Annotated in this window: 115 protein-coding genes and 1 pseudogene (1 of these 116 running past the window's edge); 54 read left to right on the top strand and 62 right to left on the bottom strand. The window is 55.0% G+C overall.

What is annotated here, in order from left to right; genetic code table 11:
* On the top strand, positions 1-222 hold a 222-nt coding region (locus WG891_RS16780; RefSeq protein WP_337265221.1), incomplete at its 5' end, for a hypothetical protein.
* Between the two features lie 10 nt (positions 223-232).
* On the opposite strand, the gene WG891_RS16785 is transcribed toward WG891_RS16780, so the two are convergent.
* Entirely contained in the window at positions 233-1,825 is a 1,593-nt protein-coding gene (locus WG891_RS16785; protein ID WP_337263910.1) for an ABC-F family ATPase, read from the bottom strand.
* A gap of 379 nt (positions 1,826-2,204) precedes the next feature.
* Here WG891_RS16785 and WG891_RS27070 point away from each other — a divergent pair.
* Positions 2,205-2,672: pseudogene (locus WG891_RS27070) on the top strand (autotransporter outer membrane beta-barrel domain-containing protein); the annotation flags it as partial.
* 15 nt (positions 2,673-2,687) lie between these two features.
* Positions 2,688-6,008: an autotransporter outer membrane beta-barrel domain-containing protein gene (locus WG891_RS16790; RefSeq protein ID WP_443006169.1), complete on the top strand. Its 3,321-nt coding sequence runs from the start codon at positions 2,688-2,690 to the stop codon at positions 6,006-6,008.
* Positions 6,009-6,195: 187 nt separating this feature from the next.
* Here WG891_RS16790 and WG891_RS16795 read toward each other — a convergent pair whose 3' ends face one another.
* Both WG891_RS16795 and WG891_RS16800 read right to left on the bottom strand, forming a co-directional pair.
* Positions 6,196-6,543 carry an antibiotic biosynthesis monooxygenase family protein gene (locus WG891_RS16795; protein WP_337263908.1) on the bottom strand — a complete coding sequence of 116 codons (348 nt, stop codon included), beginning with the start codon at positions 6,541-6,543 and terminating at the stop codon, positions 6,196-6,198.
* 2 nt (positions 6,544-6,545) lie between these two features.
* A complete protein-coding gene (locus WG891_RS16800; RefSeq protein WP_337263907.1) occupies positions 6,546-7,499 on the bottom strand; it encodes a cytochrome P450 in 954 nt (317 codons plus the stop codon).
* 78 nt (positions 7,500-7,577) lie between these two features.
* Between WG891_RS16800 and WG891_RS16805 the strand changes: the two genes are divergently transcribed.
* The 3 genes from WG891_RS16805 to WG891_RS16815 all read left to right on the top strand — a co-directional run bounded on the left by WG891_RS16805 (position 7,578) and on the right by WG891_RS16815 (position 9,758).
* The gene (locus tag WG891_RS16805) at positions 7,578-8,261 is read left to right on the top strand and encodes an ArsR/SmtB family transcription factor (RefSeq protein ID WP_337263906.1); all 684 of its coding nucleotides are present in this window, start codon (positions 7,578-7,580) and stop codon (positions 8,259-8,261) included.
* Positions 8,262-8,337: 76 nt separating this feature from the next.
* Complete coding sequence (locus WG891_RS16810) at positions 8,338-9,045, top strand: glutathione S-transferase N-terminal domain-containing protein (RefSeq protein ID WP_337263905.1); 708 nt, start codon at positions 8,338-8,340, stop codon at positions 9,043-9,045.
* A 254-nt stretch (positions 9,046-9,299) separates the two neighbouring features.
* Complete coding sequence (locus tag WG891_RS16815; protein ID WP_337263904.1) at positions 9,300-9,758, top strand: helix-turn-helix domain-containing protein; 459 nt, start codon at positions 9,300-9,302, stop codon at positions 9,756-9,758.
* 71 nt (positions 9,759-9,829) lie between these two features.
* On the opposite strand, the gene WG891_RS16820 is transcribed toward WG891_RS16815, so the two are convergent.
* The 4 genes from WG891_RS16820 to WG891_RS16835 all read right to left on the bottom strand — a co-directional run bounded on the left by WG891_RS16820 (position 9,830) and on the right by WG891_RS16835 (position 11,920).
* The gene (locus WG891_RS16820; RefSeq protein WP_337263903.1) at positions 9,830-10,078 is read right to left on the bottom strand and encodes a YdgH/BhsA/McbA-like domain containing protein; all 249 of its coding nucleotides are present in this window, start codon (positions 10,076-10,078) and stop codon (positions 9,830-9,832) included.
* 63 nt (positions 10,079-10,141) lie between these two features.
* The gene (locus WG891_RS16825) at positions 10,142-10,447 is read right to left on the bottom strand and encodes a pentapeptide MXKDX repeat protein (RefSeq protein WP_337263902.1); all 306 of its coding nucleotides are present in this window, start codon (positions 10,445-10,447) and stop codon (positions 10,142-10,144) included.
* A gap of 62 nt (positions 10,448-10,509) precedes the next feature.
* Complete coding sequence (locus tag WG891_RS16830; protein ID WP_337263901.1) at positions 10,510-11,298, bottom strand: molybdopterin-dependent oxidoreductase; 789 nt, start codon at positions 11,296-11,298, stop codon at positions 10,510-10,512.
* A gap of 10 nt (positions 11,299-11,308) precedes the next feature.
* Positions 11,309-11,920, bottom strand: coding sequence for a cytochrome b/b6 domain-containing protein (locus WG891_RS16835; RefSeq protein ID WP_337263900.1), 612 nt, complete (start codon positions 11,918-11,920; stop codon positions 11,309-11,311).
* Between the two features lie 150 nt (positions 11,921-12,070).
* Between WG891_RS16835 and WG891_RS16840 the strand changes: the two genes are divergently transcribed.
* Positions 12,071-12,784: a response regulator transcription factor gene (locus WG891_RS16840; protein WP_337263899.1), complete on the top strand. Its 714-nt coding sequence runs from the start codon at positions 12,071-12,073 to the stop codon at positions 12,782-12,784.
* 3 nt (positions 12,785-12,787) lie between these two features.
* Positions 12,788-14,254 carry a HAMP domain-containing sensor histidine kinase gene (locus tag WG891_RS16845; RefSeq protein WP_337263898.1) on the top strand — a complete coding sequence of 489 codons (1,467 nt, stop codon included), beginning with the start codon at positions 12,788-12,790 and terminating at the stop codon, positions 14,252-14,254.
* Between the two features lie 121 nt (positions 14,255-14,375).
* Here WG891_RS16845 and WG891_RS16850 read toward each other — a convergent pair whose 3' ends face one another.
* The 3 genes from WG891_RS16850 to ygbI all read right to left on the bottom strand — a co-directional run bounded on the left by WG891_RS16850 (position 14,376) and on the right by ygbI (position 17,350).
* Positions 14,376-15,014, bottom strand: coding sequence for a helix-turn-helix transcriptional regulator (locus WG891_RS16850; protein WP_337263897.1), 639 nt, complete (start codon positions 15,012-15,014; stop codon positions 14,376-14,378).
* A gap of 183 nt (positions 15,015-15,197) precedes the next feature.
* A complete protein-coding gene (locus tag WG891_RS16855; protein ID WP_337263896.1) occupies positions 15,198-16,001 on the bottom strand; it encodes a winged helix-turn-helix domain-containing protein in 804 nt (267 codons plus the stop codon).
* 584 nt (positions 16,002-16,585) lie between these two features.
* A complete protein-coding gene (ygbI, locus tag WG891_RS16860; protein ID WP_337263895.1) occupies positions 16,586-17,350 on the bottom strand; it encodes a DNA-binding transcriptional repressor YgbI in 765 nt (254 codons plus the stop codon).
* Between the two features lie 261 nt (positions 17,351-17,611).
* Between ygbI and ltnD the strand changes: the two genes are divergently transcribed.
* From ltnD to WG891_RS16890, 6 genes are all read left to right on the top strand, one after another.
* Positions 17,612-18,526, top strand: a complete 915-nt coding sequence (ltnD, locus tag WG891_RS16865) for an L-threonate dehydrogenase (protein ID WP_337263894.1) — start codon at positions 17,612-17,614, stop codon at positions 18,524-18,526.
* Positions 18,526-19,788 carry a 3-oxo-tetronate kinase gene (otnK, locus tag WG891_RS16870; RefSeq protein WP_337263893.1) on the top strand — a complete coding sequence of 421 codons (1,263 nt, stop codon included), beginning with the start codon at positions 18,526-18,528 and terminating at the stop codon, positions 19,786-19,788. The genes ltnD and otnK overlap by 1 nt, the downstream gene beginning before the upstream one ends.
* Positions 19,785-20,435 (top strand): 3-oxo-tetronate 4-phosphate decarboxylase, encoded by a 651-nt coding sequence (gene otnC, locus WG891_RS16875; RefSeq protein ID WP_076941152.1) that lies wholly within the window; start codon positions 19,785-19,787, stop codon positions 20,433-20,435. Before otnK ends, otnC begins: the two co-directional genes overlap by 4 nt.
* A 4-nt stretch (positions 20,436-20,439) precedes the next feature.
* A complete protein-coding gene (locus tag WG891_RS16880) occupies positions 20,440-21,216 on the top strand; it encodes an HPr family phosphocarrier protein (protein ID WP_337263892.1) in 777 nt (258 codons plus the stop codon).
* A 109-nt stretch (positions 21,217-21,325) separates the two neighbouring features.
* Complete coding sequence (locus WG891_RS16885) at positions 21,326-22,696, top strand: GntP family transporter (protein ID WP_337263891.1); 1,371 nt, start codon at positions 21,326-21,328, stop codon at positions 22,694-22,696.
* 102 nt (positions 22,697-22,798) lie between these two features.
* The gene (locus tag WG891_RS16890; protein WP_337263890.1) at positions 22,799-23,329 is read left to right on the top strand and encodes a GNAT family N-acetyltransferase; all 531 of its coding nucleotides are present in this window, start codon (positions 22,799-22,801) and stop codon (positions 23,327-23,329) included.
* Positions 23,330-23,450: 121 nt separating this feature from the next.
* Here WG891_RS16890 and ompX read toward each other — a convergent pair whose 3' ends face one another.
* Complete coding sequence (ompX, locus tag WG891_RS16895) at positions 23,451-23,969, bottom strand: outer membrane protein OmpX (protein ID WP_337263889.1); 519 nt, start codon at positions 23,967-23,969, stop codon at positions 23,451-23,453.
* A 397-nt stretch (positions 23,970-24,366) separates the two neighbouring features.
* On the opposite strand from ompX, the gene rhtA reads away from it, so the two are divergent.
* Positions 24,367-25,254, top strand: a complete 888-nt coding sequence (gene rhtA / locus WG891_RS16900) for a threonine/homoserine exporter RhtA (RefSeq protein ID WP_337263888.1) — start codon at positions 24,367-24,369, stop codon at positions 25,252-25,254.
* Between the two features lie 198 nt (positions 25,255-25,452).
* Positions 25,453-25,920, top strand: a complete 468-nt coding sequence (nanQ, locus tag WG891_RS16905; protein WP_337263887.1) for an N-acetylneuraminate anomerase — start codon at positions 25,453-25,455, stop codon at positions 25,918-25,920.
* Positions 25,921-25,951: 31 nt separating this feature from the next.
* On the opposite strand, the gene WG891_RS16910 is transcribed toward nanQ, so the two are convergent.
* Positions 25,952-26,488, bottom strand: coding sequence for a shikimate kinase (locus tag WG891_RS16910; protein ID WP_337263886.1), 537 nt, complete (start codon positions 26,486-26,488; stop codon positions 25,952-25,954).
* Positions 26,489-26,668: 180 nt separating this feature from the next.
* Between WG891_RS16910 and WG891_RS16915 the strand changes: the two genes are divergently transcribed.
* The 4 genes from WG891_RS16915 to glnQ all read left to right on the top strand — a co-directional run bounded on the left by WG891_RS16915 (position 26,669) and on the right by glnQ (position 29,535).
* Positions 26,669-26,935, top strand: a complete 267-nt coding sequence (locus tag WG891_RS16915) for a DksA/TraR family C4-type zinc finger protein (protein WP_156293801.1) — start codon at positions 26,669-26,671, stop codon at positions 26,933-26,935.
* Positions 26,936-27,307: 372 nt separating this feature from the next.
* Complete coding sequence (gene glnH, locus WG891_RS16920; protein ID WP_076941143.1) at positions 27,308-28,051, top strand: glutamine ABC transporter substrate-binding protein GlnH; 744 nt, start codon at positions 27,308-27,310, stop codon at positions 28,049-28,051.
* 105 nt (positions 28,052-28,156) lie between these two features.
* Positions 28,157-28,816: a glutamine ABC transporter permease GlnP gene (gene glnP, locus WG891_RS16925; protein WP_337263885.1), complete on the top strand. Its 660-nt coding sequence runs from the start codon at positions 28,157-28,159 to the stop codon at positions 28,814-28,816.
* The gene (glnQ, locus tag WG891_RS16930; RefSeq protein WP_076941141.1) at positions 28,813-29,535 is read left to right on the top strand and encodes a glutamine ABC transporter ATP-binding protein GlnQ; all 723 of its coding nucleotides are present in this window, start codon (positions 28,813-28,815) and stop codon (positions 29,533-29,535) included. Before glnP ends, glnQ begins: the two co-directional genes overlap by 4 nt.
* Before the next feature lie 41 nt (positions 29,536-29,576).
* Here glnQ and rlmF read toward each other — a convergent pair whose 3' ends face one another.
* Complete coding sequence (gene rlmF / locus WG891_RS16935; RefSeq protein ID WP_337263884.1) at positions 29,577-30,542, bottom strand: 23S rRNA (adenine(1618)-N(6))-methyltransferase RlmF; 966 nt, start codon at positions 30,540-30,542, stop codon at positions 29,577-29,579.
* 131 nt (positions 30,543-30,673) lie between these two features.
* Between rlmF and WG891_RS16940 the strand changes: the two genes are divergently transcribed.
* Positions 30,674-31,312, top strand: a complete 639-nt coding sequence (locus WG891_RS16940) for a flavin reductase family protein (RefSeq protein ID WP_337263883.1) — start codon at positions 30,674-30,676, stop codon at positions 31,310-31,312.
* Between the two features lie 49 nt (positions 31,313-31,361).
* On the opposite strand, the gene WG891_RS16945 is transcribed toward WG891_RS16940, so the two are convergent.
* The 9 genes from WG891_RS16945 to WG891_RS16985 form a co-directional block, all read right to left on the bottom strand.
* On the bottom strand, positions 31,362-32,381 hold the full coding sequence (locus WG891_RS16945; protein ID WP_337263882.1) for a glycosyl hydrolase family 8: 1,020 nt from the start codon (positions 32,379-32,381) through the stop codon (positions 31,362-31,364).
* An 8-nt stretch (positions 32,382-32,389) separates the two neighbouring features.
* Positions 32,390-32,869, bottom strand: a complete 480-nt coding sequence (gene bcsD / locus WG891_RS16950; protein ID WP_337263881.1) for a cellulose biosynthesis protein BcsD — start codon at positions 32,867-32,869, stop codon at positions 32,390-32,392.
* A gap of 2 nt (positions 32,870-32,871) precedes the next feature.
* Complete coding sequence (locus WG891_RS16955) at positions 32,872-36,897, bottom strand: cellulose biosynthesis protein BcsC (RefSeq protein ID WP_337263880.1); 4,026 nt, start codon at positions 36,895-36,897, stop codon at positions 32,872-32,874.
* A gap of 36 nt (positions 36,898-36,933) precedes the next feature.
* Entirely contained in the window at positions 36,934-39,366 is a 2,433-nt protein-coding gene (gene bcsB / locus WG891_RS16960) for a cellulose biosynthesis cyclic di-GMP-binding regulatory protein BcsB (protein ID WP_337274586.1), read from the bottom strand.
* The gene (gene bcsA, locus WG891_RS16965; protein ID WP_337263879.1) at positions 39,363-41,492 is read right to left on the bottom strand and encodes a UDP-forming cellulose synthase catalytic subunit; all 2,130 of its coding nucleotides are present in this window, start codon (positions 41,490-41,492) and stop codon (positions 39,363-39,365) included. Before bcsA ends, bcsB begins: the two co-directional genes overlap by 4 nt.
* A 20-nt stretch (positions 41,493-41,512) precedes the next feature.
* Positions 41,513-42,316 (bottom strand): cellulose biosynthesis protein BcsQ, encoded by an 804-nt coding sequence (gene bcsQ / locus WG891_RS16970; protein WP_337263878.1) that lies wholly within the window; start codon positions 42,314-42,316, stop codon positions 41,513-41,515.
* The gene (gene bcsO, locus WG891_RS16975; protein ID WP_337265220.1) at positions 42,307-42,813 is read right to left on the bottom strand and encodes a cellulose biosynthesis protein BcsO; all 507 of its coding nucleotides are present in this window, start codon (positions 42,811-42,813) and stop codon (positions 42,307-42,309) included. The genes bcsQ and bcsO overlap by 10 nt, the downstream gene beginning before the upstream one ends.
* Positions 42,814-43,238: 425 nt before the next feature.
* Positions 43,239-44,192, bottom strand: coding sequence for a DNA-binding protein YbiB (gene ybiB, locus WG891_RS16980; protein ID WP_337263876.1), 954 nt, complete (start codon positions 44,190-44,192; stop codon positions 43,239-43,241).
* A gap of 37 nt (positions 44,193-44,229) precedes the next feature.
* Complete coding sequence (locus tag WG891_RS16985) at positions 44,230-44,862, bottom strand: FMN-binding negative transcriptional regulator (RefSeq protein ID WP_337263875.1); 633 nt, start codon at positions 44,860-44,862, stop codon at positions 44,230-44,232.
* Positions 44,863-44,990: 128 nt separating this feature from the next.
* Between WG891_RS16985 and WG891_RS16990 the strand changes: the two genes are divergently transcribed.
* On the top strand, positions 44,991-45,533 hold the full coding sequence (locus WG891_RS16990) for a LemA family protein (protein WP_337263874.1): 543 nt from the start codon (positions 44,991-44,993) through the stop codon (positions 45,531-45,533).
* A gap of 4 nt (positions 45,534-45,537) precedes the next feature.
* On the top strand, positions 45,538-47,655 hold the full coding sequence (locus tag WG891_RS16995; protein WP_337263873.1) for a DUF2207 domain-containing protein: 2,118 nt from the start codon (positions 45,538-45,540) through the stop codon (positions 47,653-47,655).
* 45 nt (positions 47,656-47,700) lie between these two features.
* On the opposite strand, the gene WG891_RS17000 is transcribed toward WG891_RS16995, so the two are convergent.
* The 4 genes from WG891_RS17000 to WG891_RS17015 all read right to left on the bottom strand — a co-directional run bounded on the left by WG891_RS17000 (position 47,701) and on the right by WG891_RS17015 (position 53,105).
* On the bottom strand, positions 47,701-48,237 hold the full coding sequence (locus WG891_RS17000) for a LysE family translocator (RefSeq protein ID WP_337263872.1): 537 nt from the start codon (positions 48,235-48,237) through the stop codon (positions 47,701-47,703).
* A complete protein-coding gene (gene dinG, locus WG891_RS17005; protein ID WP_337263871.1) occupies positions 48,234-50,435 on the bottom strand; it encodes an ATP-dependent DNA helicase DinG in 2,202 nt (733 codons plus the stop codon). The genes WG891_RS17000 and dinG overlap by 4 nt, the downstream gene beginning before the upstream one ends.
* A 158-nt stretch (positions 50,436-50,593) precedes the next feature.
* A complete protein-coding gene (locus WG891_RS17010) occupies positions 50,594-52,123 on the bottom strand; it encodes a cryptochrome/photolyase family protein (protein WP_337263870.1) in 1,530 nt (509 codons plus the stop codon).
* Between the two features lie 34 nt (positions 52,124-52,157).
* On the bottom strand, positions 52,158-53,105 hold the full coding sequence (locus WG891_RS17015; protein WP_337263869.1) for a LysR substrate-binding domain-containing protein: 948 nt from the start codon (positions 53,103-53,105) through the stop codon (positions 52,158-52,160).
* Between the two features lie 110 nt (positions 53,106-53,215).
* On the opposite strand from WG891_RS17015, the gene WG891_RS17020 reads away from it, so the two are divergent.
* Positions 53,216-53,890 (top strand): type 1 glutamine amidotransferase domain-containing protein, encoded by a 675-nt coding sequence (locus WG891_RS17020; protein WP_337263868.1) that lies wholly within the window; start codon positions 53,216-53,218, stop codon positions 53,888-53,890.
* 208 nt (positions 53,891-54,098) lie between these two features.
* On the top strand, positions 54,099-55,199 hold the full coding sequence (ompC, locus tag WG891_RS17025; RefSeq protein WP_337263867.1) for a porin OmpC: 1,101 nt from the start codon (positions 54,099-54,101) through the stop codon (positions 55,197-55,199).
* Between the two features lie 71 nt (positions 55,200-55,270).
* Here ompC and WG891_RS17030 read toward each other — a convergent pair whose 3' ends face one another.
* The 6 genes from WG891_RS17030 to WG891_RS17055 all read right to left on the bottom strand — a co-directional run bounded on the left by WG891_RS17030 (position 55,271) and on the right by WG891_RS17055 (position 59,101).
* Positions 55,271-55,756, bottom strand: a complete 486-nt coding sequence (locus WG891_RS17030) for a GNAT family N-acetyltransferase (RefSeq protein WP_337263866.1) — start codon at positions 55,754-55,756, stop codon at positions 55,271-55,273.
* A gap of 23 nt (positions 55,757-55,779) precedes the next feature.
* Complete coding sequence (locus tag WG891_RS17035) at positions 55,780-56,298, bottom strand: GNAT family N-acetyltransferase (protein WP_076941119.1); 519 nt, start codon at positions 56,296-56,298, stop codon at positions 55,780-55,782.
* A 2-nt stretch (positions 56,299-56,300) separates the two neighbouring features.
* Positions 56,301-56,534 (bottom strand): hypothetical protein, encoded by a 234-nt coding sequence (locus tag WG891_RS17040; RefSeq protein WP_443006168.1) that lies wholly within the window; start codon positions 56,532-56,534, stop codon positions 56,301-56,303.
* 8 nt (positions 56,535-56,542) lie between these two features.
* On the bottom strand, positions 56,543-56,854 hold the full coding sequence (locus WG891_RS17045; protein ID WP_076941118.1) for an AzlD domain-containing protein: 312 nt from the start codon (positions 56,852-56,854) through the stop codon (positions 56,543-56,545).
* Positions 56,851-57,561 (bottom strand): AzlC family ABC transporter permease, encoded by a 711-nt coding sequence (locus tag WG891_RS17050; RefSeq protein ID WP_337263865.1) that lies wholly within the window; start codon positions 57,559-57,561, stop codon positions 56,851-56,853. The genes WG891_RS17045 and WG891_RS17050 overlap by 4 nt, the downstream gene beginning before the upstream one ends.
* 94 nt (positions 57,562-57,655) lie before the next feature.
* A complete protein-coding gene (locus WG891_RS17055; RefSeq protein ID WP_337263864.1) occupies positions 57,656-59,101 on the bottom strand; it encodes an MFS transporter in 1,446 nt (481 codons plus the stop codon).
* Between the two features lie 104 nt (positions 59,102-59,205).
* On the opposite strand from WG891_RS17055, the gene WG891_RS17060 reads away from it, so the two are divergent.
* From WG891_RS17060 to WG891_RS17115, 12 genes are all read left to right on the top strand, one after another.
* Positions 59,206-59,859, top strand: a complete 654-nt coding sequence (locus WG891_RS17060; RefSeq protein WP_337263863.1) for a helix-turn-helix transcriptional regulator — start codon at positions 59,206-59,208, stop codon at positions 59,857-59,859.
* Between the two features lie 106 nt (positions 59,860-59,965).
* Positions 59,966-60,745: a MerR family transcriptional regulator gene (locus WG891_RS17065; RefSeq protein WP_337263862.1), complete on the top strand. Its 780-nt coding sequence runs from the start codon at positions 59,966-59,968 to the stop codon at positions 60,743-60,745.
* Entirely contained in the window at positions 60,732-61,163 is a 432-nt protein-coding gene (locus tag WG891_RS17070; RefSeq protein ID WP_337263861.1) for a nuclear transport factor 2 family protein, read from the top strand. Before WG891_RS17065 ends, WG891_RS17070 begins: the two co-directional genes overlap by 14 nt.
* Positions 61,163-61,879 carry an SDR family NAD(P)-dependent oxidoreductase gene (locus tag WG891_RS17075; protein WP_337263860.1) on the top strand — a complete coding sequence of 239 codons (717 nt, stop codon included), beginning with the start codon at positions 61,163-61,165 and terminating at the stop codon, positions 61,877-61,879. Before WG891_RS17070 ends, WG891_RS17075 begins: the two co-directional genes overlap by 1 nt.
* Before the next feature lie 4 nt (positions 61,880-61,883).
* On the top strand, positions 61,884-63,149 hold the full coding sequence (locus WG891_RS17080) for an NAD(P)/FAD-dependent oxidoreductase (protein ID WP_337263859.1): 1,266 nt from the start codon (positions 61,884-61,886) through the stop codon (positions 63,147-63,149).
* Positions 63,146-63,871 carry a DUF1365 domain-containing protein gene (locus WG891_RS17085; protein WP_337263858.1) on the top strand — a complete coding sequence of 242 codons (726 nt, stop codon included), beginning with the start codon at positions 63,146-63,148 and terminating at the stop codon, positions 63,869-63,871. The genes WG891_RS17080 and WG891_RS17085 overlap by 4 nt, the downstream gene beginning before the upstream one ends.
* On the top strand, positions 63,868-65,097 hold the full coding sequence (locus WG891_RS17090; RefSeq protein ID WP_337263857.1) for a cyclopropane-fatty-acyl-phospholipid synthase family protein: 1,230 nt from the start codon (positions 63,868-63,870) through the stop codon (positions 65,095-65,097). Before WG891_RS17085 ends, WG891_RS17090 begins: the two co-directional genes overlap by 4 nt.
* Positions 65,094-65,588: a DUF2878 domain-containing protein gene (locus tag WG891_RS17095; protein WP_337263856.1), complete on the top strand. Its 495-nt coding sequence runs from the start codon at positions 65,094-65,096 to the stop codon at positions 65,586-65,588. Before WG891_RS17090 ends, WG891_RS17095 begins: the two co-directional genes overlap by 4 nt.
* Positions 65,585-66,100: a hypothetical protein gene (locus WG891_RS17100; RefSeq protein ID WP_337263855.1), complete on the top strand. Its 516-nt coding sequence runs from the start codon at positions 65,585-65,587 to the stop codon at positions 66,098-66,100. Before WG891_RS17095 ends, WG891_RS17100 begins: the two co-directional genes overlap by 4 nt.
* Positions 66,100-66,621, top strand: a complete 522-nt coding sequence (locus WG891_RS17105; RefSeq protein ID WP_337263914.1) for a DUF3833 domain-containing protein — start codon at positions 66,100-66,102, stop codon at positions 66,619-66,621. The genes WG891_RS17100 and WG891_RS17105 overlap by 1 nt, the downstream gene beginning before the upstream one ends.
* 158 nt (positions 66,622-66,779) lie before the next feature.
* The gene (gene yedA, locus WG891_RS17110; RefSeq protein ID WP_337263854.1) at positions 66,780-67,709 is read left to right on the top strand and encodes a drug/metabolite exporter YedA; all 930 of its coding nucleotides are present in this window, start codon (positions 66,780-66,782) and stop codon (positions 67,707-67,709) included.
* Positions 67,710-67,784: 75 nt separating this feature from the next.
* Complete coding sequence (locus WG891_RS17115) at positions 67,785-67,946, top strand: hypothetical protein (protein ID WP_167370512.1); 162 nt, start codon at positions 67,785-67,787, stop codon at positions 67,944-67,946.
* Between the two features lie 7 nt (positions 67,947-67,953).
* Here WG891_RS17115 and WG891_RS17120 read toward each other — a convergent pair whose 3' ends face one another.
* From WG891_RS17120 to WG891_RS17150, 7 genes are all read right to left on the bottom strand, one after another.
* Positions 67,954-68,736, bottom strand: coding sequence for a phosphate/phosphite/phosphonate ABC transporter substrate-binding protein (locus WG891_RS17120; protein WP_337263853.1), 783 nt, complete (start codon positions 68,734-68,736; stop codon positions 67,954-67,956).
* A 4-nt stretch (positions 68,737-68,740) separates the two neighbouring features.
* A complete protein-coding gene (locus tag WG891_RS17125; RefSeq protein ID WP_337263852.1) occupies positions 68,741-69,502 on the bottom strand; it encodes an ABC transporter permease in 762 nt (253 codons plus the stop codon).
* Positions 69,499-70,434, bottom strand: coding sequence for an ABC transporter ATP-binding protein (locus WG891_RS17130; protein ID WP_337263851.1), 936 nt, complete (start codon positions 70,432-70,434; stop codon positions 69,499-69,501). Before WG891_RS17130 ends, WG891_RS17125 begins: the two co-directional genes overlap by 4 nt.
* Positions 70,434-71,582: an ABC transporter permease gene (locus WG891_RS17135; RefSeq protein ID WP_279626660.1), complete on the bottom strand. Its 1,149-nt coding sequence runs from the start codon at positions 71,580-71,582 to the stop codon at positions 70,434-70,436. The genes WG891_RS17130 and WG891_RS17135 overlap by 1 nt, the downstream gene beginning before the upstream one ends.
* 134 nt (positions 71,583-71,716) lie before the next feature.
* Complete coding sequence (gene osmF, locus WG891_RS17140) at positions 71,717-72,640, bottom strand: glycine betaine ABC transporter substrate-binding protein OsmF (protein WP_337263850.1); 924 nt, start codon at positions 72,638-72,640, stop codon at positions 71,717-71,719.
* A gap of 29 nt (positions 72,641-72,669) precedes the next feature.
* Complete coding sequence (locus WG891_RS17145; protein ID WP_337263849.1) at positions 72,670-73,725, bottom strand: fatty acid desaturase; 1,056 nt, start codon at positions 73,723-73,725, stop codon at positions 72,670-72,672.
* A gap of 117 nt (positions 73,726-73,842) precedes the next feature.
* Positions 73,843-74,751 (bottom strand): LysR substrate-binding domain-containing protein, encoded by a 909-nt coding sequence (locus WG891_RS17150; protein ID WP_337263848.1) that lies wholly within the window; start codon positions 74,749-74,751, stop codon positions 73,843-73,845.
* 140 nt (positions 74,752-74,891) lie between these two features.
* Here WG891_RS17150 and WG891_RS17155 point away from each other — a divergent pair, with 140 nt between their 5' ends.
* Genes WG891_RS17155 through WG891_RS17165 form a run of 3 tightly spaced genes read left to right on the top strand, consistent with a single transcriptional unit; the run spans position 74,892 to position 78,011 of the window.
* Positions 74,892-75,536, top strand: coding sequence for a hydrolase (locus WG891_RS17155; protein WP_076941084.1), 645 nt, complete (start codon positions 74,892-74,894; stop codon positions 75,534-75,536).
* A 46-nt stretch (positions 75,537-75,582) separates the two neighbouring features.
* Positions 75,583-76,128: an antibiotic biosynthesis monooxygenase gene (locus tag WG891_RS17160; protein ID WP_156293771.1), complete on the top strand. Its 546-nt coding sequence runs from the start codon at positions 75,583-75,585 to the stop codon at positions 76,126-76,128.
* An 11-nt stretch (positions 76,129-76,139) separates the two neighbouring features.
* Complete coding sequence (locus tag WG891_RS17165) at positions 76,140-78,011, top strand: amidohydrolase (protein ID WP_337263847.1); 1,872 nt, start codon at positions 76,140-76,142, stop codon at positions 78,009-78,011.
* Between the two features lie 37 nt (positions 78,012-78,048).
* Here the strand turns inward: WG891_RS17165 and WG891_RS17170 are convergent, their stop codons facing one another.
* Positions 78,049-79,179 carry a Gfo/Idh/MocA family protein gene (locus WG891_RS17170; RefSeq protein WP_337263846.1) on the bottom strand — a complete coding sequence of 377 codons (1,131 nt, stop codon included), beginning with the start codon at positions 79,177-79,179 and terminating at the stop codon, positions 78,049-78,051.
* A 248-nt stretch (positions 79,180-79,427) separates the two neighbouring features.
* The gene (locus WG891_RS17175; protein ID WP_076941075.1) at positions 79,428-79,616 is read right to left on the bottom strand and encodes a DUF1127 domain-containing protein; all 189 of its coding nucleotides are present in this window, start codon (positions 79,614-79,616) and stop codon (positions 79,428-79,430) included.
* Between the two features lie 175 nt (positions 79,617-79,791).
* Here WG891_RS17175 and WG891_RS17180 point away from each other — a divergent pair, with 175 nt between their 5' ends.
* Together WG891_RS17180 and WG891_RS17185 are read left to right on the top strand one after the other, a co-directional pair.
* Complete coding sequence (locus WG891_RS17180) at positions 79,792-81,219, top strand: aminotransferase-like domain-containing protein (RefSeq protein ID WP_337263845.1); 1,428 nt, start codon at positions 79,792-79,794, stop codon at positions 81,217-81,219.
* 63 nt (positions 81,220-81,282) lie between these two features.
* A complete protein-coding gene (locus WG891_RS17185) occupies positions 81,283-81,783 on the top strand; it encodes a DUF523 domain-containing protein (RefSeq protein ID WP_076941073.1) in 501 nt (166 codons plus the stop codon).
* Here the strand turns inward: WG891_RS17185 and WG891_RS17190 are convergent.
* A complete protein-coding gene (locus tag WG891_RS17190) occupies positions 81,780-82,199 on the bottom strand; it encodes an NUDIX hydrolase (protein WP_337263913.1) in 420 nt (139 codons plus the stop codon). The genes WG891_RS17185 and WG891_RS17190 overlap by 4 nt on opposite strands.
* A gap of 116 nt (positions 82,200-82,315) precedes the next feature.
* On the opposite strand from WG891_RS17190, the gene sseA reads away from it, so the two are divergent.
* The gene (sseA, locus tag WG891_RS17195) at positions 82,316-83,161 is read left to right on the top strand and encodes a 3-mercaptopyruvate sulfurtransferase (protein WP_337263844.1); all 846 of its coding nucleotides are present in this window, start codon (positions 82,316-82,318) and stop codon (positions 83,159-83,161) included.
* A 12-nt stretch (positions 83,162-83,173) separates the two neighbouring features.
* On the opposite strand, the gene WG891_RS17200 is transcribed toward sseA, so the two are convergent.
* Positions 83,174-84,043: a LysR substrate-binding domain-containing protein gene (locus WG891_RS17200; protein WP_337263843.1), complete on the bottom strand. Its 870-nt coding sequence runs from the start codon at positions 84,041-84,043 to the stop codon at positions 83,174-83,176.
* Between the two features lie 105 nt (positions 84,044-84,148).
* Here WG891_RS17200 and WG891_RS17205 point away from each other — a divergent pair, with 105 nt between their 5' ends.
* Complete coding sequence (locus tag WG891_RS17205; RefSeq protein ID WP_337263842.1) at positions 84,149-84,724, top strand: DUF4865 family protein; 576 nt, start codon at positions 84,149-84,151, stop codon at positions 84,722-84,724.
* Positions 84,725-84,756: 32 nt separating this feature from the next.
* Entirely contained in the window at positions 84,757-85,296 is a 540-nt protein-coding gene (locus WG891_RS17210) for a GNAT family N-acetyltransferase (RefSeq protein WP_337263841.1), read from the top strand.
* Here the strand turns inward: WG891_RS17210 and WG891_RS17215 are convergent.
* The 3 genes from WG891_RS17215 to WG891_RS17225 all read right to left on the bottom strand — a co-directional run bounded on the left by WG891_RS17215 (position 85,271) and on the right by WG891_RS17225 (position 88,780).
* On the bottom strand, positions 85,271-86,209 hold the full coding sequence (locus WG891_RS17215; RefSeq protein WP_076941067.1) for a cation diffusion facilitator family transporter: 939 nt from the start codon (positions 86,207-86,209) through the stop codon (positions 85,271-85,273). The genes WG891_RS17210 and WG891_RS17215 overlap by 26 nt on opposite strands.
* Before the next feature lie 403 nt (positions 86,210-86,612).
* Entirely contained in the window at positions 86,613-87,077 is a 465-nt protein-coding gene (locus WG891_RS17220) for a DUF1456 family protein (RefSeq protein WP_076941065.1), read from the bottom strand.
* A 245-nt stretch (positions 87,078-87,322) separates the two neighbouring features.
* Entirely contained in the window at positions 87,323-88,780 is a 1,458-nt protein-coding gene (locus WG891_RS17225) for a tagaturonate reductase (protein ID WP_337263840.1), read from the bottom strand.
* 191 nt (positions 88,781-88,971) lie between these two features.
* On the opposite strand from WG891_RS17225, the gene WG891_RS17230 reads away from it, so the two are divergent.
* Positions 88,972-89,877 carry a GntR family transcriptional regulator gene (locus WG891_RS17230; protein ID WP_337263839.1) on the top strand — a complete coding sequence of 302 codons (906 nt, stop codon included), beginning with the start codon at positions 88,972-88,974 and terminating at the stop codon, positions 89,875-89,877.
* An 88-nt stretch (positions 89,878-89,965) separates the two neighbouring features.
* Here WG891_RS17230 and WG891_RS17235 read toward each other — a convergent pair whose 3' ends face one another.
* From WG891_RS17235 to WG891_RS17250, 4 genes are all read right to left on the bottom strand, one after another.
* Entirely contained in the window at positions 89,966-90,493 is a 528-nt protein-coding gene (locus WG891_RS17235; RefSeq protein WP_076941238.1) for a cysteine hydrolase family protein, read from the bottom strand.
* A 109-nt stretch (positions 90,494-90,602) separates the two neighbouring features.
* Complete coding sequence (locus WG891_RS17240; RefSeq protein WP_076941059.1) at positions 90,603-91,706, bottom strand: suppressor of fused domain protein; 1,104 nt, start codon at positions 91,704-91,706, stop codon at positions 90,603-90,605.
* A gap of 103 nt (positions 91,707-91,809) precedes the next feature.
* Positions 91,810-92,685, bottom strand: coding sequence for an oxygenase MpaB family protein (locus WG891_RS17245; protein WP_337263838.1), 876 nt, complete (start codon positions 92,683-92,685; stop codon positions 91,810-91,812).
* 18 nt (positions 92,686-92,703) lie between these two features.
* Positions 92,704-94,002, bottom strand: a complete 1,299-nt coding sequence (locus WG891_RS17250; protein ID WP_337263837.1) for an SLC13 family permease — start codon at positions 94,000-94,002, stop codon at positions 92,704-92,706.
* 537 nt (positions 94,003-94,539) lie between these two features.
* Here WG891_RS17250 and WG891_RS17255 point away from each other — a divergent pair.
* The 3 genes from WG891_RS17255 to WG891_RS17265 all read left to right on the top strand — a co-directional run bounded on the left by WG891_RS17255 (position 94,540) and on the right by WG891_RS17265 (position 97,712).
* Entirely contained in the window at positions 94,540-95,124 is a 585-nt protein-coding gene (locus WG891_RS17255) for a hypothetical protein (RefSeq protein ID WP_337263836.1), read from the top strand.
* Between the two features lie 129 nt (positions 95,125-95,253).
* Positions 95,254-96,744 carry an alpha-amylase gene (gene amyA / locus WG891_RS17260; protein WP_337263835.1) on the top strand — a complete coding sequence of 497 codons (1,491 nt, stop codon included), beginning with the start codon at positions 95,254-95,256 and terminating at the stop codon, positions 96,742-96,744.
* A 122-nt stretch (positions 96,745-96,866) separates the two neighbouring features.
* The gene (locus WG891_RS17265) at positions 96,867-97,712 is read left to right on the top strand and encodes a PA4780 family RIO1-like protein kinase (protein WP_076941049.1); all 846 of its coding nucleotides are present in this window, start codon (positions 96,867-96,869) and stop codon (positions 97,710-97,712) included.
* Between the two features lie 27 nt (positions 97,713-97,739).
* On the opposite strand, the gene WG891_RS17270 is transcribed toward WG891_RS17265, so the two are convergent.
* Positions 97,740-98,204 (bottom strand): methyltransferase family protein, encoded by a 465-nt coding sequence (locus WG891_RS17270; protein ID WP_197091807.1) that lies wholly within the window; start codon positions 98,202-98,204, stop codon positions 97,740-97,742.
* Positions 98,205-98,340: 136 nt separating this feature from the next.
* On the opposite strand from WG891_RS17270, the gene WG891_RS17275 reads away from it, so the two are divergent.
* Positions 98,341-98,889 carry an AraC family ligand binding domain-containing protein gene (locus tag WG891_RS17275; RefSeq protein ID WP_337263834.1) on the top strand — a complete coding sequence of 183 codons (549 nt, stop codon included), beginning with the start codon at positions 98,341-98,343 and terminating at the stop codon, positions 98,887-98,889.
* An 11-nt stretch (positions 98,890-98,900) separates the two neighbouring features.
* On the top strand, positions 98,901-99,152 hold the full coding sequence (locus WG891_RS17280) for a helix-turn-helix transcriptional regulator (protein WP_337274587.1): 252 nt from the start codon (positions 98,901-98,903) through the stop codon (positions 99,150-99,152).
* Here the strand turns inward: WG891_RS17280 and WG891_RS17285 are convergent.
* From WG891_RS17285 to WG891_RS17335, 11 genes are all read right to left on the bottom strand, one after another.
* Positions 99,128-99,721 (bottom strand): LysE family translocator, encoded by a 594-nt coding sequence (locus tag WG891_RS17285; protein ID WP_337263833.1) that lies wholly within the window; start codon positions 99,719-99,721, stop codon positions 99,128-99,130. The genes WG891_RS17280 and WG891_RS17285 overlap by 25 nt on opposite strands.
* A gap of 153 nt (positions 99,722-99,874) precedes the next feature.
* Positions 99,875-100,360, bottom strand: a complete 486-nt coding sequence (locus tag WG891_RS17290; protein WP_337263832.1) for a flavin reductase — start codon at positions 100,358-100,360, stop codon at positions 99,875-99,877.
* Between the two features lie 9 nt (positions 100,361-100,369).
* Complete coding sequence (locus WG891_RS17295) at positions 100,370-101,302, bottom strand: PDR/VanB family oxidoreductase (RefSeq protein ID WP_337263831.1); 933 nt, start codon at positions 101,300-101,302, stop codon at positions 100,370-100,372.
* A gap of 16 nt (positions 101,303-101,318) precedes the next feature.
* Positions 101,319-102,059 carry an SDR family NAD(P)-dependent oxidoreductase gene (locus WG891_RS17300; protein ID WP_337263830.1) on the bottom strand — a complete coding sequence of 247 codons (741 nt, stop codon included), beginning with the start codon at positions 102,057-102,059 and terminating at the stop codon, positions 101,319-101,321.
* A 9-nt stretch (positions 102,060-102,068) separates the two neighbouring features.
* A complete protein-coding gene (locus tag WG891_RS17305; protein ID WP_337263829.1) occupies positions 102,069-102,551 on the bottom strand; it encodes an aromatic-ring-hydroxylating dioxygenase subunit beta in 483 nt (160 codons plus the stop codon).
* Entirely contained in the window at positions 102,538-103,860 is a 1,323-nt protein-coding gene (locus tag WG891_RS17310) for an aromatic ring-hydroxylating oxygenase subunit alpha (protein ID WP_337263828.1), read from the bottom strand. Before WG891_RS17310 ends, WG891_RS17305 begins: the two co-directional genes overlap by 14 nt.
* Positions 103,847-104,401 carry a nuclear transport factor 2 family protein gene (locus WG891_RS17315; RefSeq protein WP_337263827.1) on the bottom strand — a complete coding sequence of 185 codons (555 nt, stop codon included), beginning with the start codon at positions 104,399-104,401 and terminating at the stop codon, positions 103,847-103,849. Before WG891_RS17315 ends, WG891_RS17310 begins: the two co-directional genes overlap by 14 nt.
* 11 nt (positions 104,402-104,412) lie before the next feature.
* The gene (locus WG891_RS17320; protein ID WP_337263826.1) at positions 104,413-104,772 is read right to left on the bottom strand and encodes an IacB protein; all 360 of its coding nucleotides are present in this window, start codon (positions 104,770-104,772) and stop codon (positions 104,413-104,415) included.
* Between the two features lie 23 nt (positions 104,773-104,795).
* Positions 104,796-105,923: an acyl-CoA dehydrogenase family protein gene (locus tag WG891_RS17325; protein ID WP_337263825.1), complete on the bottom strand. Its 1,128-nt coding sequence runs from the start codon at positions 105,921-105,923 to the stop codon at positions 104,796-104,798.
* 113 nt (positions 105,924-106,036) lie between these two features.
* Complete coding sequence (locus tag WG891_RS17330; protein WP_337263824.1) at positions 106,037-107,161, bottom strand: amidase; 1,125 nt, start codon at positions 107,159-107,161, stop codon at positions 106,037-106,039.
* 439 nt (positions 107,162-107,600) lie between these two features.
* The gene (locus tag WG891_RS17335; RefSeq protein WP_337263823.1) at positions 107,601-108,068 is read right to left on the bottom strand and encodes a MarR family winged helix-turn-helix transcriptional regulator; all 468 of its coding nucleotides are present in this window, start codon (positions 108,066-108,068) and stop codon (positions 107,601-107,603) included.
* Between the two features lie 498 nt (positions 108,069-108,566).
* Between WG891_RS17335 and hpaX the strand changes: the two genes are divergently transcribed.
* The 3 genes from hpaX to tynA all read left to right on the top strand — a co-directional run.
* Positions 108,567-109,955 (top strand): 4-hydroxyphenylacetate permease, encoded by a 1,389-nt coding sequence (gene hpaX / locus WG891_RS17340; protein ID WP_337263822.1) that lies wholly within the window; start codon positions 108,567-108,569, stop codon positions 109,953-109,955.
* A 212-nt stretch (positions 109,956-110,167) separates the two neighbouring features.
* Positions 110,168-111,082: a transcriptional regulator FeaR gene (feaR, locus tag WG891_RS17345; RefSeq protein ID WP_337263821.1), complete on the top strand. Its 915-nt coding sequence runs from the start codon at positions 110,168-110,170 to the stop codon at positions 111,080-111,082.
* A gap of 323 nt (positions 111,083-111,405) precedes the next feature.
* Positions 111,406-112,790, top strand: the 5' portion of a protein-coding gene (gene tynA, locus WG891_RS17350; RefSeq protein WP_337263820.1) for a primary-amine oxidase. It continues 886 nt past the right edge of the window; only the first 1,385 of its 2,271 coding nucleotides appear in the window; the start codon lies at positions 111,406-111,408; the stop codon falls past the right edge of the window.

A 112,790-nucleotide genomic window follows, 5' to 3' on the forward strand; every position in this document is an offset into this window, starting at 1 on the left:
GAGGGAGAAGCTCACCGCTCGATGCAGATTTACGTTACGCCTGCTGCTATCGAGAAAGAAGAATTCACCGACAGACTCAGATTCGAGCGGTTACCTCTCCCACAGGGAGAGGGAGAAGCCCACCGCTCGATGCAGATTTGCGTTACGCCTGCTGCTATCGAGAAAGAAGAATTCATCGGCAGACTCAGACTCGAGCGGTTCCCTCTCCCACAGGGAAGGTGAGGAGCAGAGCTTAAGCGATACCCTGGCTACGCAGATAATCTTCGTAGTTGCCGGTAAAGTCGATCACCTTGTTCGGGGTAATCTCCAGAATACGGGAAGCCAGCGAGCTCACGAATTCGCGATCGTGGGAAACGAAGATCAGCGTACCTTCGTACATTTCCAGCGCCATGTTCAGTGATTCGATAGATTCCATATCCATGTGGTTGGTTGGCTCATCCATCACCAGAATGTTCGGGCGCTGCATCATGATCTTGCCAAAGAGCATACGGCCCTTCTCACCGCCCGACAGCACCTTAACGCGCTTCTTAATGTCGTCCTGGCTGAACAGCAAACGGCCCAGCACGCTACGTACTGCCTGCTCGTCGTCTTTCTCCTGCTTCCACTGGCTCATCCAGTCGAACACCGTCAGTTGGTCATCAAACTCGTATTCGTGATCCTGCGCGTAGTAACCGATCTTGGCGTTTTCCGACCATTTCACGCTACCGTGATCCGGCAACTCATCCCCGACCAGCGTTTTCAGCAAGGTGGATTTACCGATACCGTTGGCGCCCAGAATCGCGACTTTCTCACCCACTTCAACCATCAGGTTGAGCTTGCTGAACAGCGGGCCGTTGTCAAAACCTTTGGTCAACGCTTCCACTTCCAGCGCGTTACGGAACAGCTTCTTATCCTGCTCGAAACGGATGAACGGGTTCTGACGGCTGGAGGCTTTCACCTCTTCCAGTTGGATCTTGTCGATCTGACGGGCACGAGAAGTCGCCTGCTTGGATTTGGAAGCGTTGGCGCTAAAGCGGCTGACGAATGCCTGCAACTCGTTAATCTGCGCCTTCTTCTTAGCGTTGTCTGACATCAGACGTTCACGCGCCTGAGTCGCTGCCGTCATGTATTCGTCGTAGTTGCCTGGATAAACGCGCAGTTCGCCGTAGTCCAGATCCGCCATGTGAGTACACACCATGTTCAGGAAGTGACGGTCGTGCGAAATGATAATCATGGTGCTGTTACGCTCGTTCAGCACCTGCTCCAGCCAGCGAATGGTATCGATGTCCAGGTTGTTGGTGGGTTCGTCGAGCAGCAGAATTTCTGGATCAGAGAACAGCGCCTGCGCCAACAGCACCCGCAGCTTAAAGCCTGGCGCGATTTCGCTCATTGGGCCGTAATGCTGTTCAACCGGAATCCCCACGCCGAGCAACAGTTCACCCGCACGGGCTTCAGCAGTGTAACCGTCCATCTCTCCGTAGGCGACTTCCAGATCGGCCACTTTATAGCCGTCTTCTTCGCTCATCTCCGCCATGGCGTAAATGCGATCGCGCTCTTCTTTTACCGCCCACAGCTCGGTATGGCCCATGATCACGGTATCCAGCACGCTGAACTCTTCAAACGCGAACTGATCCTGGCGCAGTTTACCCAGGCGCTCGTTCGGATCGAGGAACACGTTACCGGCGCTTGGCACCAGATCGCCGCCGAGGATTTTCATAAAGGTGGATTTACCGCAGCCGTTAGCTCCGATCAAACCGTAACGGTTACCGCCGCCAAACTTGACGGAGATATTTTCAAACAACGGCTTACTGCCAAACTGCATGGTGATGTTGTTAGTGCTTAACACAGCGCTCGCTCTTTATTTCATAGGGAATGTGATTTGGCGCGCATTATGCCATAACGGAACTATAGGATCGCCTTCATTTTAGACGACCGGTTGAACTTTCCATCAGGGCATTATCGTAAGAATCTTCTACACTCATTGATATCAGCCGTGATGGATAACAAATTAGTAACATTTTCTCATGTGTACTATTTATTCATCAATGGGTTTACCACTTTCATTGTCGGTGCATAACCCAGAATCGCACTTATGCGCTTCGCCGCATCATATTTTCAACGTCAAGAAGTTCACCTCATCACATTCATGTCATTACACCTTATAAGGATATGGTATGCGCAAGAACGCTTTACCTTTTGTACTTCGACCGATGTCAGCAGCAATAATGGCGGTTCTTCTAGGCTACCCTCTGGGCACGCTGGCGGCGACCATTGAAGGCGGGCAAACCGTGATTGTGCCAGACACACAAAGTTCACCTTGGAATGTGGGCAGTAGTTTGCTTTTGGGAGTAAATGGCGACGGTACTCTGATTATCCAGAATGGAGGGATCGTCTCCAGTACGATTAGTTATCTCGGCGGCAGCTCAACTGGCACTGGCAATGTTATTGTTTCTGGTACCGGTTCGCGCTGGAGCAATGGAACCATATATGTAGGCTATGCTAAAGATAGCAGCGGCACGCTTACCATAGAAAACGGCGGGGTGGTAAATGCCGGGGTCAGTTATATCGGTAGGATAGGTCATAGTTCCGGGCAAGTCCTTGTTTCTGGTGCAGGTTCAACACTTAGCATAACTTCAAGCTCTTTATTTGTCGGATATAGCGGTATTGGCTCCCTTATCGTTAAAGACGGTGGAAAGGTTTCTACTGGTTTGATCTTAGGTATTGGCTACAACAATACTGATCAACCTACAGGTGAGGGTATGGCTACCGTTGATGGTGTAGGGTCAAACGTAAGCATTGGTACTTCGACGATAGTCGGCAATGGGACGAACGGGCAACTGACCATCCAGAATGGCGCTACGGTGACCAACAGCGCTGGTACCATTGGTAGGAGCGGGATTTTACCTGGCACAGGCACCGTCACGGTGAGCGGTGTAGGATCCACCTGGGCCAATGCGGGTATATTGACCGTAGGGAGCTCCCCTGGCCGCGCGAGTGGTACCTTGTATATCGAAAATGGCGGCCTGGTTAGCGCCAACAGCGTTACAGGAAATGGGGTACTCTATTTTGATCAAGGGACTCTGCGCGCATTGTCCTCTCTGCCCGATTTTATCAGCCTGACTGAGGCTGATGGGCTGCAATTGCTGTCCGGTGGCGCAGTTATCGACTCGAATGGCTTTGATATCAGCTCATCTAATGCCTTTACCGGTGTAGGATCGCTGACCAAACAAGGTGCGGGTACGTTAGCGCTGAACATGGCCCAGCAATACACCGGGGCCACCATCGTTAATGCCGGCACCTTGCAGACAGGGCTTGCCAACGCCTTTTCCGGCAGTTCTGATGTGATCGTTAACGGTGGCATACTCAATTTCGCAGGTAATAACCAGTTGGCCAACCGCCTCTCCGGCAATGGCGGTACCATCACCCTTAACGGCGCGACCCTCACCGCCAACAATACCGGTGCCACGGATGACACCCTGTTTGCCGGTACAATTACCGGCGGTGACCTGATTAAAACAGGCGCAGGTCAACTGACTCTCACTAACAACAATACCTTTGGCAACGTCACCGTACAGCAGGGCACTCTGCAATTTTCACAGGCAAGTACCTCCAGTATTTCAGGCGATTATACCGCTCAGAGTGGGGCGACCACTAACATTGGCCAGGTCAACTCTACGCTCAACATCGGCGGTACATTTACCCAACAGGCGGGTTCATTACTCTCCGCCACCCTTGGCGCCTCACCAGACATTACCGCACAGCGGGCGCAGCTAGGCGGCACGCTGTTCATCAACGGCTTTTCTGAGGGGCCCGAGCCGGTAACGGCCAGCGATGCGATCCAGAACGGTTATGTCTTTATTCATACGGTTGAAGGCATCAGTGGTAATTTCAGCAACAACCCGCTGGAACCGAGCGGGTTGGATTACCTTATCCATGAGGGACAACTCACTAATGGCGCTAACGGCGGGTTCGATTACGAGCTGGATTTCCATTTAGCCTGGACGCAGGGCGATGCAACAGAAGGCACCGGCAACTTCACGCTTAACGAAGGTTCCGCTTTTAACGTTGATATCGCACTGGCAAACCAGGCTGTTCCTGACGGCGGGTTTACCAGCGGCTGGGATGGCCAGAGCTTAGTCAAGAACGGCCCTGGGCGGTTGCTGCTGTCAGCTCAGAACAGTTACACCGGGCCAACCACGGTGAATGAGGGGATACTGCAACTCAACGTTGCGGACAGCATCGCGACGAGCAGCGATATCATCGTCAACGGCGGCGTGCTCGATCTGAACGGTTCCAACCAACAGTTTAACCGCCTTGCCGGCAGTGGCGGAGAAGTGCAGTTGAACGGTGCCTCGCTGACCGCGGTGAATACCAGTGCGGCTGACTCCAGCGTTTATGCCGGCGGCATTACGGGCAACGGAACCCTGATCAAGCGCGGTGCGGGCAACTTGACCTTGAGTGGCAACACTGGATGGTCAGGGAACACCGAACTGCAGGGTGGAGGCTTGATCCTTGATGGTTCCGCTGGTGGCGCTCAGCTTACCAGCAACATCATCGGTCAGAGTGGCACCCAACTGAGCTTAAACCATGGTGCAAGCCTGACGGGGTGGGTGGATCCGACAAACGTGAATCTTGATGCCTCAAGCCGCTGGAACATGACCGCTAACTCACAGGTAGATAACCTGTCCAACAGCGGTACGGTGGCCTTTGTCGCGCCTACGGCCAACGATTTTAAAACACTGACGGTGAATGGGGATTACCAAGGGAATAATGGTCTGCTGGTGTTAAATACACGCCTGGGCGACGATGCTTCCCTGACCGATAAACTGGTCGTCGCCGGGAATACCTCGGGCAGCACGCGGGTGCAGATCAACAATGCCGGCGGCAGTGGCGCTCAGTCGCTGAACGGGATTGAGGTCATTTCGGTGGCGGGGCAATCCGCTGGGGAATTTATCCAGTCGGGGCGTATCGCCGCTGGGGCCTATGACTACAGCCTGGGGCGTGGCAGTGCAGCAGGAAGCTCGGAGAAAAACTGGTATCTGACCAGTCAATTGACAGAGCGCCCTGAAGCCAGCGGCTACGCGGTGAACCTGGCTGCGGCAAATAATATGTTTGTGACCAGTTTGCATGACCGAGAGGGGGAAAGGCAGTACATCGACGCCCTGAGCGGTGAGCAAAAAACAACCAGCCTGTGGCTGCGCAATGAAGGTGGACATAACCGCTCCCGCACTACCGACGGCCAATTGAAGACGCAGGCTAATCGTTATGTGGTGCAACTGGGCGGAGAAGTTGCCCAGTGGAGCTATAACGGTGCGGATCGCCTCCATCTGGGCCTGATGGCTGGCTACGGCAACAGCAAGAGTACCACGGTATCGCAAGTGTCTGGTTATAACGCCAAAGGGTCGATTGATGGCTATAGCACCGGAATATACGGTACCTGGTACGCTAACGATGCCGATAAAGTGGGCTTATATGTGGACAGCTGGGCGCAATACAGCTGGTTTAATAACAGCGTTGATGGCCAGGGTTTGGCGAGCGAAGAGTATAAATCCAAAGGTGTGACGGCCTCGGTTGAGAGCGGCTATACCTTTAAAGTGGGGGAAAATACGGCTCAAAACGCGACCTACTTTGTCCAGCCTAAAATACAACTCACCTGGATGGGCGTGAAAGCGGACGATCACAGAGAAGCCAACGGCACTCATGTGTCTGGCGAAGGTGATGGCAATATCCAAACCCGCCTGGGTGTGAAAGCCTTTATGAATGGTTACGCCGATCAAGATAAAGGCAAAAACCGTGTATTCCAGCCGTTTGTTGAAGCAAACTGGGTCCACAATAGCAAAGACTTCGGCACCAACATGGATGGCATGACCGTGAAACAGGACGGTGCCGCGAATATTGCGGAACTGAAACTGGGTGTTGAAGGCCAGATCAATAAGCAAGTCAATATCTGGGGTAATTTTGGCCAGCAGGTGGGCAACAAAGGCTACAGTGATACGGCGGTGATGCTGGGGGCTAAATATAACTTCTAGAGAACGGCAATTTTTAAAATCAAAAGATGGGTCTTTGGTTCTGACAGATGCCTCACCCCACGTTTTCGTGGGGTGAGTTCTTACTGGTATAAGGAAAGTAACCAACCACTGCAACTGACGCAGTTCAATGACCCCGACAATATTTTGTGGCGATTTCCCCCGGTGCTATTATCAAGCTCGCCGTTTTTCACTGCCGATGAAAATGCTGGCTGTCTGCCGGGGCCTGTTCGCGCGGCTCCAGCCCATAGTCACGCACCACCTCAGCCACCCGCAGCCGGTAATATTCCAACACCTCAGCGCGCCCGCGCGCCTGGGCTTTACGGTGCGGATCCAGATTGCGCCACTGTTGCACCGCCGCTTCATCGCGCCAGAATGACAGCGACAATAATTTTTGTGGGTCGCTCAGGCTCTGAAAGCGCTCAATGGAAATAAACCCATCGATCTCCGCCAACAGCGGTTTCAGCTCTGCCGCCAGATCAAGGTAGGTTTCCCGCTGCCCGTCGGCAGCCTGTAGTTCAAAAATAACCGCGATCATCATCACTCCTCAGCAGTAAAAAATTCCGGCACCCGCGCATTCTGCGAAACGCGCCAGCGAAAGTGGGCCAACAGTTCTGGTTCAATCTTGAGCGTCAACAGATGGTGAATGCCGCTCAAGGCAATAGCTTGCGCCCAACCGACTCCAGGGCACCGGTGGCTGCCATAGCCAAAGGCGAAGCTTTCCCCTTCGGTCTGCAACGATATCAGCACCGCCTGCCCGATGGTTAACGGCTTCCCATCCAGTTCGGTAGCGCGCAACGCAAAACGGCGGGTGGAATAGATCGGCGGCGTATGCTGTAGCACGCTAGAGATGCCTTCTTCTGCTGCTACATACCGCTCCTGCATCAATAACAGCGTTTGCCCTAATAATCCGGCGGTGCCCTCACAGGCCTGAAAAAACAGCCCAACGGCATTGGCGATCGCTACCGCACGATCGCCAATATGCTGGCACAGGCGACTGAACAGCGGGCCATCAGCAGCCTGCAGCCATTCACATAATTTCCCGGCGGCAATGGCACCGCTCGCCATCTGCTGTTCGCTGCCGCCAGGGGCAATGCAGCGCACAAAATCCAATACGTTATCTACCAGCACGGTGCGTTCCTGATAAGCCACCCCCAGCAGTTCTGCCAATACGCCAATCGGTAACGCGTAACTGAACCGGGTGAGTTGTTCGGCGGTTAACATGCCGGGAGCCAATGATTGCGCCACACGGGTTGCTAGCTGGTAGATTTCATTATCGCTGAACGACGCTAAAGCCGTGCTGATTGCCGCCTTCAGTTCAGGGTGCCCGGCGTCATCCCGCATACGTACCAATGCGGCAAACAAGGGCTGTGCCGGGGTTGCCAGTAACAGCGTTGGCACGGGTTCATGCGGTGGCCGCACGCCAAGATCGGCATGGGTTAAGGCTGCGCGCACCGCTTGCGGCGTCGCAACAGAAAAGGGGCAGAGCGCCATAGGTATACCTTCAGGTTAAACAGAAGAATCAGCATTGTGGCGTTAGACGAACGATAACACTTCGTTTATGCTCGAAATATGAATGACACCGATATTGAAGATCGCCTGGCAGCACTGACTGCTGCCATCGCCGACCGTACCAGAGCGCGCATGCTGTGCCTGTTGATGGATGGCCGTGCCTACACGGCCACGGAGTTGAGCGCAGCGGTGGATGTAGCCGCCTCAACCGCCAGCAGCCATCTGGCACGCCTGCAGGAACAACGTTTGATCGCCTGTGTGAAGCAGGGGCGTTACCGTTTTTATCGGCTGGCCAGTCAAGCTGTAGCCGAGGTGCTGGAAACCTTGATGGCACTGGCGGGCGTCGAACGGCCAGTGGTGAAAAGCACCACGCCAACCTCACTGCGCTTTGCTCGCACCTGTTACGATCATATGGCAGGCGAAGTCGCCGTTCTGTTGCATAACCGCCTGTTTGAGCTGGCGTGGTTGAGCGGCGACAACGACTATCAGCTCAGTAGCCAAGGGCAAGCGGCCTTGGCGCAGTTGGGGATTGACTGTTCCCCGGCCACTTCCCGGCGGCGTTTTGCCTGCGGTTGCCTGGACTGGAGCGAACGCAAAGCCCATCTTGGCGGTGCACTCGGTGCCGCACTGCTAGCGGCGTTTGAAAAACGTGGCTGGGTTCAGCGCCAGCTAGACAGCCGCGCCTTGCAACTCACTGCCGCGGGTAAAAAGGCGTTGAACGCACATTTTGGCATATCCTTTTAGCAGGTTAACAGGCTAGGTTTACTGCCACATTCATAGGATAGCCTGTTGACGAATCCGTAAATTCTGAGGAGTGCCCATGTTCGATCAAACTCAATTCCCGATCACCCAGCGCTGGCCGGCTAAGCATCCCGATCGCTTGCAACTCTATTCTCTGCCAACGCCAAACGGGGTGAAAGTCTCCATCATGCTGGAGGAGATCGGCTTACCTTATGAAGCGCATCTGGTTGATATCGGTAAAAACGAAACCTGGACGCCAGAGTTTCTGGCGCTGAATCCAAACGGTAAAATCCCGGCGATCCTCGATCCGCACGGCCCCGGCGGCAAGCCCTTGGCGCTGTTCGAATCGGGCGCGATCCTGCTGTATCTGGCAGAAAAAAGTGGCCAATTCCTGCCGAAAGATGCGGCACTGCGTTATGAAACGATCCAGTGGGTCTTCTTCCAAATGGCGGCGGTTGGCCCGATGTTCGGTCAGCTTGGTTTTTTCCACAAGTTCGCCGGGCGCGAGTACGAAGACAAACGGCCGTTAAAGCGCTACCAGCAAGAGTCAAAACGCCTGCTCGGCGTGCTGGAAAGCCGGCTGGCAAGGCGTGATTGGATCATGGGTGCCGATTACACCATTGCCGATATTTCGCTGCTCGGTTGGGTACGCAACCTGATTGGTTTCTACGACGCACGGGAACTGGTGGAGTTCGACAGCTTCCCGCTGGTCGGCCAATGGCTGGAACGCGGATTAGCTCGGCCGGCAGTGCAACGCGGAGTGAATATTCCTGCCCGCGAGGCATAAGTCATGCTTGGGGGTAGCCAAACAGGCTGCCCCTTTTCACCTCGATTGACGCTGGATACGGGGCCTTACCCGCCACCTTCCAGATGACGCCAGATTTATTCCCCTGTTGCCAGTAGAGCATTTTTCGCCACCTGGATACCCCCAGTTAACGCTTGCGTCACCTGTCACACAGGCCTATTATCAAAGAATAAACTTGGATTATTAGTCTTATATTATTGTGAGCTGAATGTCGTAACTGCGGGAGAATTTAAACAATGGATCGCGCCAATATTATTCACGACTTGCTGGACTGGATCGAAACACATCTTGATCAACCGCTGCTGCTGGACAACGTGGCAGCAAAATCAGGCTACTCCAAATGGCATCTGCAGCGTATGTTCCGCAGCACCACCGGGCATGCGCTTGGCAGCTATATCCGCGAGCGCCGTCTGTCGCAGGCCGCGCAGGCTTTACGCTCCACCCCTCGCTCAATCCTGGATATCGCCCTGCAATTTCATTTCGATTCCCAGCCTTCATTTTCCCGGGCATTTAAAAAGCAGTTTGGCAAAACGCCAGCGGTCTATCGCCGCACGCCGCCGCAAGGTATGACAGAAGCATCTCCACAGAGCAGCGCGCAGCAACCCAATTATCACAACGAATCACCCAACCTGCATCTGTTGTACAACGGTAAGTGTACCGATGGTAAATGCACCCAGTGGATGGGGCAGCGCTGATAACAAAAGGGACGCAGTCAGACTCCGTCCCGTTTCCTAAATATGCCAGTATTTGAAGGCATAACTCTCCCTTATTTATACAGCTCCGCGGTGCCGTAGACATGGTTATTCACCGTAGCCGACGTAATGCGGTAAGCGCTGGCCCCCTGCTGTTTGGCATCGGCGGCAATCATCCGTTCAAAATCACTCAAAGTGCCTGCCTGGCTGGAAATTACACCGATTTTCTGCAATTTTTGCGCGTCGGTACTGCTTACTGGCATAGCGGCCAACGCGGCACTGCTGATACAGGCCAAAACTGCGGCCAGAATAATGTTTTTCATGATAAAACCCTCTCGATAACTGGAAATGACCGGCGACCTTAGCCGCCGGATGTCGGCCTGGATTTACTGGCTCATTGCACCTTTTTTCATTTCATCTTTCTTCATGGCATCCTTACCCATATGATCTTTCTTCATATGATCTTTTTTATCGCAGTCTTTGCCCATGCAGTCTTTTTTCATGCTGTCCTTTGCCATATTGTCTTTGGCCATGCCATCTTTCGCCATACCGTCTTTCGCCATGCCGTCGTGTGACATCTGGCTCATCTCATCTTTCTTCATCCCGTCGTGGCTCATATTGTCAGCCGCATAAGCACCAGTGGCACCCAACATCAACGCGCTGCACATCATCACTGCGAATAACTTTTTCATGGTATTTCCTTCTGTCATTTAAAAAGCACCTTTCAGTGCATTAGGGTTGTTCAGAGCAGCTGTCAGCTGCCACCAAACCAGTTGTAACCTTGATCTTCCCAGTAGCCGCCCGGAAAGCGATTGGTGACTTCGATCACCTGAATATGTTTCGGATTTTTGTAGCCCAATTTGGTGGGCATACGCAGTTTCATCGGGTAACCGTATTTACGCGGCAGAATTTGCCCGTCGTAGGTTAACGCCATAATGGTTTGCGGATGTAACGCAGTAGCCATATCAATGCTGGTGTAATAGTCGTCAGCACATTTAAAACTGACATATTTCGCCTGCAGATCGGCCCCGATCGCTTGCAGGAACGCCGCAAACGGCACCCCACCCCATTTACCGATGGCACTCCAGCCTTCCACGCAGATATGGCGCGTTACCTGGTTGATTTGCGTCATCCGATGCAGCTGTGGCAATGTCCAGGGCTGTTTGTGTAACGCCAAGCCTGCCACCTCCAGCTTATAGTCGTCGCCGTTGATCTCCGGCGCTTCGTCCTCGGCGTAAAACGCGTTGAACGGAAATGGCCGGGTGATCATCGATTCCGGGTAGACCGGCGCCAGATGATCGGCATTAAACAGCCAACCCTGTACCCGATCGTTAAACCGTGAAATCCGGCTCAGCGCCTGTTCAACGTGGGTGTTGTCACTCAGATCGCACCCGGTGAGCATTGCAATCCCCCCTAGCGTTAGCCCATTACGCAGGAAACGACGGCGGGATGAAGACTCAAGCTGGCGTGCCAGCAGGCGTTGTGCTTCTTTCACCAAGTCCTGGCCTTCTTGCAGGCTGATAGGTTGTTTTTCTGTTTTCATCACGGATTCCTTAGCGCCCACGCAGCATGGCAAGTAAAGTACGCGGCACTAGCGCCACCATCACCAGATGGATCACCACAAACCCCATCAGCGCCGACATGGCAAAAAAGTGGATGTAGCGCGCCATTTCATAACCGCCAAGCAGCGTGCGCAGCAGTGGAAATTGCACCGACTTCCACACCACCAGCCCGGAAAGCACGATCAGAATGCTGACAACTATCACAAACAGATAGGCGGCCCGTTGCACCATGTTGTAGTGGCGCAAATCGGTATGCTGCAATTTGCCGCGCAGCGCCGCCCACAGATCGATAAAAAACTGGCGCGGGCTGAGTGGCCAGTACTGGCGTTTAAAACGGCCGCTGAACAGGTTAATCAGCAAATAGCACAGGCCGTTAAAGCCAAACAGCCACATCCCGGCAAAGTGCCATTGCAGTGCGCCCCCCAACCAACCTCCCAAGGTCAGCTCATTCATAAAGCGGAAGTTAAACAGCGGCGAAGCGTTGTAGATCCGCCAACCGCTGGTGACCATAATCAGCATCGCCAACGCATTCAGCCAGTGTGTCAACCGTAGCCACAGCGGGTGGATAAGGTGGGTTTTCTCTGGCGTGATCGACATACTCATGGAGTCTCTCCTGACAGCGCCTGTTTCGATGCATTGAGTATTGGCCAGATGTGTTCCCCAATACCTCACGCAAAGTTAAATAAAATGTGACAACTCTGGCGGCAGGGGTTGTGTAAACTTCACTAATAACCAAAAAACGCGGTGGGAAGCATGGATAAGGCAAAACGTATTTTGATCGTCGAGGACGATGCTGATATCGCTGAACTGTTGCAGTTGCATCTGCGCGATGAGGGTTATGCCATCAGCCACGCCGCTGACGGCAATCTGGGGATGGCAATGCTGGAGCAAGGCGGTTGGGACGCCCTGATCCTCGATCTGATGCTGCCGGGGATTGATGGGCTGGAGATCTGTCGCCGCGCACGCAACATGACACGCTACACCCCCATCATCATTACCAGCGCGCGCTCCAGCGAAGTTCACCGGGTGCTAGGGTTGGAACTGGGCGCTGATGATTATCTCGCCAAACCTTTCTCCATGCTCGAGTTGGTGGCGCGGGTGAAAGCGCTATTCCGCCGCCAGGAGGCGATGACCCGTAACCTGCGCATGGAGGCAGGTACCCTGAGCTTCCATGGGCTGATCATCGATCCTATCGCCCGTGAGGTGCATCTGAACCAGCAAGCGGTGGAGCTGACCCCGCGTGAATTCGACCTGTTGTACTTTTTCGCCCGCCATCCGGGCAAAGTGTTCTCACGCCTCAGCTTGCTGAATCAGGTGTGGGGATACCAGCACGAAGGCTATGAGCATACCGTCAATACGCATATCAACCGGCTGCGGATCAAGATCGAAAACAACCCGGCGGAACCCGAGCGCATCCTCACCGTATGGGGTATGGGCTACAAATTCGCGGCCACGCCGCAAGAGTAAATCATGAAAAATCTCACGCTCACACAACGACTGACGCTGGTTTTCGCACTATTGCTGCTGATCTGCTGTTCGATCTCCGGCGTATTACAGGTGCGCAGCAGTACCCAATACAGCCAGGCGGTGATCCAACGGCTTTCTGCCAATCTGGCACTGCATATTGCCACCAGCAATCCGCTACTGAGCCCCAAAGGCTGGGACGATAGCTCGGTACATACCCTGTTCGATCGCCTGATGGCGGTCAACCCGAGCGTTGAAGTTTACCTGCTGGATAAGGAAGGCAATATCGTTGGCAATGCCGCCCCCCCTGGGCGACTAAAACGTCAGAAAGTCGATCTGTCACCGATTCAGGCACTGCTGGATGGAGCAAAAATGCCGATTTATGGCGACGATCCACGTAATCTGCATAGCGGCAAGGTGTTCAGCGTTGCGCCGCTGAAGGTTAACGGTGAGATCGAAGGCTACCTGTATGTGGTCCTGCTCGGTGAAGATTACGATGCCTTAGCCAACAGCGCGCAGATGAATTCTGCACTCTATTCGGCGCTGTGGTCGATGGGGCTTGTGGTGCTGTTTGGGCTGCTGGCGGGGGCTTTTGCCTTCCGTTGGGTTACCCGCCCTATCCGCCACCTCACGCAACAGGTCAGCGAACTGGACAGCGACGGCATCGCGGCCCTGCAGGCTTATGCTCATAACACTCCCGATAGCCCCGGCCGCGATGAGGTCAGCCAGTTGCAGCACGCGTTTCGCCGCATGGCGCAGCGGATTGCCGAACAGTGGCAAACGCTGTCACAGCAGGACCAGCAACGGCGCGAGTTTATCGCCAATATCTCGCACGATCTGCGCACACCGCTCACTTCGCTGCATGGCTATCTGGAAACGCTGTCGGTGAAATCCGCCAGCCTGACGGAAACCGATCGCCAGCGTTATCTGGAGATCGCACTGGCACAGAGCCGCAAAGTGGGCCGTTTGGCGCAGGAGTTGTTCGAACTGGCGCGGTTGGAATACGGGGTGGTCAAACCGCAGAAGGAACCCTTCTCTCTCAGCGAGTTGGTGCAGGATGTGTTCCAGAAGTTTGAGCTGGCTGCCGAAGCGCGCCAGCAGCAGTTGCGCACCGATATTCAGCCGGGCATCCCGCTGGTGAATGCCGATCTGAGCATGATGGAGCGAGTGCTGACCAATCTGCTGGACAACGCTATCCGGCATACGCCGCAGGGCGGTGAAATCATGGTACGCCTTTGGGCACAAGGCAATAAGGTATTGGTACAGGTCAATGATAGCGGGCCTGGGATCCCACAGGAATTGCGGGAAGATCTGTTTGGCCGCCCGTCGATTCTGAATAATGCGCGCCGCCATGCCGGGGGTTTGGGCCTGATGATTGTAAAACGCATTCTGCAATTACATGACAGCGATATCACCCTGGTGGAACAGACACATCTGGGTGCCTGTTTCCGTTTTTCAGTTCCAGTGTACTGAGGGCAGCAAAGGCAAATACAATAATAGCGTCTTTATTTGCTGGCAAACGTTCGGTACAAATCCACCGCGGGCTTTATTTAATCTTCAATGTTACCGGTAAATAGGCCAAGTACAATGCCACTCATAAAGAATGATAGCGGGTACGGAATACCAGAATCAGGCGCATAAAGTCCGCCTGATTTAACTGCAGCTTGCGCATGATATTAAGCTTATGGGTGCTGACCGTTTTATAACTGCGTTGCGTTACCTGGGCAATACGCTGTGGGTCGGCACCACTGGTCATCAACGCCAGAATACGCCATTCGCTATGTGAAAGTGGCTGTATCGGTTCCCCGAAAGGAAGCTGGCTCTGGATCGATGGGCTGTGATACCCCTGCATATCGCGTGCAGCGGTAATCGCAGAGGGCAGACAATCCAGTGCATCGCGTTTGGATACCAAAGATAAGTGCGGTTCCATTGCCAGAATAGCAAGAATGCCAGGGTGCGTGATATCAGTGAATATCACAAAGGCCGTCTCAGGCCAGAATACTCTGGCAGTTAGAATAAATTGAATAACGTCATACAAATTTTCAGAGTAACTGTAGAGCTCCATAATAACGGTTTGCTTCTCATTACTATCCAGCGCCACACCTATCTCTTTCAGGTGTTGAAAATTAAACGTACGCGTATACGCAGGATCAATTAGCGTCTGTAATCCTTTTCTCACCAAAGGAGAAGGATCAAAAAAAATGAAATCGCCTTCATAGATGGCTTTACTCATAAAAATCACCACATAATAACCGTAAGAGTATTGGCGAAAACGCAATACACGACACTGTTGACTGTCCTAATATAAAGGGACATTTATTAAACCGCGATGGCTTGGACATTTAATTCTAATGGCGTTTTTTGGTGGCAAAATCCATTCCCCCTGCAGGTGTTTCATCCTGACACCCGATGAGCCCTACTGCATTAGCGATGTGCTGTCACTTTCCAACCCTGAGCATATTTCCACCTTATACTCACGGAAGATTTTACAGCGCAGAAAAAATAACCTGGAGACACCGGATATATATGATTTAACCTGATTACTGCGCACCAGCAGAACATATTCATCTGCGTTGCATTGTACTTTTTGCCGTTCGGCATACGCCAGAACGTCATCACCAAGGTCTGCCTCTGTCGAAGCTGACATGAAGATCTTGCACTCCCCCACCTTACCCAGGTAGGTCTCCTGACGAGGGATCGGAGCAAAGGTATAAATCACCAGGCCGCTCATCACCACGAATACGAACACCAAGATCCCCCAACCATAATGCCCATGCTTTGGCGGTGAAGAACGCGCCGTCGCTAAGGGGGGCTTCACCTCCACGTAGGGCGGAGATTTGGCTAATGGCAGCTCTTCGTCAGCGCCAAGCGTAGCAACCTCCTTTTCACAAACCTCCACCAGTATTTCACGCCGCAGCATAAAACCCACTTTAGGCACGGTCACAATGACATCATCGTCGATGCCTAATTCTTTGATAACTTTACGTAATTTACTTACGCACTGATTAAGGTTATTGTTGCTGGAGACCATACCGTAGTCGTCCCACACTTTCTTGAATATCACTTCTCGGCTGACAGCCTCGCCATGCTGAGCAATCAATAACTGCAACAAGCGTTTTGAAGGATTCGAGATGGGTACAGGATCATCAGAGAAATCGCACAGGCTCAACGCTCCGGTATCAGCGTCGAAAAGAATACGGTCATTAAATCTATATTTCATTCTATTCACGGGTTTTCACTATAAGAACAGCCTAATCCTGGCATCTGTTGTTAATAAAATATTAACTAAAGTATAAAAAGCTAACTTCGTAAGTCCGGCTTTACGCATTATTTTCAATGTATTAACACCAAGAAACTCCCATCTTGGCTTCCCCCCTCCCTGGAGTAAGAATTTTCTCATAACCCGGTGCCAAGGTTATACAAACACGCCACACATTGATATATTTATATATGAAACATCTTAAAGTTAGTTTTTTATATTGAAAATAATTAATTTTAAGCAAAAAAAAGATGTAAATGATATTTTTCATTAATTTTTAATGTAAAAATAGTGACACTTTAAGATTGGGAAAAATCCCACTCAGGGGTAAATGAGAATGCGAAGTGGCTTTTAACGAAGATTAGGCTTTAAAATCAACAATATTTAATGTTTTCCATTCTCAAATGAAAATGAAAAATTTCATTTCGCTCGTTGAAATCATCACTTCCGCCTGCAGATGAGCGAAAAAATATTAACAACGGGAATTTGCCAGCCACCACCAGCGAAGGGCTCCGCTGGCGGATTCAACAACCGTAAACAAGGGATCAGGTATTGGCCATCAGCAGCGTAATATTCGCTTGCCTAATCGCAGCCTGCACCGCTTCCGACAGATTGCTGTCGGTGATGATGGCGTCAAACGCCGTGATCGGCAGCGCCAGATAAGTCGCCACCTTGCCATATTTGGAGGTATCGCTCAGCAGAATACAACGGCGACTGGCTTCAACAATCGCCTTTTTCACCATCACCTTATCCTCACTGGGCGTTGACAGCCCGCGCATACTCCACGAAGACGCCGAGATAAACGCCAGATCGATAAACAGATGAGACAAAGCCTGAGCCGCCGCGGCCCCGACGCAGGAACGGTTCTCACGGCAGACAGTGCCACCGGTGTGGATCAGCTTGCATTGGCTGTGCTCCAGCAGGTAAGCCGCGATCACAAAGTCGTTGGTAACAACGGTGAGATCGTCGCGCTCGCCAATCTGCCGGGCCAATGCCAACGTAGTGGTGCCCGCATCCAGATAGATACAACTGTTAACGGGGATCTGGCGCGCGGCCAGTTGCCCAATTGCCGCTTTCTGCTGGCTGAACATGCCCTCTTTATCTTGATGCGAAGGCTCCATCGCCACCCGCTCAGCCGACTGTACGCCGCCAGAGACGGTCAATACCGCACCCTGCTCTTCCAGCTTTTGCAGATCACGCCGGATAGTCATATGCGACACCCCCAGCCTTTCGGTCAGTTCAGCAATGCTGACCACGCCGCGCTCAGACACCAGCGCGAGAATTTGTTGGTGGCGTTCAACAGGTATCACGATTTCCTCTCAATGACCGCAGTGATAATAATTGTGATTTTACGTCAATTCTCGTGTAGCGAAAGCAAAGCTTTTCAGACTGTGAAACCGATCGTAATCATAAAAAACTTTTAAAAGCATTATGTTAAGTAAATTTTCTCTTGTGGTTGATGCTCTGATGCATTGTTAATAATTGTGAAGACGATCACCGATATCGGGCGAAAAAACGCTTACATTTAACACAACAAAACAAATAATCACTAAAATTAACAGGAGTGTTTCATGACACAGCCAGGAAATTATTCAGTCTGTATCGTCGGCTTGGGCTCCATGGGCATGGGCGCGGCAACCTCATGCATCAACGCCGGGCTCACCACTTATGGTGTCGATCTCAATCCACAGGCGCTGGCCGCACTGCAGCAGGCCGGAGCCAAGCAGGCGTCCACCAGCGCAGCAGAGTTTGCCGCTGAACTGGATGCCGTCTTGCTGCTGGTGGTGAATGCGGCACAGGTGAAACACATTCTGTTTGGCGACAACGGGTTGGCCGCACAGCTAAAACCCAACACCGCAGTGATGGTGTCTTCCACCATTGCCGCCGCCGATGCCAAAGAGATCGAACAGGGGCTGAAAGCCTATGGCCTTAACATGCTGGACGCCCCGGTTTCCGGCGGCGCAGCTAAAGCCGCAGAGGGCCAGATGACGGTAATGGCATCCGGCAACGAAGCTACCTTCGCCCAGTTGCAGCCGGTATTGGACGCCGTTGCCGGTAAAGTCTATCGCATCGGCGAAGAGATCGGCCTGGGTGCTACGGTGAAGATCATCCACCAACTGCTGGCTGGCGTGCACATTGCCGCCGGGGCCGAAGCGATGGCGCTGGCGTCACGCGCCGGTATTCCGCTGGACGTCATGTACGATGTGGTGACGCATGCTGCGGGGAATTCCTGGATGTTTGAGAACCGTATGCGTCACGTAGTAGATGGCGACTATACGCCAAAATCCGCCGTGGACATCTTCGTTAAAGATCTCGGGCTGGTGGCCGACACCGCCAAAGCGCTGCACTTTCCGCTGCCGCTGGCGTCCACGGCATTCAATATGTTCACCTCCGCCAGCAATGCCGGTTACGGTAAAGAAGACGACAGCGCGGTGATCAAGATTTTCTCCGGCATCAACCTGCCAGACAACAAGAGGAACGCCTAATGTTACTCGGAGTGATTGCCGATGATTTTACCGGCGCGACCGATATCGCCAGCTTCCTGGTAGAAAACGGCTTACCCACCGTTCAACTGAACGGCGTGCCGCAGGACGATGCACCGGTGAATGCTCAGGCGGTGGTGATCAGCCTGAAGTCACGCTCCTGCCCGGTCGATCAGGCAGTAGAGCAATCGCTGCAGGCGCTGGCCTGGCTGCAACGGCAAGGCTGCCGCCAGTTCTATTTCAAATACTGTTCCACCTTCGACAGCACCGCGCAGGGCAATATCGGCCCGGTGACCGATGCCTTACTCGATGCGTTGGGCGAACAGCAAACGGTGATCTCCCCTGCGCTGCCGGTCAATGGGCGCACGGTGTATCAAGGGTATCTGTTCGTGATGGATCAACTGCTGTCTGAATCCGGCATGCGCAACCACCCGGTCACACCAATGACCGACAGCAATCTGCTGCGGCTGATGGAGGCGCAGGCAAGCGGTCGCTGTGGGCTGGTTAATGCGGCAGAGATGGATCGCGGGGCCGGTGCGGTAAAAGAGAAACTGCAGCAGCTAGCGCAGCAAGGCGTGCGCTACGCCGTGTTGGATACCCTCAATGAGCAGCATTTGCTCACCCAAGGGGAAGCGCTGAAAACCATGAAGCTGGTGACCGGTGGTTCCGGGCTGGCGATCGGCATTGCTCGCCAATGGGCGCAGCCGGGCCAGGAAAAGGCGCAATCCGCCGGAGCCCCCCAGGGCCAAAAAGCCGTGGTGCTTTCCGGTTCCTGCTCGACCATGACCAATAAACAGGTTGCTCGCTATCGCCAGCAGGCTGCCGCACAGGCCATTGCGGTCGCACGCTGCATGGATAACGCCGATCGCAGCGCCTATGCCGACGAACTCAGCAGTTGGGTGGAACAGCATGCGCGAGCAGCGCTGGCTCCCCTATTGTATGCCACCGCCGAACCGGAGCAGTTGCAGCAGACTCAGCAGCAATATGGTGTTGAGGCGGCCAGCCTGGCAGTGGAAGCGCTGTTTGCCGATGTGGTCACACGCCTGCAGCAGCGTGGGTTCAGCCGTTTTATCGTCGCTGGCGGCGAAACCTCTGGCGTTGTCACCCAGGCGTTGGGGATCCGCGGATTCCACATCGGCCCCTGCATTTCCCCCGGTGTCCCTTGGGTACGCGCTATCGAACAACCTGTCTCACTGGCCCTGAAATCGGGCAACTTCGGCGATGAAAACTTTTTCGCCAGAGCACAAACGGAGTTTCCTGTATGACGATCGCCGCTGCACAGCCCTCTGCCGCCGAGCTGCAGGCCAGAGAAGAAATGGTGCGCCTGGGCGCCTCTTTCTTCCAACGTGGCTATGCCACCGGTTCAGCGGGTAACCTCTCGCTGTTGCTGCCGGATGGCACCCTGTTGGCGACCCCCACCGGCTCTTGCCTAGGGGAGCTGCAGGCCGATCGGCTGTCAAAAGTCAGCCTGAGCGGTGAGTGGATCTCCGGTGATAAGCCATCGAAAGAGATCAGCTTTCACCGGGCGCTGTATCAACACAACCCGGCCTGCAAGGCGGTGGTACATCTGCACTGCACTTACCTCACCGCCCTTTCCTGCCTGCAGGGGTTGGATACGGAAAATGCCATCAAGCCTTTTACCCCGTATGTGGTGATGCGCGTCGGTCAGGTGCCGGTTGTGCCTTACTATCGCCCAGGCGATACGCGGTTAGCGGAAGATCTCGCCAAGCTGGCACCGGCGTATAAGGCTTTCCTGTTGGCCAACCACGGGCCCGTTGTGACCGGTGAAAGCCTGCGCGAAGCCGCGAACAATACCGAAGAAATGGAAGATGCGGCGAAGCTGATTTTCACCCTCGGCGATCGCCCGATTCGTTATTTAACCGCCGATGAAATTGCCGAATTACGGAGCTGAAAAAATGCCAAAATTTGCTGCCAACCTATCGATGATGTTTACCGAGCTGCCGTTTCTGTATCGCTTTGCTGCCGCCGCGGCCGCCGGATTCAAAGCGGTAGAATTCCTGTTCCCCTATGAATACCCTGCCGATCTGCTGGCAGAAAAACTGCGCCAGCACGGGCTTTCACAGGTGCTGTTCAATACCGCCCCCGGTGACGTCAGCGCGGGCGAATGGGGGCTGGCGGCGCTGCCCGGCCGCGAAGCGGATGCCCGTGCAGACATTGACCGCGCTCTGGAGTACGCAATCGCGCTGAAATGCCCCTGTGTGCACGTCATGGCTGGCGTGGTGCCACCGGGTGAGGAGATCGCCCGCTACCGGGAAACCTTTATCAGTAATCTCCGTTACGCTGCCGATAGCTTTGCGCCTCACGGCATCAAGGTGCTCATTGAAGCGCTCAGCCCGCCGGTGAAACCCAACTATCTGTTCTCCAGCCAGCATCAGGCGGCAGATCTGGTTGCTGCGATCGACCGGCCAAACGTCTTCATCCAGTTCGATTTCTTCCATGCACAGTTGGTGGACGGCAACATCAGCAATCTGGTCACCTCACTGGCTGGGCGTTATGCCCATATTCAGATTGCCTCGGTGCCTGATCGCAACGAGCCAGACAGCGGGGAATTGAACTACCCTTGGCTGTTCGCGCTGTTGGACAAGGTGGGTTATCAGGGCTGGATCGGCTGTGAATATAAACCACGGGGTGAAACCACCGCAGGTCTCGGCTGGGTGAAACCTTACCTGTAGTCGGGCATCGGCCAACACCAGGTACTAAACCCTATAAAAACATCAAACGCACCCGTATCGCCTTTGGGCGATCGCGGTGCCGGACTCTTATCAGAATAAAGGCTATACCATGTCTACCTCTATGCTACTGATCATCGCCCTCTTGGGCGTACTGCTGCTCCTGCTGATGGTGATCAAGGCCAAAGTTCAGCCGTTCGTCGCCCTGCTGGTGGTCAGCCTGCTGGTCGCCTTGGCCAGCGGTATCCCGACCGGTGAAGTGATGAAAGTGATGACCGCCGGGATGGGCGGCGTGTTAGGCTCAGTGACGATTATCATCGGCCTGGGTGCTATGCTCGGCAGGATGATCGAACACTCCGGCGGTGCCGAATCGCTGGCGCAGCGCTTCAGTAAAGCGCTGGGGCCAAAACGCACCATCGCCGCGCTGACCATGGCTGCCTTTATCCTGGGCATCCCGGTGTTCTTCGACGTCGGCTTTATCATTCTGGCACCGATTATCTACGGTTTTGCCAAGGTGGCTAAAGTTTCCCCGCTGAAATTCGGCTTGCCGATGGCGGGCGTTATGTTGACCGTGCACGTTGCACTGCCGCCGCACCCAGGCCCGGTGGCCGCTGCCGGGTTACTGCACGCCGACATCGGCTGGCTGACGATTATTGGCCTGCTGATCTGTATTCCGGTAGGGATTATCGGCTACTTCGCCGCAAAGTACCTGAACCGTAAAGCCTACCCGCTTTCCATCGAAGTCTTGGAGCAGTTGCAGTTAGCTGCCCCTGAATCAAGCTCTGATAGCAACGCACCGCTCAGCGATCGCATCAATCCACCGGGGGCCGGGCTGATTGCCGCGCTGATTGTCATTCCTATCGCCATCATTATGCTCGGCACCGTGTCAGCCACGTTGCTGGAGCCGGGTTCGGCGCTGCGCGATGTTTTATCTTTGATCGGTGCTCCGGCGGTGGCCCTGATGATTGCCCTGTTGCTGGCGTTCTACTTCCTGGCGATGCGCCGTGGCTGGAGCCTGCAACATACCAGCGACATCATGGGCGCTGCGCTGCCGACCGCGGCGGTGGTGATTCTGGTAACCGGGGCGGGCGGGGTGTTTGGCAAAGTGCTGGTGGAGTCTGGCGTTGGTAAAGCGCTGGCAGAGGTGCTCACCACCATTGGCCTGCCCTTGATCCCGGCGGCGTTTATCATCTCCCTGGCGCTGCGTGCCTCACAGGGTTCTGCCACCGTGGCGATTCTGACCACCGGAGGGCTGCTTTCCGAAGCGGTTACCGGCCTGAACCAGCTACAACTGGTGCTGGTGACGCTCGCCACCTGCTTTGGCGGCTTGGGACTATCTCACGTTAATGACTCTGGTTTCTGGATTGTCACCAAATACCTGGGTCTCTCGGTGGCCGATGGCCTGAAAACCTGGACAGTATTGACCACCCTGCTCGGCCTGAGCGGCTTCGTGTTCACCTGGCTGCTGTGGCTGGCGGTCTAACCATGTGCTGATGATGTGCCAAAACGGTATATGAGGTAAATTAATGGGGCGAATCTATTCGCCCCTACACTTAAGCCTCAGCCCTTGTTCAGGAAGATCATCATGACCCCCATCACTACCGCACCCACGCTGATTACCGAACGCCTGATACTGGATGCCCACCGGCTGGACGATTTTGCCGATCTGGCGGCCATGTGGGCCGATCCTGCCGTTGTTCGCTATATCGGCGGCACACCGCGCAGCGCGGAGGACAGTTGGAGCCGCCTGTTGCGCTACCTTGGCCACTGGCAATTGTTAGGTTACGGCTATTGGGCGGTGCGTGAAAAAGTCAGTGGCAACTATATTGGCGACATTGGTTTTGCCAATTTTCATCGTGCCATTGAGCCTGCGCTTGATGCACCAGAAATGGGCTGGGCGTTAAACAGTGCTGCTCATGGCAAAGGTTATGCCACCGAAGCACTGCAGGCTGCGCTAACCTGGGCTGCCGGGCATTTTCCGCACGGCAAAACGGTCTGCATTATCTCCCCAGAAAACCGCCCCTCTCTCGGGCTGGCCAAGAAGGTTGGCTTTGCCGAAAGCCACCACAGCGAGTATCACCAGCAGCCTATCGTGGTGATGCAGCGTTTGCTGTGAGAAAGAGATTGCGAATCAGCCAGTTCACGCGCGTCAAAAGCAAAAAATCCGCCCGAAGGCGGATTTTCAATAGGTGCAGCAACCAAGGCCACACATTCACGCCAGCGGGCGTGAAGAAAACTTAGAAGCGGTAACCTGCACCAACCATCCAGGTGCCAACGTCAACGCTACGGATGCGGCTCTGCTCGTAGCCTACATCCAGAGCAACTTGCTGCATTGGGTTGAATTGCAGACCAGCGCCGTAAGTGAAACCGTAATCGCTGTTGCTGTTGTCGTTAGAACCGTCTTTAGCGTTGCTGGTGAACTTACCGTAACCCACACCGATCACACCATAGATGCTCGCCCAGTCGTTGAAGCGGTAAGCAGGACCCGCAGTGATGCCGCTGTACTGTACTTTGTTGTAGAAACCGCTTTCAGTACCGTTCTTTTCCAGATGGGTAAAGGAACCGATCACACCCAGCGGGCTGTTGTCGAACTCGTAACGGTATTTCAGGTTGAAACCATCAGCTTTGTTAGCTACGCCTTGGAAATCGCCATGGGCATAACCAGCGGATACAGTGCTCTCACCGGCGAATGCGCTACCGGCGCTAACGGCTAATACACAAGCTGCTACTGCGGAAAGACATGCAATTTTTTTCATAAACCACCTCAAACACGTTTTATTTTTAAGTACAACCATTTGTTCATACGTTGAAAATATAGCAAAAATCAGCGTGAAACTCTGCCTTTAAAACAGTGTCTAAAGCTTTGTATCGTGTAACAGAAAATTACAAGAATACTACAGCCACCTAATTTACCCATATTTTCAATTGCATCCTACGCTTTTTTGTGACAAAAATCACCTATTCAATCGTGCTAAAACGTGTAGAGGGTGGGTGTTTTTTACACATTCGCACGATCTTTGTGCAAAAATTTGACGGTTTACTTTTGCTGACAGGCTTTTGCAGACACCCCCATACCAATTCATTTACACTTATGCTCACCCGTTTTCGTTACGCCTTCTCAAGAGTTGGGAAGCGCCCACAAGGCTTGAAGAGATGTCTTCGTCTGTTACTGCTAAAGCGTCTTCCGCGCTGTTGCCTATTTGCTTACTGATCGTTGCGATGATCTCGATTCAGAGCGGTGCTTCGCTGGCGAAAAGCCTGTTCCCACTGATCGGAGCCGAAGGGATCACCACCCTGCGCCTGGGGATTGGCACCTTGATTCTGTTTATTATCTTCCGCCCTTGGCGGATGCGTTTTGCTGCGGGTAGCCGGCTGCCGCTGTTGATCTATGGGCTGTCGCTGGGGGCGATGAATTATCTGTTCTACCTTTCCCTGCGCACGGTGCCGCTCGGCATCGCCGTGGCACTGGAGTTCACCGGCCCGCTGGCGGTGGCGATGTTTTCTTCACGCCGCCCTATCGATTTTGTCTGGGTGGCATTGGCGGTTATCGGCCTGGGGTTCCTGTTGCCTCTCGGCCACGATATCGGCAGTATCGACCCCCTCGGTGCCGCATGCGCTTTAGGTGCCGGTGCCTGTTGGGCGATATACATTATCTTTGGCCAGAAGGCCGGTGGCGATCACGGGCCTGGCACCGTCGCCGTTGGCTCGCTGGTTGCCGCGATCGTATTTTGCCCGATCGGTGCCTGGCAAACGGGCAGCGCGTTGTTGAACGTGGATATTCTCCCCGTGGCGCTGGCGGTGGCCGTTCTCTCTACCGCACTGCCCTATTCGCTGGAAATCATCGCGTTGCCCAAGATCCCGGCGCGCACCTTTGGTACCCTGATGAGCCTGGAACCGGCGCTGGCGGCGCTTTCTGGCATGATCTTCCTCAATGAGCACCTCACCAATGTGCAATGGCTGGCATTGGCCGCCATTATTGCCGCTTCAATGGGCGCGACACTGACCATTAAACCCAAGCCGCAGATTGAGAGTCTTTCATGACCTGTTGCTGCGCCAATCCGCGCAGCGGCGAGTAAATAAATCCTGATTCCGTGATGTGATTGCAATCGACTTAACTGTTTTTTGGTTTGACAATGGCCATACTTGCAACAAGTCCTTTGTGTTAGTTTTTTAATTTCATTACGTTATATAAGGCCGCAGCCAACGGCTGCCGCCTATAGTTCATTACGGAGAATCAGGATGATATACGGTAGTTTGTACAATCCTCGCTTTGGACGCGGCCTCTCACCAGCATTAGCCAATATCCTCAACACCGTTCGCCAATACGATTTACCCGGCCTGGCGCTGGGGCGACATGAGATCGATGGCGATCGCGTGTTTATGAATGTGATGGAACTGGTGACGGAACCCGCCGAAAGCAAACGCGCAGAGATTCATCAGGAGTATCTGGATATTCAGATCCTGATCGGCGGCGAGGAGCGGATTGACTATGGTCTACCCGGCAGTTGGGACAGCGACGATCCTTACGATGCCAGCAAGGACCTGCAAATGCTGGATATCAAACGCAGCCCGCAAACCTTGAACCTCACCCCCGGTATGTATGTGATTTTCTTCCCGCTGGAACCCCATAAACCCGGTTGCCAGGTGCGTGGGGCAAAAAGTATCAAAAAAGTGGTGGTGAAAGTGCATTACGAGTTACTGCTGTAGCAACATTGAGCCGGTCGATTGACCGGCTCAATTACCTCTGGAGGCTAGAGAGGAAAGAAGCCGTTTCAGCGGGTGAACGCAGGTGGATAAAACGAATGTGACCGTTATCCGCATCCTGCATCTCGGCTAAATACTTGCTACGGTTCTGGCGATATGTTTTTAGCGTCCACCAGATGATCGACTCCCGGCTGAAGAAAGAACGCCGGAAACTCTCACAGTTTCCTGTGCCGGGCCACAACTCGCTCTGCCGCCAGGAACGCAGTGTTGCACGGCGTATGGCTTGCCACAGCGTGCGAAAGAAACCGTAATCGACCCAGACCACCCAGTCGACCTCACGCCATTTAATCGCTTTGGTGCGGGTATAGTTGCCATCCAGCACCCAGCCTGCAGCGGCTTCTGCCAGCGCCAGATTAACCCGTGCCAGAAACTCATCACCCGGTGTTCCTTGCCAGCCTGATCGCCAATAAAGCTTATCCATTTCGATATAAGGCACTGCCAGCTTCTGCGCCAGTTGGCGCGCCACGGTGGATTTGCCGCTGCCGCTGGTTCCTACCACGTTAACTTTCATTGCTTCGGCCCACGCAATTGAAAGGTGATAAGTATATCAGCATGAATTAACAGAGGAAAATATCGCACTGGGCTGGGTTCATCGCAGCCATACGGCAACGGTATTTCTTTTATTCGCAGACCAGATTGTATAATAAACAACCCACATTACACTCAAAGGATACACTGCAGCGAGGTGAGCATGGCAAACGGATGGGCAGCAGACGGCGCGGTTCAGGATCAAATCGATTCCACGGTGGACGATGCCGTTCAGCGTGCGCGCCAGGCACTGGGGCATGGTGAAAGCGAACAGTACTGCCTGGAATGCGGGGAGGAGATCCCTGAAGCCCGGCGCAAAGCGCTAGCCGGCGTGCGTTACTGCCTGGCCTGCCAAACTGAGCTGGATCAACGGCAATCGGTGAACAGCCTGTATAACCGCCGTGGTAGTAAAGATAGCCAGTTGCGCTGATTCTGATAAGGTGGCGGATTTATTCGCTTTCCCTGTTCATTTTATCGTGCAATTCGAACATTCCTGCACCAGAGATAAACATATTGCAGGAGCAAAGTTAGAGTTAGTTATCAAAATTGAAGCATAACTGTTAATTATCGGTTGTTTCACATCCATTCTTTGGTTAATGATAGGCCGATGCACCAAGGTCGTCATAATGCACCATTTTGGTGCCCAATAGTGGTGCATAACGATAAGATTTATCATTCTGGGCATAGCATAACGACACAACCCTTTGTTTTTTGAATGATTGCAAACTTGGCATGATTCTTCCATAGCACCAAATGCAACATAGAAAATGGGTAATCCGCAACCTGTACAGGAATTCCTCTCATGAAGTCGATTTTTAAAGTTTCCCTGGCCGCACTTTCCCTGGCCTTCGCCGTAAGCTCCCACGCCGCAGATAAACTGGTTGTCGCCACTGATACCGCTTTCGTTCCATTCGAATTCAAGCAGGGTGACCAATACGTTGGTTTTGATATCGACCTGTGGGCCGCTATCGCCAAAGAACTGAAGCTGGATTACACCCTGAAGCCAATGGACTTCAGCGGCATTATTCCTGCGCTGCAAACCAAGAACGTGGATCTGGCGCTGGCGGGGATCACCATCACCGAAGAGCGTAAGAAAGCGATCGAATTCTCAGATGGTTATTACAAAAGCGGTCTGTTGGTGATGGTGAACGCCAATAACGACAGCGTGAAAAGCATTGCCGATCTGGATGGCAAAGTCTTGGCAGTGAAGAGCGGCACCGGTTCGGTGGATTACGCCAAGCAGCACATCAAAACCAAAGATTTGCGCCAGTTCCCGAACATCGACAACGCCTATATGGAATTGGGTACCCAGCGTGCTGATGCCGTACTGCACGACACGCCAAACATCCTGTACTTTATCAAGACTGCCGGTGCCGGTAAGTTCAAAACCGTAGGCGAATCACTGGAAGCCCAGCAATATGGCATCGCCTTCCCGAAAGGCAGCGACGAACTGCGTGAGAAAGTCAACGCCGCGCTGAAAACCCTGCGTGACAACGGCACCTACAACGAAATCTACAAAAAATGGTTTGGTACCGAACCTAAGTAATTTATTCAATTGGTTAGCCACTAAGTTAAGCACGGGGGAGGTGTACCCACCCCTGCGCTTTGTTGTATCTGATTCCCTTGTTTGGGATCACCGGGAGAAATGATTATGCAGTTCGATTGGAGTGCCATCTGGCCTGCCATTCCCATTCTGTTAGAAGGCGCCAAAATGACCCTGTGGATTTCGGTCCTCGGTCTGATTGGTGGCCTGCTCATCGGCCTTGTTGCCGGCTTTGCCCGTACCTACGGCGGTTGGATTGCCAACCACGTGGCACTGGTTTTCATCGAAGTGATCCGCGGTACGCCGATTGTGGTACAGGTAATGTTCATCTACTTCGCCTTGCCGATGGCCTTCAGCAATTTACGCATCGATCCGTTCAGCGCCGCCGTGGTCACCATCATGATCAACTCCGGTGCCTATATTGCGGAAATCACGCGCGGTGCGGTGCTATCGATCCACAACGGTTTCCGTGAGGCTGGGCTGGCTTTAGGGCTGTCACGCCGTGAAACCATCCGCTATGTGATCATGCCGCTGGCGCTGCGCCGCATGCTGCCGCCGCTGGGTAACCAGTGGATCATCAGCATCAAAGACACATCGCTGTTTATCGTGATTGGCGTGGCGGAACTGACCCGCCAAGGCCAGGAAATTATTGCCGGTAACTTCCGCGCGCTGGAAATCTGGAGCGCCGTGGCGGTTATTTATCTGATTATTACCCTGGTGCTGAGCTTCGTTCTGCGTCGGCTGGAAAGAAGGATGAAAATCCTGTGATTGAATTTAAAAATGTCTCCAAGCACTTTGGCCCAACCCAGGTGCTGCACAATATTGACCTGAAAATTACTCAGGGTGAAGTCGTGGTAATTATCGGCCCTTCCGGCTCCGGTAAATCTACCCTGCTGCGCTGTATCAATAAGCTGGAAGAAATCACCAGCGGCGAATTGATTGTCGATGGCTTGAAAGTTAACGATCCGAAAGTGGACGATCGCCTGATCCGTCAGGAGGCAGGCATGGTTTTCCAACAGTTCTACCTGTTCCCGCACCTGACCGCGCTGGAAAACGTGGCCTTCGGCCCGATCCGCGTGCGTGGCCTGAAAAAGGCCGATGCCGAAAAGCTGGCGCGCGAATTGTTAGCCAAAGTCGGGCTGGCTGAGCGTGCTCACCATTATCCTTCTGAGCTTTCCGGTGGCCAACAGCAGCGCGTTGCGATTGCCCGTGCGCTGGCGGTGAAGCCGAAAATGATGTTGTTCGATGAACCCACCTCGGCCCTCGATCCGGAACTGCGTCACGAAGTGTTGAAGGTCATGCAGGATCTGGCAGAAGAAGGCATGACGATGGTGATCGTCACTCACGAAGTGGGTTTTGCTGAAAAAGTGGCGTCACGTCTGATCTTTATCGATAAAGGGCGAGTGGCCGAAGATGGCAACCCGCACGATCTGATCAACCATCCACCAAGCCCGCGCCTGCGCGAGTTCCTGCAACACGTTTCCTGAGCGATTACGCCAAACCAGCGGGTATTTTAATGCCCGCTTTTTTATTGCCAACGCTCTGCCGCCCAAGCGGCTTGCTGCTCGCCATTATGGAAGGTCCAGGCCACAAAACGGCTGATCTTCTGCCCCTGCGCCATTTCAACAGTGCGCACCTCAACCGCTCCAGCCTGCTTCAACGCAGCGTAAATAGCCGGTAAGGTGGTGTTTTTGGAAATCAGCGAAGTAAACCACAGGCAGTGTTGCGCCTTGCTGACACTCTCCGCCACCATTTTGCGCACAAAGGCTTCTTCCCCACCTTCACACCATAATTCATTATTCTTGCCGCCAAAGTTTTGCACCGGTTTATCGGCGACTTCGCCTTTACCCAGCTTGTGAAGCTTGCGGCGCGTGCTGGCGTGCGCTTCCTGCTCAGAACCGTGGAACGGCGGATTGCACAACGTGGCGTCAAAACGCTCAGCAGCACCGATAATGCCGGTGAAAATAAACTCCGGCTGCTTTTGCTGACGCAGGCGCACGCTGTTCTTCAACGTCGGGTTCATGGCAACAATCATTTTGGCCGCATTCAAGGAAACCGGATCGATTTCCGAACCGGTAAAGCGCCAGCCATATTCGCGCAGCCCAACGATAGGGTAAATGCAGTTGGCCCCGACGCCGACGTCCAGGATCGCTACCCCTTTACCGCGTGGGATCTCACCGCCGTTGCTGGTTGCCAGCAGGTCGGCCAGGTGATGTACATAATCAGCACGCCCAGGGATCGGCGGGCAAAGATAATCGGCAGGAATATCCCAGTGCTCAATACCGTAAAAATGTTGCAGCAACGCGCGGTTAAGCATTTTAACCGCCGCCGGATCGGCAAAATCCACCGAGATATCACCCCAGGCATTGGGCTTCACAAACGGCTCCAGCGCCGGGCAACTGGCTATCAAGGCCGGAAAATCATAGCGTGAACGATGGCGATTGCGCGGATGCAGGCCGCTTTTCTGCTGCGGGAAGCTTTTCTTTTTTTCCACCGTAACGGGCTCTCTGAAAGGGTTTTCTGGCGCGTAAGATAGCACAAAGCCCGCTAAAAGAGCGGCAGGCGCTTGCAGCCGAGGTGAAAAACGTCAAAATGTAAACTGGATCTTTCCCGACAAGAGTGATTATGAGCAGCAAACCCCGTTATTACTATGAACCTGCCGCAGGCCATGGCCTGGCGCACGATCCACTGAACGCCATCGTCGGCCCACGGCCGATCGGCTGGATTTCCTCGCTCAGCGCCGCTGGCCAACGTAATCTGGCCCCTTACAGCTTTTTCAGCTGTTTCAATTATCGCCCACCAATTATCGGCTTTGCCAGCACTGGCTGGAAAGACAGCGTTGCCAACATTGTGGAAACCGGTGAGTTTGTCTGGAACCTGACAACGCGCCCATTAGCAGAAGCCATGAACAACAGCTCTGCATCATTGCCGCGCGGTGAAGATGAATTTGCCTTCGCCGGATTGACACCAATCCCAGGGCGACGGGTAAAAGCGGAACGGGTCGCAGAAAGCCCGGTGAACTTTGAATGCCGCCTGACGCAATGCATTCAGTTGCAAAATGCCGCGGGGGGGAACATCGAAACCTGGCTGGTATTAGGGGAAGTGGTCGCGGTGCATATCGACCCGGTATTGCTGGACGAACAGGGCGTCTACCAAACCGCAGCCGCACAGCCGGTGCTGCGTGCCGGTGGCCCGACCGCTTACTATGGCATCTCCGAGCAGCACCGCTTTGATCTGGTGCGCCCGGATGCACGTAAGCCTTGAAGTCAGCGTTCAGGCTGCGATCCTCGCAAACTGAACGCTACACCAAAGATTAACGCTGGCTGGCGACGGACCAATAGGTCAGCAGATACAGACTGGCGGAATAGTAATCCTCGTCGGCGGTCAAGCGGTTAGTCAATTGCCCGCCAGCGCCGAGCACCAGGTCTCTGACCGCCATCATACCGGGGCTTTGGTTATACCCGGAGCGTGCACCGGTGATCACATTCACCCAGGCAGGCACCGCCTGGCGATTATAACCCTGCCAGAACCTTACGAAGGGAGCCAGCGCCGGGCTGTCGCTTTGATACCAGTGGACATACAAGGGAACACGTACCGCGTCAAACCCGAAACGAGGCGGCCAACCACTCGCTGGTGTCATACGGCCGTCGGCAGACAGCGTGACCCAATCCGTCGGGAGCTGTGCCTTGCCAAATGACATTTTATTGAGCATGGCGAAGCTGTCATCGCTCAGCTGTTTCCATACCAGCAGATGGGTATAGTCAAAGAACGCCTTCCAAGCGGGGAAAACAAAATAGGAAGGATTTACCGTGATCGAATTAGCCTGTTTAAAACCGGTTACCCCTGGCAGCATCACGTTATAACCAGCATATTTTACTAACGTATGCCGCAGCAATGAGCGCTGTATTTCAGATGAGCTCCTTAGGTATTCCCTGACGTTCCATTTTTTCCCTGCCTCCAATAGTGCCCAGGCAATAAAGATATCGCCATCGGTGGCATTATTTTTATCCGCTATCGGCACAGCTTTGCCAGGTTCATAGCGCCAAGAAAATAGCCCGATATCCTTACGGTATAACGTCGCGTTAGTCCACCGCCACATACTGTCAAAAGCCTGCTGGTCATTATTATATACCGCCAGCAACATGGCATATCCCTGCCCTTCGGTATGGCTGATATTATTATTGCCGGTATCAACAACGCGTCCGTCAGGTAATAAAAAACGCTGTTTATAGAGCGCCCAAGCATTATCCTGCGCAACAGAACCAAAAGAAAACAGCAACCCGGTCAGCAACGCTAATATTCTGACCCAACCCTGAGTATATTTAGCCACCATATTCACCTTTATTGCCCGTTTCTGTAGCTAAAAACCAATGTATGATCCTGATATTGCTGGTTCTGGCGCAGAGCAACATGCGGTGCCCCGCCCTGAGCCAACAGCCAGGTGGCATATGCGCCTTCCAGTACGGTGGCAAAAGAGAGACTCCACAGCAACTCGTTATTGGGATCGGGCGCTTGTGGATGAGCATAATGCGTCAGCAATATTTCCTGCTCGCTGGCATCAACCTTCACCCATCCCCAATCGAACTGGCTCAACACCGCGTTGATGCTATCTTCGAGATCCCCCACCGTTTCCGCCTCGGGCAACGGCGTTTTTTCTGCCAGTTGGCTCCCCATCAAACGTAAAAAGTCCCGACTGTCCGCCTCATCGGCCGAGGCAAAAATACCAGAAAAAACCACTTCCATCAGACTCTGCCAGCCTGGTTTAAACTGCTGCCGACGATAATAATCGAGTTCATAAGACGCATTATTAATATCTTGCATGGTTATTTCCCATCTAACAGATATTTAAAATAGAGCAAAGCCGTGCTCTCGGAATAGCTGCCGAAAGTGTCATAACCCAACTGCCCTCCGACCAACATACTAGGCGTAACTTTATAAGTCCCTGCCGCTTTCAGGCTATAGCCAATACCGCTTTTATCTTCAGCGGCATACATGGCCTCCTTACCATAGCCTTGGCTAACCAATCCCTCTAATTGTGACTGGAGATCGGGATCATTAGGGAAATATTCGCTTTCCTTGTTGTGATAAGACTGATACCCCACAGTGCCACCCAACGTATAGGTGAACTCATTCTGCTTCTGAGTAAATTCAACTGGCAGGGAGATACTGACATAATCTTGCGGGCTGAAATATCCCCCTTGACCATAGCTGAAGTAGCTCAAGTTTTTGTCAAAGTTCATATAGTTAACGTTGACACCCACTTTGAGCTCATTCTCATCATCCTTATAAGGGCGGATATAAGCGCCCAACAATGCATTGATACTTTTGTTGCTGGCAACATTGTCACCCAGGTAACTGTAATAACCCGCGCCACCGTAAGCGCCGACGGTACCGTCATCAAACCCCAGATTCAGGCTACCGCCGTTCTTGGTCACTGCCCCCCATTTCTTACCGGTGATCACATCCTCAGTACCGACATAGGAGAGCAGGCTATCCGCAACTGCCCGCCGTTCCAGCGTCATATCCAATGTAGAATGATCGCCGACTTTGGGTGACCATTTCACGCCACCGATGACTGAACTGATTCCGCTCCCCAGTGGCGTGCTGCCGACGTCCAGTTTGTAGCTGTCCCCACTCAATGCCAGAGCCAGTTCGACACCGGTTTCTTGCTGTTGCCCAGGGGAATCAGCATAGAAATCATTCGGGTTATATTTCTGCGGCTGAGTTATCTGCCCATCGAGTAACTGTTTTTCCTCATAAGCTTGCGCCTGTGCAATTGTCGCGGCATCACATTCTGCTGAGGTGGAATCAATAGAGCACAGGTGATCCCGCGTCGCGTGAATTTCCTGATAGCGCAGATTGGCCGCCTGCGCGGCAGCGATGGAGTTCTGCGAAGCAATAATCGATGCCTGTGTCGCTGCCTCAACGGCCTTAGCCTGCTGCAAAGCACCGGTACCAAAGCGAACGCTGGCGCTGTCAGACGGCGTGCCTGACTTCAACATGACCGGGGTCACATTAAATGTCACCCGCCCATTATCGATCGGCATACCCGACACGCTGATCGGGCTTTTTATTTCCGTAATATTACTCAGCCCACTCTCACCGCTGCTGTTATCACGCAACGCGATGTTCCCCTGCACCCAGGTCGCCGTTTTGTTTTGCACCTCATCCATCAGCTTTTCGATCTGCTGCAAGGTCGGATTTTTGGCCGGTTGGCGTAAGACGCTATTGGCATAACTGCCTGCCAGAGTAGGGGCTGCCACCTGCCAAGGTAAAACCTCACCATAAGCGGAAGGCGTCGTGCTCAACGTTGATTGCGTAGATGCCTGTGTGGCAAACGGGTTATCCGCCAATCTTAAGCCACCAATCAACGCCTGCCCGTTCCCTGTCGATGATACGCTCACGCCACTCAGGCGGCTTTTCGCCTCACGCAGCAGAGACATGGCTTGCGTGTAATTGCCATCGGCCTGGGCTACACGGGCTGCAAGCAGCAGTTGGTCTGGCGTTTTTACCGCGGGCAACCCACCCAGCAGTTGTTTAGCTTTGCTGACATCCCCATCCGCCAGAGCAACGCCTGCCGCACCTTCACGCGCCCCCTGATTCAGGCTGTTACGGCTCAGCAGATAGTTGTAGACCTGCCCGGCTTCCTTGTTCATGTTACCGGATTGATAGAGACGCCCCATCGCCAGCATGATGTCCGCGTTCTGGGGATCATTCTGCAAGGCTGCGATCAATTTGTCATAGGCGGCGCCATACTGCCCTTGCAGGCGCAGTTTATCGGCTTCATTGATCACACCACCGTTTCGCAACTGGCCGATCTCTCTTGCCGAACTTTTCGCCAGCAATGCCGGGTTATTTAACCAGGCATCGGCCTCCTGGCTTAATCCTGCCTGATTCAGCACCGCGATCTGGGCAGCATAATCACCCGCACTCCCTTTAACGCCCTGGCGCATATTCTCGCGCACCAACTGCACCGCCATGGAGGTATCACCGACCGCCATCAGATCTTTAGCCAACTCCCCAAGCGCTGCAGGTTCAGTGGGGGGTTTCTGCGCCATTTGGCGCAGGATCACGGCGGCACTGGCGGTGTTGCCTTGGCGCAGATAATTTTCAGCACTTGCACGCTGTTGATTGACAGAGGCCACTGCGGCTAATTCCCGCATATCGCGCGTCTGCTTGGAAGCCGGGATACGCGCCATCAGCGTAGAAACGTTCAGCCAATCATTGCGCTCAGAGGCAAACAGCGCGGCAGCATAGAGCCCATCGGGCGAGGCCCCCATCTGCATCAGCGGGGAGATCAAAGTTTGAGCCTGAAGCTCCTGCCCCTGCTTATACATAATGCGTGCCATATCCAAGCGCACCCAGACATTCGATGGTTGTTTTTCCAACGCCTGCTGCAGAATCATCAGCGCGCGCGGAGAATCATTATTCTGCACCGCTAATGCGGCTTCTTTACGCAATGGTTCAACGTTGACACCTGCGACCGCCCGCATGACTTTAGGCCGCAGATTGGCAGGTATCGTCTGTAGAACCAGTTCGGCCTCTTTTTCTTTGTTACGCTGTTGCAATAACAGATAATAAAGCCCCAGTTTTGCATCGTTATTCTGTGGGTTCTGCGCCAGCAACCCGCGATAATCCTGTTCCGCCGCTGCAAAATCCCCTTTTCTGCGCGAAACATCCGCGCGGAACAGCGTCACGGCATTACCTTTATCACCGGTGGCATTAGCCAGCGGCGCTGTGAGGGCTAAAGCTTCATCCAACTGACCTGCACTGACTGCCTGTTTAGCCTTGGTCAATGAACCATAAAAGTTGGCATCCTGGGCTAATGCGCTCCACTGCGCACTTTGTGGGCCACCTTGCTTCGCCGCCTGAGTGAGATAGCTCTCTGCCTGGCTGAAGTCACCACTGCGCATCGCAGTAAAACCCATACCTGCCAAGGCATCCCGATCATTCGGGTTACTGGCCAGAATGCTTTCAAACTGGCTCTTCGCGCCGCTCAACTGCCCTTTATTCAATTCGGCATACCCGGCGCTCTTTGCGGCCCCGGCAATATTCTGCTGGTAATAGGCGGCAACCGCCTTGTCTGCCGGATGCCGTTGCTGATAGGCGTCATACAGCGGCTTATCTGCAGGCTGCGGTGCCAGCCACAGTAACGCCTGCTTCAAGCCCTGATCGGCCTCGCTATTGGTAGGAGCTATCGCGGCCAGCCTGCTAATCCCTTCCCGGCGCGTCGATTCCTGATAAGTCATCACCTTTCCCAGAACGACCTGGGTTTGAGTGTCGCTGGGCTGCAAGGCAAGACGCTGCTTCAGGCCATCGATCGCTTCTTGCCGCCCCTCCGGGGTGCCCGCCAGGGTGAGATAATACTCATTAGCCAGGTTGTCGATCGGGGTTTTACCATTGAAAATAGCCTGATAACTGGCAATCGCCTGAGGGAAATTCCCCTTCGCTGCATACTGCCTAGCCTGTGCTAACAGATTTTTAGCCGCTGGCGACTGAGCCACCGAACTGCCATCCAACGCCTTCAGGCGCGGATCGTTAGGCGCCACGCTACTCAGTTTTTTTCGCCATAGTTCAGCATTTTCTTTATCACCGCCCTGCATGGCATACAAAGACAACAGATACATCGCCTCGGTATTGTTCTCATCCATCAGTAAAACTTTCTGCAGAGCGCTCTGGGCTAAATCATCATGAGATTTATCATGCCAATAGGCAGCCTGCTCAAAGAGGGCTTTCAACGCCGGGTTACTGTCATCGGCCATCGCCGAGACCGAGAATACCGTCAGCCCGACCAAAGAGGCCGAGCAAAGTTTCTTTTTCAACAGTATGTTCAATTGGTTATATTCCATGGACAGCTCCTGTATAACACCGGGTCGAGACAGGTTTTAATCTTCATCTTCCGCATCTCTCCCTAAACGTTTGGCTGCATGCCTTCTTAACAGAACATAAAGACTCAACCCCAGCACCACGGAAATCACTAAACCAGCCAGAGATAAAAGCACCACATGTTTACTGGCGTACCAGATAAAGATCAGATACCAAGGCAACTCCCCACTGGGGAACTGAGCGCCGACCTGGAAACTGTTCACACCATTTTGGTCGGTAATTACCGCCAGATCGCCACGGATCCCGGCGTTAATCTTTAATGATTTCAGGTCAGTATAGATCTTACTTAACCCCTCATCATCGGTGGCACTGGCCACCACTACCACCCGTTGCGGATCCCAAGCGGAACGGAAGCTGAAAAAACCGCGCCAATCGGAGAGTGACGACAGATAACGATCCGCATCAATGCCCTGCGTCTGCCAGTTGCCTTTCAGGTAAGCCTGCAGTCTTTCCTGCATCGGCTGTGGCTTCACCGTCAGCAAACCGCCGCTATCCAAGGCAAATGGCGCATCCTGCAACAAGCGCTGATAAAATGCCGACTGAGCCAATGAGGCCACCACCAGCACATCCCGCCCTTTGTATTCAGGATCGTCCATTTCATTGCCTTTCAGCCCGAAACGGATGTCAACATTGCTGATGGCACTGCCGGTTGCAATACCCGCCCGCGCCGTCAGATTAAGCAGAGTCCGAATTTCATTTATAGTCGGTTTTTCAGCTAATAACAGAACGGTTTGCGAAAAATCAGCCAATCGGGTGAATGGGAAGGTGGCGCCGACGTAATAAGAAAGATTTGGCAGTTCGGTGAAATGATACGTTTTACTCAGATCGATGTAAGAATCGGGGCCGATACGGCTCTTGATACTGTCGCTATCGGCAGGATTACAGGAGGAGCCATTTTTAGGCACGATAGAAAAATAGAGCTCCAGCATGTTATCGCCGTAAATCAGATAAGGCGGCAAAGGAAGGCTGTAGCTCTCCTGACGGGTATCCCCACCAAATTTGCGCCACAGCAATTCCAGCAACCCCGACTTATTAACCGGCAAATTACGTAAAAAAGTTCCGTTCAGCGTCGCACTCAGTTGCGACCTATTTTCGTCAATCCAGCTATCGGTAGGGAAACGGTAGTTGATTTGCAATGGCACATTTCGGCCATCCCAGATAAACAGATCCGGCGCAGCGCGGAACGCAATGCGTACCGCATCATGGAAGACACCAGTGACGGTAAGTTCATCAACATCGGCCACCAGCTCACTAAACTTGACTGGATGGGTAGTGTTGATCCAGCGTGGCGCGTCATAAGCCACACGCTCAGGGATCGCCACCGGCTTCACCGCCAACAGTGCCGTTTTCTCCGGTAACGGCTGGCTGACCAGGCGGTAAGCCGCCTGACGCATCTCGGCACTGCTATTGCCCATCACCAGCAACAGCTTGTAAACCGGGTTTAATGGGTTATCGATCAGTTGCAGCGTCGGGCCATCGGCCTGCGGTAACGTTAGTTCGCCGATCTGCTCCCCTGGCCGGGCGAAAATAATCCCATTCTGTTCAGGTAGCGCATCCTGCAATATCTGGAAATCAAGATTGTTATGACGCGTCAAGATGCCCAGATAAGAACTGACTATTGCCGCAGCCCCGACATCCTCCGGCCTCTTGGCCTGGCTGAAGACCATATTCACGACAGAAGATTGCATCGCCTGTGGATCGAAAAATGGACGCGGGAAGCGGCCAAGATTTTGGCCGATATTCAGTACCTGGCCTTCCAACTGCAAATGGCTGCTCGGCAATACTTTTACCCAGTATTTATCGGATGCGCCCTTTTCGCACTGCATGGCGGCATCATTACTGCTTTTAATACTGAAGCTCAGGTTGTTATGCGCCACCACCATGGCCGCTGGGACAGCGACCTTATAGGTCACCTTGGACTGATGCAGCTTGTTCAGTAAGTGTTGGCTCAGGGGCTGCCCGTTGAGCATCAGGTGCAGTTCTGCGTCCCCCTCCATCAAGGCCGGTGATACTTCGACATCAAGCAATAGGGTTGCAGCCGTCACCACCGAATCGCTGGGTAAAGTAAAGGTGATCCCTGATTGCCGCTGCCAGTTATTCAGCGTCAACCCCGCGGGCTGCCCCATGTCAATAATGCTGAGCGTAGATTCAACCGACTGATTTAGAGCAGGTTGTGGCATGTCTGGTTGCGAGGCCGGATTATCAGCCGCTGTGCTCCCAGTCGCAGCCGGATCCCCACTCCCCGGCACCGCTCCAGGTTGCAGCGGGGAATCAACTGGGCGAGGTAACGATGGCAAACCCGGAACTTCGCTGCCTGGTGGCACGGGAATCACTGGCTCGGCGGCACTCAATACACCAGGTAGGCAGGACCACAAAAGCAGGCTGCTTGCCAGAAGCATAGCGGTTGGTAGCGTTCTTCCCACTACTCTCATATTGTTTGTTCCTTGTCCTGGCCCTGTTTTATCTCTAGCTGCTTGCCCTGCTGTTTCCGGCGTTTCTTTTCGCGGCGATCCTGCCAGGAGAAATAAAACAGTTCAAAAATACAACGAAGAATCCCAAGGAATGAGCGCAGTGGCCGATCGGGCGCGTGCGGCTTATCGCGGATCCAGGCATCAGCACGGGCCAGAACCACTCTCACCAGTTCCCGTCGTTTTTCGATCGGCAGTTCTTGGAACATCAAACGGGTCACGGATTTATCAACGTTAATAACTTCCACCGGGAAGCTCACGGTGCCGGACTTCAATGCCAGCTCAACCTCTTCAATAGGATCCCCCAGGAAACGCTCATCCGGGGTTTTCAAACTCACGCCCCCCATTGAAAGATCTATCGTTTCCGTGCGCATCGCCGCGCCGCTGGCAAAATAGAGAACGGCGGGAATTGAGGCTTCAACACGAATGGTTTTTCTGATCTGGCGGGTTTCGCGCGCCACCGCAATGGAAGCGAGCAATATGATCATACTGAAAGTGGCCCAGCCGATATTCAGCATAATAACCTGAGGGTTTGCCCCATAGTGATCGGGGATAAACAGACGTGCAACTCCCCATGCGGTTCCCAACAATAACAGCGATACCGCAATGATGTGCGGCCGCACAATGTGGAAGTCGAAATAGTTATCGTCCAACAACGCTCCTTTATCCGTCACGTTGAATTTGCCATGCTTTGGCGAAATCATCGCCAGCATGGTAGGGATAACCAGGTGGAAACACATGACGGTTTCATATATTTCCCCCCAGAACGAATAACGATAACGCCCTGTTGCTCTGGAGTTGATATAAATCGACATCACCAGATGGGGCAATACGTAGGCAAAAATTAACCCCGCCGATGACGCAATGATATTCAGGTTGAATAACAGATAAAACAACGGCGCGATACAGAATATGACGCGCGGTAAACCGTATTGGAAATGCAGCATGGCGTTCAGATAGCACAAACGCTGCTGCCAGGTCAGGCCTCGCCCCAGCATGGGGTTATCCACGCGGAAAATCTGCGTCATTCCGCGTGCCCAGCGAGTTCGCTGAATAACATGCAACCCCAAACGTTCGGTGGCCAAACCGGCAGCCAGAGGAAGTGCCAAAAACGCCGATCCCCATCCCAAACGCTGCATTTTCAACGCGGTATGAGCATCCTCGGTCACAGTTTCAACGGCAAAGCCCCCCACCTGCTCCAACGCCGTGCGGCGGATAACCGCACAAGAACCGCAGAAAAAAGTCGCGTTCCAGTTGTCATTACCTTGCTGTACCGGCCCATAGAACAGCGCCCCTTCATTCGGCACTTTACTCGCCTCAGAGAGGTTGCGTTCGAAAGGATCGGGTGAATAGAAATAGTGTGGGGTCTGAATCAAGGCCAAACGCTCATCAACCAGGAAGCTGCCTACCGTAGCCTGTAAGAAGGCCCGGGTAGCCACGTGATCGCAGTCAAACACCGTGATTAACTCGCCCTGAGTCACTTTCATGGCGTTATTCAGGTTGCCCGCTTTGGCATGTTTGTTGTCACTTCTGGTGATATAGCCTACGCCCGCATCGGCACAAAATACCGCAAATTCATTACGTTTACCGTCATCAAGCACATAGATCTTCACTTTATCTTTGGGATAATCGATGCACTGTGCCGCCAGCACTGTATCACGCACTACATCCATGCTTTCGTTATAGGTAGGGATATAAATATCTACCGTTGGCCACAGTGAAATATCCTCAGGCAAAGGCTCAATGGTTCTTTTTAGTGACCAGGTAGTCTGTATATACCCAAACAACAAAATGACCAGGGCATACAGCTCGGTCATAAACAGCGCAATCCCCAGCACCGCTTCCAGGGTAGTATTGAAATGCAGAGTTTCCGTTGCACGCCAATATATGTAGCGCAATGACATCATTGTTGACATGACGATCATGATCAGGGTGACTTTCTTGCTTTTACTCACCCCGAGAATAAATACGATGGCAATACAGATGAAACCAAAGATGTACTGATTATCACTGCTCATTGGCGCAATGATAATCAGTACAATCAGAGGTAAGGCCAACAGCAGTAAAAAAGAGAAAAGTAATTTATTCATAGCTGACCAAACCGCCCTAATTAAGAACTATAAATAGACGTAGTATGATGATACGCACCATCGCCCACGCTTAGCCCTAAAATAACTGCTACTTTTTTACTTATATGATCGACATCAAATGCGGCAGCCGAAACGGGACTGATGTCCATGATCGCCCGCTGCGATGCGTTTGCCTCAGGCACGCATTCATCGCGATGAATCGTGCCCAACAGTTTATCCCGCAAACGCTGCTCAAAAAAAAGCGTGACGTCGCGGCTCAGAGTGCGTCTCATATCACTCTGATTCACCACATAATATTCGCCCATTTTATTATTGAGCGGTTTGTTCATAAACTTATGCTGTTCGACAAGCGGCAGCAGGCTAAGAGAGGCCGTATCGGCCAGCAAGACAACGATACGCATATCCGCCACAGACTCCATGGCTTTCAGCGCTGCATTACGGCCAGGGGGCAGATCGGCGATCACCACCATATCCGGAATTTTAAGCACTGCACTGAGGCCACGTTGAATGAACATAGGTTCATTCATCAGGTTATCTTCAAACTGGAGTCGTTCGTCTTCCGTCACTTCACCGCAGGGTAAAACAAACAGGTTGGGCCCGACTTTGAGGATAAACTGACTCCAATCAGATAAGGCTCCTGATTGAGCAACAAAGCCACGATTATCGGCAATAGGCACACCAAAATGAAGACGCAACGCATTTTGCGTATCGAAGTCCACCACTAAAACTTTACTGCCGCTGCGGGCCAAAGCATAAGCCAAATTAGCAGCAACTGTAGTTTTTCCTACCCCTCCCTTGGGAGAACAAACACAGACTAACGGCATGAGGCAATAATCTCTAAAAGTGGTTTGAGTAATGCATTACGGCCAGTATTGCTACCTTCTCCAGCAGAAGAGGTTTTCTTGCTGAACATTTTTTTAAAACGCTGTGGATCCTGCGTTTGCGCAGGGGGAGGTGGCACCGCAGCGGCCACCGGCGCAGCAAGCTGTTCATCCCGGTTTGGCACAGGGATCCTCTGTTTAAAATCGTGGGAAGCTTGCCCTGGCAATGATGGGTTCTGGGTTACTGCAGCATTGGGCTGCGCGGGTTGGTGCGAACTTGAGGATGAAATCTGGGAGAACTCGCTGGCACTCACTGGTGTCGGCTGCATGCTGCGCTCAAGGCTGGAAAACGTGCCATTTCCTTCTTCTGCCACTTGCTCAACAATAGGCCAGCGGTGCAAAGCCAATGAACTATCTTCTGTAGAAAATTCTTTATAATCAATATGTTTCATATTGATTTTATTTTTGAACTGCTGAACATCATCATATTTGCTCATCATCCATACCCATATAATAGACTTCGCATTCTATGCAATGAATGCAAATAGCTCATGCTGACAACGTGATTTATAGCCCAAAATACGTATTACATTACGGCATAAGCCCGTTCAGAGCCCTTTCTCCTACGATCTAGATATATTAGTCTGCGAACCCTGTTTTACAACCGTGAACCGACTAAAACAGAAGTAATACTTTTCATCAGGTGGATGTATTTCGAGGTTCATCAGGCAGATATCACCCTCTCCTCAAAGTGCCTTTTGAGTGTAATCCACTTTTGTAAAGTTATACACCTGCGTTTTTAAAGTTTTCCTATTGATAAACAGTGCGCGTCCCCCCAAACAGCCTAGATTTCGATCGCTGAATACTATGGTTCGACATTAATCCCTAGAATTTACCGTTTTTCGGCAAGGCAAAAGCGAGTTTCTCAGCGTAAACAGGCCAACCCCTGCTCCAGAGTAGCCACCACACCGGTTGCCAGCAGACAACAGGCGATCTGCCGTGAGATAGGCTCAGGAATGGCAACCTCACCCGCCAAACAGCGTTCAGTCCAGCGCGCGGTAGTTTCAGCATCTTTGGCTGCGGGCAGCGCAACCGGCACATCCTGCGCTGGCCGTTCCAGTAAAACCCGCTGTTCGCCGCTGGTGATGTAATGAATCTGCGGGCAACGCTGCGGATTGGCATAGGCTTCCCCTTCCGTGCCGTGCATCAGCAGGCCACGTGCGCCAATTTGGCGGAAAAACGATGCCACACGCGCAACGTATTCCGGGTGAGAAACGCTGGCGATACGCAGCACATCTTCATCAGCAAACGGCGTAGCCAACTCGGCCAACGTGTGGGCACTGTTACGCACGCCCATTTTCCAGCGCAGATCAAGCTGGGCACCCATTGGCGGGGAAAACGCAGATATCGGGATAAAAACGGGCTGACCGTTTTCCAATCGCTGCTGTGCATGACAAGGATCTTCAGACCACGGCACACCGAGCGCACGGAAGATTTCCGCACTGGTCACCCGCGTGCTGTCATTCAGGACGCCATGCACCACGACCGGTAGCCCTACTCGAGCCAGCAACAAGGCCAGCAGCGGCGTCAGATTGGCCTGCTTGCGTGCTCCGTTGTAACTTGGCAGCACCACCGGCATCGGGCGCCCCTGCGGGGGTTGCAGACGCATCACCTGCTGCTGCATCGCCCGATAGAAGCCGAGCATTTCCGCCTCGGCCTCTCCTTTAATACGCATGGCAATCAGTATGCCCCCCAGCTCAAGCTCAGGGACCTCACCCGCCAACATCGCCTGATAAAGCTGAAACGCGGTTTCCTGATCCAGATCGCGCGCATGATTCTTACCACGACCTATTTCTTTGATAATTTTGCTGTAATCCATGGTTCAGTTCCGCTGGTTCATTTTGTTATAGCATATCTTATCCACGACGCCGCTCAACCTCAGCGGCCAACTGCTGCTGCGCACTATCGCCTGCCCGTAGCCCGGCGATCACCCCGCTGATATCTTCAGCACTGCGGTTCTGGCTCATTTTCCATTTGCCTTCCCGGCGCGTGACAACAATTTCAATGCCGACAATGCCCTTCATCTGGCTGGCAATATAGTTGGCAGGAGCATCATCAAGGCTCCAGGGCTGCGGTTGTTGACTCTCGTTTAATCCTGTTATCCCAGCCAACTGCTGGCGCAGCCAGAGCGGATCTTCCATCACCGTGGGCACACCCCACATCTGCACTGCGGCATAATTCCAGGTTGGCACCACTTTGCCGTGCTGGCGTTTGCTTTCATACCAGCTCGGCGAGATGTACCCCTCCGCTCCCTGAAACACCACCAGACACTCCGGCCCCCTGTGCAACCGTTGCCAATGGGGGTTGGCGCGTGCCATATGGGCTCTCAATATCACCTGCTGTTGCCGATCGACGTCGACAAGAAAGGGCAGCGGATCTGCCAGCAAGCCCTGCGAACTGTGGCTGATCAGCAGCCCCAGCGGGTTGGCCCGCACTAAGGCTAATTGGTTATCAAGGTCATCTTCACGGAATGAGGTAGGTTGGTACATAGCGAGCCGCATCCTTGTTATCAGGGGAGTTTCACATATGTATCACGATTTACCGCGGATACTCGAATAGGATAATATCCGTAGATATCGAAAGGAATTATGTCTCTTCTGCCAACACGGATGGAAAAATGGAAATTTATATCGGTTTAGCCGTGATTGCTGTGGTGCTGATCTGGGCAATCGTGACCTATAACCGCTTTATCTCTCTGCGCCGTTTTAAAGACGAAGCCTGGAGCGGTATCGCAGTACAGCTCAAACGCCGCCACGATCTGGCACCGAACCTGCTTAACCTGGTCAAACGCTACGCTCAACATGAAAAAGAGTTACAGGAGGAAATCACTCGCCAGCGCAACAATCTGGTGGGTAATACTCAGCAGATTGCTGAGAGCGAGCGGCAATATTCAGGCACTTTGGGGCGTATTTTTGCCCTGGCCGAGGCCTACCCAGAACTGAAGGCCAACGAGAACTTTCTCTCCCTGCAACAATCTCTCGCAGAAATAGAAGAACAGTTGCAGATGGCACGCCGTTATTTCAACAGCACGGTACGCGATTTCAATATTCTGGTGGAGTCTTTCCCGAGCTTATTACTGGCCCGTTTGTTTAACTTTAACGTGGACGCGTTTTTTGAGCTTGAGGATCCTGAAGATGCCAAGTTACCACGGATGGAGTGACAGCATGGCAAGCTGGTCTGGCAGAATACTCAGCATTTTCTGGCTGTTTTTGTTACTGGCTACAGGAGCAGCTCAGGCAACAACCGATGATCTTGCCAGTAGCACGGCCGTCATCTCAGCAGCACCCGATGATATTGCCATCAGCATACCCGTCGCCGCCGCGGCGAGCGAGAGTAAGAGCAAAGCAGCGGCGCCCTCTCACCGCGTTCGTGCCGATGAGCACATTTTATCGTTCGATACCCGGGCGCGTTTTGATACGGACGGCAGCATGGCGGTGAGCGAAAGCATCAAGGTATTGTCCTTGGGCCAACAAATACGCCGGGGGATTTTCCGTACCCTGCCATTAAGCTGGAACCGGCAAGACGGCAAAATTTTCAGCGTCGACTATCAGATCAAGAACGTGTTGCGCGATGGCGTCGCCGAACCTTTCAGCGTGGTTAAAGAAGGCAAAACGCTCACCGTTCGTATTGGCAGCGCTGAACATATCTTGGCACCCGGCATTTACCACTATGAGATCCAATACCAAATTCGTAACCACTTTAGCCGCTTCCCAGACTGGGATGAACTTTACTGGAATGTGACCGGCAACGACTGGGCCTATGCGATTGATCACGCTAGTTTTCATCTGGAATTGCCCGAAGCGGGCGCATTTCTGAATGGCGCAGGCAAAGACACCCGGTTACGATCCGTTGATATCTATACCGGCCTGCCAGGTGCCAAAGAGCAAAATGCCAAGATTTTACCCGATGGCAGCGTGCAGACCATACAACCATTGGAACAAGGTGCTGGGTTGACCGTTGTTTATACCTGGCCACGCAGCATTCTTGCCAGCGCCCCCGCACCGGAAGCCGCTTCACCGTTGGCGCATTTGTTGCTGCCGACGGTGAAAACCGGTGCATTATGGATCCCCCTGTTTCTGATTATTGGCTATTACCTGCTTTGGTGGCGTAAAAATGTTACTGCCAACGGGCTGAAAATGCCGCCTATCGTGCCGCTGTACGCGCTCCCTGCAGAGATGTCGCCGGGTTATCTGCGCTATATTACTCAGCGAAGGTACGATGACGTTGCTTTCAGTAGCGATCTGTTGGATCTCGTGGCTAAGCGCGCGGTGGCTATTAGGGTAAAACAGAGTCAGGCGAAAGTGCTGTGGTTTGCCAAAGGCCGCACGGTGGAAGAACAGTGGTTATCGCTACAACCTGATGGAAATAGCAAGCCGTTAAATGCTAATGACAAAAAATTGCTGAGCACCCTGTTTGTCAGTGATCGTAAGAACATTAATCTCAGCAAGGCCTACCAAAGGCCAATGCAGAACGCCCGTAAATGGTTAGAGCAACGCTGTAAAAACCAGCAGGAATTATTATTCAGTAAATGGGCGAAGCCTCTACGGCGCGGCATATACCTCATGTTGCTGATCCCCGTTATCTGCGGCACATTATTTAACGCCGGTGCGGCAATAGTGACTATTCCAGCCTTATTGTTCCTGTTATTCGGTATTACGTTACTTTCTTTACCGCTGAAATTCTTATTTAGCCCGAAGATAATCTTGAATACCTGGGGAGCTATTCCGCTGCTTCTTTTGCTGATATTTGGTTCTTTTACCATCTTTTTCAGTGGTGTTTTCATGTTTGGCATGCTGCCTTTGACGCAACTTCCCGCTGGGTACGTCGGCGCTCTGCTGGCCGCGATTCTGCTTTGCGTGGCCTTTGCTTGGCGGGTACCAGGTTACACACAGCGGGGGCTGAATGATTTAGCCACTGCCCAAGGGCTGAAACTGTATCTTGGTGCGGCAGAGAAATATCGCTATCAGGCACTCTATCCACCCGATAAGCTGGTTTCCCATTTTGAACGTATGCTCCCCTACGCGCTGGCGCTCGGTGTGGGTAAAACCTGGGCAAATACCTTCGCACAATACCTGAGCACCAGCGGAGCCATGTCGGAGGTGTTCGCCGATGCAGATTGGAACAACGTGCATCACTTTAGCCAATCCTGCCGTTCATCCTCCATGGATCGCCCCAGTAGCAGTTCAAGCTCGAGTTCAGGCTCCAGCTACAGCGGCTCCGGCTCTTCCGGTAGCGGATCGTCAGGGGGCGGTTCAGGGGGCGGCGGAGGCGGCGGCTGGTAAAGACTCCGCCACCAAAGCCATCCACGCTGCATAGCTGCAAAGCAACTATTTGCGGCTGTCGAAGATCAACTTGCAGGCCAGCCCGGCAAAGACGCCACTCAGCAGATAATGGGGCCAACGGGGGCAGAATCGCTGGCCTGCAAAGCGGCTTTTCATGCCGCTGACCGCCAGGATCACCACGCCATTAACCACCACCCCCATCATATTGAGAAGGGTTGCCAGAACCAGCATCTGTAACACTACCGAACCCGCCCGTGGATCAATAAACTGCGGAAATAGCGCCAGCACAAACAGGGCCATTTTGGGGTTGAGGATATTAGTCAGTAACCCTTGTTGGAAGATCCGCCGGGCTGGAATGGTCTGTAGACCGGCAGATAGCTGTAAGTTACTGCCCGAACGCAGCGTTTTCACTGCTAGATACAGCAGATAGGCCGCACCCAATAAACGTAGCGCATCATAGGCCAAAGGTACGACAACAAACAGTTGCGAAAGGCCCAATGCCGCCGCCAGCGCATGGCAATAAGTGCCCACCTGAATCCCCGCCAGCGAAGCAAAACCGGCGCGCCGCCCTGTTCTAATCAACGTGCACGGCGGCGGGCAAACGGGTTTTTACGCTTATTCTCCTTTTTTGCCGCGCTGGCGGCAGATGCCAGTGCCGCCAGATGCGCCTTATCGGCTTCAGGCACCTCGCGCTGTTCGATCGGGAACACCGGCAGCGCTGCCAACAGACGTGAACCGTAGCTTTTGGTCAACAGGCGGCGATCGTAAATCACGATTTCACCGTGACATTCGTTGCTGCGAATCAAGCGCCCTACCTGCTGGATCAGATTGAAAGACGCACTTGGCAGGCTTTGCACTTCAAACGGGTAACGGTTCAGCGATTTAAGCCATTCGCCCTCGGTCAGGATCACCGGGCTGTCGATCGGCGGGAAAGCGATCTTGTGAATATGCACCTGGGTCAGCAGTTCCCCTTTCAGATCCAGCCCTTCAGCAAACGACTGTAACCCCACTAACACGCTGGCGCTGCCCTTCTCTACCCGTTTGCGGTGCTCTTCCACCAGCCGATAGCGTGGCTGATCGCCCTGCACCAGCAGCATCAGACGCAGATCGGTCACATAGCTCAAAAAGGTCTGCATTGCCCGGTGGCTGCTGAACAGGATCAGCATCCCTTTGTGCTTACCGCTGGCCTGCTCACCACGGAAGAAACGCGCCATTTCCTCCAGATGCTCGGCCTCATTGGCCATGGCCGGTTCAAAACGCATTTTGGGAATAACGATCTTGCCCTGCTCAACGTGGTTAAACGGCGAATCCAGGGTTTCGAAGCGATCCCCCGCCTTCTCGCTTAGCCCACTCATCTCTTGCAAGCGCGAGAAGCTGTTAAGCGAACGCAACGTCGCAGAGGTGATCACCACGTGCGGCACCTTGCGCCACAGCAGTTTTTCCAACTGATCGCTAACGCGGATACCCACGCAGTGCAGATAAAGGTGAGTGACGTTATCGCGCAGCTCACGCGCCACCCACTTGGAGATCGGTGCGTTGGAAGACTTGTCCAGCGCCGCCAGCCGCCATAGCTTGCTCATGGCTTCCAGGTAGCCCAGCGTGCGGCTCATCTGGATAATTGACCGATGCAAACGCACGATGTCGTGCTTGCCGGTTTGCTCGGTGAGATCGTTAAGGATAAATTCGGCCAGCCCGCGCAGCCCGTCGGTGAGTTTAAACAGGCGCGCGCAGATCTCGACCATCTCGGCAGGCAGTTCACCCATTTCGAAACGGTGCTCGGCATTGCTGCTGTCTGGCGGTAGGTATGCGTTGACCTGATGTTCGAAAATCTGGATCAGCTCACGCATTTCTTCGCAGTGGTTTTTCAGGCGTTCACTGTTGGCCAAACCCGGCGGATTCTTGGGGCGATACTGCGTCATGCATTGCTCTACCTGGCGCAGGATCATATCGAGTTGCAGGTTGCTCCACAGCGCGGTGATCTCCCCTTCCATTTCCAGCGCATCTCGTGCCACTTCCGGCAGGTGATGGCCTTCGTCCAGCACCAGCAGCAGCTCTTTCGGGTTCGGCAACACCGATTCGGTTTCCAGCGCCGCCATGACCAGGGCATGGTTCGCCACCACCACATCGGCGGTCTCGATTTCTTTACGCGCAATATAGAACGGGCATTCGCGGATATAATGGCAGTTGCGGCCCAGGCAGTTGGCCTTGTCGGTGCTCAGCTTGGCCCAGAGATGATCGTCGATCGATAGCTGATAATGATCGCGCAGGCCATCCCACTCATGGCGCGTAAGCGCTTTCGACAGCTTCTGGCACAGCGCCTGCTCTTCCCCATTGGACGGCGCCAGTTCATTCTCATCCAGATACAGCATCAGATCGCCCTGCTCGGCCACGTCGGTGCTCATTGCCGCCAGATTGCGCGGGCAAACGTAGCGCCCACGGCCGAATGCGCCAGTGAATTTCAGATCCGGAATGATCTTCTTCAACAGCGGCAAATCTTTACTGTAGATCTGATCCTGCAGCGCCACGTTGGCGGTGCTGACCACCAGGGGTTTGCTCTCGGCACGCCCGACGGCAATGCCCGGGATCAGGTACGAGAGCGTTTTGCCCACGCCGGTCGGGGCTTCGATCGCCAGATGGCGTTGATAATCCCCCGCAAGGGTTTTCGCCACTTCGGCGATCATCTGCCGCTGCGGAGCGCGGGAAATAAAGTCCGGTATTTGTTGTTGCAGGGCTTTGTACCACTGGCCGATCTGATCTTTAACTGCGGAGGAGAGCGCCATTCAACTCTTATCTAAACGAAATGATGGCGCTATTGTCCCACAGACTGCCCGCGGCGTCAGCCCGAGTTACGCAAGGCGCGCCAACAATGCGCAGTGCCGCGCAATAAGTCTCGCGTTCCGCTGTGATCGGCATAGGCTCACGCCAGATGGGGAGGTGATTATAATTTTTCTATATCTATCAGCAGGTTTTTCACGTGCTGAGTAATATTTTCATGCTCCTGCGGTGAGAATTTTTTAATCTGATGATAGACCATCGACAGACGTGGGTTGTGCCCCAACGCCGACTGATGCTGAATAAAAAAATGCCAGTAAAGCGCATTGAATGGGCAGGCATTTTCCCCGGTGCGCTCTCGCGGATTATATTTACACTGTGAGCAGTAATTGCTCATCTTATTAATGTAGGCGGCGCTGGAAACATAGGGTTTACTCGCCAGCAAACCACCATCAGTAAACTGGCTCATCCCAAGCGTATTGGGTAATTCAACCCATTCAAAGGCATCGATATAAATGCCTAAATACCATTCGTGAACCTGCGCAGGCGCAAGCCCGGCAAGTAATGCAAAATTCCCGACGATCATCAGCCGCTGGATATGGTGCGCATAGGCATGATCCAGCGACTGCCCGATAACCTGTGCCATGCAGTTCATTTTCGTGTTGCCGTTCCAGAACCAATCAGGAAGCGGGCGCTGGTGGTGGAAGAAATTGTTATCGCGATAGCCGGGCATTTTTGCCCAATAGACGCCTCTCACATACTCACGCCAGCCTAACACCTGCCGGATAAACCCCTCTGCACAGGCCAGGGGCACCTCGCCGCGTTGCCAAGCCGCCTGCACGTTGGCAACCACTTCCCGTGGAGAGAGCATTTTAGTATTCAGTGCAAAGGAGATCAGGGAATGAAACAGGTGCCAGGAGTCCGTGTGCATTGCATCCTGCCAATCGCCAAAGTGGCGAAGATCATCGCGGACAAAGCGTTCCAGCCCCCCCAATGCCTCTTTTCGATCCAATGGCCAGCGGAAATCACCGGCATGCGCCTCACCGAAACTTGGCACCTCAAGCGCGGTGAGGGTATGCCAGAGTGCACTATGGTTGTGCATCGGCCGATGATCGCCCGGCGGCGCAGGGTGGCCTTTCCATGGCTTGCGATTTTCGGCGTCGTAGTTCCATTCTCCCCCCTCTGGCGTAGCGTCCGGGCGCATCAGCACCCGTTCGCGGCGGCGCATCTCGCGATAAAAATGTTCCATGCGCCAAGATTTACGCTGGCCAAAAAACGCTGATACCTCATGGCGCTCACAAAAGAAGTGCTCGCTGTCCACGGTGATGGTCTTTATCGCGCAGGTTGCAGACCAGCGTTTTAGCTGCTCGTCCAAACGCCATTCATCGGGGAGTTGCCAGCTGAATGTTACCGCCTGGTAATAGGCAATGAGCGCATCAAGGTTATCCGTCAGCGACCCGCGATTCGAAGGATCGTCAAGCTGGACATAGCGCACCCGGTGGCCTTGCTCACGCAACTGACGGGCAAATTCGCGCATAGCAGCAAAGATGGCAATAATCTTCTGCGCATGATGGCGGACGTATCGCGTTTCCTGCTGCAGCTCAAGCATCACATAAACAACGTGATCTGACTGCTGCCTGAACCAGGAATGCTCGGGATTGAGCTGATCGCCTAAAATGAGCCTGAGTTCCGTCATATCTCCCCTTCCAACAACGATGTGAGAACCGCATTCAATCATGCGCTGTATCCAGCATAGTAGGGTCTCCAGCCACGGCCTGAGCATGCTGATAAATTTTTAAACGCAGCCAGCGGCGTAACCGATCGCTATGTGTTCGCTCGTGCCAGATCTGCATCACATCGATACGCGGCAGCGCCAGAGGCAACGGGTAAAGGCGCAGTTCAGGATCGCGGGCAACCGCCTCTTCACCCACCGAGCGCAAACAGGTGAGTAATAAATCGCTGCCTCTAATGAGGCGGCTTGGTGCAAGAAAACTGGATAACCCTGCAACGACTTTGCGCGCCAACCCCTGGCGTTGAAGATCGCGATCAACCAACCCGTTCAGATCGCCGGTCAATGTGGTAAGCACATGCTCGCAAGCCAGATAGCCATTCAGATCCAGCCCCTGTAGCAGCAGAGGGTGGTCTGCCGCGGCCAGCACCACAAAATCCTCGCTCAGCAAACGCTGCTGATGGAAAGTCTCTGGAAGCTGCTCATAAAAACCGGCAATCGCCAGATCGCAGGTTCCTTTTTCAAGCTCTTCACGCGGCAGCATGCCACGCGTGTTATGGGTTATCAGCACCAGATTGGGTGCCTCCTGCCGCAAGATTGGCAACAACCCCGGCAGGAGGATCTGCTCCATATAGTCGGTCGTATAGATATGGATCCGCTCGGCACGGGCAAGATAATCACGTCCTTCACATTGATCGTAAAACGTCTCTATATCTTCAACCAACTTTTGCACCTGAGGCGCCAACTGATGGGCGCGTGGCGTGGGGGCAAGGCCCCGTGGCGCTCTGACAAACAGAGGATCGCCAAAATCATGGCGTAACTTGCTGAGCTTATGACTCATTGCAGGCTGGCTCAGCGACATCCGCACCGCCGCCTGCGAGGCGTTACGTTCCTGATATAACACATGGAAGAACAGCAGCAGGTTGAGGTCTTTATTAGCAATATTCATTTTTTGAATACCTGAGATAAACGCTTTTCATTTTTAGAATTATAGTCAGTCTTCTAAGCTGATATCCAGTTCGCTGCTTCACGCGCTATCACATTCAACGGAGATAAATAATGAAAATCCTGATGGTACTGACCTCTCACGATAAGCTGGGTAATACGGGCGAAAAAACCGGCTTTTGGCTGGAAGAATTTGCTTCGCCTTATTATGTTTTCCGCGATGCGGGTGCCGATATCACTCTGGCCTCGCCAAAAGGGGGCCAGCCACCTCTTGATCCGAAAAGCAGCCAGCCGGATGCGCAGACGGCATCAACCCAGCGCTTCGCCCAGGACGCCAGCGCACAGCAAGCGCTGGCCAATACCCTGAAGCTGCAGGATGTTAACGCCAAGGACTTTGATGCTCTGTTTTACCCAGGCGGCCATGGCCCACTGTGGGATTTGGCAGAAGATACCCACTCTATCGCGCTGATAGAGCAATTCCAGGTACAGGGCAAGCCGGTTGCGGCGGTATGCCACGCGCCTGCGGTCCTGCGTCATACCAAGAATGCCGCGGGTAACCCCCTGGTGATGGGCAAACAGGTCACGGGCTTCAGTAATAGCGAAGAAGAAGCCGTACAGCTGACGCAGGTCGTGCCTTTCCTGGTGGAAGAGATGCTCAAAGGGAACGGTGGCCACTACAGCCGTGCCGAAAACTGGCAGAGCCACGTCGTGGTGGATGGCCTGTTGATCACCGGGCAAAACCCAGCCTCTTCAGATGCCACCGCCGAGGCACTGTTAAAACAGCTTTAACCCACTGCCGTGATAACACACTGCACCACTGCCGAGTGGTGCAGACAATAACGCTATTTTTCCCCTGCCACACAGATATCAATAATCTGTCATAAATACATCACACAACTGCGGTAAAAATTCTGCGTTGCGAAAATTCAGGCAATACATTCAAGCAGTAATAAAACTGATGATAAGCGTCGTTCAATCGTATAAAGCAGGGAAAACCATGAAGCCTAATCTTCTTGCCGTTATTATTCCGGCACTTTTAATTGCTCAAACTGCACAGGCGGCAGAAATCTACAATAAAGACGGTAATAAGCTTGATTTTTATGGTCGCGTAAAGGCACTGCATTATTTTTCTGATGATAACGCGAGTGACGGTGATAAAACTTACGTCCGTATCGGTTTCAAAGGTGCAACACAGGTTAACGATCTGCTGACCGGCTATGGCCAGTGGGAATATCAGATCGCAGCCAACCACAGTGAAGCCGACGGTACCAGAGATACCAGAACCCGTCTCGGTTTTGCCGGTTTAAAAATGAAAGACGTTGGCTCATTTGATTATGGCCGTAATTACGGTGTCATTTATGATGTTGGAGCATTCACCGACGTGCTACCAGAGTTTGGTGCAGACTCCTTTATCAAGACCGACAACTTTATGACCGGCCGTGCCACAGGCCTAGCGACCTACCGTAACACCAACTTCTTTGGCCTGGTCGATGGCCTGAAGTTTGCTCTGCAATATCAGGGTAAAAACGAGAACGATCGCAGCGACAACCTCAGCAAAGCCAATGGCGATGGTTTCGGCCTCTCTTCCAGCTATGAAATCATTGATGGCCTGACTTTTGCCGCCGCCTATGCGGCTTCCAATCGAACCAAAGACCAGAAATTGAGCAACTACGGCAAGGGCGATAAGGCTGAAATCTGGGCCACCGGCCTGAAATACGATGCCAACAGCGTTTATCTGGCGGCCAACTATGCCGAAACCCATAACCTGACGCCTATTTCAGGCACTGCAACCATTAATAATGCGGCCAGCAAAGTCAGCGGTTTTGCTAATAAAACCCAGAATGTGGAGTTGGTTGCCCAATATCAATTTGACTTTGGCCTACGCCCATCACTGGCTTACGTGCAGTCCAAAGCTAAAGACATTGAAAATATCGGCGATACCGATCTGGTGAAATATTTTGATATCGGAACCTATTATTACTTCAACAAAAATATGTCTACCTATGTCGATTATAAAATCAATCGGCTCAACAGTGATAATAAGCTGGGGTTGAAAACGGACAACGTGGTTGCCGTGGCTTTAACCTACCAGTTTTAATTGGTCAGATAACCACCACTGTAAATTTGCTTATTGAATGACTTCGCCGGGCCCTGCTGCGCCCGGCTTTTTCATGACAATGTTTTCTGCCAGAACAACGCTCGCCCGGTAGCTTCCTGTAACTGATAACCGGCAAAACCAAATTTACGATAGCTGGCCTGCGCCACGGCATTCCCTTCCAGCACTTCCAGGGTGATTTTGCAGCAGCCACGCTGACGCGCCTCTGCCTCTATCGCCGCCAGCAAATGCTGGCTGATCCCCAACCCACGAAACGCAGAAGAAACCGCCAGATCGTGGATATTCAGCAACGGCAGGCAACTGAAGGTGGAAAAACCCTCAAAACAGTTGGCCAACCCGGCGGCCTGGCCATCAGCCAAGGCCAGCAACGTGAGGGCAAACGGCCGTTTTGCCAGCTCGGCGACCAGATGGGTGCGGGCATAATCGCTCAACGGCTCCGCGCCCCTCATCGGATCGCGGGCATAATGATCCAGCAATTCGACGATCGATTCGGCATGCTGCGGGTTGCCGTAATCGGCCCTGATCACCTCAATGTTCATTCCCTGCTCCTGAATCGTCAGTATCACAGCAATTTATACATATAGCTGGTTGAATCCAGCGAAGCGCCGTTGCTGGCACGGGCATAGCTCGGGATCATTCCGGCCAGTTGGTATCCCAGTGAACGGTAAATGCCTTCCGCCGTATCACCGCTCAAGGTATCCAGCACTAACAGTTGCCGCTGATGAGCCATTGCCAGCAGCTCAACCTGCTGCATGAGCTGGCGGGCGATCCCTTTACGCCGGGCATGCGGGTGTACCATCAGTTTGACGATTTCCGCCCGGTGGCGACCATTATCTGGCATATCCAGCAGCAGTTGGACTGTGCCTGTTACCCGGCCGGCTTCGCGCGCCACCAGTAGCAGGCGCTCGCCACGCTCGATCGCCGGGAGCAGGCGCAGCCAGAAATCTGCCGCCTGCTCGATAGTAAAAGGTTGTACAAAGCCGATACTGGCCCCCTGTAATACACTGGCATGTAAGATCTCGGCCAGTTCAGGGATGGCGATTTGCGCCGCGTTAGCATCCAGTTGCTGTATCTCAATCATGGTTATGGCCTGCAGATCACAAGGGTGTAATGGGCTGGCTCGGTGCCAGACACGTAAAATCTTGAACTGCCAAGCAGACGGTAACGCAGGCAGTCGCCGGGCTCAAGCTTGAAGATCCGCTGTTCCAGCGTCAGCTCAAGCGCCCCACCGAGCATCCATAAGTGATGCTCTAAACCTGGCACGGAGGGCGCGTCATAGAGAATCACCGCGCCAACGTCGAGCGTGCCTTCAATCAACCGGTTTTTTACAACCAGCTGCGCAACAGTATAAACATCAGCATGCTCAGCACCACCACCGCCAGCATATTGCGCAGGAAAAAAGCCAGAACCACCGCGAACACCGCTCCCCACAGATAAGGGTTCTCAGGCAAAGCCCGCCACTCATCACCGTTAAAGGCAATGATCGGCCCGCAAATTGCCGTCAGCACCGCTGGTACAGAGAAACTCAGCAAAGTTTTCATGCGTTGCGATAAACGCACTGGCAGGCTCGGGGCCAAAAAACAGTAACGGTTGAAGAAGACGATCGCTCCCATCAGCACAATAGTCAGCCAAATCATCTGTGCCCCCTGCTGCACAGCAGCCCGACCAACATGGCTGCCACGGTCGTGATAATCAAGGCTCCCGGCACCTGGTAATGGTGCAGGCCGATCGACAACACCAGCGCCGTCAGCACGCAGGCCAGCACCGGCAGGTTACGGATCATCGGCACCACAATGGCAATAAAGGTAGCGGCAATCGAAAAATCCAGCCCGTAGCTGTCGAGATTGCTGACGCTGCTGGCGGCAACCACTCCCAACAGCGTGGCAAAGAACCAGCACAGATAAAACGCCAGCCCGGCCCCCAGCGCATACCAACGGTTGAAGCGCGCCGGGCTGTGATTACCGGTCAGGGCAAACAGTTCATCGGTCAGCAGGAAAGCCAGCAGGATGCGCCACCGCAATGGCAGTGGGGCAATGCATTCACGCAGGCGTAACCCATACAGAAAGTGCTGCGCAGTCACAAAAAAGGTGGTAACTAAAATTGCCAGTAAGCCCTCTCCGCCTTTGATCATCCCCATCGCGACCAACTGTGAGGCACCGGCAAAAACTATCGCCGACATGCCCAGCCCTTCAGCGCCGGTCAGGCCACTTTGGATAGCCATTGACCCCGCCAGAATCCCCCAAGGCAATACCGCCAGGCAGAGTGGCAAGATCGCCACCGCCCCTTGCAATGCCGGGCGCAGACGCAACATGGGTGGCTCTGCGAGCGTTGATTGATAACTCATTCATATTCTCCTTCGAACGAAGGAACAGAATAACGCAGGAAGGGCCACGAGTATTGCATCTGTTTGCGCATTTATATCCGTGGCTCAACATAAATCATGCTTGCTCCTGGCGCGCCCCGGTATCAGGTATTTGCTCAACATGCCCCACCTCGTTGCTGCGCCAGGCGGTGTAAATTGCCAACAGCGGGGCCAGCGCAAACAACAGGAACAGCCAATAGGCCGCAGAAGCCGCACCGGCAACCCCGCCTGGCGCAGTGAAACCGGCAAGATTAGTCACCATCCCCGCCAGCGCTGCACCAAACGCCGTGGCAAATAACTGCACCGTGGTGATGGAAGCACCAGCGATGCCTTTATCTGCCTGAGGAGCCACCTGCAGGATACGTGTCAGCAGGTGCGGCCAGCCGAAGCCGATACCAAAGCCGACCAATGTTAAGGCTGCCACTATCGACGCTAACGTCTGCCAATCACCGCCAGAGGGTATTGGCATCAGCATCGCCAGCGCTAACAGCCCGATTAACACCAGTATTGGGCCGCTGACGATAGCCCGGCGGATCCCCACCCCACGCCAGCCAGAGCTGAGAACCTCCGCTAATGTCCAACCTGCAGCCATCGTGGCCGCAATATAGCCAGAAATCAGCGGTGACTGGCCATGCAACGTTTGCAGAAAGTAAGGGACAAAAATCTCGCTGGTCATGCCGACCACCAGCAATGATAGGGTGGCATACAGCGAAACCATTGCAGAACCCCGGCGCAGCGCAGCATAAGGTAACAGGCGAGCATGGGCATGCCCTTCACGCCGGATCAGCCAAACCATCAGCAGCAGAGCCAGAGCAATGCCGCCCACATTGATCCAGCCGCGGGCCGCCAGGCTACCCGCCGACACGATCAGCACGGCGGCGGCCAGCAGCAACAACTGCAGCACGGGTAACGGAGCGCCCTGCTGCTGTGGTTTTCCTGGCGGCAGAATGTAGAAAGTAAACGCGGCGTACAGCACCATAATCGGCAACAGAATCCCGAAGGCCCAACGCCAGATGTGCAGTTCAGCAAAAATCCCCCCGACGGCAGGCCCCACCAGCGTGGCGATTCCCCACATCGCGGAGATCAACGCCATGGCTCGCGGCCAAAGCCGCTGCTCAAACGCCAGACTCACCATCGCGTAAGACAAAGCAAAAATCAGCCCGCCGCCAAAGCCCTGCACGGTGCGGCCAACCAGCATCACCGGCATGGAGGGGGCCAGCGCACACAGCATGGCGCCCAGAATGAAAAACAGCGATGCCACCAGATAAGCACCACGCGCCCCGTTACGATGCAGTAAACGTGCTGACAACACAGATCCTAAGATTGATGCCACTACAAATAGTGTGGTATTCCAAGCATAGAGATCCAGGCCACCAATATCTTGCACCACAGAGGGTAGAATGGTGGTTGCTACCAGAATATTGATCGCATGCAGCGCGACGCCCAGTGACAGAGCAATGGCAATAGCGCTATTTTTGCCAGAAAAGAGGTCGCTCCAACGGCTTTTATCATCGGTTATCACAGTTATCGTCCTGTTGTGAGAGTAATGACGTTGAGTTAGTTGCAGTATTACGTTAAATTTAACAAGTAATATCTTGGAATAAGTAAGGCCCGAGGTGAGGTAATATGTCAAGAATTAGCTTGGAAAATGGCGAGTGCACCGCACATTCGGTCAGCGATCGTCTGCTAAAGCTGTTGAAAACCTGCGGCCCGCAGCAGGCTTCAGAGGCCGGGAAGGTGCTGGGCACCACCGGCGAAGCCGCACGCCAGCAGTTCGTCAAACTGGCGAAAGATGGCTTAGTTGAGGCCAAAGCCGAAACCCGCGGCGTTGGCCGCCCGGTGCAACTCTGGCATCTGACCCCGGCAGGTAATGCCCATTTTCCCGATGCCCATGCCGAGCTGACAGCCCAACTGCTGCGCACCGTGCGCAGCAAGCTGGGTGAACAGGCGATAGAATTACTGATCGACAGCCGCGAGCAGGAAACCCGCCTCAGCTACCAGCAAGCAATGACGGGTGCCACCGATCTACGCGAACGCGTTGCGCGCCTGGCAAACATTCGCTGCCATGAAGGCTATATGGCCGAATGGAGTGAGCAGAAAGACGGAACGTTTCTATTGGTGGAAAACCATTGCCCAATTTGCACCGCCGCCCGGGTTTGCCAGGCGTTCTGTCGCGCGGAACTGAACGTGTTCAGCGAGGTGCTGCAGGCACGGGTTGAACGTTATGAACATATTCTCACCGGTGCACGCCGCTGCGCCTACCGGATTTTAGCGCAGTAGCAGTCATTTCCCCCTTACCCAAAGTTGTACAAGAAATATTTCCTTGTACAACTTTGCATTAACCCACTATGGTTAATGTACTGGTGTTTCAGGTAAGGAAAATGGCATGGCGTTATACAGTATTGGTGAAGTCGCACAGCTCTGCGGCATCAACCCAGTCACCTTACGCGCTTGGCAGCGGCGTTATGGTCTGCTGAAACCGCAACGCAGCGAAGGTGGCCATCGGCAATTCGATGATGACGATGTTGCCCGCATCCGCAGTATTCTGCGTTGGATCGAGCGCGGTGTACCGGTCAGCCAGATCAAACCTTTGCTGGACGGTTGCGCCGTTCCCGATCACAACACCAACTGGGCAACGCTGCAACGGCAGTTGCTGGCACTCCTGCAAATCCCTGCCCCAGCCAAGCTGCGCAGCCGGCTCTTTGAATTAGGCCGCGAATATCCCCCTCAGGCCCTGATCGAGTATGTGCTGCGCCCACTGCGCTCACAGCTCAAAAACCACCACGAACTGTTGCACATGCTGCTCAACCTGCTGGACGGGGTGATCATCGAATACGCCGCTTTTTGCCTGCTCGCGGCCCGCAAAAAACCCGGTGCCAACGTGTTGCTGCTGAGTTGGGGCAACACCGATCGCACCGAACTGTGGATGGCCGCCATCCTTCTGGCCAAAAGCGATATGCGCGTCGATATCTTGCCGGAACCTTTGGAAAATCCGCAGTTGACCCTGTTCAAGGCCGATCGCTACTTTATCTGTACCGAAGGCGTGCTCAATACGGCCAAACGCAGGCAACTGGCCGCCTGGCGCGATGCCAAGCTGGATATCACGCTGATCGACAATAACGCTCTGTTAACCCTACCCACGGAGCATAACCATGAGTACCCCTGAAGCACTTTTAGCGCGCTTTGAACGCTTCTATAGCTCGCTGGATGAGAGCCGGCTGGCCGAGTTACCCGAGGTGTATCACCGCAACATCCGTTTTATCGATCCTATTAAGGAACACCAGGGCTTGCAGGCACTGGATGCCTATTTTCGCCAGTCACTCAGTACACTAAGCTACTGCTGTTTTGTTATCACCGATCTCCAGCAGCACGAACAGCAAGCCTACGCCTGTTGGCATATGACCTATGCCCATCCACGCCTGCACCGAGGCCGCGTCCTCACTTTGGAAGGCGTCAGTCAGTTGCGCTTTGCCGAGCAGCGCATCATTTATCAGCGCGACTATTACGATCTGGGGGCTATGCTGTATGAACATATACCACTGATCGGCCCGGTCGTGCTTCACCTGAAACAAAGGCTGCAATAATGAAACGCGTACTGATCACCGGAGCCAGCTCCGGCATCGGGCAACAACTGGCGCTCGATTATGCCGCCGAGGGGTGGCAGGTGATCGCCTGTGGGCGCGATGCTGCGCGGCTTGAAGCGCTCTGCGCGCAACAGCCAAACATCGTCTCACGCCGTTTTGACATTACCGATCTCGCCGCCACCCGTGAGGCACTGGCGCAATGCCCGGTCGAGTTAGCGATCCTGTGCGCCGGAACCTGTGAATATCTGGATAACGGCGTGGTAGAGGCAGAAAAGGTGGCCCGCGTGCTCAGCACCAACCTGCTGGGGCCGGTCAATTGCCTGGATGCCCTGCTGCCGCAACTGGCAGCCGGTGCGCGGGTTGCCCTGGTAGGCTCAACCGCCAGCCTGGTGCCTCTGCCACGCGCCGAAGCCTACGGTGCCTCAAAAGCCGCCCTGGCCTATTTTGCCCGCAGCCTGGCCGTAGACTTAACAAAACGCGGTATCGCTATTTCGCTGGTGCTACCCGGTTTTGTCGCCACGCCGCTCACCGATCGCAACGATTTTGCCATGCCGATGATCATCACCCCGCAGCAGGCTTCCGGCTATATCCGCCGTGGCCTGGCAAAAGGGGCTGCTGAGATCGCCTTTCCTCCGCTGTTCGCCACGCTATTACGGCTGACAGCCTTACTACCACAGGCCGTGCAACGCTGGTTCGCCACGCGCCTAGTGAGGTAACTTAATGAAAATCGCCATTATTGGCAGCGGAATTTCCGGCCTGACCTGTGCCTGGAAACTGGCCTCTGAACATCAGGTGACGCTGTTTGAAGCCAACGACTATCCCGGCGGCCACACCGCCACCGTGGATGTCACGCTGGAAGGCCGCAGCTATGCCATCGACACCGGATTTATTGTTTACAACGAGCGGACTTATCCGCAATTTATTGCGCTGCTGGCAGAGCTCGGCATCAGCGGCCAGCCAACGGAAATGAGTTTCTCGGTCACCCATCCGCGTAGCGGGTTGGAATACAATGGTCATACGCTCAATACGCTATTCGCCCAGCGCCGTAACCTGCTTAACCCGCGTTTTTATCGCCTGCTGGCGGAGATTGTGCGCTTCAACCGCCAGTGTAAAAAACGCCTGGCCGCGGGCGGCATAGGTAGCGAAACGTTGAATGACTTCCTGCAACAGGCCGGATTCTCGCCCTATTTTGCCCAACACTATCTGCTGCCGATGGGAGCGGCCATCTGGTCCTCGTCCATGGCGGATATGCGCCAGTTCCCGCTGGCGCTGTTCCTGCGCTTTTTCGATCACCACGGCCTGTTAGACATCGCCAACCGTCCACAATGGTTTGTCGTGCCCGGCGGCTCGCGTGAATATGTACGCCGCATGCAGGCGGCACTGGCAGAGCGCCTGACCCTGTACCTGAACACGCCGGTTCAGCGGGTGGAGCGCCAGCCCCAGCGGGTGGTGATCCACAGCGCTCAAGGTGAACAACATTTTGATCAGGTGATCTTTGCCTGCCATGCCGATCAGGCCCTGCAGTTACTGGCCGATGCCAATCCGCTGGAGCAACGTATTCTGGCTCAGTTGCCCTACCAGGCCAATGAGGTGGTGCTGCATACCGATGTGCGGCTGCTGCCGCGTCAGCGCCGTGCCTGGGCCAGTTGGAACTACCTGCTGCCCGCCGGCGAGCAGGCAGAAGCCCAGCGTGCCAGCGTGACCTACAATATGAACATCCTGCAAGGCTTGCACGCGCCGCATACCTTCTGCGTGACGCTCAATCCGCAACAACCGATCGATCCTGCGCACGTCTTGCGCCGCTTCAGCTACCACCACCCGGTGTTCAATCAGGCCAGTGCGCTGGCACAGCAGCAGCGTGCGCTGATTAACGGGCAGCAGAATACCTGGTTCTGCGGCGCATACTGGTACAACGGCTTCCATGAAGATGGCGTGCGCAGCGCGCTGGACGTCACGCAGGCGCTGCTGCAGAGGCAAGCCGCATGAACAGCGCCCTGTACGTCGGCCACGTGCGTCACCGCCGCTTTAGCCCGGTACAGCACAGTTTCGATTACCGCATTTTCATGCCGCTGATCGATCTCGACGAACTGGCGCAACTGCCCGCTCAAGGGATTGCGCTGGAACGCTTTGCTCCGGCGGCGTTTTATCGCCGCGACTATCTGGGCGGCGGCGACATCAAAGCCAAAGCGCAGCAACGCATTGCCGAACTGACCGGCGAAAGGCTGAACGGCCGCGTGATGCTGCTGTGCCAGCTGCGCTATCTGGGTTGCTACTTCAACCCGGTCAATTTTTATTACCTGTATAACGACGACGGCGAACTGCGCTGGCTGCTGGCTGAGGTGCGCAATACCCCGTGGAATGAACGCCACACCTACGCGGTAAAGCCAGACGGCACGCTGCCGGTAGACAAAATCTTTCACGTTTCGCCGTTCAACCCAATGGACATGACCTACCGCTGGCGGCTTTCTCCCCCTGCGCAGCGGCTGCGCGTACACATCGAAAATCATCGTGCCAGCCGCGAATTCGACGCCACCCTGCTGCTTTACCGGCAGCCGCTGACGCGGGCTACACTGCGGCAACAACTGTGGCGTCTGCCGCTGATGACGCTGAAAACCGCCGCGGCGATTTACTGGCAAGCCCTGAAATTATGGCTGAAACGCGCCCCTATCTACCCTCACCCCGCCTCTGGCGGCAAGGATAAACTATGAGTTCACCGGAATACTCTTTGAGCCGCAGCACAGCTATTTCCGGCCGCAGTAAAGGCGCAAGGCGTATAATTTTTACCCTGCTGCAGCAGTTGCAGGGCGGCGGCCTGTTGCTGCGTGAGCCGGGCATCGGTGAAACCCAGTTTGGTGATGCCAATGCGCCGTTACAGGCCGAAGTGGAAGTGTATGACCTGCGCGTTTACCGGCGGCTCCTGCTGGGGGGCAGCATTGCTGCCGGAGAAAGCTATATCGACGGTGACTGGAGCAGCCCCGATCTCACCGGCCTCCTGCAGCTGTTAGCCAGCAACATGCGATTAGTGGATAAACTGGAAGCACGCTTAAGCTGGCTGACCGCCCCTTGGCACGGGTTAGTACACCTGCTGCGCCGCAACAGCCAGCGGCAGGCACGGCGCAACATCGCGGCACACTACGATCTGGGCAACGATTTTTACCAACAGTTTCTCGATCGTGAAATGCTCTACTCCAGCGCGTTATACCGCGAAAGTGAAATGACGCTGGAGCAGGCACAGCAGGCCAAAATGCGCCGCCTGTGTGAGCAGTTGGATCTGCAACCGGAAGATCACCTGCTGGAGATCGGCACCGGTTGGGGGGCGCTGGCAGAATTTGCCGCGCGCGAATACGGCTGCCGGGTCACCACCACCACCATCTCACAGGCGCAGTACGATTATGCCTGCCAGCGCATCGAGCAAGCTGGGCTTAGGGATCGCGTCACTTTGCTGTTTGAGGATTACCGCCAGCTCAGCGGCCAGTATGACAAGCTGGTGTCGGTTGAAATGATCGAAGCGGTAGGCAAACGCTTTTTGCCGCTGTTTGTAAAGCGCTGCCAGCAGTTGCTCAAACCCAAGGGCAAAATGGTGCTACAAGCGATCACCATTACCGATCAGCGTTACCAGCAATACAGCCGCAGCGTGGATTTTATCCAGCGTTACGTGTTCCCCGGCGGTTTTCTGCCCTCGGTCACCGCCTTATGCGAAACCCTGACGCGCCACAGCGACCTGGTGATGTGCGATCTGTTCGACATTGGCCGCGACTATGCGCGCACGCTGCAGGAGTGGCGCCAGCGTTTTGAGCACCACTGGCCTTCACTGCACAGCCAGGGGTTTGACGAGCGTTTTCAGCGGCTATGGCGTTTTTACCTGTGCTATTGCGAAGCCGGTTTCCTGGCACGCACCATCAGCACGGTACAGCTCAGCGCGGAACGCCGATGAAATTAGGTGCGGGATTCTGGCTGACCAGCCTCGGCTTTAATGCCTACTGGACGCTGGCCGTTCTCTGGCGCGAACGCGGGTTTCCGCTACTACTGGTGGGTGCGGCGCTGGCGCTGGCCTTCACCCCGGCCAAGCAGCGTAAATGGGTGCTGCTGGCGGCGTTGCTCGGCATTGCCATGGATGCCCTGTGGTGCTACGTCGGCCTGTTCGCATTCAGCGGCCAAAACGGCGTACCGCTGTGGATGTGCACATTGTGGCTCACGTTCGCTTGCTGGTGGTGCTGGTTGCTGAGCCGGATCAGGCTGACGCTGCCAATCTTGGTGCTGTTGGGCGCAGTGAGTGGCCCACTGGCATACGCGATCGGTTGGCAACTCAACGCAATGGTACCGCAGCTTGCACCGGACGTGATGCTGATCGCCCTGGCATGCGCTTGGGCAATTTATCTACCAGCCATCAGTTGGCTGATGTTACGTAGGAGAACGCCATCATGAAGATGCTGTTGACCCTGCTGCTCTGCCTGAGCAGCCTGGCGGCACAGGCCAGCGAATGGGCCGCCTGGCCGACGGTAGGCAGTGCCACGCTGCGCTGGGGGCCGTTTGACATCTATTTTTCGGTATTACGCACGCCAGACGGGCGCTATCAGGCCGGCAACTGGCCGCAGGCGCTGAGCATTAATTACCAGCGCAACATCAGCACCGATGAACTGGTGAAAGCCACGCAGGAACAGTGGCAGGCAATGAAAATCCCGGTGCCAGTTGCGCAACAGCAGCGCTGGCTCAGCCAGATGAGCACCATCTGGCCCTCTGTGCAGCCCGGTAGCCAACTCACCTTTGTCGGCGACCATGACGGAGGCCGCTTCTATTATCGCCCACAGCCGGGCCAGCCGGTTAAACCGATCGGCGAGCGCTTCGACGGCGCTTTTCGCGATGCTTTTCTCGCAATATGGCTGTCACCCGCTACTCAATACCCCACCCTACGCCAACAACTGACGGGAGCTTCATGATGAATATCAGAAATCTGTTACTGGCGTTACTGTTTTTACTGGCCGGATGCAGCGCGGAGGTCAGTGACTATCAGCACAGCAAACCCACCTTCGATCTGTTCGGCTACTTCAGCGGTGAAACCCGCGCCTGGGGGATGGTGCAGGATTACCAGAACAAGCAGATCCGCCGTTTTGAAGTGGTGATCCAGGGTGATGTCGTCGGTAATACCCTGACATTGAACGAAAAGTTCGTATATGACGACGGCGAGCGTCAAACTCGCGTCTGGCACATCATCAGAAATGAAGATGGCAGCTATCAGGGGACGGCAGGCGATATCATCGGTGTGGCACGCGGCAATACCGCAGGCAACGCCTTCAACTGGCGCTACGATATGGAAGTGAAAACCGATAACGGCAAAATAAAGCTGCACTTTGACGACTGGCTGTTTCGCCAGGATGAAAAGCGTCTATTTAACGTGACATCGCTGCGCAAGTTTGGGCTAGAAGTCGCTAAAGTGACGCTATTTTTCGAAAAACAATAGTCACTCCCAGCCCTCTCCCACTGGAGAGGGCCGCCTTATGTGGCATGACTACCCAATCCCCACTCCTGCCGCAGGCACAAAAATGCATTGCTTATTCTCCCCCCGTTAGGGTTTACTGAGTGTCCTAACGAAATCTCACCCTGCCGAATAAAGAACCCATGCTGAGCCAACAAAACCGTCATGTCCTGCCATTAGTTGGCGCGCTGTTCACGTTATATATTGTCTGGGGATCGACCTACTTTGCTATCCGCGTTGGGGTGGAAAGCTGGCCGCCGCTGATGATGGCCGGTATCCGCTTTCTGGTAGCAGGGATCGCCCTGTTCGCTTTCCTGGTGCTGCGCGGCCACGCTCTGCCAACGCTAAAACAGTGGGTGGCCGCCGGTACTATCGGCATCCTGTTGCTGGCGGTCGGTAACGGCCTGGTGACGGTGGCAGAACATCAGAACGTTCCTTCCGGCATTGCCGCCGTGATGGTGGCAACGGTGCCGCTGTTTACCCTGTGTTTCAGCATGTTATGGGGAATGCGAAATACCTGGCTGGAGTGGACCGGCATCGCGCTCGGTCTGGTAGGCATCGTGCTGCTGAATACCGGCAACAACCTGGTGGGTAACCCAATGGGTGCGCTGCTGATCCTGCTGGCCTCCGCCAGTTGGGCCTTTGGCTCAGTGCTCAGTTCACGCATTTCATTGCCCACCGGGCCAATGGCCGGTGCGGCAGAAATGCTGGTAGCCGGTGTGGTATTGATGATTGCCAGCCAACTGAGCGGTGAACATCTTGATCGTATGCCCAGCCTCAGCAGCTTTCTGGCCCTCGGTTATCTGATTGTCTTCGGTTCAATGCTGGCGATCAGCGCCTATATGTTCCTGCTGAAGAATGTGCGCCCGGCAGTAGCAACCAGTTATGCCTACGTGAACCCGGTGGTGGCGGTGCTGCTCGGCGTCGGTTTTGCCGGTGAAACGCTGGCGGCGCGTGAATGGCTGGCGCTGGTGGTGATCGTCTCTGCGGTAGTGCTGGTAACGTTGGGTAAGTACCTGTTCGGCCGCACGGCGAAGGTGCAACGTGCGCCAGCAGTGAAAGCGCCCGAGTAAGATAAATGATGATTGTTTCACCCGGTGAAGGGGCTATAATTCCCGCTGTTCTGACTCACCTGCGAAATATAACTCATGCTGAAAAAAGCGTTCGTCATCATCATCGCCCTATGCGCCTTGGGTTCTTTGGGCGGTGTCTTCCTGGCCGGGCTGAATATCTACACCCGCTCCACCACGCCACATGAAGCAGCCCCGGCCACCAGCGAGGCACCGGCCACCACGCTGCAGACTAAATAATGCAGCGCTATAGCGCCGTCACGCCCCGTGCCGCCGCTTGCTGCTCATGTTCAGTAATCACCCGATAGGCCTCGCGCGGCACCAGGCTGAAATCACCAATCAGCAGGTTTTCACTGGCCGGATCGTTGACCATCGCGCTGGCCGCCGCGCGCAGCAGCGCCAACTGCCGTGGCGTTGTACCCGCCGCGGTGATCAACGGTAACCCTGGCACCGCGGCGGTGCGGCCAATAATCTTCAGCCCAGCCACCGCCTGCGGCTGCGCGCGTTTGAGCAAGGCAAAGCTGACGCAATCGATAGCCGCAATATCAGCCTGCCCGCGCAGGATCATCTTCATTGACTCATAGTGAGCACCGGAGGCAATCGCCTGGCGGAAGAACCGCCCTTGCTGCGCCAGCGGCGCAACCAGCGTCAACAGGCTGTTGTAGCCGGATTGCGAATCCCGGCTGTTATAGGCCGCCACCCGGCCACGAAAGTCCGCCAGCCGCTCCCCCGGTTCGTTATCCCGCACCACCAGCCAACTGCTGTAATTCGCACCGCTGCACCCTTCCACGCGATAATGATAGGTGCCCACCAGTTGAACCTGCGGCAGCAACGCCGCTAACGGGTAACCACAGGTCTGGCTCAGCAGCAGATCCGGGCTCTGCCAGTGCGCCAACAGATCCTGCGGCCAGCTCAAGGCCTGCGGCACCTCGGCCATCCCAAGCTGCTGCAGTTTATCGTGCAACGCCTGCCAGAAGGGTTCAACCTGTTGATGGCTGACGCCATACATGGGCAATGACACAGTCAGCATTTTTTTACCCCGCGGAAGATGACAGCGCGCGCCAGGCCGTCAGGTAACGTACCCAGCGCTCGAACAGCATGTCGGTGATGATCGCCAACAACGCCACCACCACCGCCCCCTGGATCACGTAAGCAGTATTAAAACCGCTTAACCCAATGATGATCGGCGATCCCAACGTTTTAGTGCCCACCGTGGAGGCGATCGCCGCCGTGCCGATGTTGATAATCACCGAAGTCCGAATGCCCGCCACAATCACCGGCGCTGCCAGCGGCAGCTCAACGCGCCACAGGATCTGCCAGCGGTTCATGCCGACGCCCTGCGCCACCTCGCGCGTGGCGGCTGGCACGGACTCGATCCCGGTCAGCGTCCCCTGCAGGATCGGCAACAGGCCATACAGCACCAGCGCAATAATCGCCGGCTGTTCGCTAAAGCCCATCACCGGCACCGCCACCGCCAGCACCGCCACCGGCGGAAAGGTCTGGCCGACGGCCACCACCGTCTCTACCAGCGAGCGGAACTCACGCCCCGCCCCACGCGTTACCGCGACTCCGGCGCTGACGCCAATCAGCACCGCAATCAAACTCGATACTCCCACCAGCAGCAAATGTGCTTCCACCAAAGAGAAGAAGCTGTCCTGCTGATACACCGGCCTGTCCAGCTCCGGGAACCAGGCGGCAAACAGCCAGTGCAGATGGTTCATGCCAAACACCAGCGCCAGCAGCAAGGCAACAGTCCACGGCAGCGGGTCGCGCCACCAACTGGAGTAGATTTTCATGACAGGGCCTTTTGCGCGAGCAGATCGCTGAAATGCAGCACACCCAGCGCCTCCCCCTGCTCCCCGACTACCGGCAGGCGTTCGCTGCCACGGGCCACGAATACCGACAGTGCATCGCGCAGGCTCATCGCTGCCTGAATCGGTTCCCCCTCGGCGCTGCCCGGGCGCAGGCGTTCAGCGACCGTGCCCAGCGCCAACAGCTTGATGCCGCGATCGCTGCGGCCAAAAAAGTCGCGCACAAAATCATTCACCGGTTCGGTCAGCAACGCCAGCGGCGTGCCCTGCTGCACTACCCGCCCCTGCTCAAGCAGCACAATGCGGTTCGCCAACCCCAGCGCCTCGTCGATGTCATGGGTTACCAGCACAATGGTGCGGCCAGAAAGCTGATGAATCCGCGCAATCTCTTTCTGCAAGGTCACTCGGGTGACCGGATCGAGCGCACCAAAGGGTTCATCCATCAGCAATACCTCAGGATCGGCGGCCAGCGCACGCGCCACGCCAACCCGCTGCTGCTGCCCGCCCGAAAGCTGATGCGGATAGCGGCGGCGAAAGCGTTCCGGCTCCAGATGCAGCAACGTCATCAGCTCGGTGACCCGATCGCGGATGCGTGCCCGTGGCCACTTCAGCAGCTGCGGCACGGTGGCGATATTCTCCTCCACCGTCCAATGCGGGAACAGGCCGATCGATTGAATGGCATACCCCATGCGGCGGCGCAGATCCTGCGGTTTGAATTTATGGATCTCTTCACCGGCAAAATAGATTTTGCCCTCGTCGTGTTCAATCAGCCGATTGATCATCTTTAACGTGGTGGACTTACCGGAGCCGGAGGTGCCGATCAGCACGGTAAACTCCCCCTCGGCAATCTGCAGCGAGAGATCGTCAACCACCGGTTTACCTTGAAAAACCTTGCTTACCCGATCAAAGCGAATCATCAGTGTGTCACTTCCAGCAGTGAAATTATGCATTTGAACAACGAATCAACGATCACCGCCATGGCGATCACCGGCAACACCCCGAGCAACACCAGATCCAGTGCGCTGCTGAGCAACCCTTGAAACACGATGGCACCAAAACCCCCGGCACCGATCAGCGCAGCCACCACCGCCATCCCCAGGGTTTGCACCGCCAGAATGCGCACACCGGTGAGAAACAGCGGCAAAGCCAACGGCAGTTGTACGCGCAAAAACAGTTGCCCACGCGTCATGCCCATCCCGCTGGCCGACTCGATCACGCTGGCCGGAACGCTTTGCAGGCCCGCCACCACGCTGCGTACCAGCGGCAGCAAGGCATACAGCACCAGGGCGACGATCGCCGGTGCCATCCCAATGCCGCTGATGCCCAACTTCGCCAGCCACGGCCATGCCGCCGCCAGCCCGGCCAGCGGGGCAATCAGCAGGCCAAACAACGCGATAGAAGGCACGGTCTGGATAATATTCAGCGTAGAGAAGATCGGCGTTTGCCAGCGTTCAGAGCGGTAACACAGTACGCCCAGCGGCACACCGATCAGCAATGCGGGCAGCATGGTGGCCAACAGAATGCTCAGATGCTGCAACAGCGCCGCGTCGAACACCTCCTGCCGGTTGTGGTACTCCTTGAGCAGCGAAAGCTGATCCAACTGGCCGCTGAACAGCAGCAACAGTGCCGGTAGCATCACCAACAGATTGCCCAACATGCGCCACAGGTGTGAAGGGGTGATGCGCGTTATGGCGTCGGCGGCAATCAATCCGCAGAGCGCCGCCATCAGCCAACAGCCGCTGCCCCACGAGGTGCGCGCCAGCGGCGCCCCCTGCAATGCCAACTGCTGCGCCGCATCGCCACTCAGCCAAAAGATCATGGCCAGCAGGATGCTGGCCGTCAGCGCCGTGAACAGCGCCCAGCGCCGCAACGGGGCCAGCAGACTGAGAACGGCCAGTGCCGACAGGGGCAACAGCAGCCATAACGCCGGGCCGTGTAACAGGGATATCAGGGAAATACCTTTGCCGGATAACAAACGATTAGGGGCATAGCTGAGAAACGGCAGGCTAAAGGCCGCCAGCAGCATGATGAATAAGGTCAGCAGTACGCGGTTTTTTAAAGCAATAATCAAAGCAGATCCCCACTCCATTGGCGCAATTGGGCCGTTTTAGCGGCCCAATTCCTAGAGTATATCCCCTAAATAATTCGAGTTGCAGGAAAGCCAACGCACATGCAACTTGAAGTATGGCGGGTATAAGGCTATTTAATCAGCCCTTGCTCTTTAAGGTAACTTGTTGCGACCTGTTTGGCATCCCGCCCTTCCACAGCGATCTGCGCGTTCAGTTTCTGCAAGGTCGGGCCATCCAGCGTCGCGAAAACCGGCTTCAACAGTTCAGCAATATTGGCGTGCTCTTTCAGCGTGGCTTCGCGAATAATCGGTGCCGGTGCGTAAATAGGCTGCACGCCCTTCGGATCTTGCAGCGTTTGCAGCCCCAATGCCGCCACCGGGCCGTCGGTGCCATACGCCATCGCCGCATTGACGCCTGAAGTCTGCTCTGCCGCCGCCTTGATGGTCACCGCCGTATCGCCACCGGCCAGCGACAGCAACTGATCCTGATTGAGCTTAAAGCCGTAAGCATTCTGGAAAGCCGGTAAGGCATCCGGGCGCTCAATAAACTCTGCCGACGCGGCCAGTTTGAATTTGCCCCCGCTGTTAATCCACTGGCTGAGATCCGCCAGGGTTTGCAGATGATGCGCCTGCGCCAGATCCTGACGGACGGCGATGGTCCAGGTGTTGTTCGCCGGGGCGGCATCTAGCCAGACGATATGGTTATTGTCGTAATCGAGTTTCTTCACCTTCTCAAACCCAGCGCTGGCTTCTTTCCATGCCGGATCTTTTTCGTCAGAGAAGAAGAACGCCCCATTGCCGGTGTATTCTGGGTAGATATCAATTTCGCCAGAGGTAATGGCACCGCGCAGCACCTGGGTGGTGCCCAGCTGCAGTTTATTGGTGGTCTTGATGCCGTTGGCTTCCAGCACCTGCACAATGATGTTGCCGAGCAGCGATCCTTCGGTATCAATCTTGGAACCAACGCGCACCGTATCCGCCGCCTGCGCTGCACCCGCCGTCAGCATGGTCAGCGCCAAAGCCAGAAAACGTCCACGTAATGAGCTAATCGCCATGCTTGTTCCTCTTCAATTAAGCTTTCCGGCTATGGCGCCGGATCGGTTGGAAAATCCTGAGCAGCGCCAACCCAACGCGTCAGCGCTAGCGTCGGCCAGTCATTCTGTGTATCACTCGTCAAATCCGCAGCGGCAAACGGGTGTACCTCAACCGCAATCGGCGTGACAGCATAGTCAGCCAACCACGCGCCGTATCCCGCAACCACAAACCCTTGGCTGCGCTGCCGGTAAGCCCGTTGCTCTGCCAGATACACCTGGCGCAATCCGTACCACGGCAGGCCGGGTAAATCATGGTGTACTAAATGATAGTTCAGATTGAGGAATAACAAGCGCCACGGCCAGGATGCCTCATTAATAACAGAGCGTGCCGGCGGGGCTTCTGCGGCGCGATGTTCAAAAAACGATCTGACCTTGGTCAGCCCCAGCGCCGGATAACTCACCGCCAGCAGATAAAACGCGGCAGAAACGCCGTGCGCCTGCAGCCAGAGCAACATCGGCACCAGTAATGCGCCCTGCACCAGCCACATCGTCAACGTGCGTAAATCCCCGGCCAGAATGGTTTTCAAGGCTTCGATCAGCGTGGCAGCAATATCCAGCGCCGGGCCGAGGGTAACTCGACCAATCAGGGTGTTACGTACCTTGGTCAGCAACGGCAGTAATATTGGCCAGCGCTGCCATTGTGCCTGACTGAAATAATAACTTTCCGGATCCTCTTCCGGCAGCGTTAGATATTGATCGCGGTGATGTTTTAAATGGGCGTCGCGATATAGCCCGTAAGGATACCACACCGCCAGCGGCAGCAGGCCAAGCAGATGATTCAGGCGCGGCCAGCGCGTTGGATGGCCGTGGATCAGCTCATGCTGCAAAGACATGTACCCGGAGGTGGCAATAATCAGCAGCGGCGTGCCCAACCAGGGGCCCAGCAGCAGCCAGTAATGCACCACACCGAACCAACTGCCATACACCAGCGCTATCACGCCCCAGGTCGGCAGTTCCAGCCGCCAATGCCATTGCCGGGCAAGCTGTTGGATCCAGGCACGCTGCGCACCATGCAGGTAGTGGCTAGGTGAGTAATTTGAAGACATTTTCCGGCCCACAGTAAGAGGTTTCCCTCAGTATCTGTGAACCGGTTCGGCGGGCAAAATAACCAAAATGGCAAAGCAAAGTTAAAAATCAGCGCATTGCTCCCTGGTTTGCCTGTCTTACAAGCTGGAGTAAATAGAACCTGCATCGACATAAGCCTGCAAACGCTCGCGCCACCAGGCTGCCGCCAGGCCGGTTGCACTTTCGCGCCAGCCAAAATACGCAGTATCACTGTAGCGTTCTGCCTCGACATTTTTCGCGACCAGTTGGCCCGTATTCAGATAGGGTTCCGCCAGATAACGCGGCAGATAGCCACAGCCCAACCCGGCCAGTTGCGCCTGCAACTTGGCTTCAAAGCTGAATACCGTCAGTTGATCCTGTTCATCAAGCACGTGCAGACTTTGCGGCGCCTTCACGCGTGAAGTGTCATGTACCACCACGGCGCGATGCTGGCGGATAGTCGTTTTTAATAACGGTTCCGGCAACGTCGCCAGCGGATGATGCGGGGCAACGGTAAAAATGTACTCCAGGCGCCCCAACGGTCTGAAAGAAAAGCCCGCGCGGGAAGGCGGCTCGCAGATCGCACCAATAATGATATCGGCACAGCCATAAACCAGCGCCTCCCAGGAACCAGCCAGCACCTCGTGGCTGAAACGCAACCGAGTGTGATGATGATGGCGGTAAAACTCATCAATCAGCGGCAATAAGCGCTCAAAGGGAAACGACGCGTCCACGGCCAGACTGAGATCGCTCTCCCAACCGCTTTCCACATAACGCGCCTGTTGCTCCAGATCTTGCGCAGCACGCAGCAAGATCCGCCCCTTGTCCAGCATCAGCTTGCCGGTATCGGTGAATTTTGCCCGGTGTCCAGAACGATCGAGCAAGGTAATATCCAGATCGCTCTCCAGCTTCTGCACCATATAGCTCAGAGCCGACGGCGTTTTAAACAGTGCCGCAGCGGCGGCGGCAAATGAGCCATGACGTTCCAAAGCGTCCAGGATCAACAATGCGTCCAGATTTATTCTCACCTCATACCCCTGTGTATAAAAAAACTTAACAAGAAGACAAAAATTCTACGCTATCTTCGAAAACGGCATCTCCCTACCATTCATTTCACTGATACAGCCTGTCTGTCTTATTCACGAAAATCCGATTTGGAAGGTAAATTATGTCTAAGTTTCAATTGCTTGATCCGAAAAATTCCGCACTGCTTTTTATCGATCATCAGCCGCAGATGGCTTTTGGCGTCGTCAATATTGATCGCCAGCAGCTGAAAAACAACGTGGTTGCGCTGGCAAAAGCGGGCAAAATTTTTAATGTGCCCACGATTTTTACCTCTGTCGAAACCGAAAGCTTCAGCGGCTATATCTGGCCGGAACTGTTGGCGACTCACCCTGAAATCACCCCGATTGAGCGCTCCTCGATGAACTCTTGGGAAGACGCGGCGTTCGTCAAAGCGGTAGAAGCCACTGGCCGCAAAAAGCTGGTGATCTCTGCCCTGTGGACCGAAGTCTGCTTGACCTTCCCAGCCTTAATGGCGCTGGAAGCCGGTTATGAAGTTTATGTGGTCACCGACACGTCTGGCGGCACTTCCGTCGATGCTCATGAACGTGCCATCGATCGCATGGTACAGGCTGGCGCGATCCCGGTAACCTGGCAACAGGTATTGCTTGAGTACCAACGCGACTGGGCACGTAAAGAGACCTATGACGCCGTGATGGATCTGGTGCGTGAACACAGCGGTGCCTACGGCATGGGCGTTGACTATGCCTATACCATGGTACATCACGCCCCGGCGCGCAGTGTGAAATAAAACCTTGCCCGGCCCACGCGGCCGGGATTTTTAAGGAGCCAGTTCCATGCCTCATCAGCAACACGTTACGCTGGTTGTGACTCACCATCTGGCGCCAGGCCAGGAACAAGCCTATGAAGCCTGGCTAAAACGCATCATGCCCGATGCGGCCACCTTTACCGGCCATCTGGGGGTCAACGTCATCCGCCCTTCCGGCAGCGAGCAGGCTTATACGGTGCTGGTGCGCTTCGATAATCTGGATAACTTATACCGTTGGATCCACTCCCCGCAGCGCGTGCAGTACATCGAGCAGGTCACGCCATTGCTGTTGGGCAGCGATCATATCGAAATCCGCCCTGGTGCCGAGTTCTGGTTCACGCCCCCCAGTGCCAACGTGCGCCCCCCCGCCAAGTGGAAGCAGTTTTTAATCACTCTGCTGGTGATTTTCCCTTCAACCAATCTGGTGCCCTGGTTTTGGAGCCAACTCTTACCTGGGTTAAGCGGCTCCCTGGCCGGGCATTTACTGAACGATGCCAGCGTGGTTGCCCTGGTGGTATTCCTGTGGATGCCGCTCGTCACGCGCCAGTTTCATCAATGGCTCACCCGCCATTAAAGGAAAACGTTATGAGTCACACAGCATCATTGATCATCATCAACGGTAAATTTCATACGGTCGATCGCGAGAACCCCACCGCTCAAGCCGTGGCGATCAAAGACGGCAAATTTGTTGCCGTCGGCAGCGAAAACGACGTTATGCAACATGCCGGGCCAGAAACCCAGGTAATCGATCTGCACGGCCACACGGCGGTGCCAGGCCTGAACGACTCTCACCTGCACCTGATCCGTGGTGGATTGAACTACAACCTGGAATTACGTTGGGAGGGGGTTCCCTCACTAGCCGACGCCCTGCAGATGCTGAAAGAGCAGGCGTTACGCACGCCAAGCCCGCAGTGGGTCAGAGTGGTCGGCGGCTGGAGCGAGTTCCAGTTTGCCGAACGCCGCATGCCGACGCTGGATGAGATCAACGCCGCCGCCCCGGACACCCCGGTGTTTATTCTGCATCTGTACGATCGCGCCCTGCTGAATCGCGCAGCGCTGAAAGTGGTGGGTTACACCAAAGACACGCCAAACCCTCCGGGAGGAGAAATTCAGCGTGACAACAACGGCAACCCCACCGGCATGCTGATCGCCAAACCCAACGCCATGCTGCTTTACGCCACTTTAGCCAAAGGGCCAAGCCTGCCGCTGGAACACCAGATCAATTCGACCCGCCAGTTTATGCGCGAACTGAACCGCCTGGGCTTGACCAGCGCGATCGATGCGGGCGGGGGTTTCCAAAACTATCCCGATGATTATCAGGTAATTGCGGAACTGCACGAGAAAAAACAGCTGACTATTCGCATCGCCTACAACCTGTTTACCCAGCACCCTAAACAGGAGTTGGCCGATTTTCAGCTCTGGACCGATATGCTCAAGCCCGGCCAGGGTACGGATTTCTACCGCCATAACGGCGCGGGAGAAATGCTGGTATTTTCGGCTGCGGATTTCGAAGATTTCCTGCAACCACGGCCAGATTTGCCGCAGGGCATGGAAGAGGAGTTGGAGCGCGTAGTTCGCCATCTGGTGGAACACCGCTGGCCATTCCGCCTGCATGCCACTTACGACGAATCCATCAGCCGTATGCTGAACGTGTTCGAAAAAGTTAACCGTGAGATACCGTTTGCCGGTTTGCATTGGATCTTTGACCATGCGGAAACCATATCAGAACGCAATATCGAGCGGGTGAAAGCCCTCGGCGGCGGCATTGCCGTGCAGCACCGTATGGCGTTTCAGGGTGAATACTTTGCCGAGCGTTACGGCGCAGAGGCCACCAAGCAGACTCCGCCAGTGGCCAAAATGCTGGCGGCAGAACTGCCGGTCGGATTAGGCACCGATGCCACCCGCGTTGCCAGCTACAATCCGTGGACCGCGTTGTATTGGCTGGTTTCTGGCCGCACGGTTGGCGGCATGGCAATGTACGACGACAGCGCACGTCTGGATCGTGACACCGCGCTGATGCTATGGACACAGGGTAGCGCCTGGTTCTCTAGCGATCAGGGTAAAAAAGGCCAGATCAAAGTGGGCCAACTGGCCGATCTGGCGGTGCTGTCACAAGACTACTTCAGCGTGCAGGAAGAGCAGATCAAAGGCATTGAGTCGGTGATGACGGTGGTAGACGGTAAAATTGTCTATGCTGCTGGCAGCTTCTTCCCGTTTTCTCCACCGCCGTTACCGGTGCTGCCGGAATGGTCCCCAGTGGTTAAGGTACCGGGGCACTATCGCTCGGCACCGCCAACGGCCACCAGCAGCGTGGGAATATTAAGCCAGGCGCACCAATGCTGTGGCCCTTGCGGTGTTCATGCGCACCAGCATGATATTGCCCGCCGTTCCAGCATTCCTATTTCCGATGAGAATGCCTTCTGGGGCGCATTTGGCTGTTCTTGTTTTGCGTTTTGACTAACATTACGGGCTCAGCACGCTGAGCCCGTAGGCATCAACCATGATTAACTTCCAGCCAGCGGCGCTGTGCGGCAGAAGCGGCGATCGCATCCAGCACGCAGGAAACCTTCCATCCCTCGGCAAAGTCTGGCCACATCGGATCCCCTGCGGCAATACCGTTAACCAGATCGCGGATCTCGACCGTTTTCTGATCGTTAAAACCGATGCCGTGCCCGGCGCTGATGCAGAATGCCGCGTAATCCGGGTGCTGTGGCCCCACCAGAATGGTTTTGAACCCCTGGCGTTCAGCAGGCTCATCGTGGCGATACAGTTTCAGCTCTGCCATCCGTTCCTGGGTAAAGCTCAGCGTGCCTTTGGTGCCGGTGACCACATAGCTCAGGCCCATTTTGCGCCCACAGGCAATGCGCGAGGTTTCTATAGTGCCCATCGCGCCATTGGCAAAGCGCAGCAACGCACTGGCCTGATCTTCGTTCTCCACTGCACACAGCAGCGCTGGATTCTTAGGATCGGGCCGCTGTTTAATGAAGGTGTGCAGATCGCCGGAAACCGCCGCAATCTCTCCCACCAGGTAATGCGCCATATTGACGATATGCGCCGCCAGATCGCCCAACGCCCCCAGCCCGGCGCTGGCCTTACGGCAGTGCCAGTCGATCGGCGTACGTGGATCAGCCAGATAATCCTCATTATGCGTACCGTAGAAATGCACCACGTCGCCGATCTCACCGTTGGCGATAATCTGGCGCGCCAACTGGCTGGTCGGGTTTTTCATGTAGTTGAAACCCACCAGGGTTTTTACCCCTTTGGCTCGGGCGGCCTGCACCATTTCCGCGGCGTCTTGCGCATTCAATGCCAACGGTTTTTCGCAATACACATGTTTGCCATGGTGAATCGCCGCCAATGCCATCTCTTTATGCAGGAAGTTCGGCGCACAGATATCCACCACGTCAATGGCAGGATCGGCCACCAGCGCGTGCCAGTCGGCGGTTGAACGCGAGAAGCCGAACTCCGCCGCCCGCTGCGCAGCCAATTCGGGAGCGATCTCCGCCAACATCTCCAGAACCAGTTCCCCTTTCAAGGGGAACACCGTGCCCGCCTGTGCATAGGCAATAGCATGGCAGCGGCCAATATAGCCGGTACCAATCAATCCAACGCGTACCTGTTTCATCGCTGTCTCCTGAGTCTGGTTTTGCTGACACACCATAAGCGGAATTTATTTTCCTAAAAATATTTATATGGAATTTAAATTCCAATAACAAGCCAACAGCAAAATTAACCTCATATCCGTGATAGCCTTCATAGAAGGCTACAAGCTGGATGCAACAGCAGTTCAATCTCGCAAAGTGCAGTGCAGAACACCCATTAGTTGAATGTTTCATTTCAAACATACGAGGCGGTAAAAGTGTTAATCCCCCCTCACTCCCGCCAAAAAGGTTTGTATCCTTCGCGCTTGGCCTGCGCACGGCTTAAGCCGATATCAGCCAACTGATCATCACTGAGCAACAGCAGCGCGCGGCGTGTCTGCTGGCGTTGCAGGCAAGATTGCAGCCAACGCCATAGCGCCTTATGTTGCACGGGTTGGCGTTCGGCGGATATTGTCATCATTATGATCTCCCTATGTTTATCATCTGGACTGATGATGCGGTGCCAACCGAAAAGAATACAGATGCAGCAAAATGGTATTTTTTCCATACACAGGCTGTTTTCAGGCCGCTGAATGGTCTAGTTTGGAGCTATCTGTACCGGTTTTTTTTCAGACAGCATCATTTGGGGTATCTGTATGACACGCTACGCCGCCCTGGCCGCCATTCTCAGACAACGCATTGAACAAGGGCTGTATGCTGCGGGCGAGCGTTTGCCTTCGGTACGCACCCTCAGCCTGGAACACGGCGTCAGTATCAGCACCGTACAGCAGGCCTACCGCCAGCTCGAAGAACATCAGTTGGTTGAACCACGGGCCAAGTCCGGCTACTTCGTGCGCAGGCCACATCGGGTCGCCGAGCTGCCGGCGGTCAGCCGCCCGGTGCAGCGCCCGGTGGAAATCTCGCAATGGGAACTGGTGCTGGAGCTGATCCGCAGCAAACCACGCAACGATCTGGTGCAACTGGGGCGCGGGATGCCAGATGTCAGCGAAGCCACGCTCAAGCCACTGCTCAAGGCACTGAGCAGTAACGCCCGCCACGGCGACTTGCGCAGCCTGTATTACGACAACATTCAAGGCGTGGCCAGCCTGCGCGAGCAGATCGCCCGTCTGCTGCTGGATTCCGGCTGTCAGCTTGATGCCGAGCAACTGGTGATCACCACCGGTTGCCAAGAGGCCCTTTCCGCCGGGCTGCGCGCTATCTGTCAGGCTGGGGATATCGTGGCGGTCGATTCCCCCTGCTATCACGGCACGATGCAGACGCTGAAAGGCTTGGGCATGAAGGCGCTGGAGATCCCGACCGATCCCCTGACCGGTATCAATCTGGAAGCCTTGGAGATGGCCCTGGAACAGTGGCCGGTGAAGGTGATCCTGCTGACCCCGAACTGCAACAATCCGCTGGGCTATATCATGCCGGATGCGCGCAAAAAGCGCCTGCTGATGCTGGCACAGCGTTACGATGTGGCCATTATCGAAGATGATGTTTATGGCGATATTGCCTACAGCTACCCTCGGCCGCGCACCATCAAGTCTTTCGACGATGACGGGCGGGTGCTGCTGTGCAGTTCGTTTTCCAAAACGCTGGCTCCCGGCCTGCGCATTGGTTGGATCGCCCCTGGCCGCTATCTTGAGCGCGTGCTGCACATGAAATATATCGGCACCGGCGCAACGGCCACTCAGCCGCAGTTTGCCATTGCCGAATTTATCCGCCACGGCCACTACATACAGCACCTGCGCCGCATGCGCATCCGCTATCAGCAAAACCGCGATCTGATGACCTGCTGGATCACCCAATACTTCCCTGCGGGTACGCGCGTCAGCCAGCCACGAGGCGGGTTTATGCTGTGGATCGAACTGCATGAGGAGTTTGATACCCTGCGCCTCAACCGCTACCTGGAAAATCAGGGCGTACAAATTGCCGTCGACAGCATTTTTTCCGCCGCAGGCAAATACCGTAACTGCCTGCGCATCAACTACGCGCAAAAACTGACCGCCGACGTTGAACGTGCGGTGAAACAGGTTGGCCTCAGTATCACCCAGATCATGCAAAGCCAATCCGGCCCGTAAAACAGATGGGCTTCAGCGCGCCAGAATGAACAATCATCATCAGGCTCTTAGCGGGATATCAGCATGCCACCCAAGATCTTAGTCAGTGCCTGCCTGGCAGGCTTCAAGGTGCGTTATAACGCATCCAATAAAACGCTGGTTCACTCCACACTGGAACGCTGGCAGCAGGAGGGGCGATGGGTGATCTGCTGCCCCGAGCTGGCAGCAGGGTTTTCTACGCCGCGCCCACCGGCTGAAATTGCTGCCGCAGCCAACGGGGCCGAGGTGATTGCCGGTAAGGCCAGAGTGATCGACGCTGACGGTAACGATGTGACCGAACCCTATCTGCTGGGAGCGCATCTGGCGCTGAATACCGCGCGCCTGCACGATTGCCGCTTCGCCCTGCTCAGCGATCGCAGCCCTTCCTGCGGTAGCCAGACGATTTATGACGGCTCATTCGGCGGCCAGACACAGCCCGGCAGCGGGGTCACCGCAGAATTATTGCGCCAGAACGGCATTGAGGTGTTTTCCGAGCATCAGATTGAAACGTTGATTGCCCGCGTTGAGGCCGCTGAGCGCACCTAGCGCGGTGCCAGATAGTCCGCCAGCCGCTGGCGCAGGTGGGCGATCCCTTGCGGGTGCTGTACAAACTCGTTCACCGGCATCATTTGCCAGCGCTGCCCCTCGTCACCGAAACGGATTGCGGCGATCTGCTCTGGCGTGATCTCACCGATCATAAACCAGGTGGGCGGATAGCCGGGCTGGATCCCGGCGTAACGCTGCTGCCACAGAATCTGGCGCGCCGAAAGCGGAATGCCAAACTCTTCCAGGGTTTCTCGCTGTACGCACTCCAGCGGCGTTTCGCCCCCTTCGCGCCCGCCGCCGGGCAGATCCCAACAGCCGGGCCACGGAATACCGGGCTTTGCATCACGCAGGTAAACCAGCACCACATCGCCGTACAGCAGCGCGATTTTTGCGCCGCCAAAGTCGTGCTCAATCATCGGCATTTACTCTCAGATTTCTATCCATAAACATCATATCCTCTTCAACTTGCACCTGTCGCCTTGGCGCTGGTGTATAGTAAAACCCCCGATTTGCTAACAGGCGGATAACAACGATGAATTCTCCATTTTTGGTGACTGCGCAGTGGCTGGAACAACATATCAACGATGAAAATCTGGTGCTGGTCGACGTCCGTATGTCCCCGGTCGGCCTGGTGCCCAAAAAAGATATGCTGGCCGAATTTGCGCGCGGCCATCTACCCGGTGCGGTGTACTTCGATATTGACGATGTGGCGGATAAAAATACCTCGCTGCCCCATATGTTGCCAACGGCGGAGGAATTCAGCGCCGTAGTCGGTAAGCTCGGCATCAGTGAACAACATACCCTGGTTTTTTATGATGAAGGCAACCAGTTCTCCGCACCGCGCGGCTGGTGGACATTCCGCAACTTTGGCGCGCAAAACGTCTACGTATTGGACCAAGGCTTAAACGGCTGGGTTGCCCGTGGCAACAAATTGGAAACCGGCGCAGCTCAGCCAAAGCCTGCAATCTTCAATGCCCACTTTAACGCCGATGCGGTGGTCAATATGCAGCAGGTTGCACAGGCCATGCACGATAAGGTGCAGATCCTCGACGCCCGTGCGGCACCGCGTTTTCATGCCCAAGCGCCAGAGCCCCGCCCTGGCTTGCACCGTGGGCACATCCCCGGCAGCATCAACATTCCGTATGGCGATCTGCTGGAAGGTGGCCGTTTCAAATCACTGGCGGCGCTGAAAAAAACCTTCCTTGATAAAGGCGTGGATATCAACGCACCGACCATCGTCAGCTGCGGTTCTGGCGTGACCGCCGCCGTGCTGGCCTTGGGCTTGCTGTCGCTTGATGCCCAGCAGGTGAAGCTGTATGACGGTGCCTGGAGCGAATGGGGTTTGCTGAGCGGCAACCAGCCCATCGCCCAAGACTAGGTGATGCTTAACTTACTCGCGTAAGCGCTCAATAATGATCTGCGCCAATTGCCGGATGGCATCATCCGGCTGTTCCTCTGCCCGGTGTAACCTCACGCCGATCGGTTGCAACGCGGGCAATGTTTCGGGAGTCAACTGGACCAACCCCGGCGGCAACCCGGCATCGGTACGCACCGTTACGCCCAAGCCGGCACTAACCGCCGCCCAGATACCGTTCAGGCTGCGGCTGGTAAAGGCAATACGCCACGGGATACCGGCGCGATCCAACGCATTGGTCGCTGCACTGCGCATCATGCAAGGTGCGTCGAACACCACTAATGGCAACGCTTCACCGCTGGTTCGCCACTGTGCTAAATCAAAGCTCGGAGCGGCGATCCACTGCATCAGGCGCTGCCCCAGACCCTGCTGAAACGGTGTGCTGATCCCGCCGTCCCAGGCCAGCGACAGATCCAGTTGCCCTTTCTGCACCCAGTCGATCAGTTCCGCATTGCGGGCAATGCGCGCTTCAATACGCACCTTCGGGTGCGCGCGGGCAAAACTGCCCAGCACCTGCGGCAAAAAGGTCTCACCAAAATCCTCTTGCAGACCCAAGCGCACCCTGCCCTGCAAATCCAGCCCGCGCACCGCTGCCACCGCTTCGTCATTCAACTCCAGCAAGCGACGAGCGTAGCTCAGCAGAGTTTCGCCCGCTTCGGTCATCACCATGCCGCGCCCGGATTTACGCAGGATCGGCACACCCACCTGCTGTTCCAGCTTTTTCAAATGCGCACTTACCGCAGAAGTCGAGCGCCCCAGGCGCTGCGCCGCTTTGGCAAAGCTGCCCAGTTCAATACCGGCCACATAACTGCGTAGATCGTCGAGATCGAAAGTCACTCGCCTCATGCCAACCATCCTGATTTTTCGAACTGTTTATCTTAATAATACCGATTTTATCGATAAAGATGCCGTGCCACTCTGTGGCGGTCAATTGTTTTCAGGAGCACCGCCATGATCGCTATGCAATACACTTTTCCCCTGCCCGCCGACTACGATATGGGTATTATCCGCCAGCGCATCGCTGACTTTGGTCATTTGATGGATAACCATCCGCAGTTAATCATAAAAGCCTACCTTTACGCGCTGAAAGGCGAGCACGGTAACGATAATCGCTATTCGCCGTTTTATCTGTGGAACAGCAGCGGTGGGATGAGTGATTTCCTGACCGGTAACGGGTTCCGGGGGGTCAGCCAGGCATTTGGCTGGCCACAGGTCAACCATTGGCTACCTTGGGTGGTAAAGATGGCGTCAGAAAATCTCGCGAAGGCCCGTTACGCCACACTGGAATGCCAGCCAATTGCTGCTTATAGCGATCTCACCCTGTTACGCGCGCAGCAAGAGGCTAATCCATTGGCTTTAGCCAGCATTGTGGCGTTCGATCCGGCCAACTGGCAGCAAGTCCATTTTCATCTGTGGCACCAGTTGCCACAGCAGCGCAATACGCAAACACAGTGCTATGTAGTAGGGCATATCTCTGCACCATTGGATACTACCGCGCTGTTCCATGAGGTGAACCTGAAGGTATAATTGCTCCTCTCTCCCTTGGTATGGATACTGTTATGTTCACCTTCCGTCAGGCGCAACTCGCGGATTTAAGCATCGTGCAGAAAGTCGGTATCGCCAGCTATGTCGCCCATTTTGGTGCTCTTTGGCAAAACAGCAACGAAATGGAGGATTTTCTGGCCAAGGATTTTTCTGTTGCTGCACTGACCAAGACCTTGCAGGACAAGCAGGTTTGCTGGCTGTTGGCCTATGAAAATGAAACGCCCATTGGCTTCGCCAGATTGAACCTCGACAGCCCGCTGGCGGCCACAGCCACCCGCGGCGCGGAACTACAGAAAATCTATTTCCTGCCGGGATTTGCCGGGCGCGGCTATGGCGAGCGTTTATATGCCGAAGTACAACGGCAGGCCATTCAAAGTCAGCAAAAAATACTCTGGCTGGATGTGCTGAAAACCAACGTTTCCGCTCAACGCTTTTATCAGCGGCAAGGGATGGCGATCGTTGGCGAGAATCGTTTTACCACCGCCAGCCAATCGGTGGAACTCTGGTATATGGCGAAAACGCTACCACTCACAGCCACTTCGGATCTTGGGTAAAAGAGATGGTCAGCCAGCGGTGCGGGCCGTCTTCACCAATGGCCTCGGCAATTTTGTCGCGGATTTGATCAAACTTGTATATCCCGCTGTGTTCCATGCTTTCGGGGATCACAATCTGGATCTCAATAAACAGCCCGCGCCCCATGCGCGTAGCGTAGTTGGAGTAATCCAGAAAGCCATATTCCAACGTCAGTTGCGCCATGATGGCTTCAATCTTGCAATCGAGGCTGTCGGGGGTCATCTGCAACACCTCGCGGAACGCCGCTCTGACCGTTTGTATCGGGATCGGGATCAATACCAGGGTCAGCACCGCCAACGCAAAGGGATCGGTGTAAACGTTCAGGTATTCGTAGCGGGTGCCTTCCATCAGCCAGGTGAGGATAAAGGCCACTAACAGTGCGGAGCTGATGCACGCCGACATCAGCCAGCTTTTGGTATCCAACGCAATCAGTTCAGACTGCACCTTTTTATTCAACTGACGCTGTTTAAAATAGAGCGCGAAACAGAAAATACTGACGGTAACCGCATACACCATTGCCCAACCCAGTTCCAGCTCGCGCCCACCATCAGCAATCCCTTTAATGGCGTTGATGAAGGCGTACACGCACAACAGGGTCAGCAAGCTGCCGTTAAACGCCAGCACCAGCGGTTCAACATGCCAGAATCCATACTGAAAACGGCGGCTGTAAGGCTGCCCCAGCAGGCGCGATACCAGCAGCGATAATGAACACATCCCGGCATCCAGCGCCGAAAACATGCCATCAAAAACAATCGACATGGAGCCGCAAATAATCCCAAACACAATCCCTGCGCTGGCAATAAATAGCGTGCAGTAAATTGAACGTTTAAGTATTTTCTGTTCGATTTCAGTGCTGTGCAGCTTTTGCTGAAGATCCACGGGCGCAGTCGTCATATTATTATCTTATTTCCGCAAGCTGATTGTCAGGCGTTGTCGTACTTATTGCCCACTCATATAGGTAACTCAAACACCCGGCTAATCCAGCGCAGAATTTGACGGGTATCGTACACAGTATGGTAGACAAACCCAGGGCGCGCAAAAGGCGCCCCAACGTCGGAATGCGCAAGCCCGGCGGCCTACACCCAGAAGTATGGTTTGTATAGCATTTGGCAACAGCGGGAACTTCGGACAGGTAAAAAAACGCCCTCAATGCGGGTAATGCTGGTCAGTTAAGGCTAACCAATTCCCTTGGGGTGAGGGCGACACCTTGGAGCCATTGCTGCATGATTATGCTGCTTTGCGCTTAACTAACCGGCATTACCTCAGTGAGGGTGCCTGGTGTCGCTGCAGGGCTGAATCAGCCACCACGCATGCGCTGGGCCAGGCCTTTCAGGAAGTAACGCAGCATCTGATCGCCGCACGGGCGATAGTTTTTGGTGCCCTCTTTGCGGAATAACGCGCTCAATTCCGGCTTCGAAATACGGAATTCCACCGAGGTGAAAATCTGGTGCAGATCGACATCTTTCAGCTCAAACGCCACACGCAGCTTTTTCAGCACCAGATTATTGGTGATCGGCAACTCTATGGCGGGCGCCGGGAACTTATCGTCCTTACCGCGTTTGAAGAAGACCAGGCCATTGAGGAAATGGGCCATCACTTCATCGGGGCATGGCGCAAAACCCGGCTCACCTTCTTTGATGATGTAGGCCCCCATGGCTGCAACGTCGACGTCAAAACCGTCCAGTTTGACGATCTCAACCATCTTCGCGTCGTTAATACTCAGCATGTAGCGCACGCTGCGCAGCACATCATTATTGATCATGGAATTGCCTTTAGCTTATCAATCGGGGAGGTATACAGATGCGACACCTTGCATGTGCGGCAGTATAGGGATCCGGCGGGGGTTTCTCAATCGGATTTCCACCGGCAGCTTACCGGGTTTATTGCCTCTGAGAAGCTTTGCTGGCCAATTAGCGTGGCTATCTTTACTCAGCCGTTCCCCATTGCCCAATATCCTTGCGCGGGAAATGGCGTGATAAACGCCATTTCCCATTTCAGCAGCGTCGATCAGCGTTTATCGAGGCCGTACAGCGCGGTACGCATGCCGTCTTCCAGAATCACCCGCAGATTGGCCGTCACGGCGGCAGTGAGGCCCGGCACCGCATTGAGGTTTTGCCCCCAGTGGTTGTCATCGGCCAACACGCTTTCTACCAGCGTAGTGAGCGGGATATCACGGTGCTTCACCCCCGCCCACAGCGTGGCGTAACGCTCCAGCCAATGGGCGTCATCCTGTAACAGATAGTTGCCCAGTTGCCGCTCCCCACGATAAAACGCGATCAACGCCGCCAGCGCAAAGGTCAGCCGCGTTGGCAGCACGCCGTTTTTCTGCTGGCCAGCCAGCAATTGCGGCAGGATACGCGTGCGGAACTTGGTCATCCCGTTTAAGGCAATCGATAACAGTTGGTGCTGAATAAACGGGTTACGGAAACGGTTCTGCACCGCTTCGGCAAACGGCAGCAGCTCTTCCTGCGGCAGATCGAGCACCGGCATGATCTCTTCGGCAATGGTACGTGCCGCAAAGTCACCTACCTGCTTATCACTCATCGCCTCACCCACGGTATTCAGCCCGGCGAGAAACGCCACCGGCACCAGCGCAGTGTGTGCGCCGTTGAGGATCGCCACTTTGCGTTCTTTATAAGGCTTGATGTCGTCAACGATATGCACGTTCAAATCAAGCTGATCCAAGTGCAGCTCTTGCGCCAGCCACTGCGGGCCCTGGATGACGAACAGATAGAAATGCTCCGCCGTGTCGAGGAAGCGATCCTGATAGCCCAACTGTTGCTGCCACTGCTCCTCTTCACCGCGCGGGTAACCGGTGACGATGCGGTCCACCAGGGTGGAGCAGAAGGTATTGCACTCGTTCAGCCAAGTGCTGAACGCCGCTGGCAGCTCCCACTGTTGCGCATAGCGCAGCACATATTCCTTCAGCGTTTCGCCGTTATAGTCGATCAGCTCGCACGGCAGCAGCACCCAGCCTTTATCAGCGGCACCGTTGAAGTGGCTGAAGCGCTCATACAGTAAACGGGTCAGTTTGGCCGGGAAGCTGGCCGCAGGCGCATCCGCAAAGCGGTCTTGCGGCAGATAAGTGATACCCGCTTCCGTGGTATTAGAGAACACAAAACGCATCGCCGGATCGCGCGCCAGCGCCAGGTAGCCAGCATAGTCCTGATAAACGTTCACTTCTCGGTTGATGGAGCGGATCAGCCGTGGCTCGCAAACCGCCTCGCCCTGCTCGTTCAAGCCGCGAATGATGGTGGTATACAGGCCGTCCTGAGTATTCAGCGAAGGGGGCTGATCGCTGTCGATCGGGCGCACTACCACCACACCGGCATTCAGCCCGGTATGTTCATTCAACAGATCAATCTGCCAGTCGATAAAGGCGCGCAGAAAGTTGCCTTCGCCAAACTGAATAATGCGATCGGGATAGTGTGCGCCAGGAAATTCTTTGCGATTCAATTGTTTCATTGTGGCTCCTTGCAACCAGTGAATAATCTCGTCCGCGTGGTATTGCTGCCCCACAGCGGATCGGCTGGCTGCTGTTATCAATGAAAAACCACATAAAGGATCGGCTTATAACAAATATTTGTGATTCAGCACAAAATAAACCGGTTTAAATAGGTTTTAAATGCGTAAAAAGTCATCCCACCGAGAACAGCATGAGCAGAACACAAAATCTGAGGCAGAATGTGGTGAATCAGATGATTGACGGCATCGTCCAGGGCCATATCCGTTCGCCCTTGCCTTCTCAGGCTGCGCTGGCAGAAATGTACAATATCAGCCGTACCACGGTGCGCCACACGTTGGCGCATTTCTACCGGCAGGGGGTGCTGGAAAAGGTTAACGATAACTATGTGATCCTGCGCATGCCGCAGGCCACAGACGGTTTTGAATGCGTGAACTCTTCGCTGGACGATCAGGCCAAGGTGTTTGAAAGAGCCTTTTTCCAGATGATTAATCAGAAGCAGTTACGGGCGGGCGATTCCTTTACCGAACTGCAGCTGGCGCGCACCGTTAACGTCAGCCCGGTGGTGGTCAGGGAGTTTTTGCTGCGTTTTAGCCGCTACAACCTGATTGATCACGTGCGGCGCGGCCAATGGTGCATGAAAAGGCTGGATCGAAGCTATGCCGAGCAGCTGTTTGAACTGCGCCAGATGCTGGAAACCCACGCCCTGTCACGCTTTATCAACCTGCCCGCACATGACGAACGCTGGCTGCAGGCCAAAGAGCTGCTGAACCGCCACCGCCAGCTGCGCGACAGCATCAGCGACAACTATCGCCTGTTTTCCCTGTTGGATCGCGATTTTCATGGGTTAATTCTGTCGGCCGCCAATAATCTTTTCTTTAATCAGTCGCTGGAGATCATTTCAATGATCTTCCACTTTCACTACCAGTGGGATGAGTCCGATCTCAAACAAAGAAATATCATTGCGATTGAAGAGCATATGGCCATTTTGAGCGCGCTGATCTGCCGTAACGATCAGGATGCCGCCCGCGAATTACACCGCCATCTCGATACGGCAAAGCAGTCGATGATTCGTTCTATTCAGCAGCATATCACCTGAACCCTGGCGGTTTTTTATCAATAAAAAACACCACAGCAAACCGGGAGCAATAGCCGTACGCCATTGTCTCGTGGTGAGGGAACGGGTATCAGAAACGGATTTCCTCTGCCGGGATCGCGCGAATCGGAATGCCAAAACTTTCAATATTCGACAACGTGGCGTTGTGATGAGCACGGATCTGCAACCCGCTGGCGTGTGGCTTGTCGTGGCTGGTGTGCGCATCCGCCGCCAGCACCACCGGATACCCTAGCCCTGCGGCGCGGCGGGTGGTGGTATCTACGCAAAACTCGGTGGAATAACCGCAAATCACCAGTTGCGTAACGCCGTTGGCAATCAGCAGTTTGCCCAGATGGGTGCGCAAGAATGAATCCGGCGTGGTTTTTTCTATTCGGTGATCGCTGGCTTTCACCTGCAAATCGGGGTGAATCTGCCAGGCATCGCTGCCGTGAGGCAGTTCGCTGTGCGCGGTCTGGTGCTGTATAAAAATCACCGGCGCTCCGGCCTGCCGGGCACGTTCACTCAGCTGATTAATGCGCGCAATGACCGCATCGGCTTCCGCCGGTGGCGGCACAAACAATCCTTTCTGTACATCGATAATCAACAGCGCTGCCTTCATGACCCTCTCCGTTAATTGAATGCCCGCCTAATAATACGCCAGAACACGATCGGCCAGAAAGGAAAAAGCCACCGGCAGCAATGCGGGTGGCTTATCGGGTGGCAGGTGTTTATACCACCTGCTGGCGCGGGCGGAAAATATGATCAATCCCCTGCTCACGCAGCCTGTTCACCAACTCATGCCCACCGTTCGGCGTGGCCTGCGCTCGCGCACGTTCCGCTGCAAACACCGGGCTGGCCCAGAAAATGTTCACCGGGTCACCATACTGCGGCGGTAACACCAAGCGCTGAGGGCCAGGGTAAAACGAGGAAGAAAGCACATAGCCTTCATAGCCCTGCGGCGCCACTTCAGACGCCAGCGTGTGCCCTTCACCGAACCAGGTGATATTCGCCCAGGGCACGTGTGCAAAACCGGCCAACGCGCTGGCCATTTGAATCGCGTTCTCTTCATTCACAAATTGCCCGTCGATGGCAATCGCCATTTCCATGCGGCGATGCAGCGAAGCATCATCATTAAACAGAATCTCCACCCACGGCATTGGCCGGATGCTGACCCCGATGGTCAGAAAATAGTAAATACCGTCGCGCTCATGCTGGGTGATTGCCATCGGCGGCCATCGGCCCTGATCGATGGCGTAATACTGCACCACAGGGCCGAAATGCTGTGCATAAAGGGCCTGATATGCGCTTTGCATGGCTGGCCACGGATTGCCCTCCTCGCGCTGCCAACTGCGCCAGAACTGCCGGGTCTTTTCCGCCAACGCATACTGGGTGTTGGTTGAAGCGCAACCCAACGGGTAAACCAGCGCGCTCTCTTTGATACAACTGGCGGAATAGCACACTGAGTGATCGATATACAGACTCCAACCGGGGATCACCGCCAGCAATTGGCCGTGGTACCACAGCGCGGCACCGTCATCGCTTTCTGTCCAGATCACCGTCAGCCCTTCGGCCTCAAGCGGTGCTTCCCCCGCCAGATTACGGCAATACTCCGCGGCCAGCATCGGTGGCTGCCCGGCCTCGATGGCTTCGCGATCCTCCTGCTGCGGTGCAGTGCCCAGATTACGCAGCCAGCAGGCCCGAACCTGAAAACGCTCACTCTGTTCTTCCGTAGGGTAGATATAAAAATAGGCGGCACGACTGTCTTGCTGAACCACTGCGACCAGCGTCTGGTTCTCATTACTCACTTCAGCAAGTAGGGTTGACTCGTTCATATCACCTCGGTCAGGTTAGGGTGCAGAATAATGCTGCGCACTATACCCAAGTATAGCGCTATGGCACAGATTCTGCTGGGATTCCCAGAACCTGCAGTTCGCGTTAAGCGGCAGTTTTTGCCATCCGCCGCATCGCCCGCTGGCTGGCACCATTGCGCACCGCGGCGCGTAACACCCGCCCGACGCCGCTTACGCCAACCCGCACCAGCCGCCGCCGAATAAGGCCAGGATTAAACCCCAACTGCTGCTGCGCCCAGTCAGGCAGAAGATCGATACCCGCTTGCATCACCAAGGCACCAAACGGCCGCGCCAAGGCGCTGGGGGCCGGGGCTGCCAACAGAATACGCGCCACCTCCTGGGTACGTTCATCGCACAGCAGCTGTGGGCGCATCCATTGCAGATAATCGGCCACTGCTGCACATGAGGTGGGCACATCTCTTGCTCCCAGGGCTTCGGCAACGCGGGCCGCTTCGCGGTAATAGCTATCCTGCTGAGCAGGAGAAAGATCAGGGTTGCGGTAACGCAGGTGTGAGGCCAGAAAACGGCTGCTTTCAGCCACATGCACCCAGGTCAGCAAAGCCGGATCGCTGGCAGCATAAGGCTCCCCCTGGCTACTCATTCCCGTCACCTGCAGGTGGATGGCTTTGACTTTCGCGATCAGCCGTTCGGCCTCCGCCGTGGGGCCGAAGGTAGTGACAGAAATAAACTGACTGGTCCGGCGCAGGCGGCCCAGCATGTCCTCACGGAAATTGGAGTGATCCCAAACCCCGGCGAGCGCCAGCGGATGCAGCATCTGTAGCAACAACGCGCTGACGCCACCGCACAGCATCGAGGTGAAATCGCCGTGAACCTGCCAGATCATCGACCGTGGGCCAAACAGCCCCGGATCGCCGGGCGGGTTCTCAAAGTCGATCCCACCCAGCGCCAGCCCGGTCAGGCTAAGCACCTGTTTTTCGATTGCTGTACGCAGCACGTCCATCCCGTCTCCCTTCTCTGTTCAGCTCACCCAGCCCAATACGCGGAACCACAGGTAATCCAGCGGCACCAGCAGCCCAAAGGTCAGCACGGCCAACAGCAGGCACAGTTTCAGCCCTTCGCGCGGCGGGACTTTACCCATGCCCATCGCCACCACGATCGGCGATGCCTGATACGGCAGCAGCGGCGTGGAGTAGCCGATCACCTGCGTCATCAGCACCGTCATCAACGGCAGGCCACTGCCATCCGCCAACACCGGTGCCAACGGGGTGAACAAGGCAGGTACGCCATTAGCCGTAACGACAAAGTTCAACAGCGTGGTGATGCCAATCAGTGAGGTAAAAGCGACAAATGGCCGATCCGCCTGTTGCGGCATCACATGCAACAGCGCATCACCCAACCAGCCTCCCAGCCCGGAATGGCTCACCAGCGCCGTCAGGCCAAGAATACCCGCCACATAAATACAGGTACGAACGTTGACCCCGGCGGCAAATTGCTCCCCGGTAAGAAAACCGATACGCGGTAGCAAACATATACAGGCGGCAGCCAGGCCCACCCAGGCTGGGGCAATGCCATGCCAGCGATCGGTGAGCCACAGCAGCACCGTAGCCAACAGCAACAGAATCAGGCGCCATTCCGCCGCGCTGAGCGCCGCCTGTGCCGGCATTTTCTCGATTTTCTGCGGGGTGGCACGGAATAACCCGCAGATACACAGCGTGAGCAACAGCCCCTTGGCAATGCCAAGAATTGGCGCGTGCAGCACCAGGTAGGCAAGATAGGTGAAGTGAATACCGAATGCGCTTTCCGCCGCCCCGCTCATCACCAGATTGGGCACGTTAGCAGGGAGAATACTGGCAGACAGCTGGAAAGTGCCAAACCCCACCGCCAGCGCCAAACCAAAACGGCCACGCGAACCTTCGGCCAGCCCGGCGCGTTCCGCCAGCGCCATGACGATCGGCATCAGCAGGGTAATGCGCCCCATATTCGATGGCATGACAAACGCCAGTGCGTAGCTGATCGCCACCACGCCCCCCACCAGGCGCCCCCAGGAACTGGCCAGATAAGGCAGAATACGGTTGGCAAGCCGATCGGCCAACCCGGTGGTGCGAATAGCCGTCCCCAAAATAAACCCGCTCAATACCAGCCAAAATGCCGACGAGGCAAAGCCGGAAAACACCACGGCGGCCGGTGCCAGTTGCAATAGCATCACAGCGGCAAAAAACAGCAGGGCCACCAGATATTCCGGCAGGCGAGACGTCGCCCACAGCGCGATCACCACCAGGGTGATTAACGCAGAAATCCCCATCGGGTGCCACATCATGCCTGTTACTCCCTGTTTGGTGTTGTTCTTTTGTTATCAAGAGGTTGTATCTTCACACAAGGGTGAAGGCGGTTTGGTGAAATCGCTCACAATTCAACACGCTGCATTGATGCAGCGCAAAGTGGTTTGTAAAGAGGCCACACACCGGGAAATAGGCCCAAGATAATTCGAGTTGCTTGTAGGCGGTGAATGCGTAAAGCCTACAAGCAACTTGAAGTATGAAGGGTATATCGATTAAGCCCTCTGCGTTATCAGAAAAGGTTTCTTTTACCAGATAAAAACACTGCACAAATCCTATCTTGACAACGCTCTACTTTTAATGACAACGTAGCGAACGTTGGAAAATTCCCATTCAGGTGAAAGAACGTAACTTTGGTGCAAAAATAGTAATCAACAGTGCGAAGAAATAGCAAAGTTCAATCAAAAGACTAATGGCACCTAATATTCTGAGCACATCGCTACCCAATACCGAGAAGGTTTAGTGACGGTGATGACATAAATAATAGATACATCTTATCATAACCATAGGGTTTAATTATGAATGCTAGGTTGACGTTAAGTTCCTTTTTACTCCTCTGCTTCAGCTGCTTTGTTTGTGGCCACTTAAATGCTGCCAGCACGGGCACATTGACGGTGAAGTTTGGCCAAACAACGGAGGACTCATTTAAGGCAACGCACCCCAACGCCGTCAAAGTCGGTTTTAATAACGAGCTGAAAGGTAACATCTATCAGGAAAAACCTAACAGCCACAAAGATGTGCGAAGAGACATTGTGTTTGAAGGTCTCGAAGATGTTTTTGTCTTGTTTGACCAAAATAAGAATTTAATCGCGTTACAACTGCAGTTTAAAAGCGATTACTTTGGTATTATCGCCCCAAGCCTAGATAAAAAATACACCATGGTCACCAAGAAACAGTCCATTTCCGGCAGTAACTACCTGGAACTGTACAACGACGGAGTTTCAATTTATTTAAGCAAGCCAGCTTTCTTTTCAGATACCGCTCTATTCTTTATAAAGATCGATGAAAAAGAGAAACTTTTAAAAAGCATCCCGAATAGCATGCTTGAAAATGAGATTAACATTCTGAATTACCTCGTGAAGAAATGTTTTTCTCCGCAATAACGTGATTAAGCAGGCTAACTCGCCGACTTGGCAGCGCTGCGGTCACCACCTGCTTGTTTCCCTTTTGCCCAAAGTAGCCCATGCTAGGCTGTGCTTACTTTATTTTCCGGCTAACTGGGATGCTGGCTCATGACGAAAAAAACTACGCTGCTGCAATTCTTCCATTGGTATTACCCTGGCGATGGCAAATTGTGGCCAGAGGCCGCCGAGCGGGCACCCGCACTGGCCGAGTTGGGGATCACGGATCTCTGGTTGCCACCGGCTTATAAAGGCGCTGCCGGTGGTTACTCGGTGGGCTACGACAGCTACGATCTGTTCGACTTGGGTGAATTTGATCAGAAAGGCACCCGCGCTACCAAATACGGTGATAAAGAAGCGCTGTTGCAGGCCACCGCCCAACTGCGTGACCACGGCATACGGGTGATTCACGACGTTGTGTTCAACCACAAAATCGGCGCCGATGAAAAAGAGCGGGTGCATGTTTATAAGGCGGATGCCGATAACCGCAACGCTATCGCCGATCAAGGCATTGATGCTCTGGCCTATACCCGCTTCACCTTCCCTGGGCGAGGAGGGAGCCATTCCCAATTTATCTGGGATTACAAGTGCTTCAGCGGCATCGATTACATCGAAGAACCGCAAGAGACAGGCATCTTCAAGATCGCCAACGACTACGGTGATAGCGGCTGGAACGATCAGGTTGATGACGAGAAAGGCAATTTTGATTACCTGATGGGCGCCAACGTCGAGCTGCGCAACCCCGCTGTCGTCGAAGAACTGAAATACTGGGCGCGCTGGCTGATGGCAACCCTGCCCTGTGACGGCTTCCGCCTGGACGCCGCCAAACATATCCCAGCCTGGTTCTTTAAAGAGTGGGTCGACCATGTGCGCAGCGTAGCACAGCACGATCTGCTGATCGTGGCAGAATATTGGTCGCACGATCTGGCGGCACTGCAACAGTATTTGCAGCTGATAGAGGGTAAAGTCATGCTGTTCGACGCGGTGCTGCACCTGAAATTCCACCAGGCCTCGAAGCAAAGCGATCAATTCGACATGAGGCAGATCTTCACGGATACGCTGATCGCCGCCGATCCGGCCCATGCGGTGACCATGGTCGCCAATCACGATACTCAGCCGTTGCAGGCGCTGGAAGCACCGGTCGAATCCTGGTTCAAACCGCTGGCTTATGCGCTGATCCTGCTGCGTGAACAGGGCGTTCCCTGCGTGTTTTACCCTGATTTATATGGGGCCAGCTATAGCGATAAGGGTAAAGACGGCGGCGATTATCACATCAAGATCCCCGTTATTGCTGAATTGGAGAAGCTGATACAGGCGCGCCAGCGCTTCGCCAACGGCGTGCAAACCGACTATTTTGACGACAGAAACTGCGTCGCCTTCAGCCGCAGCGGCACCGCCGAAGCCCCGGGTTGCGTGGTGGTACTGACTAACGGGGAAGCAAGCAGCAAAACCATTACCTTGGGCAAAAATTTTGCGCAAAAAACCTGGCGCGACTTCCTAGGCAACCGCCAGGACGATATCATAACCGACGCACAGGGCAGCGCCGCCTTTCCGGTCAACGGTGGCAGCGTCAGCGTGTGGGTACTGGCAGAATTGCTGTAAGTCACCGCCGGTGCGGCTGTATGCATACCGGTGGTAAACTAAATTTTGCCTTTCTGGTCTAAATTACGGTATCAACGCAAGCAAACCATTCACACCAGAGCCTAAATAGGGTACAAGGCTGCATGAAAATTCCAAAACGACTCCAGCCATTGGTAGATGATGGTTTAATCGACGACGTCATCCGCCGTTTGAAAAGTGGCAAAGAAGCCGACGTGTTTATCGTGCGTTGCGGTGAAGAGATCCGCTGCGCCAAAGTGTATAAAGAAGCCGAAAAGCGTAACTTCAAGCAGGCCGTTCACTACCAGGAAGGCCGCAAGGTACGCAACAGCCGCGATGCGCGCGCCATGAGCAAAGGCTCAAAATTTGGCCGTCAGCAGCAGGAGGAAGCCTGGCAGAACACCGAAGTGGATGCCCTGTACCTGCTGGCTAAAGCAGGCGTGCGTGTGCCGCAACCGGATATCTGTCTGGACGGCGTGCTGCTGATGGAGCTGATCACCGACGACGAGGGCCTGGTAGCTCCGCGTCTGAGCGATGTAACCTTAACGCCGGAACAGGCGCTCAACGATCACGCGCTGATGATGAACTATGCGGTGCGCATGCTGTGTGCGGGCCTGGTGCATGGCGATCTGTCAGAATTCAACGTGTTGATGGATAAAGACGGGCCGGTGATTATCGATCTGCCTCAGGTGGTCGACGCGGCGGCCAACAACCACGCCAAAAGCATGTTCGAGCGCGATATCAACAACATGACCCAGTATTACGGCCAATATGCGCCGGAACTGTTGGGCACGAAATACGCCAAAGAGATTTGGGCGCTGTATCAGGAAGGTAACCTGACACCGGAAAGCGTGCTGACCGGTCAGTTTACCGAAAGCAACAAGCGCGCCGATGTCGGCTCGGTCTTGGACGAAATTCAGGCAGCCAGCGATGAACATCAACGCCAGTTGCTGGCGCGCAACGAAGAGTAACTCACTCCGCCGGGGCCAGAGGCAAGGTTACAGCCAGCGCCGAACCCGGCGGCAGAACGCCGTATAATCAGCCCCGAAGCGGGCGCTGAGAAACCGTTCCTCACGCGGGATCTGCACTTTTTGCAGATAGGCAAAAAACAGTAGCCACCAAGGCCACACGCCGATGCCCTCCAACAGTAGAGCCCAGGCGGCCAGCAGCAGTAACTGCCCTAGATACAGCGGATTGCGGCTGAAGCGGAAGATACCGTCAACCAGCAGCACGTTCACCTGCTGCGTGTTTTGCGGATGAAGCGTGGTGCCGGCACGGAAAAAATGCAGGCAGGCGCTGAGCGTAATGGCCAAAGAAAGCACCAGCAGCGTGGCTGCCCCCAGCAGCACAGGAAAATACCCCTGCCAGCGTTCAGCGGAGAGGTAACGCGTGCCCAGCATGCCCGCAGCGCAGGCTACCAGCACCACCGGCGGCAAGGTCAGCCAGTGAATCCATTTTTTCATTTTGTCACATTCCCTATATCCAGTGAATTTCAAAGAGGCTTGCAGAATACGCCTCAAAGATTAACACGGCCATTCCCTTGCCTCGGCACTTTACGCTATAACAGTGCACCTATCTCCAGCAGCCAAGGGACACAGAATGGCCGATAACTCTCCGCAGTTCTGGCGCGACAAACGCCTGCCGTTTGTTGAAGCACGCGCCATCGCCGATGGCCGCAAGCTCTGTTATTCACTGCATAGCCACGAGTTTTTCTCTATCGGGGCCATTACTGCAGGCACCAGTAGTTATATCCATGGCGAACAGCGCCTGGAAGTAAAAGCCGGTGATGTGGTGATCATCAACCCACAGCAGGCGCATGGCTGTAACCCGATTGGCGATCGGCCCTGGGCCTATATCATGTTTTATATCGACACCGGTTGGCTAGCCCGTTTACAACAGGAGCCTACGCACGATCAACAGGGCTTTACCCCATTTACGGCCTGCCTCAGCCATGACCCGATCTTATTCGCTGGCCTGAACCGCCTCTATGCCCTGTTGCTCGATCCGTTGCGCAGCCATTTGGAAAAACAGATCGCGCTCGTGGATTACTTCAGCGAACTGCCGTTACGCCTGGGAACAACGCCCACCCTGCCCATCGATATCAACCCCAAGTTGGCAACGGCCGCCGCCATTGCACGCAATCGCTGACGCTGGAGGCGATCTGTCAGGCCTCGGGCTTATCACCTTCTTACCTGATCCGCGCATTCAAGAAGCGTTATGGCATGACGCCGCACGCCTATTTGGTCAACCAGCGCATTCAATACGGCCACCGGCTGCTGAAACGCGGCTTCCCGATCGCCGCCGCCGCCAGCGAGAGTGGCTTCGCCGATCAGGCACACTTTCAGCGCACCTTTAAACAGCTGCTGGCGGCAACGCCCGGCCAATATCAGACCCCTTCAACCACTAAATAGCAGGCGCTGGCTGCTAATAACAGCGCCATGAAACGGTTGAAACGCTGCACATTGCGCACACTCTGCAACAGGCCACGGAGCATCGCACCGGCATAGGCCCAGCAGGCTACCGAAACGTAGCAGATGACGAAGTAGATCGCCGCAAACTGCCACAGCAACTGCATCTCACCGTCTCCGACAAACGCGCCCATGCTGGCCATCGAAGCCAGCCAGGCCTTCGGGTTCAGCCATTGCAACCAAGCGCCATACCAGTATGAGGGTTCTTTTTGCCGTTCGCCCTGCCCCAATTGCCCGTCGTCAGCCGCAAGCTGATAGGCCATATACAGCAGAAAACCCACGCCAGCCCAGAGGATCGCCTGCGTCAGCCCCGGCCACAGCGCCAATAGCTCATGCAAACCGAGGCCGATCAACACCAGCAGCAACGTGAAGCCCAACGTCGCCCCGGTCACGTGGCGCAGGCTGGCGTTAAAACCAAACTGCGCCCCGCTGCTCAGCGCCACAATGTTCACCGGGCCAGGGGTAATGGAGGACGCCAGAGCAAAGGCGGCCATAGAAAGATAAAGCGTCATATTCAGCACCTGTAAAAAATCCACAGGTGCCAGCGTGCCGCTTCGCGGTGAGAGAGTATTGAACGAAATTGCCCTGCCGCCGATTATTTTCTGGCGGCGATTCCCCAGCGCGGCAGGCCACAACGAGTGAATTTTAAACGGTCGGCTCCTACGCTACTCCTCCACCAGGTCATAATAGCGGCGGTTGAAATACACCAATCCACGTGGACATTCACCGACCCGCACCGCCTGCACCCGGCAATAAAAGACCGTGTGGCTGCCGACCTCATGGAACTCATTAATCTCACAGTCAAAATTAGCTACCGCCGAACCCAGCACTGGCGCACCGGTGGCCAAGACTTGCCAACTGTCGTGGATAAACCGCTGCTCCGAACGCAGGGCAGCATTGGCAAACACCCCCGACAGCTCACGGTGGTGGCTGGACAGTACGTTCACGCACAGCTTACCGTTCTGTTTAAAATGCAGATTGGCAAACGAGTTACGGTTCATGCACACCAGCAAGGTTGGTGGCTGGTCGGTCACGCTACAGACCGCCGAAGCCGTGAAGCCATATTTTCCCGCCGGGCCATCGGTGGTGATGACCGAGACGGCGCTCCCCAGTTGCGCCATGGCATTACGAAATTCAGTTTGCAGCATCATCATGTCCCCCTATAAATCGAGTACCAGGTGCGGGCCTTTCGCCCGTGAGCAACAGGGTAAGATCAGCGTGTTAGCCGCCTTCTCTTCATCGGTCAGATAACTGTCGCGGTGATCCGGTTCCCCGGCCAGCACGTCGGTCAGGCAACTGCCGCAAACCCCCTGTCTGCAGGACACGCCGATTTTCAGGCCGGCCAGTGCCAGCGCTTCGACAATGCTCTGATTCTGCTCAACCTGCACACGCAGGCCGCTGCTGGCAATCGTCACCGCAAAAGCCGTGCCCTGCGTTACCACCTCGGCACCAAAACACTCCTGATGGATCTGTTCGCGGCGATAGCCCAAGGCGCTGGCCTGCTCGCTGACCGCCGCCATCAAGCGGGCCGGGCCACAGACATAAACATGGGTATTCTCTGGCACCTCCGCCAATACCGGGGCCAACATCAGGCGCTGCTCATCACTGAAATACATCTGCACCCGGTTGGCATAGGGCGAAGCTTCCAGGGCTTCGGCAAATGCCGCCTGCTGACGAGTGCGGGCACAATAATGCAGGCTAAAAGAGCGGCCAGACGCCTGTAACACCGCCGCCATCGCCAGCAACGGCGTAATGCCAACGCCGCCACCGATCAGCAGGCTGTGCCCGGCGGTAGGATCCAGCGCAAACAGGTTGCGCGGTTCCCCCACCCACACCTCATCCCCCGGCTGTAGCGCATGGGCCGCCAGCGAACCGCCCTGCGACTGCGGTGCTTTCAGGATCCCCAACTGATAGCGATCGCGATCGGCAGGGTCGCCACACAGGGAATAGGGGCGCACCAGATCGTTGCCCAAATGCAGATCGAGGTGCGCTCCGGCACTAAAAGGGGGCAGTTCGCCGCCCTCTGGCCGCTTCAGCGTCAGCAGCGCCACGTCCCCCTGCAATTGCCGGGCAACAACGCGTAATTGCAACATATCGACTCCTTACGCCTCAGCGCATCAACAGGCCACCGTTGATATCCCAGGTAGCACCGGTGACAGATGCCGCCTGCGGCGACGCCAACAGCACCACCGCCTGCGCCACAAACGCCGCATCGCCCAACTTGCCGACCGGGATCTGCTGTAACAGCCCCGCCAGCTTGTCTTCTGGCACCAACGCATGCACCGAGGGTAAATCCAGCGGCCCCGGGGCAATGGCGTTGACGGTAACCCCGGATTTGCTCAGCTCACGGGCAAACACTTTGGTCAGGGTCAGGATGCCGCCCTTAGAGGCGGCATAGTGTGCTCCAGAAGCCGTGCCGCCATTCTGCCCTGCCAGCGAAGCCAGGTTGATCATGCGGCCATAGCCACGCGTGGCGAAGTAGCGCCCCACCGTCTGACAGCTGACAAAGGTGCCGCGCAGGTTGGTAGCGATCACCCGGTCAAACTCGTCGGGTTCGATCTCCATCAGCGGCGTGGCCAAGGTCAACGCCGCGTTGTTGACCAACACTTCCAGGCTGCCAAAACGCGCTACCGCTGCCGCCAGCACGCGTTCAACATCTGGCCGCTGGCGGATATCCAGCCCCAGCGCCAACACGCGCTCTTCGCCGTTATCCAGTTGCCGTGCCGCCTGCTGTGCCCGTTGGGCATCCACATCGGTCAGCACCAGTTGATAGCCCTGCTGTAATAACCGGCTGGCAATGATCTGGCCCAAGCCGCTGGCGGCACCGGTCACTAATGCTGTTTGTGTCATACTCACTCCTTACAGGATGTAGCCAATGCTGTGCAGCGCGTCGTCGCTGTTAATCAGGCGGATCACCTTTTGCTGGAGCAACCATTGCTGGCCCTGCCGCTCCAACCGGTAAGTGATATCGGCGGCATAGTGGCGGCTGTTGCCTTTACGGTGTTCCCACAGCGACTGGGCACAGCGCACCACCATCTGCCGATCGTCGGCTGCCAGCAGACGAAAACGCGAGAGCGTTCGCAACGTGCGCGCGCGCGGCGTGGTGGAGATCGACTCGCCGCTATAGAGGCGCTGCACCCGTTTGACGCGCATCGGGTGATCGTCATAGGCGTAGTTCAGGCTGTTTTTAAAATCGGTTTCCTGCGGGTCGATCGGGATCACATACAGCCCCTCCGGCTGCCACAGCGTCAGCCAGGCATCGAAATCACCTTGGTCGAGCAGATCGCCTTCCAGGTTGATCAGCGCGATAGCGTCAAACAGCACGGCGTTAGAGGTTGGCATCGGGGTTCTCCGTCATCAGTTTTTTCCACATCTGGTAGGCAGCACGCATACCGGTTTCTGCGCTGACATCGCTGCGCAAACCGTCGGCTGTCGCTTTTTCCCCGGCCAGCCCGCGATTGAGCATGATCCACAGGTCGTCCCCGGCGCTGGCACCGCGCTGCACGCGTTCCCAGGCCTCTGAGTCATCCGGCGTGCCAAAGCCCATCGGCCCCTGGAAATGTTCGTGCATCCGCAGGCGAGCCTGGTTGGCAATCTCCGGCCCGCCGTCCATGGTGATCACCGCATGGTGGATCTCGGTTTCATTGACCGATAACGGCTGCAACACCCGGAAAAACGCCATTGAGCAGGCAATATTGGGGAAGATATTCAGGTTGAACCCGGAACCGCCAACCGCCCGGACGATGCGCCGTACCTGCTGTTCGTCATGATCCTGGCGCAGCGCCTGCGCCAGTTCGACAAAGCGCTCGGGGATCGGTGCGTCGAGGTTGGCCTCAAGATCGACCAGCTCTGGGATCATCACCATCACGCTGTGGCCATTGCCCAGATCTTCGACATAGCCGCTGCCGCCGACAAAGTTCAGCATCTCTTCGGTCTGTCTATTCACCGAGCTCAAGAAGGAGCGATGCACCACCGGGAAATGGTAGCCATCGGTGGTATTCTCCAGTTGGATTTTCCAGTTGCCAGGGAAGCGGAAACGGTGCGCCGGGCCGGTTTTAACCGGGTAACCAGCCCCCTGCTTCATAAACAGATCGATCCACTTTTTGGCCGCCCCCAGATAGTCATCCAGCGGTTCGATATGCGCATTGAAGGTGGCAAAAACCATGCCGCCGTACTGTTCGGTGCGCAGCCGCACCAGCCCCAGTTCACCTTTATCCAACTGGTCTGCATAACTTTCAGGGTGCGGCACGCCGCGCAGGCTGCCGTCCAAGGCATAACCCCAACCGTGATACGGGCAGACAAAGCTATTGGTTTTGCCGCTGCGGTGTTCGCATACCGTGGCAGCCCGGTGGCGGCAGCGGTTGAGCAACGTATGGATCTCGCCCTTGCGATCGCGCACCACAATCACCGGCTGGGTGCCTATTTCGCTGGTTTTGAAGCTGCCGCTTTCCGGCACTTCGCTGACGTGGGCCACCCACACCCAGGTTTTGCTGAAGATCCTGTCCAGTTCCAGCTCAAACAGTTCAGCCGAGGTATACAGCGAGGTATGCACCCGATCGGCCTTCACCAACGCCGCGATCTCTGCGTTGTTGAGCGCCGGGCGGGAAGTTGCCTCGAGATTTTTCACCGGGATGGTGTTATCGCAATTCATGCTTATTCTCCTGCACGCTCTCTAAGAGCGCTGTTTCAGCGGGTAGCGGCAGTGGTGCCGTACTGCTCCAGTGGCTCACTGGCCGGCCAAACAGACGGCGGGTAGTGAAATGCGCCATCTGCATGGCATCTCCCTGGCGGACAAACCAGGCAACAATCTCTGCCGCGCTCAGGTGAGCGCCCCCCGCACTGAACGCCGAGGTTTGTAGCATCAGCCAACGGCCACGCAGCCGCCCTGGCTGTTCATGAACGATCGCTTCAGAACAGAGGAAGTGCGCATTCATGGCAAAGTGCGCGGGCTGGTGCACATAGCGCTGCATCATCATGACAATGGCCGCGCGCCCCTGGTGCACACCCAGCAGGCTGGCGTAAGGCTCGCCAATGCCTTTCCAGCACGCGTCCTCGGTAAAGAGTTCCCCAATGGCCTGCGCGTTTGCCGGGCTGTCGAGATCGTCACACAGGCGCATGTAGTCACTGATGCATACCCGCACCGTCTGTTGATCTTCCAACTGCTGTAAACGCTGAGCATCCGCTAAGTTCATTGCCAGCTCCGTCAGTGTTGGATAATCAGCTCACGGCCAACGCGAGCTTCAACCTTGCAGTATTTCCACAATTTATAGGTTCCCTCACCGACCGGGGTGGTGCGGAACAGGTTGCACACCGCGCTGACGCAGTCGAGCGTGTCGGCATCCGCCAGCACGTAGGTCGTCCACGGCCAGCCCGGCGACGGCCCGACCATAATCTGGTCGTCGTCCATGTTGCCGATCACCCGGATCCCCGGCACTTCCGCCATGCCCTTCATCATCACGCCAAAGGCTTGCCATACCTGTTTCGCTTCCGGGCCAGTGGCATCGAAAAAGTTCTGGTTTACGCCGATGCAAAACAGCACCCGCAATGTGTTTGATTGGCTCATCGTTCGTTCCTTTTCAGTTGAAATCACAAGTAACCCGGCAGCGGTTTACCGCCAAAAAACACCGTACCGGCATTGATATAAGAGAGATCCCCCATAAAAGCGTGCTGGGTAATCACCAGGGTGTCGCGCACATAGCGCTGCAAAGGGCTGGTGAGCACGATCCCGCCCATCCCATTGAGTGCCAGCGCCTGGCGGGTTGCCTCTGCGGCCACCCGGGTGGCGTGCGTGGAAGACAGGCGCAATGCGTTGATCTGCGAACAAGAAGCCTCGTCCCCCGCCAGCAGCGTTTGCCAGACGTTCTCAATCGCTTCATAGAACCAGGCGCGGGCAGAGCGCAGTTCAGCCTCGCTACGGGCGATCTGCATCTGAGCCTGTTGCCGCTCGGCCAGGCGCGGCGCACCGGTTACCGACTGCTGGTGATGGGCGATGGCGTAAATTTCATTCAATGCGGCACGGGCGATACCGAGCGCAACCACCGAGAGCACCTGCGTCGCCAGAGAGAGTGCCGGGTAGCGATACAGCGGCCCTTCCAGGTTAAGCGGTGCCCCCCGGATAAAGGTCCATTCCTGCGGGACAAACGCGTCGTTAACCACCAGATCGTGGCTACCGGTGCCCGCCAGCCCGACGCTGTTCCAGACGGGATCGATCTGCACGCTGCCTGGCGGCAAAACTGCCATGCGCGGTAACGCCTGCCCCCCTTCCGGCATGATCCCCACGCCAAACACCGAAGCCCCCAGGCAACCGCTGGCAAAACTCCAGCGGCCCGTGATCCGGTAGCCGCCGTCGACCTGTGGCGCACGCTGCGGCGGAAAGATCCCCCCGGCAAATACCACATCCGGGCCATCGCGATAGAGAAGTTTCAGGGTATCTCGCGGCAATGCCCCGAGGTAAAACGGGTTCATGCCAAAGCTGGCGACCCAGCCAGCGGAACCATCGGCAGCCGAGATCTGTTCGATCAGTTCGCAAAACTGGGCCGGGGAACATTCATCACCGCCGAAGGCTTTAGGCACCAACGCTCGGTAAACGCCGATCTGTTTAAAGCGCTGAACAATGTCAGCAGAGATATGACGTTGCTGCTCGAAGTCGCCGCTGCGGGCAGTAATCTCCGTTAACAACGGGGCGATATCTTCACGGATGTGCAAGGCTGACATGGCTTCCTCCCGAGTTATTTTGCGGCGCGCGGGCAGCAGGGTGCCGCCACAGTGAGCCGTGCTGACTGAGTGGGTTGATAGATTCAGGATGGTTCAGATCCGGGCGATCGCCGTCAGCGATGCAGCCTGGCCAGCAGGTATCCCGCCGCCTCCACCAGCATCGCGTCGCGGCCTTTGCTGGCGACCAGTTGCAGCGCCACCGGCCGGCCATCAATTTCGCCAATCGGCAAAGAGATCGCCGGATGGCCGCTCAGGTTGAACGGGCGCACCAGCCGCGTCATGCTGACGACCTTCAGCGGGTCACCGGCCTCTGATAACAACGGAGGCAGTTCAGGCAAAGTCGCCAACGCCAGCAGCGGCGTGCTGGCCAGCAGACTGTCCAGACGATCGCTAAAACTGCGGCGCACCTGTTCGGCCTTAGCGAGTTCCGTGGGGCTGACCGATTCGCCCAGGCGAATACGGCTGGCGATGTCATTGGAGACACCGTCCACCTCCAGCAGCGAATGGAATGCTTGCCAGTTTTCATGGCTGATGAGGGTTATGCCGGCAAAATAGGCCAGTTCCAATTCGGGCAACACAATGGGCTGTAGCCTGGCTTCGGCCTTCAGTAACTGCTGATGAATCAACGCATCAATACGCGGCGCGGCGGCGCTAATCAGCCCTATCGGCGGTAGCGAGTGCAACGCGTCTTCTGCAGGAATGGCCAGGCGGCCAAGCACCTCACGCAGCACCGCGGCTTCGCGGGCAAACAGCCCCACGCAGTCCAGAGAACTGGCCGCCGGCATCACGCCTTGGCGGCTCAGCAGGCCGTAAGTCGGCTTCAAGCCCAAAATACCGCAGCAGGCCGCCGGCATACGCACAGAGCCACCGGTGTCGGTGCCGATGGCAAAGTCCACCTCACCTGCCGCCACCGCCGCCGCCGAACCGCTGGAAGAACCGCCGGGGATCAGCTGTGGATACTGAGGATTCAACGGGGTGCCGCTCCAGGGATTAATCCCGGTGACGCCAAACGCCAGTTCATGCAGCGTGGTCTTACCCGTCAGAATACAGCGTTGATTCAACAGGGTATCCACAATCTGCGCATGGCGCAGCGCCGGAGGGGCTAACGCCAGGGCACGGCATCCCGCTTGCGTTGCATGACCTGCAACGTCGAGCGTATCTTTCACCGCAAAGCGCAGGTCGCCTTGCCCTAGGGTAAATCTCTCAATGTAGGCATTGCTCTCACGTAAATGGTTCATTATTTAAACCTTGATGATAAACAATGTATCTGTTTTAAGAATAGTAATCCGAGGCTGATAACAACCTGTGCTTACCCCTCGGGCTGATGCAGAAGCATGTTGCCTGCGCGCTGCCTTAGCGAGTGCCCTTTTTCAGCAGCCTGACCCTGGTGTTTATTTTTTGATCTAATTGACGATAGAATCATCATGGCTGAATTAGATGAATATTCAAGTAATATTTCACGTAAAAATTACAAATAATTAACAACCCATATAACATTACAGGTTAAATGGTTAATGACTTATCACCTTGAATAAGCTACAGAAAGAGGGGGGCGTTGATAGAAAAAGGCCATCAGAGAAAACCCCGCTGGCCTTTTTTAAATGTTTTATTTACAGTAAGTTAAAAGCCGTATCTTTATGCAGATCACAATTTTGCAATCACGATCTCGGCCTACGACTACAGCTCGTTGAGATTATGCAAAACGCGGCCGAGGGACAGATTCATTTTCTCTATCTGCGCCGCCGTCATGCCCTTGAACGCCTTTTGAAACACCTTCTGCGTCAGGCGCAGCGCCTCTTCCACTTTGGCCTTTCCGGCTGGGGTCAGTGTCACTTCGGTAACGCGCGCATCCCGTTCGCTGCTGAGCGTGGTGACCAAACCATCCTCGCGCAAGCGCCCGACGATCTTGGTAACCGTGGGCATTTTTGCCAGCGCATATTCAGAAATCTGCGAAATGCTGGCCGTGTGATATTGGTGGGTGATCGCCAGGACCCGAAAGCGGGAAACATCCAGCTGAACCTTCTTGAGGGTGACTTCCATGATTTGGGTATAACGCGCATAGACATTGACGATCCAGTAAAAAGGGAATTCTTCACGCTGAAAAACGGGATCCTCATGCGGCAGACTATCAGGCGTTTTGCTCATCATTTTCCTTACTGAGGGAAGTGGTTGCGCAACGATTATACCCAAAATAATTCGAGTTGCTTGTAGGCGGCAAACGAATGAATCCCCGGGAGCATAGCCAACTATGTGACCAGGGTGAATGAGTGCAGCCAACACCCAAGCAACTTGAAGTATGACGGGTATATAACCGCTTATGTTAAGCGTCTATAGCATTACCCGCGTGGCATTGCTCTCTGTTATGCCCCTGCGTGGCCGAACATCGCACAAAATTGATACAAAAATGAAACATAGTTAACATTTTTGTATCATTTATGAAAAACTTGTTGCTTGCCGAAACCATTCCTTCCTATAAGTGAGCCAAGCTCCAGCGCTGATACTTGCAAGAGCGATCCACAGACGGCCAGCGGCAAGCACTGACAATAACGATTATTTTGGTTTTTATTATTATGGCATTACCTCATTAACTCATATGCCTGCCCTGGTTTTTCAATACCGATAAACGTTATATGCGGAGTCATCATGAACGGTAGCCCTATTGCTGAACCTATCCAGCATGACCCACCAGGTTGTTCAGCGACAGACAGCATCAAACTCAATGCCCGCCAGCAGGCCGTGATCAATAAGCTGTTTCGTCGGCTGTTGGTGTTTTTATTTATTCTGTTTGTGTTCTCTTATCTCGATCGCATCAATATTGGCTTTGCCGGCCTGACCATGGGGAAAGATCTGGGCCTGACCAGCACCATGTTCGGCCTGGCCACCACCCTGTTTTACGTGATGTATGTGGTCTGCGGTATCCCCAGTAACATCATGTTAGGCATCGTCGGCGCAAGGCGCTGGATAGCCATTATCATGGTGGTATGGGGTGTGGCTTCCACCGCCACCATGTTTGCCACCGGCCCTAACAGCCTGTATGTACTGCGGATGTTGGTCGGTATTGCGGAAGCCGGCTTTTTACCCGGCCTGCTGCTGTATTTAACCTATTGGTTCCCCGCCTACTATCGTGCCAGAGCTAACGCGCTGTTTATGATCGCCATGCCGGTGACCATGGCGCTGGGTTCGTTGGCTTCCGGCTATATTCTGAGCATGGATGGCCTGCTGGATCTGCGCGGCTGGCAGTGGTTGTTCCTGCTGGAGGGGTTCCCTTCGGTGCTGTTGGGCGCCGTCGTGTGGTTCTATCTGGATGACAGCCCAGCCAAGGCCAAATGGTTGACCGATGACGACAAAGCCTGCCTGCAGGAGATGATGGAAGCGGACAAGTTGAGCCTGGTACAACCCCAGGGCAGCACCAGCTATACCGCATTGCAACATGGCAGCATGTGGCGTGAGCTGTTTACCCCGGTGATTTTGTTATACACCCTGGCTTATTTCTGCCTGACCAACACCCTGAGCGCCCTGAGCGTGTGGACCCCGCTGATTTTGCAGAGCTTTAACCAAAGCAGCAGCAATATTACCATCGGTTTTCTCAGTGCGATCCCGCAGGTTTGTACCATTATCGGTATGATCTGGTGGAGTAAGCGCTCAGATCGCAAACGGGAGCGTAAGGTTCATACCCTGATCCCCTATCTGTTCGCCGCAGTAGGCTGGATGTTCACCGCGCTTGGCACCCACAGCCTGTTGCAGCTGCTGGGGATTATTATGGCCTCTACGGGGGCGTTTGCCGCCATGGCAATCTTCTGGACCACGCCAGATCAATCCATCAGCTTCCGTGCCCGCGCCATCGGTATTGCGGTGATCAATGCCACCGGCATGAGCGGCGCGGCGCTAGGCCCACTGTTGATGGGCTGGCTCAAGGATGTCACCGGGAGCTTCAATGCCGGTATCTACCTGGTCGCCGGTTTTCTGGTGCTGGGGGCGTTGGTGATCTCTTTCATCCCCATGAAGGGCAGCCGCCCACGTGCCACGCCATAACACCCGGTGAAATCGTCAATAATACCGCCCTCTCCTTTGGTGAGAGGGTTATAGCCGGGGTAATGTGTGATCCCCACGCCAAATCCCTCGAGCCACGCTGAACATTTGTTAATGAATTGTTATGGTCATTTATCAGCCAGCACGCCAATCACGATACCCAAAGAGTCTGGTTAGATAGTTCTCGCTTATTGTTCTATTTCAAGGGGTTAATTATGACAGTTCCTACCTGGCCCGGTGACGCCAGTTTTGAACAGTGGTTAGTGCAAGTCAATTCGGCCTGTGGCCGGTTTTGCGCTAAAACCCTAGCCCCTGGGTTTGCGGGTGCGATACAGGAATTCCGCTCCCATGCTCTGCACCTGAGCGTGGTCGATGTGGCCCAGGCCCGCCTTTACCGTACCCACCGCGAGGTTGCCCAAAGCGATAACTCCCACTTTTTTATCGCCTTCCAGTTACGTGGCCATGCGATCATGGAACAGGGGGAGCATCAGGCCGCGCTGTCGGCAGGGGATATCACTTTCATCGATGCCTCAAAACCCTGTAACTTCACTTACCAGCAAAGCTCACGCCAGCTCTCGCTGGTGCTGCCGCGTAGTTATGTCGAACAGCATCTGCGTTTTACATCGCCTCCCTGCGCGCAGCGCATTGGTGCCGATAACATGGTGGCTAAACTCAGCCAGCAGTTGGTTCTGGGCAGCATGCAGAACCCGCAGATGAACCAAATCGAGAGCGAGGCAGTGCTTAATGCCGTGGCCACTTTGCTGCAGCCTGCGCTGGCTGGGCAGGACGCAGAGCAAGACGTTCACGAGCGGATCTTTACCCGTTCGCTGATGTTTATCGACAAGCATATTCAGTCTGAACAGCTCCGGCCGGAATGGATCGCCAGTGAGATCGGGGTTTCCGTGCGCAGCCTGTACCGCATGTTTGCCCGTAAGGGGCTGGTGGTGGCGCAGTACATCAAAAACCGTCGTCTGGACCTGTGTGCACAGGCGCTGCGCCAGGTAAAAGCGCAGCAAAAGCTGGGTAATATTGGTTATGACTGGGGATTTGCCGATCACAGCCATTTTTCCACCGCCTTCAAAGCGCGCTTTGGGGTTTCGCCAAGCGAGTATCGCAAGCAATACCTGTAACCCCTCTCCGCCGCCCGCGCGCTCCTGGCAGATTGTCAGGAGCGACAAACAGGATGGCAAGCACAACAAAATATCCCCCGTGAAGAGTTGCTATGGTGAGTTTGGCGCCTGCTTTACAGGCAATAACGGATGCAATGAGGTTGATGACAACGTGGTTTTTTAGCCCGAGATACCCGGGTCTAGCGCACCGAGGGGCACTCCGGCGGCTTACGCCGCTACGACCCCTTCGGCACGCTCCCCCTAATAACGGGCTTCGTCAGCAGCCTGATGCAATGCTGCTTTTATTCGTAATGGGGAAAATCATGGTGCTTACAAAACCAATAATGAAAACCAAATGCTTGCCAGCCGCTATCGCGCTGGCGTTAGGCTTGTTGGTAAGTACCGGCTGGCAATCCACTGCGCTGGCCCATGGTGCAGCGGCCCGTATGGTGCCGATGCAGAAAACGCTTGAGGAGTTTGGTGCCCGCGTGCAGTGGGATGACTACGCAGGCATGTTCACCATTGTTAAAGACGGTGCCTATGTGAAGGTCAAACCGAATACCCGTGAGGCGCTTGTGAATGGCAAACCGCTGAAGCTTCAGGCACCGGTCGTCTTCAAGGGCAAAACGGCTTTTATGTCCGATGCGTTTATCAATGAGGTGTTCCAGTCCGGCCTGGACCAGACCTTTGCCGTGGAACAGCGCGCGCATCCGCTGAACCCACTGAGTGCGGCTGAAATCAACGCGGCGGTGGCCATTATCAAGGCGGCCCCGCAGTACAAAAGCAACGTGCGCTTTACCGAAATCTCGCTGCGCGAACCAGAGAAAGAGCAGGTTTGGCAATTTGTCCTGAACGGTAGCAGCACACAGCCACCACGGCAGGCCGATATCACCCTGCTTGATGGGGCGCATATCATTGAAACCGTGGTGGATCTGCAGCAAAAGAAAGTGCTGTCCTGGCAGCCGATTAAAGACGCTCAGGGGATGGTGCTGCTGGATGATTTCAGCCTCGTTCAAACCATTATCAATGGCAGCAAAGAGTATGCTGAAGCCTTGAGAAAACACGGAGTTCAGGATCCCACTAAAGTGATCACCACACCGCTGACGGTCGGGTATTTTGACGGCAAAGATGGCCTGCGGCAGGATCAGCGCCTGCTGAAAGTGATCAGCTATCTCGACGTTGGCGATGGCAACTACTGGGCGCATCCGATCGAAAATCTGGTGGCGGTGGTCGATCTGGAACAGAAGAAAATCATCAAGATTGAAGAAGGGCCGGTGATCCCGGTGCCGATGAAAGCGACGCCGTATGATGGCCACAACCGCCAGGCCCCGAAAATCAAACCACTGGATATCATTGAGCCGGAAGGTAAAAATTACACCATTACCGGCAATAGCATCCATTGGCAGAACTGGGATTTTCACCTGCATCTGAACTCGCGCGTTGGGCCGGTGATCTCAACCGTGACCTATAACGACAATGGCCGTAAGCGCAAAGTCATGTATGAAGGTTCGCTGGGCGGCATGATTGTGCCTTATGGCGACCCGGACGTGGGCTGGTATTTCAAAGCCTATCTGGATGCGGGTGACTACGGTATGGGCACGCTGACGTCGCCGATCGCGCTGGGTAAAGATGCGCCGCAAAACGCGGTGCTGCTGAACGAAACCATTGCCGACTACACCGGCAAACCCACCGAGATCCCCCGGGCTATCGCTATCTTTGAACGCTACGC

Origin of the sequence: Serratia sp. MMO-28 (assembly GCF_037199905.1) — a bacterium.
Classification (GTDB): domain Bacteria; phylum Pseudomonadota; class Gammaproteobacteria; order Enterobacterales; family Enterobacteriaceae; genus Chania; species Chania oryzae.

Excerpts from the sequence above, each read along its gene's own strand:
- WG891_RS16795 (WP_337263908.1), bottom strand. The coding sequence starts at position 6,543 with ATGATCGCGGTTATTTTTGAACTACAGGCTGCCGACGGGCAGCGGGAA.
- WG891_RS16800 (WP_337263907.1), bottom strand. The coding sequence starts at position 7,499 with ATGGCGCTCTGCCCCTTTTCTGTTGCGACGCCGCAAGCGGTGCGCGCA.
- WG891_RS16805 (WP_337263906.1), top strand. The coding sequence starts at position 7,578 with ATGAATGACACCGATATTGAAGATCGCCTGGCAGCACTGACTGCTGCC.
- WG891_RS16810 (WP_337263905.1), top strand. The coding sequence starts at position 8,338 with ATGTTCGATCAAACTCAATTCCCGATCACCCAGCGCTGGCCGGCTAAG.
- WG891_RS16815 (WP_337263904.1), top strand. The coding sequence starts at position 9,300 with ATGGATCGCGCCAATATTATTCACGACTTGCTGGACTGGATCGAAACA.
- WG891_RS16820 (WP_337263903.1), bottom strand. The coding sequence starts at position 10,078 with ATGAAAAACATTATTCTGGCCGCAGTTTTGGCCTGTATCAGCAGTGCC.
- WG891_RS16825 (WP_337263902.1), bottom strand. The coding sequence starts at position 10,447 with ATGAAAAAGTTATTCGCAGTGATGATGTGCAGCGCGTTGATGTTGGGT.
- WG891_RS16830 (WP_337263901.1), bottom strand. The coding sequence starts at position 11,298 with ATGAAAACAGAAAAACAACCTATCAGCCTGCAAGAAGGCCAGGACTTG.
- WG891_RS16835 (WP_337263900.1), bottom strand. The coding sequence starts at position 11,920 with ATGAGTATGTCGATCACGCCAGAGAAAACCCACCTTATCCACCCGCTG.
- WG891_RS16840 (WP_337263899.1), top strand. The coding sequence starts at position 12,071 with ATGGATAAGGCAAAACGTATTTTGATCGTCGAGGACGATGCTGATATC.
- WG891_RS16845 (WP_337263898.1), top strand. The coding sequence starts at position 12,788 with ATGAAAAATCTCACGCTCACACAACGACTGACGCTGGTTTTCGCACTA.
- WG891_RS16850 (WP_337263897.1), bottom strand. The coding sequence starts at position 15,014 with ATGAGTAAAGCCATCTATGAAGGCGATTTCATTTTTTTTGATCCTTCT.
- WG891_RS16855 (WP_337263896.1), bottom strand. The coding sequence starts at position 16,001 with ATGAAATATAGATTTAATGACCGTATTCTTTTCGACGCTGATACCGGA.
- ltnD (WP_337263894.1), top strand. The coding sequence starts at position 17,612 with ATGACACAGCCAGGAAATTATTCAGTCTGTATCGTCGGCTTGGGCTCC.
- otnK (WP_337263893.1), top strand. The coding sequence starts at position 18,526 with ATGTTACTCGGAGTGATTGCCGATGATTTTACCGGCGCGACCGATATC.
- otnC (WP_076941152.1), top strand. The coding sequence starts at position 19,785 with ATGACGATCGCCGCTGCACAGCCCTCTGCCGCCGAGCTGCAGGCCAGA.
- WG891_RS16880 (WP_337263892.1), top strand. The coding sequence starts at position 20,440 with ATGCCAAAATTTGCTGCCAACCTATCGATGATGTTTACCGAGCTGCCG.
- WG891_RS16885 (WP_337263891.1), top strand. The coding sequence starts at position 21,326 with ATGTCTACCTCTATGCTACTGATCATCGCCCTCTTGGGCGTACTGCTG.
- WG891_RS16890 (WP_337263890.1), top strand. The coding sequence starts at position 22,799 with ATGACCCCCATCACTACCGCACCCACGCTGATTACCGAACGCCTGATA.
- ompX (WP_337263889.1), bottom strand. The coding sequence starts at position 23,969 with ATGAAAAAAATTGCATGTCTTTCCGCAGTAGCAGCTTGTGTATTAGCC.
- rhtA (WP_337263888.1), top strand. The coding sequence starts at position 24,367 with ATGTCTTCGTCTGTTACTGCTAAAGCGTCTTCCGCGCTGTTGCCTATT.
- nanQ (WP_337263887.1), top strand. The coding sequence starts at position 25,453 with ATGATATACGGTAGTTTGTACAATCCTCGCTTTGGACGCGGCCTCTCA.
- WG891_RS16910 (WP_337263886.1), bottom strand. The coding sequence starts at position 26,488 with ATGAAAGTTAACGTGGTAGGAACCAGCGGCAGCGGCAAATCCACCGTG.
- WG891_RS16915 (WP_156293801.1), top strand. The coding sequence starts at position 26,669 with ATGGCAAACGGATGGGCAGCAGACGGCGCGGTTCAGGATCAAATCGAT.
- glnH (WP_076941143.1), top strand. The coding sequence starts at position 27,308 with ATGAAGTCGATTTTTAAAGTTTCCCTGGCCGCACTTTCCCTGGCCTTC.
- glnP (WP_337263885.1), top strand. The coding sequence starts at position 28,157 with ATGCAGTTCGATTGGAGTGCCATCTGGCCTGCCATTCCCATTCTGTTA.
- WG891_RS16940 (WP_337263883.1), top strand. The coding sequence starts at position 30,674 with ATGAGCAGCAAACCCCGTTATTACTATGAACCTGCCGCAGGCCATGGC.
- WG891_RS16945 (WP_337263882.1), bottom strand. The coding sequence starts at position 32,381 with ATGGTGGCTAAATATACTCAGGGTTGGGTCAGAATATTAGCGTTGCTG.
- bcsD (WP_337263881.1), bottom strand. The coding sequence starts at position 32,869 with ATGCAAGATATTAATAATGCGTCTTATGAACTCGATTATTATCGTCGG.
- WG891_RS16955 (WP_337263880.1), bottom strand. The coding sequence starts at position 36,897 with ATGGAATATAACCAATTGAACATACTGTTGAAAAAGAAACTTTGCTCG.
- bcsB (WP_337274586.1), bottom strand. The coding sequence starts at position 39,366 with ATGAGAGTAGTGGGAAGAACGCTACCAACCGCTATGCTTCTGGCAAGC.
- bcsA (WP_337263879.1), bottom strand. The coding sequence starts at position 41,492 with ATGAATAAATTACTTTTCTCTTTTTTACTGCTGTTGGCCTTACCTCTG.
- bcsQ (WP_337263878.1), bottom strand. The coding sequence starts at position 42,316 with ATGCCGTTAGTCTGTGTTTGTTCTCCCAAGGGAGGGGTAGGAAAAACT.
- bcsO (WP_337265220.1), bottom strand. The coding sequence starts at position 42,813 with ATGATGAGCAAATATGATGATGTTCAGCAGTTCAAAAATAAAATCAAT.
- ybiB (WP_337263876.1), bottom strand. The coding sequence starts at position 44,192 with ATGGATTACAGCAAAATTATCAAAGAAATAGGTCGTGGTAAGAATCAT.
- WG891_RS16985 (WP_337263875.1), bottom strand. The coding sequence starts at position 44,862 with ATGTACCAACCTACCTCATTCCGTGAAGATGACCTTGATAACCAATTA.
- WG891_RS16990 (WP_337263874.1), top strand. The coding sequence starts at position 44,991 with ATGGAAATTTATATCGGTTTAGCCGTGATTGCTGTGGTGCTGATCTGG.
- WG891_RS16995 (WP_337263873.1), top strand. The coding sequence starts at position 45,538 with ATGGCAAGCTGGTCTGGCAGAATACTCAGCATTTTCTGGCTGTTTTTG.
- dinG (WP_337263871.1), bottom strand. The coding sequence starts at position 50,435 with ATGGCGCTCTCCTCCGCAGTTAAAGATCAGATCGGCCAGTGGTACAAA.
- WG891_RS17010 (WP_337263870.1), bottom strand. The coding sequence starts at position 52,123 with ATGACGGAACTCAGGCTCATTTTAGGCGATCAGCTCAATCCCGAGCAT.
- WG891_RS17015 (WP_337263869.1), bottom strand. The coding sequence starts at position 53,105 with ATGAATATTGCTAATAAAGACCTCAACCTGCTGCTGTTCTTCCATGTG.
- WG891_RS17020 (WP_337263868.1), top strand. The coding sequence starts at position 53,216 with ATGAAAATCCTGATGGTACTGACCTCTCACGATAAGCTGGGTAATACG.
- ompC (WP_337263867.1), top strand. The coding sequence starts at position 54,099 with ATGAAGCCTAATCTTCTTGCCGTTATTATTCCGGCACTTTTAATTGCT.
- WG891_RS17030 (WP_337263866.1), bottom strand. The coding sequence starts at position 55,756 with ATGAACATTGAGGTGATCAGGGCCGATTACGGCAACCCGCAGCATGCC.
- WG891_RS17035 (WP_076941119.1), bottom strand. The coding sequence starts at position 56,298 with ATGATTGAGATACAGCAACTGGATGCTAACGCGGCGCAAATCGCCATC.
- WG891_RS17045 (WP_076941118.1), bottom strand. The coding sequence starts at position 56,854 with ATGATTTGGCTGACTATTGTGCTGATGGGAGCGATCGTCTTCTTCAAC.
- WG891_RS17050 (WP_337263865.1), bottom strand. The coding sequence starts at position 57,561 with ATGAGTTATCAATCAACGCTCGCAGAGCCACCCATGTTGCGTCTGCGC.
- WG891_RS17060 (WP_337263863.1), top strand. The coding sequence starts at position 59,206 with ATGTCAAGAATTAGCTTGGAAAATGGCGAGTGCACCGCACATTCGGTC.
- WG891_RS17065 (WP_337263862.1), top strand. The coding sequence starts at position 59,966 with ATGGCGTTATACAGTATTGGTGAAGTCGCACAGCTCTGCGGCATCAAC.
- WG891_RS17070 (WP_337263861.1), top strand. The coding sequence starts at position 60,732 with ATGAGTACCCCTGAAGCACTTTTAGCGCGCTTTGAACGCTTCTATAGC.
- WG891_RS17075 (WP_337263860.1), top strand. The coding sequence starts at position 61,163 with ATGAAACGCGTACTGATCACCGGAGCCAGCTCCGGCATCGGGCAACAA.
- WG891_RS17080 (WP_337263859.1), top strand. The coding sequence starts at position 61,884 with ATGAAAATCGCCATTATTGGCAGCGGAATTTCCGGCCTGACCTGTGCC.
- WG891_RS17085 (WP_337263858.1), top strand. The coding sequence starts at position 63,146 with ATGAACAGCGCCCTGTACGTCGGCCACGTGCGTCACCGCCGCTTTAGC.
- WG891_RS17090 (WP_337263857.1), top strand. The coding sequence starts at position 63,868 with ATGAGTTCACCGGAATACTCTTTGAGCCGCAGCACAGCTATTTCCGGC.
- WG891_RS17095 (WP_337263856.1), top strand. The coding sequence starts at position 65,094 with ATGAAATTAGGTGCGGGATTCTGGCTGACCAGCCTCGGCTTTAATGCC.
- WG891_RS17100 (WP_337263855.1), top strand. The coding sequence starts at position 65,585 with ATGAAGATGCTGTTGACCCTGCTGCTCTGCCTGAGCAGCCTGGCGGCA.
- WG891_RS17105 (WP_337263914.1), top strand. The coding sequence starts at position 66,100 with ATGAATATCAGAAATCTGTTACTGGCGTTACTGTTTTTACTGGCCGGA.
- yedA (WP_337263854.1), top strand. The coding sequence starts at position 66,780 with ATGCTGAGCCAACAAAACCGTCATGTCCTGCCATTAGTTGGCGCGCTG.
- WG891_RS17115 (WP_167370512.1), top strand. The coding sequence starts at position 67,785 with ATGCTGAAAAAAGCGTTCGTCATCATCATCGCCCTATGCGCCTTGGGT.
- WG891_RS17120 (WP_337263853.1), bottom strand. The coding sequence starts at position 68,736 with ATGCTGACTGTGTCATTGCCCATGTATGGCGTCAGCCATCAACAGGTT.
- WG891_RS17125 (WP_337263852.1), bottom strand. The coding sequence starts at position 69,502 with ATGAAAATCTACTCCAGTTGGTGGCGCGACCCGCTGCCGTGGACTGTT.
- WG891_RS17130 (WP_337263851.1), bottom strand. The coding sequence starts at position 70,434 with ATGATTCGCTTTGATCGGGTAAGCAAGGTTTTTCAAGGTAAACCGGTG.
- osmF (WP_337263850.1), bottom strand. The coding sequence starts at position 72,640 with ATGGCGATTAGCTCATTACGTGGACGTTTTCTGGCTTTGGCGCTGACC.
- WG891_RS17145 (WP_337263849.1), bottom strand. The coding sequence starts at position 73,725 with ATGTCTTCAAATTACTCACCTAGCCACTACCTGCATGGTGCGCAGCGT.
- WG891_RS17155 (WP_076941084.1), top strand. The coding sequence starts at position 74,892 with ATGTCTAAGTTTCAATTGCTTGATCCGAAAAATTCCGCACTGCTTTTT.
- WG891_RS17160 (WP_156293771.1), top strand. The coding sequence starts at position 75,583 with ATGCCTCATCAGCAACACGTTACGCTGGTTGTGACTCACCATCTGGCG.
- WG891_RS17165 (WP_337263847.1), top strand. The coding sequence starts at position 76,140 with ATGAGTCACACAGCATCATTGATCATCATCAACGGTAAATTTCATACG.
- WG891_RS17170 (WP_337263846.1), bottom strand. The coding sequence starts at position 79,179 with ATGAAACAGGTACGCGTTGGATTGATTGGTACCGGCTATATTGGCCGC.
- WG891_RS17175 (WP_076941075.1), bottom strand. The coding sequence starts at position 79,616 with ATGATGACAATATCCGCCGAACGCCAACCCGTGCAACATAAGGCGCTA.
- WG891_RS17180 (WP_337263845.1), top strand. The coding sequence starts at position 79,792 with ATGACACGCTACGCCGCCCTGGCCGCCATTCTCAGACAACGCATTGAA.
- WG891_RS17185 (WP_076941073.1), top strand. The coding sequence starts at position 81,283 with ATGCCACCCAAGATCTTAGTCAGTGCCTGCCTGGCAGGCTTCAAGGTG.
- WG891_RS17190 (WP_337263913.1), bottom strand. The coding sequence starts at position 82,199 with ATGATTGAGCACGACTTTGGCGGCGCAAAAATCGCGCTGCTGTACGGC.
- sseA (WP_337263844.1), top strand. The coding sequence starts at position 82,316 with ATGAATTCTCCATTTTTGGTGACTGCGCAGTGGCTGGAACAACATATC.
- WG891_RS17200 (WP_337263843.1), bottom strand. The coding sequence starts at position 84,043 with ATGAGGCGAGTGACTTTCGATCTCGACGATCTACGCAGTTATGTGGCC.
- WG891_RS17205 (WP_337263842.1), top strand. The coding sequence starts at position 84,149 with ATGATCGCTATGCAATACACTTTTCCCCTGCCCGCCGACTACGATATG.
- WG891_RS17210 (WP_337263841.1), top strand. The coding sequence starts at position 84,757 with ATGTTCACCTTCCGTCAGGCGCAACTCGCGGATTTAAGCATCGTGCAG.
- WG891_RS17215 (WP_076941067.1), bottom strand. The coding sequence starts at position 86,209 with ATGACGACTGCGCCCGTGGATCTTCAGCAAAAGCTGCACAGCACTGAA.
- WG891_RS17220 (WP_076941065.1), bottom strand. The coding sequence starts at position 87,077 with ATGATCAATAATGATGTGCTGCGCAGCGTGCGCTACATGCTGAGTATT.
- WG891_RS17225 (WP_337263840.1), bottom strand. The coding sequence starts at position 88,780 with ATGAAACAATTGAATCGCAAAGAATTTCCTGGCGCACACTATCCCGAT.
- WG891_RS17230 (WP_337263839.1), top strand. The coding sequence starts at position 88,972 with ATGAGCAGAACACAAAATCTGAGGCAGAATGTGGTGAATCAGATGATT.
- WG891_RS17235 (WP_076941238.1), bottom strand. The coding sequence starts at position 90,493 with ATGAAGGCAGCGCTGTTGATTATCGATGTACAGAAAGGATTGTTTGTG.
- WG891_RS17240 (WP_076941059.1), bottom strand. The coding sequence starts at position 91,706 with ATGAACGAGTCAACCCTACTTGCTGAAGTGAGTAATGAGAACCAGACG.
- WG891_RS17245 (WP_337263838.1), bottom strand. The coding sequence starts at position 92,685 with ATGGACGTGCTGCGTACAGCAATCGAAAAACAGGTGCTTAGCCTGACC.
- WG891_RS17250 (WP_337263837.1), bottom strand. The coding sequence starts at position 94,002 with ATGATGTGGCACCCGATGGGGATTTCTGCGTTAATCACCCTGGTGGTG.
- WG891_RS17255 (WP_337263836.1), top strand. The coding sequence starts at position 94,540 with ATGAATGCTAGGTTGACGTTAAGTTCCTTTTTACTCCTCTGCTTCAGC.
- amyA (WP_337263835.1), top strand. The coding sequence starts at position 95,254 with ATGACGAAAAAAACTACGCTGCTGCAATTCTTCCATTGGTATTACCCT.
- WG891_RS17265 (WP_076941049.1), top strand. The coding sequence starts at position 96,867 with ATGAAAATTCCAAAACGACTCCAGCCATTGGTAGATGATGGTTTAATC.
- WG891_RS17270 (WP_197091807.1), bottom strand. The coding sequence starts at position 98,204 with ATGAAAAAATGGATTCACTGGCTGACCTTGCCGCCGGTGGTGCTGGTA.
- WG891_RS17275 (WP_337263834.1), top strand. The coding sequence starts at position 98,341 with ATGGCCGATAACTCTCCGCAGTTCTGGCGCGACAAACGCCTGCCGTTT.
- WG891_RS17285 (WP_337263833.1), bottom strand. The coding sequence starts at position 99,721 with ATGACGCTTTATCTTTCTATGGCCGCCTTTGCTCTGGCGTCCTCCATT.
- WG891_RS17290 (WP_337263832.1), bottom strand. The coding sequence starts at position 100,360 with ATGATGCTGCAAACTGAATTTCGTAATGCCATGGCGCAACTGGGGAGC.
- WG891_RS17295 (WP_337263831.1), bottom strand. The coding sequence starts at position 101,302 with ATGTTGCAATTACGCGTTGTTGCCCGGCAATTGCAGGGGGACGTGGCG.
- WG891_RS17300 (WP_337263830.1), bottom strand. The coding sequence starts at position 102,059 with ATGACACAAACAGCATTAGTGACCGGTGCCGCCAGCGGCTTGGGCCAG.
- WG891_RS17305 (WP_337263829.1), bottom strand. The coding sequence starts at position 102,551 with ATGCCAACCTCTAACGCCGTGCTGTTTGACGCTATCGCGCTGATCAAC.
- WG891_RS17310 (WP_337263828.1), bottom strand. The coding sequence starts at position 103,860 with ATGAATTGCGATAACACCATCCCGGTGAAAAATCTCGAGGCAACTTCC.
- WG891_RS17315 (WP_337263827.1), bottom strand. The coding sequence starts at position 104,401 with ATGAACTTAGCGGATGCTCAGCGTTTACAGCAGTTGGAAGATCAACAG.
- WG891_RS17320 (WP_337263826.1), bottom strand. The coding sequence starts at position 104,772 with ATGAGCCAATCAAACACATTGCGGGTGCTGTTTTGCATCGGCGTAAAC.
- WG891_RS17325 (WP_337263825.1), bottom strand. The coding sequence starts at position 105,923 with ATGTCAGCCTTGCACATCCGTGAAGATATCGCCCCGTTGTTAACGGAG.
- WG891_RS17330 (WP_337263824.1), bottom strand. The coding sequence starts at position 107,161 with ATGAACCATTTACGTGAGAGCAATGCCTACATTGAGAGATTTACCCTA.
- WG891_RS17335 (WP_337263823.1), bottom strand. The coding sequence starts at position 108,068 with ATGAGCAAAACGCCTGATAGTCTGCCGCATGAGGATCCCGTTTTTCAG.
- hpaX (WP_337263822.1), top strand. The coding sequence starts at position 108,567 with ATGAACGGTAGCCCTATTGCTGAACCTATCCAGCATGACCCACCAGGT.
- feaR (WP_337263821.1), top strand. The coding sequence starts at position 110,168 with ATGACAGTTCCTACCTGGCCCGGTGACGCCAGTTTTGAACAGTGGTTA.